The 113,251-nt window shown below is 65.2% G+C and carries 103 protein-coding genes (2 of these 103 running past the window's edge); 54 read left to right on the top strand and 49 right to left on the bottom strand.

Annotated elements, in window-relative coordinates; genetic code table 11:
- On the bottom strand, positions 1-1,211 hold the 5' portion of the coding sequence (gspD, locus tag XH79_RS37080) for a type II secretion system secretin GspD (protein ID WP_271584893.1). The gene continues 1,078 nt to the left of window position 1, outside the view; the window shows 1,211 of its 2,289 coding nt (coding positions 1-1,211); its start codon is at positions 1,209-1,211; its stop codon lies off the left edge, out of view.
- Positions 1,212-1,433: 222 nt separating this feature from the next.
- Here gspD and XH79_RS37075 point away from each other — a divergent pair, with 222 nt between their 5' ends.
- Genes XH79_RS37075 through gspM form a run of 9 tightly spaced genes read left to right on the top strand, consistent with a single transcriptional unit; the run spans position 1,434 to position 8,937 of the window.
- Positions 1,434-3,119, top strand: a complete 1,686-nt coding sequence (locus XH79_RS37075; RefSeq protein WP_442870009.1) for a GspE/PulE family protein — start codon at positions 1,434-1,436, stop codon at positions 3,117-3,119.
- A gap of 5 nt (positions 3,120-3,124) precedes the next feature.
- Entirely contained in the window at positions 3,125-4,336 is a 1,212-nt protein-coding gene (locus XH79_RS37070) for a type II secretion system F family protein (RefSeq protein ID WP_271584891.1), read from the top strand.
- Positions 4,337-4,359: 23 nt separating this feature from the next.
- On the top strand, positions 4,360-4,815 hold the full coding sequence (gene gspG, locus XH79_RS37065; protein ID WP_212342673.1) for a type II secretion system major pseudopilin GspG: 456 nt from the start codon (positions 4,360-4,362) through the stop codon (positions 4,813-4,815).
- The gene (locus tag XH79_RS37060) at positions 4,778-5,272 is read left to right on the top strand and encodes a prepilin-type N-terminal cleavage/methylation domain-containing protein (protein WP_271584890.1); all 495 of its coding nucleotides are present in this window, start codon (positions 4,778-4,780) and stop codon (positions 5,270-5,272) included. The genes gspG and XH79_RS37060 overlap by 38 nt, the downstream gene beginning before the upstream one ends.
- Positions 5,250-5,645, top strand: a complete 396-nt coding sequence (locus XH79_RS37055) for a type IV pilus modification PilV family protein (protein ID WP_271584889.1) — start codon at positions 5,250-5,252, stop codon at positions 5,643-5,645. Before XH79_RS37060 ends, XH79_RS37055 begins: the two co-directional genes overlap by 23 nt.
- Positions 5,646-5,683: 38 nt before the next feature.
- Positions 5,684-6,388: a general secretion pathway protein GspJ gene (locus tag XH79_RS37050; protein WP_245003782.1), complete on the top strand. Its 705-nt coding sequence runs from the start codon at positions 5,684-5,686 to the stop codon at positions 6,386-6,388.
- Positions 6,385-7,299, top strand: a complete 915-nt coding sequence (locus XH79_RS37045) for a general secretion pathway protein GspK (protein WP_271584888.1) — start codon at positions 6,385-6,387, stop codon at positions 7,297-7,299. Before XH79_RS37050 ends, XH79_RS37045 begins: the two co-directional genes overlap by 4 nt.
- A gap of 1 nt (position 7,300) precedes the next feature.
- Positions 7,301-8,338 (top strand): PilN domain-containing protein, encoded by a 1,038-nt coding sequence (locus XH79_RS37040; protein WP_271584887.1) that lies wholly within the window; start codon positions 7,301-7,303, stop codon positions 8,336-8,338.
- Entirely contained in the window at positions 8,335-8,937 is a 603-nt protein-coding gene (gene gspM, locus XH79_RS37035; protein ID WP_212342680.1) for a type II secretion system protein GspM, read from the top strand. Before XH79_RS37040 ends, gspM begins: the two co-directional genes overlap by 4 nt.
- A 10-nt stretch (positions 8,938-8,947) precedes the next feature.
- Here the strand turns inward: gspM and XH79_RS37030 are convergent, their stop codons facing one another.
- The 3 genes from XH79_RS37030 to XH79_RS37020 all read right to left on the bottom strand — a co-directional run bounded on the left by XH79_RS37030 (position 8,948) and on the right by XH79_RS37020 (position 13,232).
- The gene (locus tag XH79_RS37030) at positions 8,948-9,289 is read right to left on the bottom strand and encodes an addiction module antidote protein (RefSeq protein ID WP_271584886.1); all 342 of its coding nucleotides are present in this window, start codon (positions 9,287-9,289) and stop codon (positions 8,948-8,950) included.
- Complete coding sequence (locus XH79_RS37025) at positions 9,261-9,449, bottom strand: type II toxin-antitoxin system RelE/ParE family toxin (protein WP_333938929.1); 189 nt, start codon at positions 9,447-9,449, stop codon at positions 9,261-9,263. Before XH79_RS37025 ends, XH79_RS37030 begins: the two co-directional genes overlap by 29 nt.
- Before the next feature lie 171 nt (positions 9,450-9,620).
- Positions 9,621-13,232: an autotransporter outer membrane beta-barrel domain-containing protein gene (locus tag XH79_RS37020; protein WP_271584885.1), complete on the bottom strand. Its 3,612-nt coding sequence runs from the start codon at positions 13,230-13,232 to the stop codon at positions 9,621-9,623.
- Positions 13,233-13,559: 327 nt separating this feature from the next.
- Here XH79_RS37020 and XH79_RS37015 point away from each other — a divergent pair, with 327 nt between their 5' ends.
- The 7 genes from XH79_RS37015 (at position 13,560) to XH79_RS36985 (ending at position 21,934) form a co-directional block, all read left to right on the top strand.
- Positions 13,560-14,309 (top strand): hypothetical protein, encoded by a 750-nt coding sequence (locus tag XH79_RS37015; protein ID WP_271584884.1) that lies wholly within the window; start codon positions 13,560-13,562, stop codon positions 14,307-14,309.
- A gap of 174 nt (positions 14,310-14,483) precedes the next feature.
- The gene (locus XH79_RS37010; protein WP_271584883.1) at positions 14,484-16,037 is read left to right on the top strand and encodes a lipopolysaccharide biosynthesis protein; all 1,554 of its coding nucleotides are present in this window, start codon (positions 14,484-14,486) and stop codon (positions 16,035-16,037) included.
- Between the two features lie 3 nt (positions 16,038-16,040).
- On the top strand, positions 16,041-17,879 hold the full coding sequence (gene asnB / locus XH79_RS37005; protein WP_271584882.1) for an asparagine synthase (glutamine-hydrolyzing): 1,839 nt from the start codon (positions 16,041-16,043) through the stop codon (positions 17,877-17,879).
- Between the two features lie 3 nt (positions 17,880-17,882).
- The gene (locus XH79_RS37000; protein WP_271584881.1) at positions 17,883-18,971 is read left to right on the top strand and encodes a glycosyltransferase family protein; all 1,089 of its coding nucleotides are present in this window, start codon (positions 17,883-17,885) and stop codon (positions 18,969-18,971) included.
- 145 nt (positions 18,972-19,116) lie between these two features.
- Positions 19,117-19,737 carry an acyltransferase gene (locus XH79_RS36995; protein WP_271584880.1) on the top strand — a complete coding sequence of 207 codons (621 nt, stop codon included), beginning with the start codon at positions 19,117-19,119 and terminating at the stop codon, positions 19,735-19,737.
- A gap of 78 nt (positions 19,738-19,815) precedes the next feature.
- On the top strand, positions 19,816-20,748 hold the full coding sequence (locus XH79_RS36990) for an NAD-dependent epimerase/dehydratase family protein (RefSeq protein WP_271584879.1): 933 nt from the start codon (positions 19,816-19,818) through the stop codon (positions 20,746-20,748).
- Positions 20,741-21,934, top strand: coding sequence for a glycosyltransferase family 4 protein (locus XH79_RS36985; RefSeq protein WP_271584878.1), 1,194 nt, complete (start codon positions 20,741-20,743; stop codon positions 21,932-21,934). The genes XH79_RS36990 and XH79_RS36985 overlap by 8 nt, the downstream gene beginning before the upstream one ends.
- Here the strand turns inward: XH79_RS36985 and XH79_RS36980 are convergent.
- The 12 genes from XH79_RS36980 to XH79_RS36925 all read right to left on the bottom strand — a co-directional run bounded on the left by XH79_RS36980 (position 21,931) and on the right by XH79_RS36925 (position 34,858).
- Positions 21,931-23,274 (bottom strand): hypothetical protein, encoded by a 1,344-nt coding sequence (locus XH79_RS36980; protein ID WP_271584877.1) that lies wholly within the window; start codon positions 23,272-23,274, stop codon positions 21,931-21,933. The two genes, XH79_RS36985 and XH79_RS36980, sit on opposite strands and share 4 nt — an antisense overlap.
- 41 nt (positions 23,275-23,315) lie before the next feature.
- Complete coding sequence (locus XH79_RS36975; protein WP_211408591.1) at positions 23,316-24,278, bottom strand: UDP-glucuronic acid decarboxylase family protein; 963 nt, start codon at positions 24,276-24,278, stop codon at positions 23,316-23,318.
- Positions 24,279-24,435: 157 nt separating this feature from the next.
- Positions 24,436-25,185, bottom strand: a complete 750-nt coding sequence (locus XH79_RS36970) for a glycosyltransferase family 2 protein (protein WP_212342705.1) — start codon at positions 25,183-25,185, stop codon at positions 24,436-24,438.
- A 12-nt stretch (positions 25,186-25,197) separates the two neighbouring features.
- Positions 25,198-26,601: a capsular polysaccharide export protein, LipB/KpsS family gene (locus tag XH79_RS36965; RefSeq protein WP_271584876.1), complete on the bottom strand. Its 1,404-nt coding sequence runs from the start codon at positions 26,599-26,601 to the stop codon at positions 25,198-25,200.
- Between the two features lie 3 nt (positions 26,602-26,604).
- The gene (locus XH79_RS36960; protein ID WP_271584875.1) at positions 26,605-27,993 is read right to left on the bottom strand and encodes a surface carbohydrate biosynthesis protein; all 1,389 of its coding nucleotides are present in this window, start codon (positions 27,991-27,993) and stop codon (positions 26,605-26,607) included.
- A 23-nt stretch (positions 27,994-28,016) separates the two neighbouring features.
- Entirely contained in the window at positions 28,017-28,949 is a 933-nt protein-coding gene (locus XH79_RS36955) for a hypothetical protein (RefSeq protein ID WP_271584874.1), read from the bottom strand.
- Positions 28,946-29,767: a class I SAM-dependent methyltransferase gene (locus tag XH79_RS36950; RefSeq protein WP_271584873.1), complete on the bottom strand. Its 822-nt coding sequence runs from the start codon at positions 29,765-29,767 to the stop codon at positions 28,946-28,948. The genes XH79_RS36955 and XH79_RS36950 overlap by 4 nt, the downstream gene beginning before the upstream one ends.
- Before the next feature lie 69 nt (positions 29,768-29,836).
- Positions 29,837-31,360 (bottom strand): oligosaccharide flippase family protein, encoded by a 1,524-nt coding sequence (locus XH79_RS36945; protein WP_271584872.1) that lies wholly within the window; start codon positions 31,358-31,360, stop codon positions 29,837-29,839.
- Positions 31,361-31,370: 10 nt separating this feature from the next.
- Entirely contained in the window at positions 31,371-32,192 is an 822-nt protein-coding gene (locus XH79_RS36940) for an SDR family oxidoreductase (protein WP_271584871.1), read from the bottom strand.
- Between the two features lie 13 nt (positions 32,193-32,205).
- Entirely contained in the window at positions 32,206-32,907 is a 702-nt protein-coding gene (locus tag XH79_RS36935; RefSeq protein WP_271584870.1) for an acylneuraminate cytidylyltransferase family protein, read from the bottom strand.
- Positions 32,904-33,812: a Gfo/Idh/MocA family protein gene (locus tag XH79_RS36930; RefSeq protein WP_271584869.1), complete on the bottom strand. Its 909-nt coding sequence runs from the start codon at positions 33,810-33,812 to the stop codon at positions 32,904-32,906. The genes XH79_RS36935 and XH79_RS36930 overlap by 4 nt, the downstream gene beginning before the upstream one ends.
- Entirely contained in the window at positions 33,809-34,858 is a 1,050-nt protein-coding gene (locus XH79_RS36925; RefSeq protein ID WP_271584868.1) for a nucleotidyltransferase family protein, read from the bottom strand. Before XH79_RS36925 ends, XH79_RS36930 begins: the two co-directional genes overlap by 4 nt.
- 199 nt (positions 34,859-35,057) lie before the next feature.
- Here XH79_RS36925 and XH79_RS36920 point away from each other — a divergent pair, with 199 nt between their 5' ends.
- Positions 35,058-35,282: a PglD-related sugar-binding protein gene (locus XH79_RS36920; RefSeq protein ID WP_271584867.1), complete on the top strand. Its 225-nt coding sequence runs from the start codon at positions 35,058-35,060 to the stop codon at positions 35,280-35,282.
- Between the two features lie 20 nt (positions 35,283-35,302).
- Positions 35,303-35,656 carry a DapH/DapD/GlmU-related protein gene (locus XH79_RS36915; protein WP_271584866.1) on the top strand — a complete coding sequence of 118 codons (354 nt, stop codon included), beginning with the start codon at positions 35,303-35,305 and terminating at the stop codon, positions 35,654-35,656.
- 86 nt (positions 35,657-35,742) lie between these two features.
- Here the strand turns inward: XH79_RS36915 and neuB are convergent, their stop codons facing one another.
- The 5 genes from neuB to XH79_RS36890 all read right to left on the bottom strand — a co-directional run bounded on the left by neuB (position 35,743) and on the right by XH79_RS36890 (position 41,544).
- Positions 35,743-36,813 (bottom strand): N-acetylneuraminate synthase, encoded by a 1,071-nt coding sequence (gene neuB, locus XH79_RS36910; RefSeq protein WP_271584865.1) that lies wholly within the window; start codon positions 36,811-36,813, stop codon positions 35,743-35,745.
- Positions 36,810-37,988: a UDP-N-acetylglucosamine 2-epimerase gene (neuC, locus tag XH79_RS36905; RefSeq protein ID WP_271584864.1), complete on the bottom strand. Its 1,179-nt coding sequence runs from the start codon at positions 37,986-37,988 to the stop codon at positions 36,810-36,812. The genes neuB and neuC overlap by 4 nt, the downstream gene beginning before the upstream one ends.
- Positions 37,981-39,195 (bottom strand): LegC family aminotransferase, encoded by a 1,215-nt coding sequence (locus tag XH79_RS36900; RefSeq protein ID WP_271584863.1) that lies wholly within the window; start codon positions 39,193-39,195, stop codon positions 37,981-37,983. The genes neuC and XH79_RS36900 overlap by 8 nt, the downstream gene beginning before the upstream one ends.
- The gene (locus tag XH79_RS36895; protein ID WP_212342728.1) at positions 39,188-40,207 is read right to left on the bottom strand and encodes an NAD-dependent 4,6-dehydratase LegB; all 1,020 of its coding nucleotides are present in this window, start codon (positions 40,205-40,207) and stop codon (positions 39,188-39,190) included. The genes XH79_RS36900 and XH79_RS36895 overlap by 8 nt, the downstream gene beginning before the upstream one ends.
- A gap of 134 nt (positions 40,208-40,341) precedes the next feature.
- On the bottom strand, positions 40,342-41,544 hold the full coding sequence (locus XH79_RS36890; RefSeq protein ID WP_212342730.1) for an HAD-IIIA family hydrolase: 1,203 nt from the start codon (positions 41,542-41,544) through the stop codon (positions 40,342-40,344).
- Between the two features lie 605 nt (positions 41,545-42,149).
- On the opposite strand from XH79_RS36890, the gene XH79_RS36885 reads away from it, so the two are divergent.
- Both XH79_RS36885 and XH79_RS36880 read left to right on the top strand, forming a co-directional pair.
- A complete protein-coding gene (locus XH79_RS36885; protein ID WP_271584862.1) occupies positions 42,150-42,836 on the top strand; it encodes a hypothetical protein in 687 nt (228 codons plus the stop codon).
- 10 nt (positions 42,837-42,846) lie between these two features.
- Positions 42,847-44,259, top strand: a complete 1,413-nt coding sequence (locus XH79_RS36880) for a DUF6418 domain-containing protein (RefSeq protein ID WP_271584861.1) — start codon at positions 42,847-42,849, stop codon at positions 44,257-44,259.
- 207 nt (positions 44,260-44,466) lie between these two features.
- On the opposite strand, the gene XH79_RS36875 is transcribed toward XH79_RS36880, so the two are convergent.
- The 7 genes from XH79_RS36875 to XH79_RS36845 are packed head-to-tail and all read right to left on the bottom strand — an operon-like array spanning position 44,467 to position 51,688.
- Complete coding sequence (locus tag XH79_RS36875; protein ID WP_271584860.1) at positions 44,467-45,306, bottom strand: SDR family oxidoreductase; 840 nt, start codon at positions 45,304-45,306, stop codon at positions 44,467-44,469.
- A gap of 14 nt (positions 45,307-45,320) precedes the next feature.
- Positions 45,321-46,082 carry an SDR family NAD(P)-dependent oxidoreductase gene (locus XH79_RS36870; RefSeq protein ID WP_271584859.1) on the bottom strand — a complete coding sequence of 254 codons (762 nt, stop codon included), beginning with the start codon at positions 46,080-46,082 and terminating at the stop codon, positions 45,321-45,323.
- Positions 46,079-46,927, bottom strand: coding sequence for a sugar phosphate isomerase/epimerase family protein (locus XH79_RS36865; RefSeq protein WP_271584858.1), 849 nt, complete (start codon positions 46,925-46,927; stop codon positions 46,079-46,081). The genes XH79_RS36870 and XH79_RS36865 overlap by 4 nt, the downstream gene beginning before the upstream one ends.
- The gene (locus XH79_RS36860; RefSeq protein ID WP_212342754.1) at positions 46,924-47,688 is read right to left on the bottom strand and encodes an SDR family oxidoreductase; all 765 of its coding nucleotides are present in this window, start codon (positions 47,686-47,688) and stop codon (positions 46,924-46,926) included. Before XH79_RS36860 ends, XH79_RS36865 begins: the two co-directional genes overlap by 4 nt.
- A complete protein-coding gene (locus tag XH79_RS36855; protein WP_212342756.1) occupies positions 47,681-48,370 on the bottom strand; it encodes an acylneuraminate cytidylyltransferase family protein in 690 nt (229 codons plus the stop codon). The genes XH79_RS36860 and XH79_RS36855 overlap by 8 nt, the downstream gene beginning before the upstream one ends.
- Positions 48,370-50,289, bottom strand: a complete 1,920-nt coding sequence (locus XH79_RS36850; protein WP_245003788.1) for an N-acetylneuraminate synthase family protein — start codon at positions 50,287-50,289, stop codon at positions 48,370-48,372. The genes XH79_RS36855 and XH79_RS36850 overlap by 1 nt, the downstream gene beginning before the upstream one ends.
- A gap of 22 nt (positions 50,290-50,311) precedes the next feature.
- Positions 50,312-51,688: a GHMP family kinase ATP-binding protein gene (locus tag XH79_RS36845; RefSeq protein ID WP_245003789.1), complete on the bottom strand. Its 1,377-nt coding sequence runs from the start codon at positions 51,686-51,688 to the stop codon at positions 50,312-50,314.
- A 377-nt stretch (positions 51,689-52,065) separates the two neighbouring features.
- Between XH79_RS36845 and XH79_RS36840 the strand changes: the two genes are divergently transcribed.
- The 3 genes from XH79_RS36840 to XH79_RS36830 are packed head-to-tail and all read left to right on the top strand — an operon-like array spanning position 52,066 to position 54,701.
- Entirely contained in the window at positions 52,066-53,127 is a 1,062-nt protein-coding gene (locus XH79_RS36840; RefSeq protein ID WP_212342760.1) for a Gfo/Idh/MocA family protein, read from the top strand.
- Positions 53,124-53,591, top strand: coding sequence for an acyltransferase (locus XH79_RS36835; protein ID WP_212342762.1), 468 nt, complete (start codon positions 53,124-53,126; stop codon positions 53,589-53,591). Before XH79_RS36840 ends, XH79_RS36835 begins: the two co-directional genes overlap by 4 nt.
- Positions 53,592-53,603: 12 nt before the next feature.
- Positions 53,604-54,701, top strand: coding sequence for a DegT/DnrJ/EryC1/StrS family aminotransferase (locus tag XH79_RS36830; protein ID WP_271584857.1), 1,098 nt, complete (start codon positions 53,604-53,606; stop codon positions 54,699-54,701).
- Here the strand turns inward: XH79_RS36830 and XH79_RS36825 are convergent.
- Positions 54,698-55,921, bottom strand: coding sequence for a phenylacetate--CoA ligase family protein (locus XH79_RS36825; protein ID WP_271584856.1), 1,224 nt, complete (start codon positions 55,919-55,921; stop codon positions 54,698-54,700). The two genes, XH79_RS36830 and XH79_RS36825, sit on opposite strands and share 4 nt — an antisense overlap.
- Positions 55,922-56,007: 86 nt before the next feature.
- Here XH79_RS36825 and XH79_RS36820 point away from each other — a divergent pair, with 86 nt between their 5' ends.
- The gene (locus tag XH79_RS36820) at positions 56,008-57,159 is read left to right on the top strand and encodes an AGE family epimerase/isomerase (RefSeq protein ID WP_271584855.1); all 1,152 of its coding nucleotides are present in this window, start codon (positions 56,008-56,010) and stop codon (positions 57,157-57,159) included.
- Positions 57,160-57,162: 3 nt separating this feature from the next.
- On the opposite strand, the gene XH79_RS36815 is transcribed toward XH79_RS36820, so the two are convergent.
- From XH79_RS36815 to XH79_RS36800, 4 genes are all read right to left on the bottom strand, one after another.
- The gene (locus tag XH79_RS36815; protein ID WP_212342770.1) at positions 57,163-58,002 is read right to left on the bottom strand and encodes an ABC transporter ATP-binding protein; all 840 of its coding nucleotides are present in this window, start codon (positions 58,000-58,002) and stop codon (positions 57,163-57,165) included.
- A gap of 160 nt (positions 58,003-58,162) precedes the next feature.
- A complete protein-coding gene (locus tag XH79_RS36810; protein ID WP_212342775.1) occupies positions 58,163-59,446 on the bottom strand; it encodes an ABC transporter substrate-binding protein in 1,284 nt (427 codons plus the stop codon).
- A gap of 43 nt (positions 59,447-59,489) precedes the next feature.
- Positions 59,490-60,563: a branched-chain amino acid ABC transporter permease gene (locus tag XH79_RS36805; RefSeq protein ID WP_212342776.1), complete on the bottom strand. Its 1,074-nt coding sequence runs from the start codon at positions 60,561-60,563 to the stop codon at positions 59,490-59,492.
- Between the two features lie 3 nt (positions 60,564-60,566).
- Entirely contained in the window at positions 60,567-61,460 is an 894-nt protein-coding gene (locus tag XH79_RS36800; protein WP_027576773.1) for a branched-chain amino acid ABC transporter permease, read from the bottom strand.
- Between the two features lie 80 nt (positions 61,461-61,540).
- Between XH79_RS36800 and XH79_RS36795 the strand changes: the two genes are divergently transcribed.
- A complete protein-coding gene (locus tag XH79_RS36795; RefSeq protein ID WP_271584854.1) occupies positions 61,541-61,906 on the top strand; it encodes an endonuclease domain-containing protein in 366 nt (121 codons plus the stop codon).
- A 68-nt stretch (positions 61,907-61,974) separates the two neighbouring features.
- Here the strand turns inward: XH79_RS36795 and XH79_RS36790 are convergent, their stop codons facing one another.
- Positions 61,975-63,906, bottom strand: coding sequence for a long-chain fatty acid--CoA ligase (locus XH79_RS36790; RefSeq protein ID WP_271584853.1), 1,932 nt, complete (start codon positions 63,904-63,906; stop codon positions 61,975-61,977).
- Positions 63,903-64,724, bottom strand: a complete 822-nt coding sequence (locus tag XH79_RS36785; protein WP_212342779.1) for an ABC transporter ATP-binding protein — start codon at positions 64,722-64,724, stop codon at positions 63,903-63,905. Before XH79_RS36785 ends, XH79_RS36790 begins: the two co-directional genes overlap by 4 nt.
- Positions 64,725-65,062: 338 nt before the next feature.
- On the opposite strand from XH79_RS36785, the gene XH79_RS36780 reads away from it, so the two are divergent.
- The gene (locus XH79_RS36780; RefSeq protein WP_212342782.1) at positions 65,063-65,737 is read left to right on the top strand and encodes a Crp/Fnr family transcriptional regulator; all 675 of its coding nucleotides are present in this window, start codon (positions 65,063-65,065) and stop codon (positions 65,735-65,737) included.
- A 6-nt stretch (positions 65,738-65,743) separates the two neighbouring features.
- Here the strand turns inward: XH79_RS36780 and XH79_RS36775 are convergent, their stop codons facing one another.
- Both XH79_RS36775 and XH79_RS36770 read right to left on the bottom strand, forming a co-directional pair.
- Complete coding sequence (locus XH79_RS36775) at positions 65,744-67,006, bottom strand: MFS transporter (RefSeq protein ID WP_212342784.1); 1,263 nt, start codon at positions 67,004-67,006, stop codon at positions 65,744-65,746.
- 141 nt (positions 67,007-67,147) lie between these two features.
- Positions 67,148-67,990, bottom strand: coding sequence for a uroporphyrinogen-III synthase (locus tag XH79_RS36770; protein WP_271584852.1), 843 nt, complete (start codon positions 67,988-67,990; stop codon positions 67,148-67,150).
- 141 nt (positions 67,991-68,131) lie between these two features.
- On the opposite strand from XH79_RS36770, the gene purU reads away from it, so the two are divergent.
- Positions 68,132-68,995 (top strand): formyltetrahydrofolate deformylase, encoded by an 864-nt coding sequence (gene purU / locus XH79_RS36765; RefSeq protein ID WP_212342788.1) that lies wholly within the window; start codon positions 68,132-68,134, stop codon positions 68,993-68,995.
- A gap of 100 nt (positions 68,996-69,095) precedes the next feature.
- On the opposite strand, the gene XH79_RS36760 is transcribed toward purU, so the two are convergent.
- Positions 69,096-69,389, bottom strand: a complete 294-nt coding sequence (locus XH79_RS36760) for a hypothetical protein (RefSeq protein WP_271584851.1) — start codon at positions 69,387-69,389, stop codon at positions 69,096-69,098.
- A 583-nt stretch (positions 69,390-69,972) separates the two neighbouring features.
- Here XH79_RS36760 and XH79_RS36755 point away from each other — a divergent pair.
- The 6 genes from XH79_RS36755 (at position 69,973) to XH79_RS36730 (ending at position 75,844) form a co-directional block, all read left to right on the top strand.
- Positions 69,973-71,151 carry an ABC transporter substrate-binding protein gene (locus XH79_RS36755; RefSeq protein WP_271584850.1) on the top strand — a complete coding sequence of 393 codons (1,179 nt, stop codon included), beginning with the start codon at positions 69,973-69,975 and terminating at the stop codon, positions 71,149-71,151.
- A gap of 135 nt (positions 71,152-71,286) precedes the next feature.
- Positions 71,287-72,156 carry a branched-chain amino acid ABC transporter permease gene (locus XH79_RS36750; protein ID WP_211408634.1) on the top strand — a complete coding sequence of 290 codons (870 nt, stop codon included), beginning with the start codon at positions 71,287-71,289 and terminating at the stop codon, positions 72,154-72,156.
- A gap of 8 nt (positions 72,157-72,164) precedes the next feature.
- Positions 72,165-73,193 (top strand): branched-chain amino acid ABC transporter permease, encoded by a 1,029-nt coding sequence (locus XH79_RS36745; protein WP_271584849.1) that lies wholly within the window; start codon positions 72,165-72,167, stop codon positions 73,191-73,193.
- Entirely contained in the window at positions 73,190-73,945 is a 756-nt protein-coding gene (locus tag XH79_RS36740; RefSeq protein ID WP_212342794.1) for an ABC transporter ATP-binding protein, read from the top strand. Before XH79_RS36745 ends, XH79_RS36740 begins: the two co-directional genes overlap by 4 nt.
- Entirely contained in the window at positions 73,938-74,654 is a 717-nt protein-coding gene (locus XH79_RS36735) for an ABC transporter ATP-binding protein (protein WP_212342795.1), read from the top strand. The genes XH79_RS36740 and XH79_RS36735 overlap by 8 nt, the downstream gene beginning before the upstream one ends.
- A 71-nt stretch (positions 74,655-74,725) precedes the next feature.
- Complete coding sequence (locus XH79_RS36730) at positions 74,726-75,844, top strand: cobalamin-independent methionine synthase II family protein (protein ID WP_271584848.1); 1,119 nt, start codon at positions 74,726-74,728, stop codon at positions 75,842-75,844.
- Positions 75,845-76,076: 232 nt separating this feature from the next.
- On the opposite strand, the gene XH79_RS36725 is transcribed toward XH79_RS36730, so the two are convergent.
- Together XH79_RS36725 and XH79_RS36720 are read right to left on the bottom strand one after the other, a co-directional pair.
- A complete protein-coding gene (locus tag XH79_RS36725; protein ID WP_271584847.1) occupies positions 76,077-77,795 on the bottom strand; it encodes a caspase family protein in 1,719 nt (572 codons plus the stop codon).
- A 92-nt stretch (positions 77,796-77,887) separates the two neighbouring features.
- Positions 77,888-78,979: a retropepsin-like aspartic protease gene (locus XH79_RS36720; RefSeq protein ID WP_212342798.1), complete on the bottom strand. Its 1,092-nt coding sequence runs from the start codon at positions 78,977-78,979 to the stop codon at positions 77,888-77,890.
- A 141-nt stretch (positions 78,980-79,120) separates the two neighbouring features.
- On the opposite strand from XH79_RS36720, the gene XH79_RS36715 reads away from it, so the two are divergent.
- The 4 genes from XH79_RS36715 (at position 79,121) to XH79_RS36700 (ending at position 84,905) form a co-directional block, all read left to right on the top strand.
- Positions 79,121-80,476 (top strand): hypothetical protein, encoded by a 1,356-nt coding sequence (locus XH79_RS36715; protein ID WP_212343296.1) that lies wholly within the window; start codon positions 79,121-79,123, stop codon positions 80,474-80,476.
- A gap of 64 nt (positions 80,477-80,540) precedes the next feature.
- Positions 80,541-81,737 (top strand): methionine adenosyltransferase, encoded by a 1,197-nt coding sequence (gene metK, locus XH79_RS36710; RefSeq protein ID WP_271584846.1) that lies wholly within the window; start codon positions 80,541-80,543, stop codon positions 81,735-81,737.
- Positions 81,738-81,862: 125 nt separating this feature from the next.
- Entirely contained in the window at positions 81,863-83,284 is a 1,422-nt protein-coding gene (ahcY, locus tag XH79_RS36705) for an adenosylhomocysteinase (RefSeq protein ID WP_271584845.1), read from the top strand.
- A 160-nt stretch (positions 83,285-83,444) separates the two neighbouring features.
- Positions 83,445-84,905: a flavin-containing monooxygenase gene (locus tag XH79_RS36700; protein ID WP_271584844.1), complete on the top strand. Its 1,461-nt coding sequence runs from the start codon at positions 83,445-83,447 to the stop codon at positions 84,903-84,905.
- A gap of 15 nt (positions 84,906-84,920) precedes the next feature.
- On the opposite strand, the gene XH79_RS36695 is transcribed toward XH79_RS36700, so the two are convergent.
- The 3 genes from XH79_RS36695 to XH79_RS36685 are packed head-to-tail and all read right to left on the bottom strand — an operon-like array spanning position 84,921 to position 87,146.
- The gene (locus tag XH79_RS36695) at positions 84,921-86,150 is read right to left on the bottom strand and encodes an MFS transporter (protein WP_271584843.1); all 1,230 of its coding nucleotides are present in this window, start codon (positions 86,148-86,150) and stop codon (positions 84,921-84,923) included.
- A gap of 32 nt (positions 86,151-86,182) precedes the next feature.
- Positions 86,183-86,419, bottom strand: a complete 237-nt coding sequence (locus XH79_RS36690) for a tautomerase family protein (RefSeq protein WP_271584842.1) — start codon at positions 86,417-86,419, stop codon at positions 86,183-86,185.
- Between the two features lie 16 nt (positions 86,420-86,435).
- Complete coding sequence (locus tag XH79_RS36685; RefSeq protein ID WP_271584841.1) at positions 86,436-87,146, bottom strand: SDR family NAD(P)-dependent oxidoreductase; 711 nt, start codon at positions 87,144-87,146, stop codon at positions 86,436-86,438.
- A 207-nt stretch (positions 87,147-87,353) separates the two neighbouring features.
- Between XH79_RS36685 and XH79_RS36680 the strand changes: the two genes are divergently transcribed.
- The 5 genes from XH79_RS36680 (at position 87,354) to XH79_RS36660 (ending at position 91,067) form a co-directional block, all read left to right on the top strand.
- The gene (locus tag XH79_RS36680; RefSeq protein ID WP_271584840.1) at positions 87,354-88,277 is read left to right on the top strand and encodes a LysR family transcriptional regulator; all 924 of its coding nucleotides are present in this window, start codon (positions 87,354-87,356) and stop codon (positions 88,275-88,277) included.
- A gap of 146 nt (positions 88,278-88,423) precedes the next feature.
- Positions 88,424-88,579, top strand: coding sequence for a hypothetical protein (locus XH79_RS36675; RefSeq protein ID WP_212342821.1), 156 nt, complete (start codon positions 88,424-88,426; stop codon positions 88,577-88,579).
- Between the two features lie 146 nt (positions 88,580-88,725).
- Entirely contained in the window at positions 88,726-89,655 is a 930-nt protein-coding gene (locus XH79_RS36670) for an aspartyl/asparaginyl beta-hydroxylase domain-containing protein (RefSeq protein ID WP_271584839.1), read from the top strand.
- An 80-nt stretch (positions 89,656-89,735) separates the two neighbouring features.
- Positions 89,736-90,467 carry a sulfite exporter TauE/SafE family protein gene (locus XH79_RS36665; protein ID WP_271584838.1) on the top strand — a complete coding sequence of 244 codons (732 nt, stop codon included), beginning with the start codon at positions 89,736-89,738 and terminating at the stop codon, positions 90,465-90,467.
- Between the two features lie 141 nt (positions 90,468-90,608).
- Positions 90,609-91,067, top strand: a complete 459-nt coding sequence (locus XH79_RS36660; protein ID WP_271584837.1) for a YybH family protein — start codon at positions 90,609-90,611, stop codon at positions 91,065-91,067.
- Positions 91,068-91,192: 125 nt separating this feature from the next.
- Here the strand turns inward: XH79_RS36660 and XH79_RS36655 are convergent, their stop codons facing one another.
- The 3 genes from XH79_RS36655 to galE form a co-directional block, all read right to left on the bottom strand.
- Positions 91,193-91,894 carry a fumarylacetoacetate hydrolase family protein gene (locus tag XH79_RS36655; RefSeq protein WP_271584836.1) on the bottom strand — a complete coding sequence of 234 codons (702 nt, stop codon included), beginning with the start codon at positions 91,892-91,894 and terminating at the stop codon, positions 91,193-91,195.
- Positions 91,895-91,933: 39 nt separating this feature from the next.
- Positions 91,934-93,736: an ABC transporter ATP-binding protein gene (locus tag XH79_RS36650; protein ID WP_271584835.1), complete on the bottom strand. Its 1,803-nt coding sequence runs from the start codon at positions 93,734-93,736 to the stop codon at positions 91,934-91,936.
- A 116-nt stretch (positions 93,737-93,852) separates the two neighbouring features.
- On the bottom strand, positions 93,853-94,866 hold the full coding sequence (gene galE, locus XH79_RS36645; RefSeq protein WP_271584834.1) for a UDP-glucose 4-epimerase GalE: 1,014 nt from the start codon (positions 94,864-94,866) through the stop codon (positions 93,853-93,855).
- A 125-nt stretch (positions 94,867-94,991) separates the two neighbouring features.
- Between galE and XH79_RS36640 the strand changes: the two genes are divergently transcribed.
- Entirely contained in the window at positions 94,992-96,029 is a 1,038-nt protein-coding gene (locus XH79_RS36640) for a glycosyltransferase family 4 protein (protein WP_271584833.1), read from the top strand.
- A gap of 176 nt (positions 96,030-96,205) precedes the next feature.
- Here XH79_RS36640 and waaF read toward each other — a convergent pair whose 3' ends face one another.
- Entirely contained in the window at positions 96,206-97,276 is a 1,071-nt protein-coding gene (waaF, locus tag XH79_RS36635; protein WP_271584832.1) for a lipopolysaccharide heptosyltransferase II, read from the bottom strand.
- Between the two features lie 172 nt (positions 97,277-97,448).
- On the opposite strand from waaF, the gene rfaD reads away from it, so the two are divergent.
- The 6 genes from rfaD to XH79_RS36605 all read left to right on the top strand — a co-directional run bounded on the left by rfaD (position 97,449) and on the right by XH79_RS36605 (position 105,410).
- A complete protein-coding gene (gene rfaD / locus XH79_RS36630; protein ID WP_271584831.1) occupies positions 97,449-98,429 on the top strand; it encodes an ADP-glyceromanno-heptose 6-epimerase in 981 nt (326 codons plus the stop codon).
- A 12-nt stretch (positions 98,430-98,441) separates the two neighbouring features.
- Positions 98,442-99,926 (top strand): D-glycero-beta-D-manno-heptose-7-phosphate kinase, encoded by a 1,485-nt coding sequence (gene rfaE1, locus XH79_RS36625; protein WP_271584830.1) that lies wholly within the window; start codon positions 98,442-98,444, stop codon positions 99,924-99,926.
- A gap of 53 nt (positions 99,927-99,979) precedes the next feature.
- The gene (locus XH79_RS36620; protein ID WP_271585178.1) at positions 99,980-101,233 is read left to right on the top strand and encodes an O-antigen ligase family protein; all 1,254 of its coding nucleotides are present in this window, start codon (positions 99,980-99,982) and stop codon (positions 101,231-101,233) included.
- 84 nt (positions 101,234-101,317) lie between these two features.
- Positions 101,318-103,231, top strand: coding sequence for an SDR family NAD(P)-dependent oxidoreductase (locus XH79_RS36615; protein ID WP_212342841.1), 1,914 nt, complete (start codon positions 101,318-101,320; stop codon positions 103,229-103,231).
- A gap of 2 nt (positions 103,232-103,233) precedes the next feature.
- Positions 103,234-104,466 (top strand): glycosyltransferase family 4 protein, encoded by a 1,233-nt coding sequence (locus XH79_RS36610; RefSeq protein WP_271584829.1) that lies wholly within the window; start codon positions 103,234-103,236, stop codon positions 104,464-104,466.
- Positions 104,463-105,410, top strand: a complete 948-nt coding sequence (locus tag XH79_RS36605; RefSeq protein WP_271584828.1) for an NAD-dependent epimerase/dehydratase family protein — start codon at positions 104,463-104,465, stop codon at positions 105,408-105,410. Before XH79_RS36610 ends, XH79_RS36605 begins: the two co-directional genes overlap by 4 nt.
- Here the strand turns inward: XH79_RS36605 and XH79_RS36600 are convergent.
- Positions 105,398-106,417 (bottom strand): glycosyl transferase, encoded by a 1,020-nt coding sequence (locus XH79_RS36600; protein WP_212342846.1) that lies wholly within the window; start codon positions 106,415-106,417, stop codon positions 105,398-105,400. The genes XH79_RS36605 and XH79_RS36600 overlap by 13 nt on opposite strands.
- Positions 106,414-107,373 carry a lysylphosphatidylglycerol synthase transmembrane domain-containing protein gene (locus XH79_RS36595; RefSeq protein ID WP_271584827.1) on the bottom strand — a complete coding sequence of 320 codons (960 nt, stop codon included), beginning with the start codon at positions 107,371-107,373 and terminating at the stop codon, positions 106,414-106,416. The genes XH79_RS36600 and XH79_RS36595 overlap by 4 nt, the downstream gene beginning before the upstream one ends.
- Before the next feature lie 243 nt (positions 107,374-107,616).
- Between XH79_RS36595 and XH79_RS36590 the strand changes: the two genes are divergently transcribed.
- From XH79_RS36590 to murJ, 5 genes are all read left to right on the top strand, one after another.
- Positions 107,617-108,606, top strand: coding sequence for an NAD-dependent epimerase (locus XH79_RS36590; RefSeq protein ID WP_271584826.1), 990 nt, complete (start codon positions 107,617-107,619; stop codon positions 108,604-108,606).
- A gap of 7 nt (positions 108,607-108,613) precedes the next feature.
- Positions 108,614-110,026: a mannose-1-phosphate guanylyltransferase/mannose-6-phosphate isomerase gene (locus tag XH79_RS36585; protein WP_212342852.1), complete on the top strand. Its 1,413-nt coding sequence runs from the start codon at positions 108,614-108,616 to the stop codon at positions 110,024-110,026.
- 183 nt (positions 110,027-110,209) lie between these two features.
- On the top strand, positions 110,210-111,214 hold the full coding sequence (locus XH79_RS36580; protein ID WP_212342853.1) for a Gfo/Idh/MocA family protein: 1,005 nt from the start codon (positions 110,210-110,212) through the stop codon (positions 111,212-111,214).
- Between the two features lie 33 nt (positions 111,215-111,247).
- Positions 111,248-112,399 (top strand): DegT/DnrJ/EryC1/StrS family aminotransferase, encoded by a 1,152-nt coding sequence (locus XH79_RS36575; protein ID WP_212342854.1) that lies wholly within the window; start codon positions 111,248-111,250, stop codon positions 112,397-112,399.
- 214 nt (positions 112,400-112,613) lie between these two features.
- A protein-coding gene (murJ, locus tag XH79_RS36570) for a murein biosynthesis integral membrane protein MurJ (protein WP_271584825.1) crosses the window boundary here: on the top strand, positions 112,614-113,251 show its beginning. It continues 892 nt past the right edge of the window; only the first 638 of its 1,530 coding nucleotides appear in the window; it begins with the start codon at positions 112,614-112,616; its stop codon lies off the right edge, out of view.

Genomic DNA, 113,251 nt, shown 5'->3' with positions numbered 1-113,251 from the left:
GCGCTGAGCGATGATCCCGGAGGCGTGGTGACCGGCGTTGCCGCACCCGCGGCAGCAGTCGGCAGTGCGCTCAGCGACGCCACGGGATTGCTGGAGGACGTCGTCGACATCCCGGCGCCGGGCGCAATCTGACTCGACGCGTTGTCGAGCGTCGAGCTCGCCGAGCCCTGGCTGAGCAGCATCTCGTTCAGCAGCGACACGATCAGCTTGGAATTGCCGTAACGCAGCGGATAGGACTTCAGGTTCACCCCGTCGGTGTCGGAGCGATCGAGCCGTGCGATCCACGTCTGGGCGCGCTTGAGATATTCCGGCTTCTGGCTCACCACGAGGATCGAGTTGAGCCGTGAGATCGGCTGGAACTTGATCACATTCTGGCTCATGCCGCCTTCACCGGAATCCATGATCTTCTCGATCTCGGTGATGACAGGCTCCGGCGAGGAATTGCGCACCGGGAAGATGCCGACGGATTGTCCGCGCATCCAGTCGGCGTCGAAGGAGAGGATGGTGTCGACCGCGGTCGCACGGTCGGTGCCGCTGCCGCTGACGATCAGCGTGTTGCGGGCGTTGTCGGGACGCATGGTCGAGGCCTTCACGCCGAAGGCGTCGAGCAGCTTGAAGATGTTCTGCGCCGAGACATAGCGCAGCGGCACCACCGTGACGCCCTGGCCGGCCGCGGCATTCATCGAACGGTCAATGCCGCCGGGGCCGGCTTCCGGCGCCGGGAGCAGCCGATAGCCGGTGCGGTCGTGGACCAGCGCGACGCCGGACATGCGCAGCGCGTTCTCCAGCACGTAGAGCGCATCTGCCTTCGGCACGGGCCGCACAGAGGCCAGCGTCACGGTCCCCTGCACGCGCGGGTCGATCGTGTAGCCGACATTGAGCACATCACCAAGAACGACCTTTGCGACGCTGGCGACCGGAGCATTTTCGAAATTGAGGTCGTAGCCGCTGCCGCCGCCGTCATCGCGCTCGGTCAGCGCGCCACCTTGCGCCGTCGCGCCATCGCCAAGGTAGATCGCAGGCTTGGACGATTTCGCCTGGGCAATGCCGCTCGCGCCCGCATCCGCAGCTTGGCGCGGCTGCAGGTCGAGGGAGCGGATCTTGTCGGCGATGTCCTGGGCACGCGGATCTTTCGGATCGGCCTCTATCGATTGGTCGGCGGTGACGATGCAGGCGCCGAGCAGGAAAGCAGACGACAACAGGATGAGCATTCCAGGCAGCGCCGAGCGGAGGCGCGAAAGCGACTGGAGTAGTTTGAACGAAATATGACGGCTACCGCTTCGAAGGGCCGAAAAATGTGTCTGATCCGTCATGGATCGTATGCGCCGAAATTTGCGTCGCTGCCGTTTCTTGCTAGTAAACCTATCGTGGACTCCATGGTCGCGAGCGGGCCAGATGGACGTGTTGCTAACAAGCGTGGTGCGGTGAAGGGCATGCAAGACGTCGCGGTCGACACCTTCAAGCAGCATCTTCTCGCCAAGCACTCGATACCGTCACGTGCGCTTGCGCACCTCGTTGGTCCGACAGATGCCGGGTTCGGTCGGTCGCTCCGCGAGCTGTGGGAGACAATGGACCTTTCGTCGGCCGAATTTGCCGACGAGGTCTCAGAATATTTTCGGCTGCCGCGGCTAGGTCTTCCGCAGTTACTGTCAATCACGCCTTGCCTCGACGGCTTCTCACATAGATTCCTGAGGGAATCGACCGTATTTCCATTCCGCTCATCGACCGGAACTTATGGAATAGCGATTGCCGATCCTTTGGATGCCGCCGCCATCCGCGCCGCCGAGATTGTCTTCGGCGCGCGGGTCGACATTGTCGTCGCGTCATATGAAGATATTACGACAGCTCTCGACCAAAGGACCGGCGCCGCCGAAACAAATGCGGACGAAGGCGTCCGATCGCAGCAGCAGTCCGACGACGACATCGAAAGCCTGCGCGATCTCGCCAGCGGTGCGCCGGTGGTGCGCGCGCTCAACGATCTCCTGGAGCGCGCGGTGGACTTGCGCGCGAGCGACATTCATGTCGAGCCGTTCCGCGCCGGACTTGCCGTGCGCATGCGCGTCGACGGCCTCTTGCGCGCACTGCCGTCGCCGCACGGCATCCCGCCGCAGGCGTTGATCTCGCGCATCAAGATTCTCGCCAGCCTCAACATCGCGGAGCGGCGGCTGCCGCAGGACGGCGCCGCGCGCGTGCGCGTCGGGCGCAGCGAGATCGACGTCCGCGTCGCGACCATGCCGACGCAGCACGGCGAGAGCGCCGTCATCCGCCTCTTGCCGCGCGACCGCGGCCTCCTGGAGATGAGCAAGCTTGGCCTCGCCGCACGCGACGAGAGCGTGATGACGCGCCTCCTGGCGATGCCGCACGGCATGATCGTCGTGACGGGCCCGACCGGCAGCGGCAAGACCACGACGCTCGCGACCATGCTGTCGATCCTGAACGAGCCGACGCGAAAGATCCTCACGATCGAGGATCCCGTCGAATACGAGATCCCCGGCATCAATCAGTCCCAGGTCAAGCCGTCGATCGGGCTGACCTTCGCCTCGGCCATGCGCGCTTTCGTGCGCCAGGATCCCGACGTGATCATGGTCGGCGAGGTCCGCGACGCCGAGACCGCCCATATCGCGATCCATGCCGCGCTGACCGGCCATCTCGTGCTGACGACGCTGCACACCGAGACGGCGGCGGCCGCCGTGCCGCGCCTGATCGATCTCGGCATCGAGGGCTTCCTGCTGAAGTCGACGCTGCGTGCGGTGGTGGCGCAGCGCCTGGTGCGCGTGCTTTGCGACCGCTGCAAGGTGCCGCATGCATTGACCGAGGCCGATCTTGCCAAGGACCCGCGCCTTGCGGTGATCGGCTTCAAATGCGGCGAGGTCGTGCATGAGGCCGGCGGCTGCGAGCGCTGCGGCGGCACCGGCTATCGCGGCCGCAACGGCGTGTTCGAGATCCTCGAAATGTCCGACGAGGTGCGCGCGCTGGTCGGACCGCAGACCGACTCCCATTCGATCGATGCGGCCGCAATGCGGGGCGGCATGACCACGATGCTGGAGGACGCGGTGGCCAAATGCCGGGCCGGGCTCACCACCGTGCCCGAGGTCTTCCGCGTCACGACGGTGCGCTGACGCCCATGCCGAACTATCGTTACCGCGCGCTCAACGCCAACGGCGAACTGGTCTCCGGCGCCATCGCCGCGCCGGCGGCGAGCGACGTCGCGCAGCGGATCGAGCGGCTCGGCCTCGTCCTGGTCGACAACGTGACGCCGGAGGAGGGCGGCGCGGCCGGCCGCGTGACCAGCCTCTTCAACCGGCCGAAGCCGGAAGACGTCACCATCTTCACCCGCGACCTCGCGCTGCTCCTGCGGGCCGGCGCCCGCATCAACGACGGATTGGAGCTGCTCGCGGCCGATCCCGATTTCGGCCGGCTGCGGCCGGTCGTTGCCGACATCCGCTCCCGCGTCGTCTCGGGCGAGAGCTTTGCCGAGGCGCTGGCACGGCATGAGGGGCTGTTTCCGCCGATGTACATCGCGCTGGTGCGGGTCGGTGAGGCCTCGGGGTCCCTCGATCAGGTCCTGGAGGTGCTGGCCGGCGAACGCGCGCGCAGCGAGGCCTTGAGGCGCCGGCTGTCGGATGCGATCCGCTATCCGTTGTTCGTGCTCGGCGCGGCCGGCTGCGTGCTGCTGTTCTTCCTCACTTTCGTGCTGCCGCAGTTCGCATCGGTGTTGCAGGATTTCGGTGCCAAGGTCGATCCGGTCGTCGGTGTCTTCCTCATCATCTCGACCTTCCTGCGCGGCAATTCCGACGTGATGCTGGCCGGCCTTGCGACCGTCATCGCCGCGACATGGCTTCTGCTGCGGCAGGAGCGTATCCGCCGCGGCATCACCAATGCGATCACGCGGCTGCCGGCGATCCGCAACATCATGAGCGCGTACCGCACGGCGCTGTTCTGCCGCAATCTCGGCCTGCTGCTCGGCAGCGGCGTCAATCTCACCATCACGCTGCGCATCCTCATCGACATGATGGCCACGACCGGCCCGTCCACGGTCTGGAGCGAGGCTGCCGATCGCGTCCGCCATGGCTCGAAGCTTTCCGATGCGCTGGCCGAGACCGCGGCGCTGCCGGCGATGGCGGTGCGCATGCTCCGGCTCGGCGACGAGACCGGGCAATTGCCGATGCTGTCCGGGCGGGTCGCCGAATTCTACGAGGCCAAGTTGCAGCGTACGCTGGACCGCGCCGTCGGCATTGCGGGACCGGCGGCCATCATCGCGATCTCGCTGGTCGTCGGCGGCCTGATCACCTCGGTGATGACGGCGCTGATGTCGGTGAGCCAGATTGTCGGATAGGCAGGGAACGGGAGAAGCTTGAAGTGACCAAACATCCAACAGCAAGCCGCGGTCGGCGGCGCGCACGCCGAGGGGAAGCAGGCTTCACTCTCGTCGAGATGCTGGTCGTCATCACCATCATCGGGATGATCATGGCGCTGGTCGGCCCGCGCGTGCTGAACTATCTCAGCGAATCCAAGGCGAAGGCGGCGAAGATCCAGATCGAGAGTTTTTCCAGCGCGCTCGATCTCTATTATCTCGATCTCGGCCGTTATCCGACATCCAATGAAGGCCTTGTGGCGCTGACCCGCAACAACAACCAGTCCGGCTGGAACGGGCCCTATTTGCGCGGCGGCGTGGTGCCGAGCGATCCCTGGGGCCACATCTACGTCTATCGTTCGCCGGGCGCGAGCGCACCCTACGAGATCATTTCGCTCGGATCGGACGGCCAGGAAGGCGGCAGTGGAACGGCAGCCGACATTGTCAGCGGCGCGCGCTGAGGACATCCGCGATGCGCCCGGCTTCGCGCTGATCGAGATCCTGTGCGTGCTCGCGATCATCGGCCTGCTCGCGGCGATCATCCTGCCGGCTATACCGCGCTCGACGACCCGGGCGAGGCTGGAAAGCTACGCGGTCGAGACCGCGGCGCTGCTGAAGGCCGACCGCAGCGCGGCGCTGCGCCGGCAGGTTAGGGTGGCGACGCAGGTGGATGCGGAGGCGCGCGCGATCCGTTCCGGCGTCACCGGGCGGACCATTCGCCTGCCGGGCGACGTGGTCATGCAGGCGATGCTGGCCTCGCGCTGTGCCGATCGCGCAGCGGGGCGGTCGATCGACTTCTTTCCGTCGGGCATGTCGTGCGGGGGGACAATCGCGCTGGCGCGGCCCGGCATGGGCTATGAGGTGCGCGTCAACTGGCTGACCGGAGGCGTCGAGATTGTCCCGCAGAAGCTGCTCTGACGCCGCCGGCTTCACGCTGATCGAGGCGCTGGTCGCGCTCGCGATCATCGCCGTCGTGCTCGGGACGATCGGCTCGGTCATCGCCACGACGACGAAAGCCACGCGTGCGATCGACCAGCGTCTCGTGCTCGCCGGCACGGCCGAGACCCTGCTTGCGAACCTGTCGGCGCGGTCCTTGCTGAAACCGGGGCGGCAGAGTGGCGAACTCGCCGGCAGCCGCTGGCGCGTCGACGTCACACCGATGAGCGTGACGGGTGGCAATCCCGAGACCGATCGCTTCGTGCCGTTGGCCGTCAATCTGCGCCTGCAGCGCGCCGACGGCGCTGCGATCCAGGTCACGACGGTGAAGCTGGTGCTGAGGGCTTCGCAGTGAAGGGCTTTTCTATGAAAGGCTCTGTTGAAGGCTTGGCCATGAAGCGCCTGCGCCGCGCACTCGCGGACGAGGCGGGTTTCACCCTGCTCGAAGTGTTGCTCGCGACGCTGCTGATGACCGTCATCCTGGCGGCACTCGCGACGGTGACGGCGCAATGGCTGCCGAACTGGAACCGCGGCATCGCCCGCGTGCAGCGGGCCGAGCGTCTCGCGACCGGGCTCGACCGCATCATCGCCGACCTGTCGGTCGCCGAGCAGATGACGGTCAACGGCGATGCCAAGGCGCCGCTGTTCGAGGGCGCCGAATTGTCGGTGACGTTCCTGCGCACCGCGCTCGGCCCGAGCGCGCGTCCCGGGCTCGAATTCATCCGCTTGATCGAGAAGGCCGACGCGCAGGGGCTCGCGCTGGTGCGCGAGCGCGCGCCGTTCCAACCGATGCCGACGGACGGACAGATTCGCTTCGTCGATCAGGTCGTGCTGATCCGGGCGCCGTTCCGCGTCAGCTTCGCCTATGCCGGGCAGGACGGTCAGTGGCAGCCGACCTGGCGCGGCCAACCGCAACTGCCGGCCCGCATCCGCATCACCGTGCGTGACGGCGCCAGTGGGCAGGTGCTGGCGGTGTCGGGCGCGGTGGTCCCGCACATCACGGCACCGGCCGAATGCGCGCGAGCCAAGAATCCGGTGACATGCGTCGCGGCGGGCGGCCGGCCGCAACAGCCGACGAAAGAGGAGCAGCAGCTGTGAGCGGCGCGAGGCCCGACCACGCGAGGCCTGGTGATGGCCGCGGCTTCATCGTCGTCGCGGTGCTCTGGATGCTGGCGGCGCTGGCCGCGCTGGCGCTGATCTATCTGACCTATGTCACAAACACCGCGGTCACGGTCGCCGTCAACGCCGACCGGCTGCAGGCCGACGCGCTGGTGAACGCCGGACTCGAGCTCGCCGCCTACCGGTTGACGGCGCAGAACGAAGCGGCGCGTCCGACCAGCGGCACCTTCAATGCCCGCGTCGGGGCCGGCTGGGTGAGCGTGACGTTCCGCGCGGAGGCTGCGCGCGTCGACCTCAACATGGCGCCGAAGCCGATGCTCGCCGGCCTGATGATGGCGGTCGGCGTCTCCGCGAGTGATGCGCTCGTCTATGCCGACCGGATCCTGGCCTGGCGTTCGTCGACGGAGGCCGGACAGGACAATCCGGAGGATTCCTATTATCGCACGCTCGGCGCATCGTACTTGCCGCGTCACGCGCCGTTTCCGCACAGCGACGAGCTCTGGCTCGTGCGCGGCATTCCGTCCGCCGTGGTGGAGCGCGTGATGCCGTTCGTCACCGTGTTCAGCAACATGCGCACCGTGAACGTGCTCGATGCCGCACCGCAGGTGGTGGCGGCGCTGCCCGGCATGACGCCGGAGACGCTGCAGCAGGTGCTGCGCGACCGCGCCGATCCCAAGGTCGACCCGCGCTCCCTGGTCGGCCTCGCCGGCAGCGCCAATGCGACGATCGAGGGCTCGAAGGCCTACCGGATGACGGTCGCCGTCGAGGCCCCGTCGCATCGCCGCAGCTCGGCCGAGGTCGTCATCCTGCTTCTCGAAAGCGGCGATGAGCCCTATCGTGTATTGTCGTGGCACAACGCCTTCGACGGCTCTGCCGGAAAGCCTCTGTGAGATGAGTTCGCTCAATTCCCTTCGCGGCATTCTCGATGCCTGGACCGGCACCGTGGCCGGCACGATCGTGGCCGCCATGGAACGGGTGGTGGCGCCGCGCCTGGTGCGGCTGGTCGAGACCGGGACCGGCGCATTCGCGCTGGAGGCCTCGAAGTCGGAAAACGTGCCGAAGGAGATCACCTTCGAGGACGGCAAGTTCGTGGGCGCCAATCTCGCCCAGATCGTCCGTGGCAGCCGCGTCGAGATCGTGCTGCAGCCGACGCGCTTTCTGTTTCGCCCGCTGGAGCTGCCGGCCCGCGCGGCCGATTTCCTCGACGGTATCGTGCGGGCCCAGATCGACCGGCTGACGCCGTGGAGCGCCACCGAGGCGGTGTTCGGGTGCAGCCCGCCGGTGGCGCATGGCAGCGAGAGTATCACCACCGAGATCGCCGCGGCGCCGCGCCGGCTGGCGATGGGCTATGTCGAGGCGCTGTCGGGCTTCCACCCCTCGGCGATCGCGATCGTGACGGAGGCCGCCGAGGGCCCGCGCATCAAGGTGTTCGAGCAGAAATCGCGCGGCGCCGTCGACCCGGTGCGGCTGAGCCGCACGCTGCAAGCCGTTCTGGCGCTTGCCGCGGTCGCTGCGGTGACCGGCTCGGTCGCAGCCGGCTATCTGGCCGACAGCCTCAGCACGCAGCAGAGCGAGCTCGATCGGCAGATCACCCAGCGCCGCGCCGCGCTGCGCGGCAGTGACGGCGGCGAGCGCTCGCCGCTCGCGCTGCTCGAGCGGCGCAAATACGAGACACCGGCGAGCGTGATCGTGCTGGAGTCGCTGAGCCGGCTGCTGCCCGATCACACCTATGTCACCGAGCTGCATGTTGCCGGCAACAAGATCCAGATCGGCGGCATCACCCGCGATGCGCCCTCGCTGATCCCGCTGATCGAGCAGTCCCAGCATTTCACCCGCGCGACCTTCTACGCCCCGACGACGCGCAGCCCCTCCGAACCCGGCGAGCGCTTCCACATCGAGGCGCAGATCGAACCGAGGAACGTGCCATGAGCAGTGGCAAGAACAGTGTCATGGGCAGCAAGGTTGCGAGCGGAAACGCCGTGGCGCGGGCGCTGACCGGCTCGCCGCTGATTGCGGTCTCGCTGTACATCGCCATCGCCGGCGGGCTGTTGCTGATGGCCGGCCTCTCGATCGCCGACGTCATCTCTCACCGTCAGGCGCTGGCAGAGAGCTCCGACCTGCTCGATCAGCTGCGCGGCCGCAAGAGCGGCGCGAAGAACGCAGCGACATCGCCGGCCGAGCATCCCGGCACGCCGTTCCTGGAAGGGCCGACCGTGACGGTCGCGGGCGCCAATCTGTTGCAGCGGGTTGCGGCGGCCGTCGGCAATGTCGGCGGCTCGGTGCAGTCTTCGCAGGTGGACGTATCAGGTGCGCAAACCAAGGACGGCTTCGTCGGCCTCGTCGTGAGCTGCGAGCTGGAGCAGCCCGCGCTCCAGAAGCTGCTCTACGATCTCGAGGCCGGCATGCCGTTCCTGTTCGTCGACCAGCTCGACGTCCAGGTGCCGCAGACCACCGCGCTCGGCGACGCGCCCACCGGCCGCGTCAGGGTGATTTTGGGTGTGTCCGGCCAGTGGCAGGCCGGGAAGTAGGAAGGCGTGGTCAAGCCATCTTCTGTTGATCATCGATGGGCTCGGCTACCAATTTGACGCCGAGCGAGTTCATCACCTTGCGGACGGTCTCAAATTCGGGTTTTGCGGTCTCTTTGAACGTCTTGTAGAGACTCTCACGAGAGAGGCCGGTCGCTTTCGAGATGTCACCCATTCCCTTCGCGCGAGCGGCGGTGTCGAGCGCGTTACAGATATAAGCGTGGTCATTTGTCTCGAAGGCTTCAGTGAGATAAGCGGCGATCGCCGTCGGTGTCTTCAGATAGTCCGCTGCATCAAACTTAGTTACTCTTACCTTCGCGCTCTGCTTAGAGCTGGCTTGCGATCGCTTTGGCATGTCTGATGTCCCGGTCCTGGGTCGACTTGTCTCCGCCGCAAAGGATCAACACGATCCTGTTGCCGACTTCCTTGTAATACACGTGGTAACCCGGCCCATAATCGACGCGCAGTTCACTGACTCCCGCGCCCACGGCCTTCACGTCGCCTGCATTGCCCATGGCGAGCCGCTCAATGCGAGAAGCGATCTTCGCGACCGCTCGCTGGTCTCTGAGCGCAGCCCAGCCAGATCGAATTCGTCAGTCTTCTGAACCTCAAACATAAGTATCCTATAGGATACAGTCAAGGACGCGTGGGAGAATTTGTTTCGTCGGGAAGAAAGATGTGTCAGCTCACCAGCTGTACTTGAACACGCCCTTGCCGGAATAGCTGGTGACGTTGCCGGAGAATTCGCCGTCGAAGGTGCCGGCGATCGAGAAGCCGCTCAGCCATTTCATCTCGGCGCTGGCGCTGACGAGCGCGGAATCGGCATCGACCCTGGCGCCGTTCACGATGAACGATGTGCCCGGCAGGGTCTGGAACAGCGCGGTGACGGCGCGGCTCGGATTGTAGTCGTGCGCCCAGGCGGCGCGGCCGCGCAAGGTCAGCACGCCGTTCTGCATGGCGTAGGACTTGTCGGTGCGCAGGCCGAGCTCGGAGCGGGTGTCGGTGAGGGATTGCGCGGCGTAGTTCAGCGCGAACAGGCCGCCGCCATTGAGGCTCGTTTCGGAATAGTTCGGCAGGTTGAAATTCGTCACCTGCGCCGCCGCATAGGGCGTGATGCCGATCATCGGCGTCGCGAAGCGGTAGCCGCCCTCGAAACGGGCCGAGAAGCTGTCGGCCTTGTAGCGGGCCTGGAGCTGGTCGGCGCCGGCGAGCGCCACGGTGCGGTTGGTGGTGACGTCGTGCCAGCCATAGGCGAGGGCGGCCGAGATATAGGCCGGTCCGAAATTGTGCCGGCCATAGACGCCGGCCTGGAACAGGTCGGACGAGCCCGAGCCCATCGCATTCGCGACCGAGTAGTTCAACCCGCCGCCGCCGAGCGCGAAGCCGACGAGGGTGTCGAGCGAAATCCTGTAATCGGCGCCGGCCGCGCCGCCCCAGACCCGTGCGGTCAGGTCCTGCGAGCCGACGGCGGCGTTGCCGCCGACCTCGGCCGAGCCGCCATAGCCCGCCGCCCAGACGCTCCAGCGGCTGCTGGGCTGCGAGGAGAGCAGCGGCGCCTTGGTCGCCATTGCATAGGCTTCGCGCTCGCGCGCGTTGGCCGGACGCATCCTGGCGTAGGCGGTGGCGTCGTCGCTGTCGGCGAATTGGGCGACGCTGCCCGCCTTGGCGAAGCCGCCGGAGCGGCCGATGACAGTGGGGTCGAGCATCAGGTTCATGAACTGGCCGTCGGCATTGATCGCGGCCTGCAGGATGCCGGTGCCGAGCTCGCCCGAGGCGGTGGTCGGCCCCGCCGGTCCCAGCGCGGCGAAGGCGGCGGGAATGCCCCCGGTCGTGTTGAAGAAATTGGTCAGCGTGTTCGCGACGCTCTGCTGGTTGGCGTTGAGGCCGCCGCTAGGTGCGAAGTTGACGTTGACGTTGAGGTACACGTTGTTGATGTCGTAGCTCAGCGTCGTGTTGAGCGTCGGCATGTTGGAGAGGACGGTCGGATTGAAGCTGGTACCGCCGAGGCTGCCGGCCGCGGTCAGGATCGTGTACTGCTTCTTGACCGTGCCCGAGGTGAAGTTCGCGCGCACCGTCGCGCCGCCGAGGTCGGTCGCGCCCGTGACCTGGGTGAGGCTGGCGCTGGTGGAGGAGACCTGCACCAGATAGGTCGAGGCGGCGGTGAAGATCAGGCTGCCGGTCACCGTCAGCGGGCCGTACGGGTTCGTCGCGCTGCCCGGCGCCAGCGTGCCGCCGCTGACCTGGACGCCGGCGACCGTGCCGCTGCCGGCGAGCGTGCCGCCGGCATTGACGGTGATCGGGCTGTTCAGGATCGAGCCGTCGACCACCAGCGTGCCGCCATTCACCGTGGTGGCGCCGGTATAGGTGTTGGCGCCGGACAGCGTCTGCGTGCCGCCGGCGATGATCAGGCCGCCGCCGAAGCCGGCATCGTCGATGACGCCGGAGAAGGTTCCGCTGGCGTTGGTGATGGTCAGCGTGTTGAAGCCGAGATTGACGGTGCCCGAGCCTGACAGCGACTTGATCGAGGTGCCGCCGTTGAGCAGGCCCGAGATGTCGAAGGCGCCGTTGGCAATGACGCTGCTGGAGGTCGCAATGCTGCCATTGAGGCCGCCGAAATCGATGAGATCGAGCTCGCCGCCGGCCACGATGGTCGTGGTGCCGGTATAGGTGCTGGTACCGAACAGCTGCTGCGTCGCGCCGCTTGCGATCACGAGGTTGCCGCCGGTGCCGCCGCCGATGCCGCCGTCCTGGATCACGCCGCCATAGAAGCTGCCGTTCGTGATCGTCAGCGTCTTCGATCCCAGCGAGACGAAGCCGGCGGTGCTGGCGGAGAGAAGGCCGCCGACCGAAGCCCCTGAATTGGTCTGGGAAATATCGAGCGTGGCGCCGGCGCCGGCGAGGGCGACATAGAGCGAGCTTGCGATCGAGCCGGCGCCCTTCAACGCGAGCGTCGCTCCCCCGTCGATCTGGGTGACGTTGCTGTAGGTGTTCACGCCCGAGAGCGTCTGAGTGCCGCTGCCGACTTCAAATCCGCCAGTGCCCTGGATGACGCCCGCGAATTCGGTCGAGCCGTTGCTGATGAACAGCCCGTGGGCGCCCATGTTGACGACGCCGCTCGAACTGCCGGCGAGCGTCGTGATGCCGATGATCGGGAACGAGGCCGCAGAGATGTCGAACGTCCCATTCACCGTCACGACACTGGAGCTCGCGATGCTGCCGGCGCCGGATAATGCCAGCGTTCCGGCCGAGATCGTCGTCGCACCGGTGTAGGTGTTGACGTTGGTCAGGGTCAGCGTGCCGGTGCCGACCTTGGTCAGGCCGCCGCCGGCGCCGGAGATCACGCCGTCGACCTGGGTCGAGGTGTTGAGGCTACCGGTGGTGAGCGTGTTGGCGCCGAGCACGTAATTGCCCGCGCCTTCGATCGAGCCGCTGGTCATCCCGCCGCTGGTGAGACCGGAAATGTCGACGGTGCCGCCGCCATTGGTGATGAAGCGCGCGCTGCCGCCGGTCGCCGCGCCCGAGAAGTTCGTCGTCGCGCCGTTGTTGGTGGTGATGGTGGCGCTGCCGGCGGTGGCGGAGCCGTCGAAATTCACCGTTCCGTCGTTGGTGATGGACGAGGTGACGGCGGTGGTGGCGTTGTGGAAGTTCAGCATGGCCGATGCGGCATTGCTGATGGTGGCGCTGCCGACCGAGGCGCTGGTGAAGAAATCGATCTGGCCGCTGTTGGTGATCTGGGCGCTGCCGGCGGTGCTGGAATCCTCGAAGGTGAGGAAGCCGCCGTTGACGATGCTTGCCGTTCCCGCCGTGCTGTTCTGGAGGAACGAGACAGTGCCGCCGGAACTGTTCGTGATGGTCACCGCACCCGTGCCGCCGCTCGCGGTGCTGCTGCTCTGGAACACCATATTGATGCCGCCGGACGCGGACACGAAGTTCTGCGTGTTGCCCGAATTGTTGATGATGCCGGTGCCGTTGACGATGAATGCGTCGCCGATCGTGACCGTGTAGGCCTGCGCCGTGTTCGTGAACAGCATCGTGCCGATGACCACGACGCCGTTGAAATTGTCGACGTTCGCGCTGCCGGTGTTGGTGAAGGTCGCGGTTCCATCCGGCACGCTCGGGTTGGATGACCAGTTGGTCGGGTCCGTCCAGTCGGTGCTGGCGCCGGTCCAGGTGCCGTCGACGGCGTGGGCGGCGACGACGCCGAGCGCGGTCGTGGCGAGTAGGGTCGCCAGCGCGTGGCGGGTGATGGGCCCTAGCCGGCATCCGATCCTCTCGGGCGCCATTTTCGGTCCGGCCATCTGTGCTCTCAAATCAGAAAACAATATTCGCAATGCTGCAACTTTTGCGTGCAACGGGGCTCTATGGTGCGCCATGATCTCATGGTGTCATGGTGCCTCGCAATGAACGTAGGTCCAATTGCGCGGGGTTTCAGGCTGTTCCGGGTGCAATTGCCGCAATCGTGGCTGTTGGGCAACATTTTCATGCGCCGCAATATCTGCCAGGCGAGATGCGGCCTTTCCGACGGAATTGAGCCGATGCGAGGCGGGTTGATGGGCGGGCCCATCGGGCCTAGTTTGCTCCGGAAGGCCTGTCCGCGCGCCGGCGGCCTTCGGTGGCAAGGAATCTTGCAGGGAAATTCGATGTCCGCCTGGCTCCGAGCGATGGGATTGGCTGCGCTGTGGACGGTGCTGGGCGGTGCTGCGACGCCGACAGCGACCTGGGCCGCCACCTCCTCGCGGATCGACATCTTGCCCGACGATGCCGCGGGCAGTCCTGTCGAGAGCGTCGATGTCGGCGCGGTGAGGCCGATCGCGCGGCCCGCGCAGCCTGTCAGCAAACCGGTCCCCCGCGGCAATCCGCTATGGTCGGTGCCGCTCTCGGCGCTGACGGCAACCGAGGAGCGCCCGATCTTCTCGGCCTCGCGCCGGCCGCCGCCACGCGCGGTCGCGGGGGCTCCGGTCGAAGAGGTGCAGGCAGCCCCGCCGCCCAAGCCGGTCGAGGCGCCGCCGCCACTGCTGCTGGTGGGGGCCGTGGTGGGCGAGGGCGACGCCATCGCGATTCTGGTCAACCGCCTCGACCAGAAGGTCGTGCGCCTGCGGCAGGGCGAATCGCTCGGCGGCTGGTCGCTGACGGAGGTTCAGCCGCGCGAGGTGACGTTCAAGCAGGGGGATCGCAGCGAGGTCCTGGCGCTCCAGCGTCCGGCGGATCCGGCGGGCGCCCCCGCGGCTCCCCGGCGGATGCCGGCGGGAGGCCGACGATGCCCGGGACGAACGATCCGTCGTTTGCCCCCTTCGTGCCGCGTTCGACGCCGAAGAAAGGCGAGTCGGATGGGCTCTGAGCGCATGATCCGGCGTTGGGGAAGCTCACGACCGTGATGCGGTCCGGCAGCTTGCCGTGCCCGAATGGGCCCGGCACCGGCGGCCCGTTGTTGCCTCCGCAGGCTATCGACAATCCGCGCACTGACTGCTAGCCCGAATTCGCGCTGCTTGGGGGGAACCCTAATTGACGAGGTGGCAAAGGCTTGGTGAGGGTACGGCCGGGTGGCTGGCATGACTTCGAGAAAAAGACCGCCCGATCTGCTGGGAAACTCCGCGTGGAATGCGATGGCTTTCCTGGTGGCCGTGGTGCTGAACCTGGCCATCCTGCCTTTCGTGATTGTTCACCTCGGCCTCGCTGCGTTCGGCGTGGCGGGTCTCGTCACCGCCTGCATCGCGCCGGCGCTGGTGTTCAGCAACGCGCTGGGCCTTTCGACGGCGCGCGAGCTTGCGCAGCGACTGGAACCATCCGATCGGGAAGATGCGCGGCGCCTGTTCGCGACCTCGGTGATGCTCGCGATCGGCGCGGGCGGCCCGATCAGCCTCTTTTTTCTGGTTGCCGGAGCTCCGCTTGCGCGTCTCGGATTTCATCTGGCCGGTCCGGCCGCCGCCGACCTCGGATGGGCCTTCGCACTGGCCGGCATTGGCTGGCTGTGCCAGTGCGTGTCGGCGGTCTTCGTCGCCCTGTTCACCGCGCGTCAGGACTATCGCCGGATTGCCCTGGTCGGCATTGCCGGCACCGTGGTCTCGACTTTCTCGATGCTCCTGCTGATCCCCGTTTCGCCATACGCGTCGACGTTTCTTGGTTGCCAGGCGCTGGGACTTGCGACCGGTCTGCTGACGGCCGTGGCCTGGTCGCGCGGTGCAATCGGCCAATGGCTGGCACCGCCGGCATTGCATCGCGATGCCTTCGCGAGGCTCGCCCGGTTCGGCATCTGGCAGGTGGCCGCACAGGGCGGCGCGCTGCTTGCGGCGCAGGCCGACCGGTATCTGCTTGGCGCGCTGCTGCAACCACAATTCGTCGGTTTCTATGGCGTGGCGCAGCGCCTCCAGGAGGCGACCTATATCGGCATCCTCAAGGTCGGTGAGATCCTGTTTCCGTTCTTCAGCACGCTGCAAAAGGAGAGCGAGGATCGCAAGGTCGATCTGCTGTTCCGATCGTCGTGGATATTGAATGTCCTTGCCGCAAGTGCCCTGGGCGCATTGATCCCCGTGGCCGGTCCGCTGCTGCATGTCTGGACAGGTGCCGAGGTCGCGGCCGAGTCCGCGCGGGTGCTCGTCGTCCTGTCGATTGCCGGCATCCTGGGATCGAGCGCGAATGTGTTCGGCTTTTATCTGCTGGCGCAGGGGCGCTCGCGCTACAACGCGCTCATCGCGTTGATCACGGGTATCGTCACCCTCGGCACCAGTGCGATCGTATTGCCAGGCTTCGGATGGCAGGCCGCAGGCTGGAGCGCCTGCGCCGGCATGATCGCACAGATGGCGACCATCGTCGTGCTGTTGCGCCGTAGTTTTGACCTGTCCGGCATTTGGCCGCGCGTCATCCATTGCGTGCTGATGCCGCTTGGCATCGGGATCGCAACGGCGCTGGCGCTGCGCACCGGCCTCGACCGCGCACCGTTCCATCTTGCGCCGTCCTGGTGGTCGGTGGGCGTCGTCGCGTCGGTGACGGCTGCGATCATCTTTGTCGTCGAAGTTGCGGCGTCGCAGCTGGGACCGTATCGAAGGGCCTGCTTGCAGGACTTGCGCGCCATTCTCAGCCGCTTCGTGCCCCTGAAGGCCATCTAGGACATGTGCGGAATCGCTGGAATCGTCAATTTGCGCGGCAATGCGGTCGAGCCGGCCGACATCACGCGACTGACCAGTCTGATCGCGCATCGTGGTCCGTTTGGCGAAGGAACGTGGTTCAGCGCGGACCGGACGCTCGCATTCGGCCATCGTCGCCTTGCCATCATCGATCCCGGCGAGGGCGGCTATCAGCCGATGCTGTCCGCGGACGGCCGTCACGTCATTGTCTTCAACGGCGAGATCTACAATTTCCTCGAGCTGCGCCGCGAGCTCGAGGCGCGGGGCGCGGTGTTCCGCAGCCAATCCGATACCGAAGTGATCCTCGCCGCCTGGGAGGCCTGGCGGGAAGACATGCTGCCGCGCTTCAACGGCATGTGGGCCCTGGCGATCTTCGATACGTCTACGAGCGAATTGTTCTTCGCGCGCGATCGCTTCGGCATCAAGCCGCTGCTCTATGCCATGTCGCCGGAGCGATTTGTCTTCGCTTCCGAGCAGCGGGCGCTGGCGCGCAGCGGACTGATCGATGCTTCCGTCGATCTGGAGGTGGCGCGGAGGCTGTTGCTCGACGCCTTTGGCGTCGAGGGAAGCGACCGCACCCTGTTTCGGCAGGTACGCCGTCTGCAGGCCGGCCATTGCATGTGGCTGCGCCAGGGCAAGGTCAGCGTCAGGCGCTGGTGGCGGACGATCGATCATCTGCCTCCGGTGCCGGCCACGGAGTCCGAGCGTGTGGCCGGCTTCCGCGAGCTGTTCCAGGACGCCGTGGCCCTGCGGATGCGCAGCGACGTGCCGATCGGGACGTGCCTGTCCGGAGGCTTCGACTCATCGGCGGTGATCTGCACCATGGCGGCGCATGAGCAGGCCGGGATGGGGCCGCGCGACAGCGCTGCATGGCGTCACGCCTTCGTTGCGACGTTCCCGGGGGCATTGAACGACGAACGGCCGATGGCCGAGGAGGCCGCCGCCTGGGCCAGGGTCGAGCCTACTTTCCTCGAAATCGGACAGGCCGATGCGTTGACGGACCTCGACCGGATTCTCGACGATCTCGACGACGTCTATATCGGGTTGCCCAGCGCGGCATGGCTGATCTATCGGCAATTGCGGCAGAACGACGTGACGGTGTCACTCGACGGTCACGGGGCGGACGAGTTGATGGGGGCCTATCTGCAGGAAGGAGAGGCGGCTGCGTTTCGAATCCGGAACGCCGCGGAAGATCTGGCTTCGCGATCGCCGCTGGCGCGTCGCGGCGTGGACCTCCTGCGCGTGCTGGCCTTGAAACGTCAGGGCGTCTATTTTCTGCGGGGCGGCCTGCGCGATGTTCCGAACCCGCTTCCGCTCGTCGCCGAGGACGACGTGCTGCCGCGTGTATGGGGCGGCCTGAACCGGCGGCTCTACCGCATGTTTCACAGCACGGTGCTGCCCACGATCCTGCGCAACTTCGATCGTCTCTCGATGGCCCACGGCGTCGAGGTCCGCATGCCCTTCATGGACTGGCGCCTTGTGACCTACACGATGGCGCTTCCGGAAAGCAGCAAGTCGGCAGACGGCTATACCAAGGCTGTCGCCCGGCGGGCGATGGCCAACCTGATGCCGGAGTCGATCCGGACCGCGCGCCGCAAGGTCGGCTTCAATTCGCCGATGCCCGAATGGCTGAACGGACCCTTGGCCGGCTGGACGGCAGACCTGCTCGACCGCGACGTGCCGGCCTTTGCCGAGCTGGTGGATGAAGCGGCCTTGCGCCGAGCGGTCGGCCGCTTGTCAGCGTCAAAGACGTGGGATTGGGAGAGCGTCGGGCGGATCTGGCCTTATCTGAACATGAAATGGATGTTGGCGAGGTACGCGTAGACGATGCGCCTGTTCCAGAATAGTGCCCTTTACCCGTCCTATCTACCGCGGTTGAACCAGCTCGCGGCGAACACCCGAAGCTTTGCGGAGCGGCGGGACGTGTTCCTGCACGACCGCTTCGGTGCGTCGCATTTCCTGCAACCGGTGCTCGACGGGTCGCCGGAGGCCTTCTTCACCAATGGCGACGACGAGGTCCTGCAGCGGCGCTGGGCGCGCGAGCAGGGCATGCCGGGCGAGCCGGCGCTCGAGGCCATCCTGCTTGCGCAGATCGAGCATCACGCCGCCGAGGTTTTCTACAATCTCGATCCCGTACGCTATCCGAGCGCGTTCGTCGCGAAGCTGCCGGGTTGCGTGAAGACGACACTGTGCTGGCGTGCGGCGCCGTCGGGCCATGCCGATTTCACGGCCTATGGTGCCGTGCTTGGCAACTTTCCGTCGATCCTCGACTTATGGCGCGGCAAGGGATGCCGCGCCGAATTGTTCTTTCCGGCGCATGATCCCGTGATGGACGAATATGGCCACGGCGAACGCCCGATCGACGTCGTCTTTGTCGGCGGCTATTCGCGCCACCATCGCGTGCGTGCCAGGACGCTGGAGCGGGTCGCGCGCCTGGCTGACGACCACAACGTCGTGCTGTGTCTCGATGCATCGCGCCTGACGAGGCTCGCCGAAAGCGCGATCGGACGATTGTTGCCGCTGGAACGGCACAGGCGTCCCGATGCTATCGCCGCCATCGCGAAACCCCCCGTGTTCGGAAGGGATCTCTACGAGCTGATCGGATCGTCGAAGATCGTGCTCAACGGTGCGATTGACATGGCCGGCACCGACCGCGGCAACATGCGTTGCTTCGAGGCGATGGGGTGCGGCGCTCTGCTGGTGTCGGACGCCGGGGGGTACCCGGACGGAATGCAGGAGGGCGTGACCATCGAGACCTACGCGACGCCGGAACAGGCCGCCGAGGTGATCTCGCGAAGCCTGCATGACTGGCCCCGATCGGCCGAAATCGCTGCGCTGGGTCGAGGCCGCGTCCATGACATTTACAGCAAAGACGCGCAATGGAGAGCATTCAGTGACCTCGTCGGGCGCCTTTAGCCAAACGATTTTTGCCATAGCGTCCATCCGAATGATTGAATGAATGTCCACTTCCTGATGCAGTAAAGGACGGGAGTGTGGCTCCGTCGGAGGTGTCAATTGAGAATCCGAACGCGTTCGGCCTTGCGGCGCAGAGGGTGAGCTGATGTCCATTCTTTCTACGCTCGCGCGCCGTTGTGCGCATACCATTGACGGCCTCAACCTTCACTATATCGTCCGACGCCTGACGGGACGGGCGACTTGCCGCTTGCACCGGGAGGCATTCCTGGCGCATTCCGCGCGGATCTGGAACGCGTTCGGCGATAGCGACAGGATCGTCATCGGCAGCCACTCTCACATCAGGGGCGAGTTGATGGTCCTCGGGCACGGTGGCCGGATTACGATTGGTGAGTGGTGCTATGTCGGAGACGACACACGTATCTGGTCGGGAGCTTCGATCGAGATCGGAAACCGCGTCCTGATCTCGCATTCAGTGAACATATTCGATAATCTTTCGCATCCGATCCGTGCTGCCGAGCGGCACGAGCAGGCGAAGCAGATTTTCACCTTGGGTCACCCGCGCAGGCTCTCGCTCGACGATCGTCCGATCAAGATCTGTGACGATGCGTGGATTGGCGCTTGTGCGATGGTCATGCGAGGTGTGACGATCGGTGAGGGTGGGATTGTCGCCGCGGGTGCTGTAGTCACCAAGGATGTTCCGGCATATTCGATCGTCGCGGGCAATCCTGCGACCATTGTCCGGGAATTGTCGCCGGACGAACGATGAGAGGACGTGTGATACCATCCATAGGACTGTGGCTGCGAGCTAAGCGAATGTCTCGTCGGCAGGACTCCAGGTAGCGCGATGTCGATGTGGGTTACCGGTGCGAACGGGTTCATCGGCCGCCATCTCGTCCGCGAGTTGGCGGGCGGCGGGCATGCCGTCCATGGCGTTGGCCATGGAGCCCTCGATCCGGCCGATGCACGCGCGCTCGGCTTGCAGACCTGGATCAATGGCGAAGTCGACGCCGCCAATCTGAGCGCGCTCGCCGCCGCGCACGGACTGCCCTCGCACGTCCTCCACCTGGCCGGCGGCTCGTCCGTCGGACTGTCGATCGAGCGTCCGTTCGAGGACTTTTCGCGGACCGTGGCCAGCACGGCGCGTTTGCTGGAATGGCTTCGAAGCTTTGCGCCCGAGAGCAGGCTGATCGTGGTGTCGAGCGCCGCCGTCTACGGGGCCGATCACGCCGGGCCGATCCCCGAGAGCGCGGTGCTGACGCCGATGTCGCCCTACGGCCACCACAAGCTGATGATGGAGCAGCTGTGTCAGAGCTACGTCCAGAGCTTCGGCATTCGCTGCGCCGTCGTGCGATTGTTCTCGGTCTACGGTCCGAGCCTTCGCAAGCAGCTTCTCTGGGACATCTGCTCGCGGCTGCGGAGCGAGCAGCGCACGCTGAATCTCGGAGGAACGGGGACCGAGATCCGGGACTGGACCGACGTTCGCGACGTCGTTCGGCTGCTGGCGCGCGTCGCGGAGGGGACCTGGAAGGACGATTTTGACGTGATCAATGGCGGCTCCGGGCGAGGCGTGAGCGTGGCCGGCATTGCCGAGGGCCTGATCGGGCATTGGGGCAGCAAAACGGCCGTGAAGTTCTCCGGCGTCGCGCGGCCGGGCGATCCGATCAGCCTGCTGGCCGATAACCGGCGCGTGCTCGACATGAATTTCGACTGGTCCATTCCGCTGGAGCGCGGTCTGGCCGACTACGTCGCATGGTTCAAAGGCCAAGCTCGTGCCTGAGCGTGCGCCGCTGCGGATCGCATTCACCAACATTCCGCGCCGCCTGTGGGCGGGAGGCTACAACTATCAACGCAATCTGTTCGAGGCGCTCAACAGATACGCGCCGGGAGCGGTGAGCCCCGTGCTGTTTGCCGGAACGGCTGACGATCCCGAGGAGATTGCAGCGCTGGCCGGCATTCCCGCCGTCGAGGTCGTGCGCACGCCGGTGTTCGATCACGCCGCGACCGGTCTTGCCCGTGCAACGGGCCTTGCCCGCGCGGTCGCCTTTGGTCTGGACGGCCCCGCCGTCGCCGAATTCGAGCTGCGCAAGATCGACATCGTGTTCGAATCCGCGCGCTTCTTTGGCTGGCGCCTGCCGTTCCCGGCAATCGCCTGGTTCCCGGATTTCCAGCACCGCCTGCTCCCGCAGCTTTTCTCCAGGAGCGCTTATTGGCGGCGCGATCTCGGCTTTCGGGTCCAGATCGCGTCCGGCCGGCACATCATGGTGAGCAGCGCCAGCGCGCTTGCTGATCTCAAGCAGTTTTATCCGGGTCTTTCGAACGGCGTCTCCGTGGTCCGGTTTGCGACCGAGCCGCCAGCCAGGCTGCTGAGCACGAATCCGTCCGACGTGATCGCAAGCTACGGCCTGCCGCCACGCTATTTTTATTTGCCGAACCAGTTCTGGCGGCACAAGAATCACCGGATCGTCATCGATGCGCTTGATCTTTTGAAGCGCCGCGGGCTGGACGTCGTCGTCGCCGCATCCGGACATACGCAGGACTCCCGTGATCCCGATCTGTTCGAAACGACCATGAGGCAAGTCAGGTCGCGCGGGCTCGAGACGAATTTCAGGCACCTCGGAATGATTCCGCTGGATCACGTCTATGCCCTCCTGCGCGCGTCGATCGCTCTCATCAATCCTTCGGAGTGTGAGGGGTGGAGCACGACGGTCGAGGAGGCGAAGTCGTTCGGCGTCCCGATGATCCTGTCCGATATCGACGTTCATCGCGAACAGACCGGGGGAAGCGCGCGATATTTCGGCATCCACGATGCCGAGACCCTGGCCGATCAAATGTCCGAGGTTGCGCAGGCGGCCGGGCCTGCGACCGTCCGCAATCTGTTGCCGAATCTCGAGCAGCGCGTCGAGGCGTTCGTGGCGGATTTCATCCGGTTGACGGCGGATGTGATGGCGTCGGCGGCCCGCTAGCCAGCCGTGCCGGATCGGGAGCGCTCCCCGTCCGACGAGCGCTCCTGTGCAAAGACACTCCGAGGCACCACGTACCAGAGCAAGAAGAGAAGAGCGGCGCCGTGAGTGAGCATGGCGACCGAGAGCGGCACGTTGAGCAGGGTCTGCGGCAGCAGGCCGGCGGAAATCAGGATGAAGCGGGGCGGCAGGCCCGCGGATGCACGATTGCCGAGCGCCAGCACGAAGCCCGATGCGAGCGCGGTCAAAGGTGCGAGATAGATACCGACGGACGCGATCCCTTCGGTCGCAAACAGCGACGCATTCAATTTGCCGAGCTCGTACGCGTCCTGCATCAGGACGGACAGCTGCACATCGTAGGGACAATGCATCAGCGGCTTGAGGACGGAGATCTGGCAGAACCAGGTCAGTGGGTGGCTCGAGAAGAAATTGTTATAGATGTCGAGAGCGCTGGATGCGGTCGCGATCATCCGGATGTTGACGATGTCGAAGTATCTGCCGGGAATGCTGCCGAGGGCGGCGCCGGTCACGACGATCACGACGAGGCCAACGAGCATCGGGACGAAGATCGATGCGATGGCTGCCGTTCTCGCCTCCAGAAGGCGCGAGAGCACCGCCAGGGCGATCAACCAGGCGGGCGTGAAGAAGGCGAACTTCGTCAGCGTGATGGGGTAGAACAACAGGAGCAGGATCAGGACCAGCGCGGCACGCCAGCGATGGCCGAGCAGCCAGTAGCAGGCGAAGGCGAACGGCAGCAGCGTGCTGGAGACCCAGCCCATCAGATATCGCACCGCGGCCGGAAATTCGAGCGAGTCGCGATAGTCGTAGATGTTGGCGACCGAGACCAGGCGGAAATTGTAGGTCGCCGCCACGGCGATGGTGATCATCGAGACGGCCAGGATCAGCGTCAGCAGATGCTCGAAATGTGCGTTCGACAACGTAAAGCGCTGTCGCAGCGGCGCCTTGACGAATAGCACCGGCAACAGGAAGAGCACCAGCGCCAGCGCCGCCGAGATGCCTGCGGGCAATTGCTCGTAGCTGTAATGGGAGAACACCTCGATCCAGAGGAAGCCCAGGATCATCGTGTAGAAATAGAACCCGACGAAATAGCCGAAGCTGAAGCGGGCGACGACGAACAGCAACGAAACGACGGAGAAGCCGACCGCAACGATGATCGCGATCCAGAGGCGCTCGACGTTGAAGCTGATATAGTACTGAAAGGTCGCGACCTTGATCAGCGACAGGCAGGTGAGGGCGCTGTGCAGCAGCACCAGAACCGTCAGCGCGGCCGTCGAGTCCAGCCGTGACCGGAGGTCGCTGATCATCCTGGACGGTGCGCTCATGGCCGACGGGCTCGCTGCGGACGAGGAGAGTTGCGAGCGTATCAGGCGATTTCCAGCGAGTGCTTGAAATAGGCGATGGTCTCTTTCAGGCCGTCCTCGAGCGCCACCTTCGGCTCCCAGTTCAGAGCGGCCTTCGCCTTGGTGAGATCGGGCTGGCGCTGGCGCGGATCGTCCTGCGGCAACGGCTTGAACTCCAGCCTGGAGCGCGATCCCGTGAGCTCGATGACCTTCTCGGCGAGCTCGCGGATGGTGAACTCGGAATTATTGCCGATGTTGATCGGGCCGGTGATGTCTTCGTTCGTCAGCATCAGCCGCATGATCGCCTCGACGAGATCGTCGACATAGCAGAACGAGCGGGTCTGTCCGCCGTCGCCGAACACGCTGATCGGCTCGCCCTTCAGCGCCTGGACGATGAAGGACGACACCACGCGGCCGTCATTGGGCTGCATGCGCGGGCCGTAGGTGTTGAAGATGCGGGCGACCTTGATCGGCAGGCCGTGCTGGCGCCAGTAGTCGAAGAACAGCGTCTCGGCGCAGCGCTTGCCCTCGTCGTAGCAGGAGCGGATGCCGATTGGATTGACGTTGCCCCAGTAATCCTCGGTCTGGGGATGGATCAGCGGGTCGCCGTAGACCTCGCTGGTCGAGGCCTGGAAGATGCGCGCCTTCAGCCGCTTGGCGAGGCCGAGCATGTTGATGGCGCCGTGCACCGAGGTCTTGGTGGTCTGCACGGGGTCGCGCTGGTAGTGGATCGGCGAGGCTGGGCAGGCCAGGTTGAAGATCGCGTCGACCTCGATGTAGAGCGGGAAGGTGACGTCGTGCCGGACCGCCTCGAACAGCGGATTGGCGATCAGATGGGCGATGTTGCGCCGGCTGCCGGTGAAATAATTGTCCGCCGACACCACCTCGGCACCGGCATCGAGCAGTCGCTCGCAGATGTGCGATCCGATGAAGCCGGCGCCTCCGGTGACGAGGATGCGGCTGTTCTTGTAGCTTTCAAACGGCATGATCGGTTCCAGATTGTCCGCGGCGGGAGCGGGCTGAGTGGTATCGGCAACGGCCGGACTCGCCAATAGCCAAGTGGCTTGGATTCAGGTATTTAAATACCCCTACTGTGCATGGGGTTGTTCTCGCACTTTTTTCAGCCGGGTGCTCGCCATGCGTCTAGAACTCCCGCCGCTTCAGCCAGGCCCGCGCCCCCCAATGGGCGAAGCACCAGGCCGATCGGACCAGCGAGAGGTGCTCGACATTGCGGTAGATCTGCCAGACCCATTTGGCCGAGCGCATCGGGCGGCTGGAGACCGAGGAGCCCCTGACCCGGTAGCGGGACAGGTCCTCGTTGAGGCCGTATGCGGTGTGGCCGCGCTTCAGGATCGAGAGCCACAGGCAGAAATCGTCGTAGCCCTCGTTCTTCATCGCGATGGGACCTGCGATCTCGCGGTCGACCATCGCGGTCAGGGTTGCGATCGCGGTGTTCTTCAGGAGCTGACCGTAAGTGAGCGAGGCCGGCACCTCGATCAGCCGTCCGGTGACCGTGTTGGTCTCGTTGATGCGGCGGAACGCGGTGTAGCTGAGCGCGGCCTTCTTCTCTTTCGCGAAGGCGAGCTGCCGCTCGAGCTTCTCGGGCAGCCACAGATCGTCGCTGTCGAGGAAGGCGAGATAGCGGCCCTGCGCCTGGTCGATCGCGGCCTGGCGCGCCAGCGCCGGCCCGCCGTTCTTCGCCTGCCGGATCAGCTTGACGCGCGGATCGCGCGCGCCGATGTCGGCGATGATCTCAGGTGTCCTGTCGGTCGAGCAATCGTCGGCGATCAGGAGCTCCCAATCGGCAAAGCTCTGGCTCTGCACCGAGCGGATGGTCTCCTCGATCAGGCCTTCGACGTTCCAGGATGGGGTGATGATCGAGACGAGCGGCATTGACGGGTCCGTTCAATTCGCGCGGGCGGGCTCGGCGATCGCGGCACGCAAGGAGGCCGCAAACGTGTCGAGCAGCTTGGGATCGCTGATGTAGAGCTCGCCTGGATAAGACTTGCGCCAGGCCGCTTCGAAAAAGGGCGCCCCCCTCGCCGGATCGAACGGCCCGGCGGCGAGCGCCTCGCGCAGCCGCGCGGGCACGTCCGCGAGACGGTCGACCGCATAGACCAGCGGGCAGGAGCGATAGAACGCATCGCCCATCACCACCACCGGCTTGCCGAGCAGCAAGGCTTCGGCACCCGACTTGCTGTTGACGGAGATGATCGCATCGGCGCGATTGAGCACGGTGTAATTGTTGGTCTGCGGCGGCAGCAGCACGAAATTGTCGAACCGGCGCGCCAGCTCGAACAGGCGGTCGGCCGAGATCGCGCCGATCTGGGCGGGATGTTCCTTCACCACCAGCACATGCGAGTCCGGGATCGTTCGCAACAGGAAGTCGACGGTTGCGACCTGGTCGAGATAGTCGGGCGAGCGCAGCGTCAGCGCCATGTCGGCCGGAACGTGGAACGGATAGTAGACGAAGGGCGCCTCGGGGATCGGCTTGTAGAGCTTGCGCAGCCGCGTCGCATTGAGCGCCATCGCGGCGTGCACGCGGGCGTGGCGCAGATTGTGCCCGAACTCCTGGTGCTTGCCGAGCGCGAACTGGTCCCACAGTTTCTCGGTGAGGCGGCGGGCGTTGCGCAGGTTCACGACCTTCTTGAAGGCCGCCGAATAATGATGCTGGTCCTTCTTGGGGATGACGATCGCCCGCTGCGTCAGCGTGTCGTCGAGATAGGCCCGCACTTCCGGCGACACCGCGTCTGCCGGCGTCGGCATCACGTCGGGCGCGCCGAGCGTGTCGGGTGTGAAGTACATGCGGCCGCGAAAGAAGGACGGCTCGATGAACCAGTTGCGGATGTTGCGGCGCCGGGCGGCGTAGAAGCTCGCGATCACCGAGAGAAAGCCGCCGAGCTCCTGCACCAGCTCGACGCGCTTGCCCTGCCGCTCCAGCCGGTCGAGCACCGTCTCCATCGCATTGGCATAGATCATGAAGCGCCGGCGCAAGCCGGCCGTATCGCGGATGCCGAAGGTGAAGCGCTCATGGCTGAACAGGAAGTTGGTCCCGTCGAGCCCGTAGGCGGCGACACGCGCATCGAACGCGCCGCGATCGTCGGGCGAGGGGCCGCTCTTGAGACCCTCGCGGTACATGTTCGTAACAGGCACGCCCTCGGCCGCCGACATCTCGGCGCTGCGATCGTCGAAGGCGAGCAGCTCGACGTCGTTGCCCGCCGCGCGCAGCCGCTGCGCGACCGGGAGCCAGAACCGGGTCTGGTATTCGGCGAGCGTGGTGATGAGGATGGTTCTTGCAGATGTGGCCATGGTCTATCGGGCGGGTTCGATGGCAATGCTCGCGAGCGGCAAGCCCGTGGTCGCGCAATGCGCGCGCGTTGCGGTGAATTGCGACGGGCTCGCGCCGTCATGAGTTGCGATACGCTGAAGCAGGGTCCTGACGAAGACCGGCTCGATCCGCTTGTCGCGCCGGGCCGGATTGAACCGGCTGCGCAGCCGTTCGGTGATGGCCGATCCGAGCACGGCGCTCGCGGCGCCCTTGACGATCTGGCCGATGCTCGGCTTGTCGCGCGTGCCCTTCACGGTCGCCAGCAGCGACACGTAAGGCCGGCGCGAATTGCCCTCAGCAGTCAGGACGTCGGCGACCCGTTCGGCGGCCTGTCCGTCGTTGAGGTGAAAGAACGCCTCGATATCGGCGGCGTGGACGCGCGCGAAATCGAAGGTTTCGGTCTCGCGCTCGACGTGGTCGATCGCGCCAAGCAGCTCGTCGAACGAAGTGACCGGGCGGCTCACGCGCGCGGGCAGGGCGGCATGGCCGGCGGTGACGGGCGTGTTCAGATATTCGAGCTGGAGCGGCAGTTTTCCGAGCAGGACGGATTCGACGGCCGTGCCGCAGTTGAGGTGCACGACGGCGGCCGCGTTGCGGATGCGGTCGAGCACGCTGCCGGTGCCGTCGATCAGGACGTTGCCATGGCGCGCGAGTGCGTTGCGATAGACATCCTCGCTCTCGAAAGGATGCGGACGCACGAGAACGGTGCGGTCAGGCCGCACCGCGGCGAGCCGGTCGATCTCGGCGAGGTAGTTCGCAAAGACCTGCTTCAGGTCCGCGATGAAGCGGTCGACATAGGCGCCGTCCCAGCCGGCGCGCACCATCGCCTCGCGCTCGCCGCCCGGTTTGCCGGTGAAGCGTGAATTGACCAGCGGGAAGTTGGCGTTGACCAGCAGATAGCCGCGCGGCTCGCCGTCGAGCAGCGCGCGCCAGCGTGGCGCCGCAAAATCGAAACGCGGGCATCCGGTGAGGTGAAGCTGCTCCGGCTTCATGGTTCCTGCCGCCCGGAAGGCGTCGTGCAGCCGGCTGCCCCAGAAGAAATAGCCGGCCAGGATCTCGGCGTAGCCGCTGCCCTTGATGTGTGCGGCCATCGCCGGCGGCGAGTTGCCGCCCTTCTCGGCGAGCACGCCGCCTTCGGTGTCGAGCACGTAGAGCGCAAGGCCCGCCTTGGCGAAGCTGCGCATCAGGTCGAGATTGACCGGGCGCGCATAGTTGACGACCAGCGCGTCGAGCCCGAGCCGCGGGACATCGACGGCCTGCTCGTACATCGGCACCAGCACGACCGAGACGCCGCGCCGCGCGAGTTGATAGCCGAGCATGACTGCACCCGGCAGGTCACGCTTGGGGTGATCGACCACCAGGCCGACACGCATGATCAGGTTCCTGTCCGGACGGATCAGAGGCGCATCACCGCGCGCTCGATGTCAGAAACGGGGCCGACGGCGCGGAAGCGGGGCGGGGGTTCAGGAAACATGCGCGGCGGTTGGATATAGGTCGCCGTATAGAGCAGGCGCGTGCGGTCCGAGAAGATCCGGCTGCCCATGTGCAGGCAACGTGCGGTGTTGACGATGAATGATGTCAGTCGCGGCGCAACCAGCTCCTTCACCGCGGAGCGGTCCACCTTCGCGAAGACTTTGTCATCGCTCATGTGGCTCTTGATCGTGTTGCGGAACGGCCGCGACGCCGGTGCCGGGATGAAGGTGAGGGGGCCGTCGGCGGTGTCGCGCACGTCGGTGAGATAGATGAAGAGCTTGCAGACGCGCTTGTCGTCGTGATCGAGATGCCAGAGCTGCGAATAGCTCAGCGTCTTGTTCTCGGTCGGACGCGACAAGGTGAGCAGCACGTCCGACAATTGCGGCAGGTCGTGCATGAAGTCGCCGATGACGCGGAGCATGCCGGGCTGCAACGCGTAGCGCACGAAGGGATGGTCGGTCGCGAACGCGCCGTTGACGAGATCCTCGTCGAGCAGGCTGACCCAGAACGATTTGTGACCGAGCTGCTGCTTGCCCGAAAGCTCATTGAGCCGCGCGACCTTGGATTGGCCGACGTCGAGAACTGCTTCGGCTAGCGAGCGATCGACCAGCGAGGTGACGTCGATGTAGCCGTCATGGGCGAGCTTGCGGCTTGCTTCGCTCCAATCCGGCGACGATGGCAGCCCGTCGAGAACGGCGCGGCGCCTGGCACGCGCGCCCGGTTGCATGCTCGCGATCGCGGTCTTGGTCACCCAACCGAGATCGGTGCGATTGACGTGCCACAGCAGGCGGCGGAGCTGGTTGATCTTCTGCTTTTTGACGGCAGGTGCATCCGAGGCGGGGTTGATGGTTGTCATAGGGGCTCCCAGCAGTATAAAAAACCATCATTGTGGATCGTCGGCGCGAACGGCATCCGCTCTCTAGCCAAAATGCGGACGCGGCCCTGCCGCTCGTAGTCGTCGAGGATCGAGAACAACTGCGTCTGGTAGTCGACCGAGCGGATGTAGAGGAAGCTGACGATATCTCGCGGACTTGCGAGGTTCAGCAGCTCGGTCGTCGGCTCGATGTTGATGACGCGCTTCGGCCTCGCCGCGATGATGTTGTCCACGACCTTCCGGACGTCATAGGGAATCTGCTCGATGCAGAAATAGGTGAAGACGACTTGGTCCGCGATCGCGGGATAATTCGGATCGTTGCCGTCGGTCAGGTCGATCCTGTCGAGCGAGATCCGGTCCGACAGGCCATAATACGCGGCGATTTCGCGGCCGGCTGCGATGCCGTTCGGCGCGATGTCGAAGCCGCGCAGCCGCCAATCGGGATGATTGAGGTGGAGCGACAGCAGGTTGACGCCGCAGCCCGCGCCGAGCTCGATGATCTCCGTGGCGTCCCCCGTGTACCGGGCGAGCAGTTCGCCGAGAGCTCTCGCGCGATAGCGATAGTAGTCGTCGGCGGCGACCCTGCAGATCTGATTGTCGACCTTGCGAAGATCACTCGCAGAATTCGCTGGGGCGAGGAAGTCGACGATGCTTGCGCACCTCGTCCAGCTTTTTTCCGACAGCGTTCGCTGCCAATGCAACAGGTTGTACTCGGAATCCACGACATTGGCAGTGCGCTTCACGCGGCGCATTGCGAGGCGGCCGACGCTCTTTGCCGCGTCGAGCGCATAAGTCGCCACCCTATCCGACAACGAGGCTGGAGGGAAATCTGTGGGGACGGCTTTCGTGTCTGTCGCGCGGATGTTCATTCAACTGCTTTTGGATGTCAGTCCCATTAATTGTCCGACCGCCGGAAATACAGTCCGGTGCCGCTTGTCGAGTACCAGGAAGTATTGGAGCACCCAGGTGATCAGGCAGAAAACCATGGAACAGAGCGCGAGCTTTAGCACGCTGTCAAAGCGAATGTAACCTGCAATTGTCGCTAGAAAAATGCTTGCCAGCACCAGGATAGCGAACTGGGTTCCAAGCACCTTGATGAAGCGATTGCGCTCGAGTGCGAGTGCGCTGCGCAATTCTTCCAGCTGCCAGGGCAGGACCGCGATGCTGCCGACGACCTGGCCGAGGATCAGCGCACGTTCCGCGAACAGATGCAATGTCGCGGCGGAGACCGCCGCCCAGATCAGGAGCTGAATGGCCATCAGCTTGTTGAGCCGGGCCTGCACCTCGGGTCGGGTCAGAAAGATCAGGCTCCCGATTGTCACGTATTGCGCGCAGATCGGAACCAGGAAGCTCAGGCCCATCCAGAACGCATACGGCGTCAGCAGGGAACCAATCCAGATGTTCATGATCTCGGGCGAGAGGATCGCGGTTGCGGCAAGCGGCGGCACCACGAACATCGGCATCATGACGAGGCCGAGGTCGCCGAGGCGCTGGAACGATCCCACGCTGCCGCGCTCGTCGAGGCGGCTGGCAACGGGGAGCAAGGCGGATGTCAGAAGGCTGACGACGATCTTGGAGACCCGCGACAATCGCACCAGCGCGTCGTAGGTGCCGACAGCCTTGGGGCCGAACAGCAATCCGATCAGGAACGGCTGGAGGGGGCCGGAAATGCTGCCCATCAGCTTGCCTTGCAGGAGCAGCACGCAACGATGCAGAATATCCCGGCGGATGTCGCGCGTCCACGGCAGCAACCGCACGTGCTTGTACCGCAGGGCGACGAATGCGGCGATTCCGATGACGACGGCGCGGGCCACCAGCGTGGCGAGATAGATATAAGCGACCACTTCAAAGCCTGTCGCCATCGAGGCGGCCGCAAATGTCAGTCCGACATACCCCGCCGTCGAGGTGACCTCCGCGACGCGGAGCAGGTTGTAGCGCTCGAAGCCCTTGATAATGCCTTCCCATACCAGCGCCGGAACAAAGATCAGGTTCGCGAGGGCCGTGTAATGCATGATCCGGCTGAACGCCTCCAGATACGCGGCGTCGACCTTCATGACGATGACGAGCAAGGGCGTCGCCAGCCAGATCACCGCGCTCAGGGCCAAAGCGAGCGCGATCGAGACCACTCCCAGGAAAGCAATCTGGCGACTCGCCTGCGTCCAATTGCGGTGCTCGCGCGCGCGCGCGACCACCTGGGTGGCAACCTCGGACAGACCGAGATCCAGGACCGCCATCATGCCGCTGGGCAGCAGCAATCGCGAGATGACGATCAGGCCGAACTCGGTCACGCCCCAGGTCTGGATAATCAGCGGGATGACCAGAAGGCCAAGCAACGCGGCCACGCCGAAGGCAAACGCCGAAATCACTGTATTCTGGATCAGGCGCTTGATCATTGGCGTTTCGCTACCATGCGCTCAGCCCGCCATCGATCGCGATGTTCTGGCCGGTCACGTAGGATGCCGCATCGGACACCAGGAACAGCATCGCGCCGACCATCTCGTCGGCACGGGCCATGCGGCCGAGCGGAATGCGGGCGCCGTAACGCTGCTTGAAGGTTTCGTTCTGTCCGCTCTCGACGCCGCCCGGCGTCAGCGTGTTGACGCGAACGCCTTTCGCCGCCCAGTAGGTCGCGAGGTGCTTGGTCAGGCCGATGACGCCGGCCTTGGACGCGGTGTAGACCGCGGGCGTGTTGATGGCGCGGCCGAGATATTCGGAGCCTTCGTAGATGCGCTGGTCCGGGGCCATCAGTCCATAGATCGAGGCGGTCTGCACGATGGCGCCATAGCCGCGCTCGGCCATCCGGCCGCCGAACACCTGCGCGACGTTGAACATGCCGTCGAGATTGACCGCCATGATCTCCCGCCAGGTGTCCTGCGAGAATGTCTCGACGGGTGCAAAGAAGGCGTCGAGGTCGCGGGCCTTGCTCGCGGCATTGTTGAGCAGGATCGAGACCGGTCCGAGGTCGGCTTCGAGCGCATCGGCCGTGGCGCGCACGAAGCCGGGCTGGGTGATGTCGCAGCCATAGCCTTTGGCGCGGATAGAGTGGCGCGAGGCGAGGTCGGCGGCCGCAGCGTCGGTTGCGGCCTGATCGAGATCGACGATCGCGACATTGGCGCCGAACTCGGCGAGGCCGTCTGCGAAGCGACGCCCGAGAATGCCGCATCCGCCGGTCACCACGGCGGTGCGGCCGGTCAGGTCGAACAGAGCCTTGAAGCTCGTGGTCATCGCTTAAGCTCCCTCAGGCCGCCAGTCGCTGGCGCAGTAACAGTTCCACCAGCGCAAAATCGAGATCGGAATCGATGTCGATCGAACGCTCCTCGGGCATCTCGAACAGACGCGTGTCGGGATAGAAGACCGCGGGCTGCTCCAGGAACGATGCGACGCGCCAGACATAGATCGAGGCGTTCATGTCGAAGCAGCGCGGCGCATCCTGCCGGCGCGTGATCGGAGGATTGGCGGATTTGGAGAGGCCGACGCTGCCGTCGGTGCGCTGCTCGACCAGGTTGAAATAGGGCGAGCGCCGCGCCGGCGCTCCGGTGATGACGTTGCGGGTGCCGCTCTCGCGCAGCAAGGCCACCGCGCCGGTGATGTCGGAGGCGAGCCGGAGCGGCGAGGTGACGTCGAGATCGACGAAGATCTCCGGCGTCGTGCCGGTTCGCGCCATGGCCTGCTCGAGACAATGACGGATCGCCGGCAGCTTCGGCGCGGTATCTGTCGCCATCTCGTCCGGACGCTTGACCGCGATGTCGGCGCCGGCCTTCAGCGCCGCTTCGAGCAGCGCGTCCGAATCGCTGCTGAAGGCGATCGCATCGAACAGGCCGGTCTCGCGCGCCTGCGCGATGCTCCAGGCGAGCACGGGCTTGCCGAGCAGATCGCGCGCATTCTTGCCGACGACCCCCTTCGAGCCGCCTCGCGCGCAGATGGTGCAGAGGAGGCTCATGGCGATATCCAGGTCTTGCTGCGTAGCGCGCGCTCGCTGGCGTCGATCAAATGCACGACGCCGAGCGCCTCGGGCAGAGAGCAGGCCGGTCTCGCGCCCCGCATCGCCGCGACATGCATGTCGCGATAGCTCTGGTCGCGCTCGCTGGGGATGTCCGTTGCCTTGCCGTTGACGGTCAGGCGGCTGCCGATGAGATCGGCCTCGATGGTGTCGTCGTCGACATTGACGCGGATGCGGCGGATGCCCTGGCGGTCGAGATAATCCATGTGGACGTGGACGGACGGCGCACGCTGCATGTCGAGCAGCAGGTCGAGATGGTCGTCGACGTCGATGTCGCGCGCGCCGGACGCGCCGCCGAGCGCAGCGACGCGGTGCCACGGCCCGAACAGCCACAGCAGATAGTCCAGCTCGTGGCTGAGATCTCTCAGCACGCCGCCGCCGGCGTCGGTTGTGGCGGATGCGGTGGTGCGATGGTCGCGGCCGGGCCGCCAGTCCCTGATGTCCTGTCCGACATAGGCAGCGACCGTGATCGCCTCGCGCCCCCGCATTTGCTCGATGAGGCCCGTCATGACCGGATGGAAGCGCAGATTGTAGCCGACGCTGATATGGGCGAACGGATATTTCGGCGGCGCCGCCGCCGTCGCGAACAGCGGTTTCTCGACCAGGACCGCGCCGCGGAAGCCGGCCTGCGCGAGCGCTTGCAAATCGTCGGCATGACGCGCGGTTTCGGTGGCAACCACCGCGTAATCCGGTTGCGTACCGGCGACGGCCTCTTCAATCGACCCATAGTCGCCGCCGTCACGGCGGCTCACCGTCGCGACCTCAAGGCCGAGCTCACGCAGGATCCGCGCATGCCTTGTGCCGATCGAGCCGAGACCGATCACGACGGCTTTTGTCGAGGTCACGGGAAGACCTCATGAAACTCCGCATGCGCCTGCTCGAAATCCTCGAGGCGGCCGATGTCGAGCCAGTATTCGCGGATCGGATAGACCGCGACGCGTCCCTCGTCGGCGATCACCCGCTCCAGCACGGTCGGCATGTCGATCCTGACGCCGGGGGCGACGTGGCGGAAGACGGAGCTTCCAATCACGTAGATGCCCGCGCTGACGAACCAGCTCTCGGTCGGCTTCTCGCGAATGGTCTGGAGAAAGCCCTCGGACGTGGAAACGACGCCATAGGGGACGTGCACCTTGTGCTCGCGGACGGCCATCGTCGCTTCCGCCGGCGTTCCGTTGTGGAAGTCGAGAAGCGCGCCGTAATTGATCGTGGTGAGGATGTCGCCGTTGGTGACGATCATCGGCAGATCCGGCGGCGCCGGAAACAGCCCGAGCGCACCGGCGGTGCCCAGCCGTTCGGTCTCGTGCACGTATTGGATGTTGGCGCCGAAGGCGGCGCCGTCGCCGAAGTGGCCCTTGATCGTCTCGGCCTTGTAGTTGACCGAGATGTAGATGTTGGAAAAACCCTGCTGCACCACGTTGCGGACGATCGTCTCGAGCAGGGGCCTGCCGCCGACATTGAGCATGGGCTTCGGGACGTCGCGCGTCAGCGCGCCCAGGCGCTCGCCGAGGCCGCCGGCCATGATCAGGACCGGATTGGCGTAGTGGCGCGGCTCGAGCAGCTCATCGAGCGTCTCCACCACGACCAGATGGCCGCCTTCGTCGACAAGCGGGAGCTGCTTGATCGACTTGTGCCGCATCAGATGCAGGCGGTCGTCGCGGGACAGCGTCGCCGGAGCCGACACCGGCACGCGGTTCATGATGTCGGTGGCAAGCCCGGTGAGCGGGATGCCGCGCAGCAGCCCGCGCCTGACGTCGCCGTCGGTGACCACGCCGAGCAGGCGGTTCTGGTCGTCGAGTACCAGCGCAATCTGGATGCTGCCGCTCTCGATCGCGGCAATGGCCTCGCCCACGGTCGCCTGCGTTCCAACGACGGCCTTACGCCAGGATTTCATGGCAATCTGCCTCGCATACGCCAGATATTGGGGGCCGCCCACGGCTGAGCCTGCTATATCGCGGCTGCGAGAGGCGGCGTCAACCCCGCCAGGCGATCCTGCGTTGTCCTTGTTAATTCTAGCGTTTTCGGGCCCGATCCGGCGGTTTGAAGTGCCATGGTCCGGTCGCTAAGATCGAGGCGCGCATAAGGGAATCACGATGGACGATCCGATCATCATTGGCGGCGGCGAGCATGCCTTCATGGTCTATGAGGCGGCGCTCCTGTCGGGCCAGTTCAACGTCGTCGGTTTCCTCGATCGCCAGCCGGGAACGCTGGGGGATGCGCGCTATCTCGGAACCGACGATGTTGCGCCGAACTATCCGGATGCCGCCTTCGTGGTCGGATCGGAACGATGCGGGCGGGGCCCGCGCGTCGCCAGATAATCGGTAAGCGTTGGGCGTCGGTGATTCATCCGCGCGCGTTCGTCTCACCGTCGGCAACGATCGGCGCGGGCAGCGTCGTCATGCCGGGCGCGATCGTCAATGCGCGAAGCATGATCGGGCATCACTGCATCATCAATTCGGCCGCAGTCGTCAAGCACGACGTGCGTGTCGGGCACTACACGCATCTGTCGCCGGGAACGGTGGTGGGCGGCGGCGCGGAGATCGGCGACAATTGCTTTGTCGGGCTCGGCAGCCGTGTCCGCGATCACATTTCCATCGGCAACGATACGCTGGTGGCGATGGGTTCTGTCGTCACGGGTTCATGGCCGCCCGGCTCCGTGCTGCGCGGGGTTCCCGCAAAGCCTCGCCGCTAGAGCATGATCCGGAAAAGTGCGCAGCGGTTTTCCGAAAAGATCATGCTCAAACAAACAGCCTAAAGCGCGATGCATTCCATCGCGCTTTAGACCGGATCGTCGGGTTCGAGCGCCCGCGGCGCCGCGGTTCCGATCAGGGACCAATACTCGATCGGCGGCCGCCCCGCGCCCGGCCGCTTGGCGGTGATATCGGCCGGGCCGATGATCTCGCCGGCCTTCAGTGCGCGCGCCGCCACGATGCTCTTGCGCGCCACCGGCACATTCCTGACCTCGGACTCTTTCGGCGTCTTCACGCCATCGCCGAGCGCGGCCTCGACGTTGCGGATGGCGCTGACCATCCGCTTGAAATCGTCGGGCTCGAGCGAGGCCGCGTGGTCGGGACCGGGCGCATTGCGGTCGAGCGTCAGGTGCTTCTCGATGACCGTTGCGCCGAGCGCAACCGCGGCGACTGAAATCTCGAAGCCGTCGGTGTGATCGGAATAGCCGACCGGAAGCTGGAAGGCGGATCGCATCGTCGCCATCGCGGCGAGATTCACATCGGCGATGGGGCAGGGATATTCGGTCGTGCAATGCAGCAGGCTGACGTGCCGCGCGAGCGCGGCGCGTGCCGCCGGATCGCGCCATGCCGCGCGGAACGAGGCGATGCCGGCAGGATCGTTACGCTGCGCGTAGCCATGCGCCAACACGCCCAACGCTTCCTCGATCTCGCTGAGGGTCGCCATGCCCGTCGACAGGATCAGCGTCGCGCCGGCCCGCGCTGCCGCGTGCAGCAGCGGTGCATTGGTGAGATCGCCCGATCCGATCTTGATGCGCGGCAGCTTCAGCGACAGCAGGAAGCCAAGCGAGGCGTCATCGAACGGCGTCGACAGGAATTCGATGCCGCGTTCGGCGGCGCGCGCGATCAGCGTGTGGTGAGCGGCCTGCGGCAGTTCCAGCCGCTCCAGCATGGCGAGCTGGCTCTCTTCGGCGTCCGTCGTCCGCTGCTGGTAGTCGGCCTTCTTCGCGGCTCCACCGGCCAGCGCCTTCGCATTGAAGGTCTGGAACTTGACGATGTCGGCGCCGGCATCGGCTGCCGCATCGACGAGCGCCAGTGCCTTGTCCAGGCTGCCGTCGTGATTGACGCCGGCTTCCGCGATGATCAGCGTGTGCGTCGTCATGGCCGCGCTCCGCTTGCCGGAAGGTCGTGGAAGCTTTTCTTCAGGAGCTGCCCGAAATCCGGGATGCCGGCAATGATGTCGGCAAATCGCCGGCTGGAGTCGCCGTCGCCATAGGGATTGACGGTGTCCTTGCGGCCGCGCTGAAGCGCTTGCGCGATGGCGCCGCCGATCGCGCCGCGTTCGGGCGCCGTGTGAAACACCGAAGCCGCGCGCTCGCGTCCCTTCTGGCGGTCGCCGACGTCCACCGTGGGAACGCCGAATGACGGCGCTTCGAGAATGCCGCTCGACGAATTGCCGATCACGACGTCTACCTGGCTCATCAGGCTGAGATAGCGGAGCTGCCCCAGCGAGGCGACTGCGATGGTGTTCGGCCGGGCGGCTGCGAAGGCCTTGGTGCGCTCGTTCAGCGCACGTCCCTCGGCATCGGCATTGGCGAGCGTGAAGATGAGGCGGAAGGCGGGATCGAGCGCCGACAGCGCCGCAAACAGCTCGTCCAGCTCGGCCATCGAGCGGCCAGCCTCGACCGTGACCGGGTGGAACGTCACGAGCGCATTGCGCTCGCCGAGTGGCAGGCCGACCGCGCGGCCGATGCTGTCGCGGTCCATCAGCTCGAGACGCTTGATCGCGTCGATGCCGACCGAACCGATGGTGTGAATGCGGGACGGGTCCTCGCCGAGCTGGACCAGCCGCTGCGCTGATCCCGCATTGCTGGCAAAATGCAGGTGCGACATCTTGCTGATGGCGTGGCGGATGGACTCATCGACCGCGCCTTCGGTGACGTCGCCGCCGAACAGATGCGCCATCGGCAGCCGCATGAACATCGCGGCCTGCGCGGCCGCGAACATCTCGAAGCGGTCACCGAGCAGGACCACGAGATCGGGGTGCAGCCGTGCGAAGGCGTCGGCAAATCCGATCACGCCGAGCCCGACCGACTTCGCGACGCCGGCGCCGGTGTCGCTGGCAAGCAGCGTCTCGACGCGCTCGTCGACCTCGAAGCCCTCGTCGCGGATGGTGTTGAAGGTGTAGCCGAACTCGGGCGCGAGATGCATGCCGGTGGCGATGAGCTGAAGCGTCAGGCCTGATGTCTCGCGGATCGCGCGCATCGGCCAGACCAGCAGTCCGAAATCGGCCCGGCTGCCGGTGACGAAGCAGATCTTTCGCGCGCCGCTATTCATCGCGGGCCCTGATGCTGGCGCTGCTCGGCAGGTTGATCAGGCGGCGTTCGATCGATTCGGCGGTGGCGAGATCGCCGCGCGGGCTCTGCGCGAACATCGGCAGGCGGTGCATCAGGGTCCAGGCCGGGCGTGCGCCGAAGCCGGCTTCGTTCAGCGCCGTGAGTACGTCGTCGCGCCGGCCGGCATAGGCCTCGTCGAGCAGGATCGCGTTCAGCCAGTAATTGCTCGTGGTGCCATCGGGCTCGCGCGAGAAGCGCACGCCGGGTACATCGGCAAAGACGCGCTCATAGGCCGCAGCCAGCCGGCGCTTGCTCGCCAGGAAACCGTCGAGCTGCTCGAGCTGGGCGCAGCCGAGCGCGGCGTTCAGGTTGGGCAGGCGGTAGTTGAAGCCGATCTCGTCATGCACGAAGGCCCATTTGTGCGGCAGCTTCGCGGTGGTGGTGAGATGCTTGGCGCGGCGTCCGAGCTCCTCGTCATTGGTGAGGATGGCGCCGCCGCCGCCGGTGGTGACGATCTTGTTGCCGTTGAAGCTCAGCGCCGCGAGCCGCGCCTGCGATCCGACGGCGTGGCCCTTGTAGGTCGAGCCCAGCGATTCCGCGGCATCCTCGACCAGCGCAATGCCCCAGTCGCTTGCGATCGCGGCGATCTCGTCGAGCTCGACGGGATGCCCGAATGTGTGCATCGGCGAGATCGCGGCGATGCGGCGTCCGCTTTCGCGATTGATCGTGCCCTTGGGCGTGCGCTCGGCAATCGCCTCGAGCCGCGCGGCGAGGGCGCGCGGGTCCATGCCGAGCGTCGTGAGCGAGCTGTCGATGAAATGCGGCACCGCCCCGCAATAGGCGATCGCGTTGGTGGTCGCGATGAAGGTCAGCGCCGGCGACATCACCTCGTCGCCGGGCTCGACGCCGGCGAGGTGGAAGCAGGCGTGCAGCGCCGCGGTGCCGTTGACGACGGCGACGGCGCGCCTTGCGCCCGTCACTTCTTCCAGCATGCGCTCGAAGCGGTCGACAAACGGGCCGACCGAGGACACGAAGGTGCTCTTGATGCACTCCTCGAGATAGGAGACCTCGTTGCCGGCAAACACCGGCTCGTGCAGGCCGAGGATGCCGTTGGGCGTGCCGGCGGCGCGCCGGACGGCATCGACCACGGCTTTCGGATCGAAGGCGGGTGATCTGGTTGCGGCCGTTCCCACAATTGCCTCAGACATTGTAGACGTCCGCCTTGTATCGGCTGAGATTGGCGGGATTGGTGAACCAGCTTGCCGTCTTCTCGATGCCGCGGCGCATGCCGTCGATCCCGCCGAACTCCGGGCTCCAGCCGAGCTGCTGGCGTGCCTTGGAATTGTCGGCCCAGAGCCGCTCGACCTCGCTGTTGGCCGGACGCAGGCGCGCCTCGTCGGTCTCGATCTCGATCTTGACGCCCATCACATCCGCGATCATCTCGACGGTCGCCCCGACCGAGATCTCGAAGCCGCTGCCGAGATTGATGGTCTGGCCGACGCACTGCTCGGCCGGTGCGGTGAGGCCTGCGATCAGGCCGCGCGCGGTGTCGGTGACGAAGGAGAAGTCGCGCGTCGGACTGACCGCGCCGAGACGGATCCTGCGCTTGCCGGTCGCGATCTGGCTGATGATGGTCGGGATCACCGCGCGCGCCGATTGCCGCGGCCCATAGGTGTTGAACGGCCTGATCACGACGACCGGCATGTCGAACGAGGCCTGGAACGACAGCGCCATCTGATCGGAGGCGATCTTCGAGGCCGAGTAGGGCGATTGGCCGACCAGCGGATGGTTCTCCTTGATCGGCACGACCTGCGCCGTGCCGTAGACCTCGCTGGTCGAGGTCTGCACGAAGCGCCGCACGCCGGCCATGCGCGCCGCCTGGAGCACGTTGACGGTGCCGCGCACATTGGTCTCGACGTAGGAATCGGGCGCGACATAGGAAAAGGGGATCGCGATCAGTGCCGCCAGGTGCAGCACGTCGGTGCAGCCGCTGGCGGCCGCGATCATGAAATGCGGATCGCGGATGTCGCCCGCGACCACCTCCACGGACTTCATGATGTCGGCGGGAACCGTGTCCAGCCAGCCCCAGGAATTGAAGGAGTTGTAGTAGACGACCGCCTTGACGCGGGCTCCGGCTTTCACCAGCTCCTCAACGACATGCGAACCGATGAAGCCGTCGCTGCCGGTAACGAGGACGCGGGCGTCCCTCAGATCTGCCATGCCGGACCCCAGAAGGCGATTAAGCCAGTATTCGCAACAAGATGGCGCTATAGCACACTGGCGGTCGCGCGCAACAGAGCAGCGCCCGAAAGCTGCCAAATGCCCGGGGATGCAGCAGTTTTTGCAAGGCGGATCTAAGCCTTGTCCACCGGGTTCAGGCGCCGTCTAACAAACGCCTCGAGATTGCCGCCCTCGAACAGATGGCCGGGGAGGCCGGCAGCCTGCGCGGCCTCGATGTCGCTCGGCTTGTCGCCGATCACCATGCTGCGCGTCATATCGACCGGAAAGCGCTGCGCGAGGTCGGTGATCATGCCGGGCGCCGGCTTGCGGCGGTCGCTGACGCGGCAATAGCGCGCGACGGTTCCATCGGGATGATCCGGGCAATATTCGAAGGCGTCGAGATGCGCGCCGACCTCTGCCATCTGGTCCGCCATCCAGCGGTGCAGGGCGACGACGTGATGCTCCTCGTAATAGCCGCGCGCGACGCCGGATTGATTGGTGATGACGAAGGCGAAATAGCCGGCGTCGTTGACCGCCTTAACCGCCTCGCGCGCCCCCTCGATCCATTCAAGCTTGTGCGACTCGAACGTGTAGCCGGAATCGTGGTTGAGCACGCCGTCGCGGTCGAAGAACACGGCGGGACGCCGCAGCTTCTCGCGCAGCTCGCGATCGGCGCGCGCGAAATCATCGGGGATGCCGATGTCGATGAAATAGCCGCGATAGGCGGTGCCGCGCAGCTCGCCGTGCGAGGCAAGGCCGGGAAACACGTCCTGCTCGAGCGAAGCGGGCAGCTTCGCGATGTCGGCGAGAACGGACTTGTCGACGACGTAGATGCCGGCATTGACCGGCCCCGTGGCGCCCGCACCCGGCGCGATGAAATCACGCACCACGTCGCCGTCGAGCACGACGCGCCCGTACCGGTCTCCGACGACGCCGTCGCGCAGTGCCATGTGAACGCGGCCGCCCTGCGCACGCGCGATCAGATCGAGCAGGTTGAAGTCGAACAGCGAGTCGCCGTTGAGCAGCAGGAAACGGTCGTGCAAGAGGTCGCGCGCATGCACGAGCGCACCGCCGGTGCCGAGCGGCTCGGTCTCGCGCGACACGACGATGCGCGTCTGTCCCCTGGCGGCCGCGGCGTAGTGCGTCTCGACGATCTCCGCCTTGTGGCCCGCAAGCAGGACGATTTCGTCGAACATGCCGTAGCGGACGAGTTCGTCGATCAGCGTGTCGAGGAACGGCCGTCCGCCGATTTCGAGCATCGGCTTCGGAACCAGCCTGGTGCGCTCGCCAAGCCGGGTGCCAAGCCCGCCGACGAGGATAACGGCCTGTCTCAGCACGACGGCTCTCCGTCTCGGCACCTCAGTCGAAGGTGGGCGGCGTAATATTCCTGTCGCAATGCTCTGGCTTCTCGTTGGATTGAGCTGCGGCGGCCGGATATTCTCCCAGCATCGATCGATCGTCGATAAAGGCTTGAAGGACGCAACACTGAGTGACACAGACCCCGCACAGCGCTTGCCAATGGCGTGCTGCTCGCCGCGACAGGAACTGTTGTGCTCTGTTTACGCTCAGCGACGCGCGGAGGCAACGAGCAAGGAGAAGTCCTGGATCTTCTTGAACCGGCTCCGGAGGGCAGGCGGGCGATCTTGCGCCGATCCTTAACCCTTTACTATGGGCTGATTGATCAACCATAGATAGCTCAGTATGATAGCGATTGGGTTCCCCCTTGTTATTGTGGGGATTTGTCGGGGACAATAGTTACATGCCGATGGCTGAGCGTACGCCGCGAGCTCCAGTGCTTCTGCAGCTCGCGAGATGGTTTCATGTTGCCGTCCAAGCAGTGCGGAGACATTGGGTTCTTTCGCTCGTGGTCGGGGCGATTCTGTTGGGTGCTCTTGGTTCCCTCGCCGTGGGGCGGAAGGTGGAATCCTGGACTGCGACCACAATGATCACGATTGGTACAATGCCCAGGCTTGAAAGCATTCTTGGGCTCGGCGGGGCAGCGGATGAGCCCGTAGAGAGTGCCCGTGATCTGGTGACGCGAATCGGAGCGGCTCAATTTCAAGTCGCTGTTCTGGCCGATGCTCGGAAGGCGCTTCCCGACGCGCGAGGGGCGTTCGCCGGAACCTCATTGCGCGGTATCGTTGTTAGCGATTCGTTGATTCGTCTGGAGGCGAACTCTGCCTCGAAAGAGGAGGCGGTGACCCTGCTTCGACTGGCTATTCCTGCGATCCAGGCCGCACACCAGAAAATATTCGAGCCGAGAATGGAGTTACTGCATTCGGTGCGCGCGCGCCTGCGAGATGCGAGAGTGGTGCTCAACGATGCATTGAAGAAGAACAAGATGGACCTCACGCCGGTTCGGCCGGACGGGGTTTCAACCGGGCCTGCCTTCGTGGAAAATCCCGGGGCTTCGGTCGACAGGATGCTCAACATCGATACGCGCATCGCACTACTGACTTATCTCGAACAAACCGTGAGGGTAACGGGTCCGCAGGATGGGTCGTCTCCCGCGACGGAAGGGCCGAGGGAGGTCAATCTCGTGCAAAGAGCCATCCTGGCTGGCTTGGGCATACTTCTCTTCGGCAGTCTATTGACCTTCTTTCTGAGGCGGCCGGCGCGTCCCGAGTAGGACCTGGGCAATGACCCTTTTGGCTGGAGTCTCCATATTACTCTTCATCGTTTGGCTGGGGCTGTTCAGGTCGACGATCTTCGTTTGTCTTGCCCTCCTTTTGTTTACCTTCGCATGGCGGACGATCTCGTCGCTCGATATCGATCTCACGGGGCCGGTGCTGTCGTCCCAACTTCAGATGTACATTGGACCCGGCGTCATGACGGTGTTCCAGTCGATTGCGTATTTTCTGACGCTTCTTCCCTTCCTCTGGGTCTTCAATTCGAGGGCGCTCGATGAATGGGCGCGGTCGGCTCCAACTCCCGAACCGCCCGCGCCCCAATCTCAACTGACCCTCTCGGACGTCACGTTCTACGCGTCCGTTCTCTTCTTGATCTTGCTTTTCGGTGCCCTGATTCAGGGGGGCGTCATACCATTATTTGCCAAGATCGAGCGTTGGACCTTCAACGAACAGGCCAATGTCCTCCATGGCCTGGTGGTCGAGCGAGGTGACATGCTCTGCTTCTGGTGGGGGACCATGTTTGTGGCCGAGCGATTGCGACGCCAGCGATACGATTACCGCTTTGTGAGTTTGCTGGCCGTCCTCATCTTCTACATGTTTCTGGTAGGCGGGCGCTTCTCGCCCTTCTACCGATTTAGCGCGTTCTTTGTCATACCATTTTCCGCGGTGCTGCTCGTTCAGGCGCGAGACCTTGGGAGCGCAAGTTTGTTCGGCCTGCTGTCCCGGATTACCGACCGCCGCATCGTGCTGGCCGGCGCGAGCGTCATTGCGCTGACGGCAGCGATGATTGCATTCGCGCTCTATTGGAATCTGACCCGGGTCCGCGGGTTCGAAGGTCAGGCGGCGCTGACCGCGTTTGTCGAGCGCGTTCTGGTGCAGCCGTCGGAGATGGGATGGGCGTCCTATCAACGCGTACTGGTCAACGGAGAGTGGGACGCGCGCCACGTCTTCGATTTCCTGTTCGACCGCCCCATCGTTGCGGGACGAAACACGACGCCGCAGTTCCTGATGTCCGAGACGATCGGTGAGCCACGGACAACGGAGCACATCACAGGCGGATTTCAATTCGCAGGTGGATTTCCTGAAATCTTCTTCGAGCTGTTTGGTCCTTATTTCGGCTGGCTCTTTCTGCTGGGGGCTGGTTGGCTCACTGCGCTCCTCTCCGCTGTTATGATCCGGTCAATCATCGCCGAACGATATCTGACGGCGGCTCTATCTTTCTACGTGCTGTACGGCATCTACGTGATGTACATCGGCGGCATGCTGAACTTCGTTGCGACGCCGACATATTGGGTGAAGATTGCTGCGCTGTTCGCGGCAATCATTGTGGAGGAGCGGGCGCAGAGGCTGGGCCGGCCTATTCTCCCGTGGGTGCTGTCCGACAGAACTCGATTATTTCGCCGCTCCGCAGTGTCCAACTGAGTATAGAAGATCCAGAAGGCAAACGCGAAGGTGGCATCGCGTTTAGAGCATGATCCGGAAGAGTTTGAAGTGGTCTTCCGAAAAGATCATGCTCGAACCTAAGGCGTGACGACGTCCGTCCAGATCTTAGCACGATGCAAGGAAATCGATCGATCATCGGAGCGCAGGGCAGAGCAGTCTCGCTCTCGTCGAGAGGGTGCGCCGCCGCTACCACACGCTCCGCCCGCCATCCATCACCAGGTTCTGCCCGGTCATGTAGCTCGACGCATCCGAGCAGAGGAACTGGACCGCGGCGCGATATTCGTCGACCTCGGCCATTCGCCCCATCGGGATTAGGCGGGTGAGGCGTTCCACGAAGGCGGGATCCTGGTTGTTGAAGACGCCGCCCGGCGAGATCGCGTTGACCCGCACGCCGTGGTCGGCCCAGTAGGTCGCCAGATATTTCGTCAGGCCGATCAGCCCGTGCTTGATCACCGAGTATGTCACGGGCTTCACCGGCTGCTCCTCCTCGCGCGTCACATGCGGCTGGCGGTAGAGCCGCTGGTCCGGCGCGATCACGCCGAGATCGGAGGCGATGTTGAGGATCACGCCGCGGCCGCGCCGGGCCATCTGGCCGCCGAATTCCTGGGCGCACAGCATCGCCCCGGTCAGGCCGACCGCGATCTCGGTCTGCCATTGCGGCACCGGGAACGCTTCGAAGCGCGAGGAGTGCATGACGCCGGGGCTCGACGTCACCTTCGGATCGATCGCGGCGTTGTTGACGAGGATGTCGATGGTGATGCCGCGGCCCGCGAGCTGATCGCTCGCGGCGCGCACCGAATCCTGTGCGGTGACATCGAGCGCGAGCGCGATCAGATCGGCGGAGGGCGTGGCCTGTTTCAATGCGGCGACTGCCGCCTCGGCCTGCGCGAGGCCGATTTCGGTGACGACGACGCGCGCTCCGGCTTCCGAGAGTGCGGCGACATGCTGCCGCCCGAGCAGGCCGCCGGCGCCGGTCACGAGCGCGGTGCGTCCGGCGATGTCATAGCGCGAGGAGGGGCTTGCCATCGGGAGACTCCTGTTCAGCTGCGCAACTGGCCGCCATCGGCGACCATGACGCTGCCGGTGATGAAGGCGGCACGGGGCGAGGCAAGGAACGCGACGAGGTCGGCGATCTCCTCAGGCTTGCCGAGCCGGCGCAGCGCCACCTCGCGCGCAAGCATGTCCTCGACCGCGGCCTTGTTCTCGGCGAGCTTGCGCGCCCAGGTCCCTTCCGCGGCGAGGATATTGCCTGGGGCGACGGCATTGATACGGATGCCCTCGAGCGCCAGCGGTCGCGCCAGCCCGCGCACGGTCGCGTTCAGCGCCGCCTTCGCGGCATAGTAGGTCACGGGCGCGCCCAGCGCCGCCATACCTGCGATGGAGGAGATGCAGACGATGGAGCGGTCGCCGCTGCCGCGCGCCAGCAGCGGCCGCGCGGCCTCGATCGTGTTGGTGGTGGCGAAGAAGTTGAGGTCCATCACCCGCGACCATTCCGCCGCGGTTTCCTTGCCTGGCGGGACCGAGGCGCCGCTGCCGACATTGCAGACGAGGACGTCGAGGCGGCCCCACTGCTGCTCGACATCCTGGATCAGTGCCGCGGCGGCGGCGGGATCGGTGACGTCGGCGACATGGATCGAGCTCTGTCCGCCGATGGCCGCGCGCGCCGCGTTCAGCGCATCCGAGCCGCGTGCAGCCAGCGCGACCTTCGCTCCCTCCGCGGTAAGTGCAGCGGCAATGGCAAGGCCGATGCCGCGGCTGGCGCCGGTGACGAGAGCGACGCGGCCTTCCAGCTCGAGCTTCATCGCGCCGCGTCCTCGATCCAGCCGACCGTCATGTCGCGATATCTGGCGAGCGCGCCGGCATGGTCGCCATCGGCGGCGCGTGCGGTTTGCAGGATGTACTGTCCCTTGTAGCCGGAGTGCTCGATCAGCCGGATCGTCTTGGCGAGATCGGCGTTGCCGGTGCCGAGCGGCACGGTGGTGCCGCCGCGAACGCGGTCCTTTACGTGCACATTGAGAATGCGCGGCGCATAAGCCTCGATCTCCTCGGCGCTGTCATAGCCGAGCGAGGCGCTGTTGCCGCTGTCGTAATTGATGCCGAAGACGTCGGCCGGAAACGCCTCCATGAAGCGGGCGAGATCGCGCGGCGGCAGATCGGATTCGAAGACGATCTTGACGTTCTGTCTGACAAGCTGTTCGCGGCGGGCGATCAGCACCCGCTTGAGCGTGTCGCTCTCGCTCTCGCGTTCGATCTTGCCGTTGTCGACCAGCGGGATCACGACGAACTCGATGCCGATCCGGCTGCAGGCGGCAATCAGCAGATCGAGATCGTTGACGAGCGCGTCGCGCACGACGGCGTCGACCTTCCAGAACGGTGCCTGCATGAAGCAGTCCCCCGTCAGGCTCGGAATGCGCAGGCCGTTCTCGCGCGCCAGGGCGATGATCTCCGCCTGGCCGGCTTCGGTCGTGAGCGGATTTTCCCGCAGCCGTTCCTGATCGATGGTCCATTCCATCCGCGTCAGGCCGAGCGCCTTGGCGCGGGGAAATTCCTCTCGCCATTCATCCCACGGGAACGCCTGGATCTTGCCGTCGACCAGTGCCGACAGGCGTCCCTGCATGAAGCCGATGCGTTGCAATGTTGCGGTCACGACTTGCTATCCGAGCTGATGGCGAGGCCCTTGGCGGTCCAGCCGCCGTCGACGAAGATCTCCTGGCCGGTGACGTAGGCCGAGGCGTCCGACGCCAGGAAGATGGCGGCGCCGATCATGTCGGCGGGTTGCCCCCAGCGGCCGAGCATGGTGTGGCGGCGCCGGTCTTCGTGCATGGCGGGATCGGCAAAACTCTTCGCGGTCATCTCGGTCGCGACGTAACCGGGCGCCAGCGCGTTGACGCGGATGCCGTCGCTCGCATAGTCGGCGGCGAGCGCGCGCGTCAGCCCGGCGAGGCCCGCTTTCGCCGCGACGTAACCGGGATTGCCGGGGAACCCGCGGATCGAATTGATGCTGGTGACGTTGATGATCGCGGCCGAGCCCGTGGTCTTGAGCAGCGGATAGGCGGCAAGGATCGTGGCGTAGACGCCGGTGAGGTCGGTCGCGACGGTGGCGCGGAAGCGCGCGAGCTCGCTTTCGGCGCCCTGCGGGGGAAGGCTGATGCCGGCCGCGTTGACCAATGCGTCGATACGTCCGCCTTGCGCCGCGATGGCGTCGAAAGCGCGTCCGATCGCGGCATCGTCGGAGAGATCGCAGGCCATCGCAATAATGCCCAGCGGTGCGGTCCCGGAACGGCTGAGGCCGAACACCGTGGCGCCGGCCTCCTTGAGGCCGGCCGCGATCGCAGCACCAATGCCGCGCGAGGCGCCGGTGACGACGGCGATCTTGCCGACAAGGGAGAAGGCGCTGAGATCAGGCATAGCCGTAACTGCGCATGATGGCGCCGCAGAGCTTGACGTCCTCCGGGCGGTCGATCTGGAACATCTTGTGGCGCTCCATCACGTGAAAGCCGATCTTGCCGCCGAGACGGTTGTTCTGCTCGCGCAGGAGCGAAGGAATCAACACGTAGAACGAGCCGTTCTCCAGATAACGCTTCTCGATCTGCTGCCGCATGCGGCGGTTGCGATAGTCGTAGTTGATCGGCTCCGGCCCGTTCTGGCCGATGCGCCAGTTGAAATAGTCCTCGACCTCGCAAACCGAGAGCAGGCTGTCCAGATGTTCGCGATCGAAGGTCGCAAGCGCCGCCTCGATGTCGCCCGGCTCGCGGATCGGCGAGGTCGCCTGCAGCGCGACGATGCGCTCGAAACGTCCCATCCGCTCGTCGATGGCCTCGAGCGCGTGCAACCAGGCGGATTCGGAGGAGGCGAGGTCGCCCGAAATGTCGTCGGGGCGCAGCACGCCCACCGCGCCTGCGGCTTCCGCCGCTTCCAGAATTCGGTCGCTGTCGGACGAGACCGCCACCACGTCGACGCCTTGCGCGGCGCGCGCCTGCTCGACCGTCCAGGCGAGCAGCGGCTTGCCGCAGAGATCGAGCAGGTTCTTGTGCGGGATGCCTTTGGAGCCGCCGCGTGCGGCGATCACGGCCAGCGTCTTGCGCGCCATCAGATGTGTCCCTCGAGGCGCTCGAGCGCGGTCCAGAAGCCTTCGCCCATGTTCTTGTGGCCCTGCCAGATCTCGGGAATGAAGGATGCGGTGGGCGCGTGCTTGCGCAGCACCCGTCCGATCTCGTCGAAGTCGATCTCGCCTTCGCCGACCTGCAGGCCTTCGCCGTCGAGCCCCTTGGCGTCGCCGAAATGCAGGTGCGCGGTATGCGGACCGAGCTGGGCGAGGCCTTGGGCGAAGTCGAAGCCGAAATGATTGGCGGCGAGCTTGGTGTGCGAGATGTCCACGCACATGCGCAAATCGTGCTTGGCGCAGAACGCGGCCGACTCGTCCGGGAAGATGAAGATGTTCTGGTGACGCTGGCCGCCGAAATGCCAGGGGAAGGGCGCCATCGTCTGCGGCGTCAGCTCGACGCCGTCCATGTCGAGCTCCTTCAGGCTCTGCGCGAAAATGCGGTAGCGCTCGGCCTTCTCTTCCGGGGGCAGCGGCTCGTCCATGGTGAAGCCGCCGATATTGGCGACGATCGGCGGACGTTTGGTCTTGGGAAAGAACTTCTTCAGGCCGCGGGTGATGTCGATCACCGCCTGGGTCTGCTCGAGCGAATAGCGGCGCAGCGCCTCGTCGGGCGTTGCGAGGTCCATCAGCTTGGAGCCGGCGAACAGTTCCGGTGCGTGCACGACGAAGCCGATATCGTAGGTGCCGGAGAGATAGGCCGCCGGGTCGCGCTCCATGTCGCTGTAGCTGAGATGGAATTCGATGATGTCGGGCTCGCAGATCTCGAGAAAGCGCTCGGTGTCGTGATAGCGCACCGGGACGCCCCAGGGCCGGTCGAAGCGGTAGCGTCGGGCCTTCGCGGCGCCCTCGTCGAGGTCGCTCTGGAAGAAATAGTCGTCGGCCGACATCCTGCGCTTGAGCGTCCTGCCGATCAGCGCCGGCATCTTCAGCGGCGACAGACCCTGGCCCGGGCTCTTCACGGCGATGTCGTCATCGGAGATGACCGTGCCGGCTTCGATGTCGCGAGCCGCGACGAGGCTCTTGGCGAGGTTTTCGCGGTTGATCAGCTCGCCCTGGCTGAGCGCGCGCTCGGCGAGCTTCTCGCCGCGCGCCGCTTCCACCTCGCGAATGCCGGCGACGAGTGCCTTGAACTCCTCCGGCTCCAGGCTCGCGGCATGGTCCGGGCCTTCCATCTCGCGGTCGAGCGTGATGTGGCGCTCGATCACGACGGCACCGAGGGCGACGGCCGCGGTCGACACCGCGGTGCCGCGCTCATGGCCGGAATAGCCGACGACCGGGTGGATCTCGCGCAGCGTCCCCATGAAGCGCAGATGGATGTTGTGCAGCGCTGCGGGATAGGTGCTCTGGCAGTGCAGCAGCACGTAGCCGGCGTTGCGGTCGTCGAGGAATTTCGCCGCGGTCTTGATCTCGTCCGTGGTGCTCATGCCGGTCGAGACGATCAGCGTCTTGCCGGTCGCGGCGAGCCGGGCGAGCAGGGGCAGGTTGGTCAAATCGGCAGAAGCAACCTTGTAGGCCTGCACGCCGAAACCTTCGAGCACCGCGACGCTCTTCGCGTCCCAGGGCGTGCAGAGATATTGAATGCCCTTCGAGGCGCAGTAGTCGGCGATCTTCTTCTGCTGCTCCGTCGTCAGCTCGAAGCGGCGGAGCAGGTCGAGCGTGTACTCGACGGCGAGGTCGTCGTCCTTTCCGGAGAGCGAGGAGGCGCGATAGACCTCGTCGAGCTTGCGCATCTGGAATTTGGCGCAATCTGCGCCGGCCGCGACCGCGGCGTCGACCAGTGCGATGGCGCGGTCGAAATCGCCGTTATGGTTGTTGCCGATCTCGGCGATGACGTAGCAGGGCTCGCCCTCGCCCAGGAGGTGGTTGCCGATGCGGACTGGGGCAGGCTGTTTGGGCGGTGTCATCAACATTCTCGTCTCACACGCGTCAGGCGGATCGCGCCGGAAGGCGCGATTTCCATGTCCGCAGTCCATTTTCCTCGAACATGATGCGCGCGCAGCTGTGTCCCTGCTGTTCCAGCGCCGCGATGAGCTGGTAGCGCTCGAACGGACGCACGAAGAACAGGAAGTAGCCGCCGCCGCCTGCGCCCAGCAGCTTGCCGCCGACGGCGCCGTGCGATTTGGCGAAATCGTAGAGGGCGTCGAGTTCGCCGGAGGAGATCTTGGAGCTGAGCTTGCGCTTGGCGTGCCAGGCTTCGTCGATGAGGCGCCCGCATTCCAGCAGCCGGCCGCGCAGGAGATGCTTGCGGATCTCGCGCGTCACCTCCTTCTGCTTGGCGGCGGCGCTCACCGCGTCGGTCGTCTCGTGCTGCGCCTTCTGGTCGCGATGGATCGCGCCGGAGTCGCGGCCCGCGCCGGTGTAGCAGAGCACGAGGCTCTCCTCGAGCTCGGCGATGATGTTGGGGTCGAGCCGCAACGGTACGATGGTGTTCTGGTCGGAGGAGAACTCCATGTGGTTGAAGCCGCCGAACACGGTGGCGTATTGATCCTGCCACCCGCCGGGAATGTTGAGCATCAACCGCTCGGCCTGGAACGCCATTTCCGCGATCTCGTGGCGATCCCATTGGTCGCTGCGAAATTCGTTGAAGCAGCCGATGATGGCGGAGGAGACCACCGCCGAGCCGCCGAGGCCGGAGCCGACCGGAAAGTCGGCGGAGACTTCGAGCTCGAACCCGTAGGTCGGCTTGATCAGGCGCACCACCGATTTGATCAGGGCGAGATCGCCGCCCGTGCCGAGCTCGGCGAGACTGTCGGCCTCGACCGTGCGGCGAAAATCGTGCGAATAGATCCGGATGCGGGGATCGCTCCGGCGCCGCAAGGTTGCATGCGCGTACATCTTGATCGTGGCGCTGATCACCGCGCCGCCGTCATTGGCGACGAAGTAGTGCGTCAGATCGGTGCCGCCGCCGGAGAAGGAGATGCGGACTGGCGAGCGAGCGCGCGCGAAAACCTCGCTCTCCTCCGACAGGTTGAACAGCTCGCGGCTGAACACGTCGACCAGCCGGCCCTCGATATCGAGGATGGGCACGACGTGCACGCGCTGGTCGAGCAGCTTGAGGATCTGTTCCCGCGGTCCTCCGGCCTGCGCCGAGACGAAGTTGCGGTTGATGCAGGCTGCCACCTGGTCGTGGATCGTGAGGCCCGTCAGCATTCGCCGGCGGATGTCGCCATCGGTCACCGCGCCGACGATTCGTCCGGCCACATCCTGCGCGAAGAGGATCCCGAGCATGTTGGCGTTGAGGCGCCGGAAGGCTTCCTCAATGGTCTCGGTTTCGGCGATGGTGAGGTGGCTCGTTTCTGCCAATGCTATGGATCCAAAAAGGGGAAGGAATTTCAGGTCCTTAACCCCGCGGCGAGCCGCCTTTTCGAGTCGTTAGATACGGCAGGGGGGCGGATCATGCAAGTTTCCCGGAATCGAGCGTCTGCGCGTCGCAAATGGGCTTATCAACGCCGGAACCGGCTTCGCCAAGGGGCGTTGCGGACCGCTCGCGGTGTCCTGCCCCGGATGCTTGCACCACGGCATGGCCGGGACGGTTCGACCTGCCCAGCCTGCGGCTCCGCCTTGCCTTGCCGTCTGCTTTGCCTGTATTTGACGAGCCTGGCACTTGCGGAAGGTCGGCCTTTGCCTCGGCCGGCCCCGTCCGCGATCACCGGCGTCTACCGGTATGATGAAGGCTCTGCATGATTAGATTTGGGCTGCTCGGCTGCGGGCGAATTGCCAAACGCCACTCCGACCTCTTGGGCGGCAATCACGTAGAAGGTGCGAGCCTCGTTGCGGTCTGCGATCCCGTCCGCGTGCGGGCCGATGCCATTGCCGGCAAGTTCGGGGTGCCTGCAGATTACGACATGGACGACTTTCTGGCCCGCAAGGACATCGACGCGGTCGCGGTGCTGACGCCGAGCGGTCTGCATCCGGCGCACGTCATTGCCTGCGCCAGGGCCGGCAAGCACGTCGTGGTCGAAAAGCCGATGGCGCTCCGGCTGCAGGATGCCGACGACATGATCCGCGCCTGCGACCAGGCGGGCGTGAAGATGTTTATCGTCAAGCAGAACCGCTTCAATGTTCCTGTCGTCAAGGCGCGCGAGGCGCTCGATGCCGGCCGTTTCGGCAGGTTGATCCTGGGCACCGTGCGCGTGCGCTGGTGCCGCGATCAGGCCTATTACGACCAGGACGCCTGGCGCGGCACCTGGGCCTATGACGGCGGCGTGCTCACCAACCAGGCGAGCCATCACATCGACATGCTGGAGTGGTTCTTCGGCGACGTCGTCAGCGTGCATGCGCGGGGGATGACGGCGCTCGCGAAGATCGAGACCGAGGACACTGCGGTTGCGACCTTGAAGTTTCGTAACGGCGCTCTCGGAATTGTCGAGGCCACCACGGCGGCGCGGCCGACCGATCTGGAGGGATCGCTCTCGATCCTCGGAGAAAAGGGCACGGTGGAAATTTCCGGCTTCGCGGTCAATCAGATCCGGCATTGGCGCTTCGTCGACGAGCTGCCGTCCGACAAGGACGTGGTCGAGAAGTTCTCGGTCAATCCGCCCAACGTCTATGGCTTCGGCCACCAGGCCTATTATCACCATGTGGTCGATTGCCTGGTGAACCAGCGCGCCGCGCTGGTCGACGGGCTCGAGGGCCGCAAGAGCCTGGAACTGATCTCCGCGCTGTATGAATCGATCGAGACCGGCGCTGAGGTGCCGCTGCGGTTCATACCGCGCCTGAGCCGCCTGGGCGCCGCATTGTGAACAAGCCGGACATAAAGAACGCTGCCATTCGCGACGTCACTTTCGGTGTGGAGGTGACGATCGTCGAGCCCTGCAATCTCTATGGCTGCAAGATCGGCGACGGCTGCTTCGTCGGTCCGTTCACCGAGATCCAGAAAGACGTGGTGATCGGCGCGCGGACGCGCGTGCAATCGCATTCGTTTGTCTGCGAACTGGTGACGATCGGCGAGGACTGCTTCATCGGTCACGGCGTGATGTTCATCAACGATACATTCTCCACCGGCGGACCGGCGCGCGGACGCAAGGAGCTTTGGCGAGAGACCGTCATTGGCAATCGCGTGTCGATCGGTTCGAATGCGACAATCCTGCCGGTGAAGATCACCGATGATGTCGTGATCGGCGCAGGTTCCGTGGTGACCAGGGACATCACGGTACCAGGCACCTATGCGGGCAATCCGGCGCGCCGGCTGTCGGGCGGAAGTTGAGGAGCAGAACCGATGGCCGTGCCTTATGCCGATCTCAATCTGCAGTATCAGACGATAAAGAGCGAGATCGATGCGGCGATCGCCGGCGTGATCAGCGGCAGTGCATTCATTCGCGGCAGCTACGTCGATGCTTTCGAGCGTGAGTTTGCCGAGGCCGCCGAGGTCAGGCATTGCGTATCCTGTGCCAACGGAACGGATGCGCTCTACCTCGCCATGAAAGCGCTGAAGGTGAAGCCCGGCGACCAGGTGATCACGACCGCTCATTCCTGGATTTCGACCGCGGCGATGATTACGCACGCCGGCGCCGATGTCGTGTTCTGCGATACCGACGACACCACGTTCACGATTGATCCGGCGGCGATCGAGGCGGCGATCACGCCGCGTACTGTCGGCATCATCCCGGTCCATCTCTATGGCCAGCCCGCCGACATGGATGCGATCATGGCGATCGCAGCCAGACACAAATTGTGGGTGATCGAGGATTGCGCGCAGGCGCATCTGGCCCGTTACAAGGGAAAAATGGTCGGCACCTTCGGCGCGGCCGCGACCTATTCGTTTTACCCGGGCAAGAATCTCGGCGCGATGGGGGATGCCGGCGCGGTCGTCACGAATGACAGCGCGCTGGCCGAGTACATGACCATGGTGGCGCGCCATGGCGGGCTCGTGAAGCATCAACACCAGATCGAGGGTATCAACAGCCGGCTCGACGGCCTGCAGGCGGGAATCCTCTCGGCCAAGCTGCCGCATCTGTCCGCCTGGACCAAGGCGCGGCAGGACGCGGCCAAGGCCTATGATGCCGGCCTCAATCAAATCGAGGATGTGGTGGTGCCCAGCGTCGCTCCCGAGCGCAGCCACGTCTATCACCTCTATACGATCCGCCATCCGCGGCGCGACGCGCTGGCTGCGCATCTCAGTGCCAATGGCGTGCAAACGGCCATCAACTATCCAACCGCGCTGCCGTTCCTGGCCGCATATCAGCGGCTCGGCCATCGCGCCGAAGAGTTTCCGAATGCACACCGCGACCAGGGACAAATCCTGTCGCTGCCGATGTTCGCGGAAATCACGCGCGCGCAGCAGGACGAGGTGATCGACCTCGTCCGGAAATTTTAGCGCTCGTCAGCGATCACCTTGCCGTCGTTCGGCAGCGCGCCGGGGCCGACCAGCTCGATCGCGCCGCCGAGCTTTGTCACCGCCCGCAAGGTGCCCGCGATCTCCTCTCGAAGGGCCTCGCTTGCCGCCGTCGTTTCCGCTTTCAGCGTCATCGCGTCGGTTTCGCCCTGGCGCGTGACGACGAGACGCAGGCGGCCGAGCGCGGGATGGCGCTTGCCGATCTCGGCGACCTGCTCGGGACGGACGAACATGCCCTTGACCTTCGTGGTCTGGTCGGCGCGGCCCATCCAGCCCTTGATCCGCATGTTGGTGCGGCCGCAGGGGCTGGTGCCCGGCAGCGCGGCGGTGAGGTCGCCGAGCGCAAGCCGGATCCAGGGATGGTGCGGGTCAAGCGAGGTGACCACGATCTCGCCGACGTCGCCCGGTGCCACGGGATCGCCGGTGCCGGGCCTGACGATCTCCATGATGAGGTCCTCGTTCACGACCATACCTTCACGGGCCTCGGTCTCGAACGCGATGAGGCCGAGATCGGCGGTACCGAAGGCCTGGTAGGCGTCGATGCCGCGCGCCTTGATCTCGGCCTGGAGCGAGGGCGGGAAGGCCGCGCCCGAGACCAGCGCGCGCTTGATCGAGGAGACGTCGCGGCCTGCGGTCGCGGCGGCATCGAGCAGGATCTTCAAAAAGTCCGGCGTGCCGCTGTAGCCGACGGGACGGTAGGCTTCGATCAGCTCGAATTGCTGCTCGGCATTGCCGGGACCCGCGGGGATCACCGCGCAGCCCAGCGCGCGCGCCGACGAGTCGAAGATGAAACCGCCGGGCGTGAGGTGGTAGCTGAATGTGTTGAGCACGATGTCGCCTTCCCGGAACCCGGCCGCGAACAGCGCCCGTGCGCCGCGCCACGGATCGGCCTGCCGGCCCTCCGGCTCGAAGATCGGCCCCGGGGAGGTGAAGAGCCGCGCGAACGAGCCTGGGGCCGCCGCCACGAAGCCGCCGAAGGGCGCCGAGGCCTTGTGCAGGGCCGGCAGTTCCGACTTGCGCAACACCGGCAGGCGCGCCAGCGCTGCGCGCGTGGTCACGGCGTCCGGATCCAGGCCTTTCAGCCGCTCGGCATAGGCGGGCGCCGTCATTGCGCTGCGCAGCACGCCGGGCAGGCGCGAAAACAGCTCGGCCTCGCGCGCAGCCTGCTCGCGCGTCTCGAGGGCGTCGTAATGGGCGGTCATGGCTGATCTTTCCGGGTTGGCATCCGTTGCACGCCGCCGCTGGCATGGGTATCAGACGGCCATTGTCGGGACGTGGAGAGAGCGAGATGGCGGAGGAACCGATCGTGGCGGCGGAGGAGACGGCCGGCGTCGTCGCGCGCCTGAAACGCCGCATGATCGACGACGCGATGCCGCTGTGGTCGACGGTCGGCTGGGATCATGAAGCGGGCGGTTTCATCGACCGGCTGCACCGCGACGGCACGGCGGATGCCGCCGCGCCGCGGCGCGTGTTCGTGCAGGCCCGCCAGATCTACTGCTACGCCAAGGCGGCGCAGATGGGCTGGTATCCGGAAGGCCGCGCCATCGCGCTGAAGGGGCTGGAGCATCTGCTGGCGAAGGCCAAGGCGCCCGACGGCAGGCCCGGCTATGTGCACCGGCTGACGCCGGAGGGCGCGGTGCTGGACGGCCGGCGCGATGCCTATGACCACGCCTTCATCCTGTTTGCGCTCGCGACGGTCTACGCGCTCGACAGGGATGCGCAAATTCGCGCCGAGATCGACGCGCTGCTCGCCTTTCTCGACGGCCATCTGCGCTCGCCGCATGGCGGCGTGCACGAAGGTCTGCCGGTCTCGCTGCCGCGCCGGCAGAACCCGCACATGCATCTGTTCGAGGCGATGATCGCGTGCTTCGACGCGACCCACGACCTGTCGTTCCAGAACCGCGCCGGCGAGTTCTTCGCGCTGTTCCTCGCCAACCTCTACGACAAGCAGAAGCACGTCTTGTCGGAGTATTTCGAGGATGACTGGTCGAAGATCGAGCCGGTCAGCGTCGAGCCTGGCCATCAGGCGGAATGGGTCTGGCTGCTGAAGGGATTTGAGCGCATCACGGGTTGTCCGACAGGGCAGCGGCGCGCGGAGCTGCTGGCGACCGCGCAGCGCTATCGCGACGAGGCGACGGGCTGCCTGATCGACGAGGGCGATGCGGCCGGCAACATCCGTCGCAGCACGCGCCGGCTGTGGCCGCAGACCGAGATCGCAAAGGCGTGGATCGCGCAGGCCGAATCCGGCGAGGCGGGTGCGGCGGATGAGGCGCGCGCGGCGCTGGTGCGGCTCGAACGGCATTATCTCAGCCATCCCGTCAAGGGCGGCTGGTACGACCAGTTCGATCGCGACGGCAAATCGCTGGTCGACACCATTCCTGCGTCGTCGTTCTATCATGTTCTCTGCGCAGTCACGGAAGCGGAGCAGGTGCTGAGTTGAATCTCACAGCCACCGTTTGCGCCGTTTGAAACTCTTGAGGTTCTTGAAGCTCTTGCGCTGGTCGCCGGCGCCGCCGAGGTAGAACTCCTTGACGTCCTCGTTGTCGCGCAGCTCGTCCGCGGTGCCGTCGAGCACGACCTTGCCCTGCTCCATGATGTAGCCGTGGCTCGCCACCGACAGCGCGGCGCGCGCGTTCTGCTCGACCAGGAGGATGGTGACGCCGAGATCACGGTTGATCTTCTGGATGATGGAGAAGACTTCTTTCACGAGAAGCGGCGATAGGCCCATCGACGGCTCGTCCATCAAAATCATCTTCGGGCGCGCCATCAGCGCGCGGCCGATCGCGAGCATCTGCTGCTCGCCGCCGGAGAGGTAACCGGCAAGGCCGGTGCGCTCCTTCAGGCGTGGGAAATAGTTGAAGACCATGTCGAGGTCGGAATCGACCTCGCGGTCCCTGCGGGTGAAGGCGCCGAGCTTGAGGTTCTCCAGCGAGGTCATGTCGGCGACGATGCGCCGGCCCTCCATCACCTGAAAGATGCCACGGCGGACGATCTTGTCGGGATCGATGCCGTTGATGCGCTCGCCTTCGAACAGGATCTCGCCGCGTGTGACCTCGCCGTCCTCGGTCTTGAGCAGCCCCGAGATCGCCTTCAGCGTGGTCGACTTGCCGGCGCCGTTGGCCCCCAGCAGCGCCACGATCGCGCCCTTGGGTACGTCGAGGCTGAGCCCACGCAGCACCAGGATGACGTCGTCATAGACGACCTCGATGTTGCGCACGCCAAGCAGAGGCGGCGCGGGCACGACGCTGGGAGAAGGGCGAACGGTTTCGGCGGTCTCAGTCATGCTTTGTTACTCCGCTGTCGTCGCCCGGCTTGACCGGGCGACCCAGTATTCCAGAGACGCCTAAGATTCACGGAGAAGCCGCGGCGTACTGGATCCCCCGCTCCAGTGCGCACTGCGCACAAGGCGGGGGATGACAGTGTGCGTGTGGTCAGAGCCGGGCTCACCAGCCCAGCAGTTCCGGCTTGCGCGGCAGCTCGACGGTCTTGACCTTCTCGAGCTTGATCGTGCCCTTGGCCATGAGATCGTTGAGATCGCCGTCGGTCGCGCCTGACACCTTGGTGCGGTAGAGGTCGACCTTCAGCGTGCCGCGGTGGTCCTTGTCGGTCCAGGTCGAGGCATTGCAGACACCCTCCATGCCGGCCGGGACCCAATCCTTCTTCTGATAGAAGCCCTTGGCGACGTTCTCGCCGGTGGCGCCGCCGTTCTTGGCGGCCCAATCGAGCGCCTCCTTCATGTACAGCGCCGAGCAGACCGCCGCGATGTAGTGCACCGGGCGATAGACCTTGCCGGTCGGGTCGGACATCTTGGAGATTTCCATGACGGTCTTCATGCCGGGCGCATCGCCGCCCCAGCTCACCGCGGTGCGCAAGGGGAAGATCACGCCGTTCGCGGAATCTCCGGCCGTCTTGGCGGCGTTCTCGTCCATGCCCCAGACATTGCCGAGGAACTGGATCTCGACGCCGGCGGTCTTGCAGGCCTTCATCACCGAGATGTTGGAGGCTGCGGTGTTGCCGAGATAGGCGTAGTTGGCGCCCGAGGATTTCAGGCTCAGGCACTGCGCGCTGTAGTCGCCCGGCGTGAGCGCGAACACCAGCGGCGGCAGCACCTCGAAGCCGAGCTCCTGCGCCATGGCTTCGCCCGCGGCCTTCGGTGCGTTCGGATAGGGATGGTTGGCGCCCATGTGCACGAATTTCGGCTTGCCGGACTTGCCCTTGGCCTTCCAGTCCTCGGCCGCCCACATCAGCATCGCGCGCAGCGAGTCCGAATAGCTCGGGCCGTAGAAGAAATTGTAGGGCGCGGGCTTGGCCTTGCCGCTGACACCTTCGGGATCGGTCAGCGCCGCGGCATAGGAGCCCGACATGTCGGGGATCTTGTCCTGGGCGAGGAAGCCGGTCAGCGCCTCGGTATCGGCTGTGCCCCAGCCCATGATCGCCGCGACCTTGCTGTCCGGCGCCGACCACTTCTTGTACAGCGCGATCGCGCGCGGCACCTGGTAGCCGTAGTCGTTGGTGTCGACGCTGAGCTGCTTGCCGCCGACGCCGCCGTTCTTGTTGACCCAGGCAAAGGTGTCGGCGACGGCCTGGCCGAAGGGGGTGCCGACGTCGGAGGTGCCGCCGGAATAATCGGCGAGATGCCCGATCGCGATCTGCGCCTGCGCGCTTGCCGAAAAGGCTGCGATCGCGACCACGAGCGATGCGGTGCTCAAAAGTGATTTTGCCTTCATGGGTCGGTTCCTCCTGTTTATTGTTTAAGTGAGATTGCCGCGCTCAGTGCGAGAACGGGTAGAGTTTCCAGTACGCCTTAATCTGCCGCCAGCGATGCGCGAGCCCATCGGGCTCGAACATCAGGAACGCGATGATGATCACCCCGATCGCGATCTCGCGCAGGAAGGTGATGTTGGTGTTGAGCGACAGCGCCTTGTCGATCGCGCCGCCCTTCAAATAGTGGCTGATGAACTCCATCCCCTCGGGCAGCAGCACCACGAAGGCGGTGCCCATCAGCGTACCCATGATCGAGCCGGTGCCGCCGATGATGATCATGGCCAGGAACAGGATCGAGCGCTCGATGCCGAAGCCCTCCTGGGAGACCACGAGCTGATAGTGCGCGTAGAGCGCGCCGGCGATGCCGGCGAAGAAGGCGGCGAGCCCGAACGACAGGGTGCGGTACTTGGTGAGATTGATGCCCATGATCTCCGCGGAGAGATAATGGTCGCGGATCGCCACCAGAGCGCGGCCGTCGCGCGTGCGCATCAGGTTGGTGACGAGGATGTAGCTCAACAGCACATAGGCCAGCACGACGTAGAAATATTGCCTGTCGCCGCGCAGCGTGTAGCCGAAGATCGAGAACGGCTCGGCGCTTGCCGGCACCGATCCGCCGGAGAACCATTCGGCGCGCGAGAAGAAGTCGAGCAGGATGTATTGCGCGGCCAGCGTCGCGATGACGAGATAGAGACCCTTCAACCGCGCCGCCGGGATACCGAAGATCAGGCCGACCAGCGCGGTCACGACACCCGCGAGCGGGATCGCGAAGAACACCGGGATCGGCGCGTTGTTGGAGATGTAGGCCGAAGTGAAGGCGCCGAGCAGGAAGAAGGCGGCGTGCCCGATCGAGATCTGGCCGGTGAAGCCGACCAGGATGTTGAGGCCGAGCGCCGCGATCGAGAAGATGCCGATCTGGATCAGGATGCTGAGCCAGTATCCGCTGAAGAATTGCGGCGCGAGGCAGAGCAGCAGCACGCCCGCGATCGCGAAGTTGCGGCTGGTGGTGGTCGGAAAGATCGTGGTGTCCGCGGCGTATGAGGTGCGGAAATCACCAGCGGGAATGAGGGCAGGGCCGGCCATGGGTCAGATCCGCTCGATGTCGTGGGTGCCGAACAGGCCGTAGGGCTTGATCATCAGCACGATGATGAGGACGTAGAACGGCGCGATCTCGTAGAGATTGCCCCAGTGCAGATACTGGCTGTCGACATATTGGGCGACGTTCTCGAGCAGCCCGATGATGATGCCGCCGAGCACGGCACCGCCGACGGAATCGAGTCCGCCGAGGATCGCCGCCGGGAACACCTTGATGCCGTAGGCGGCAAGGCCCGAGGACACGCCGTTGACGACCGCGACGACGACGCCTGCGACCGCCGATACCGTCGCCGAGATCGCCCAGGCCATCGCGAACACGCTTTTCACGGAAATGCCGAGCGACTGCGCGACCTGCTGGTTGAACGCGGTGGCGCGCATCGCGAGGCCGTATTTCGAGGCGCGGAAGAACCAGGCCATGCCGATCATCATCGCGACCGAGACCACGAGGCTCATGACATAGACGGTCTGGATCTGCAGGCCGAACAGGCTGACCGACTGGCTCTCGAACACGCGCGGGAACGGCTGCGGATTGACGCCGAACATCCACTTCAGTGTGGCCTGGAGTACGGTGGACAGGCCGATCGTCACCATGATCACGGAGATGATCGGCTCGCCGATCATCGGCCGCAGGATCAGCACCTGCACCGCGATGCCGAACACGAACATGAACACCAGCGTGATCGGCATGCCGATCCAGAACGGCACCTGGTATTTGGCGAGCAGTGCCCAGCACACCCAGGCGCCGACCAGCAGCAATTCACCTTGCGCGAAGTTGACGACCTGCGTCGCCTTGTAGATCAGCACGAACGACATCGCGACCACGCCATAGAGCGTGCCGACCACGAGGCCGTTGACCAGGAGCTGGATGAGGAAGGCGGTGTTCATGTATGGTGGACCTTTCGCCTCTCCCCGCTTGCGGGGAGAGGCCGACGCGCAAAGCGCGGCGGGTGAGGGGGAGCTTCCGCATGCGAGGTGCTGATGAGGGTAAGACGGAGCGCGCCAGAAGCCTGCGCAGCGTCTCGACAGATGCGGAAGGAGTATTGTGGTATCGCTTGCGCGCCCGCAGGCTCAACGGTCACAAATTCGTCCGGCAGGAGCCGATCGGCCCGTACACTGTTGACTTCATTTGCCGCGAGGCCCGCCTGATCATTGAGGTGGACGGCGGACAGCATGCCGACAGTTCGCATGACGCCGTGCGCGACAAGTGGCTCACTGATCGCAGCTATAGAATCCTGCGTTTCTGGAATAACGACGTTTCGAGCAATTTGGTCGGCGTTCTCGAAACGATTGTCACCGCCCTCGCGGAGACTCCCCCTCACCCGGATCGCTGACGCGCTCCGGCCTCTCCCCGCAAGCGGGGAGAGGCGAAGGGCAGCAGCGTGCGCGGCGATCGAGTGCCTCACTCCGCAGCCTCCGCCATGTGGCCGAGTCCGCCGAGGTCCACCACGCGCAGCGTCGTTCGCACGCGCTGCGTCGTGCCGTCCTGGAAGCGGATCACGGTGTCGACGGGGATGTCGGCATCGCCGCGATAGATCGCGTCGATGATGCCTTCGTACTTCTCGTTGATGACGCCGCGGCGCACCTTTCGCGTGCGGGTGAGCTCGCCGTCGTCGGCATCCAGCTCCTTGTAAAGCAGCAGGAAGCGCGAGATGCGCTGGGCCGGCGGCAGCGTGGCGTTGACGGTCTCGACCTCCTTCTGCAGCAGCGCATAGACCTCGGGGCGCGAGGCGAGGTCGCTGTAGGTGGTGAAGGAGAGGCGGTTCTTCTCCGCCCATTTCGAGATGATGGAATAGCGGATGCAGATCATCGCCGCGAGTGCGTCGCGGCCGGCCCCGAGCACCACGGCTTCGGCGATATAGGGCGAGAATTTCAGCTTGTTCTCGATGAATTGCGGCGAGAAGCGCTCGCCGCGCGAGGTCTCGGCGAGATCCTTGATGCGGTCGATGACCACGAGCTGCTGGTTGGCATTGAAATAGCCGGCGTCGCCCGACAGCATCCAGCCGTCCTTGATGTCGGCGACGCTTGCCTCGGGATTCTTGTAATAGCCGAGGAACATGTTGGGGTGCCGCACCACGATCTCGCCGACGCCGTGAACGTCGGCATTGTCGATCCGGATCTCGACGCTGTCGGCCATCGGCACGCCGGTCGTGTCAGGATCGACCTTGCCTTCGGGATGCAGCGTGTAGGCCCCGAGCAGCTCGGTCTGGCCGTAGAGCGTGCGCAGCGGCACGCCCATGGCCTGGAAGAACTTGAAGGTATCGGGTCCCAGCGCCGCGCCGCCGGTGGCGGCCGAGCGCAGGCGGGTGAAGCCGAGGCGGTCGCGCAGCGCGCGGAACAGGATCGCGTCGGCGAAGCCGGAGCGCTTGCCCTGTTCGAGCGCGGCAAGGCCCGACTTCATGCCGATATCGAACAGGCGCTGCTTGAAGGGCGTGGCGTCCATCACCTTGGCGCGGACGTCGGCGGCAATGGACTCCCAGACCCGCGGGGCAAAGAGCACGAAGGTCGGCGCGATCTCGCGCAGATCGTTCATCATCGTGTCGGGCTCTTCGACGAAGTTGATCTTCATCCGGCAGAGCAGGCCTTTGCCGAGCACGTAGACCTGCTCCATGATCCACGGCAGCGGCAGCACAGAGACGTATTCGTCGTCGGGCCCCTTCGGATCGAAGGTGAGATAGGTCGCGCAGTGTCCGAGCACGCGTCCGGCGGCGAGCATCGCGAGTTTTGGATGCGAGGTGGTGCCTGACGTCGTGCAGAGGATCGCGACGTCCTCGCCCCTGGTCGCATCGACCAGTCTGTCATAAAGCTCCGGCTCGCGCGCGGCGCGGGCACGGCCAAGCTCGGCAAATTTCTCCGCCGACATCAGGCGCGGATCGTCATATTTCCGCATGCCGCGCGGATCGGAATAGATGATGTGCTTCAGCTTCGGCACGCGCTCGGCGAGCGTGAGCAGCTTGTCGACCTGCTCCTCGTCCTCGGCGAAGACGAGCTGCGCCTCGCCATAATTGAGGAGATAGGAGGCCTCCTCGTCCAGCACATCGCGATAGAGCCCGAGGCTGAGGCCGCCAATGGCATGCGTTGCGACTTCCGCCGCGACCCAGTCCGGCCGGTTGTCGCCGATGATGCCGATGACGTCGCCGCGACCAAGGCCAAGCTCGAGCAGGCCAAGCGCGAAATCGCGGACCCGCGTCTGGTAATCGTTCCAGGTGAAGATGCGCCACAGCCCGAGATCCTTTTCGCGCAGCGCGATCTCGTTGCCGTGCTCCCTGGCGTTGAGCCGCAGCATCTTCGGATAGGTATCGGCCTGCGCGACGCGGCCTGCATAATCCATCATGCCGCGCTCTCCTGCGCCGGCGCGGCATCGTCGGGATCGACCAGCACCTCGTCTTCTTCACCGAGATAGGCGCGCCTGACATGGGGATCGGCCAGCACTGCCGCGGGATCGCCCTCGGCAATCTTCTTGCCGAAATCCAGCACCATGACGCGGTGGGAGATGTCCATCACCACGCCCATGTCGTGCTCGATCATCACCACCGTCATGCCGAACTCCTCGTTGAGGTCGACGATGTAGCGGGCCATGTCCTCCTTCTCCTCGAAATTCATGCCGGCCATGGGCTCGTCGAGGAGGATGAGGCGCGGCTCCAGCGCCATGGCGCGGGCGAGCTCGACACGCTTGCGCAGGCCGTAGGAGAGGGTGCCGGCGGTCGCCTTGCGCACCGACTGCAGATCGAGGAAGTCGATGATCTCTTCCACCTTGCGGCGGTGTTCGAGCTCCTCCTTGCGCGCGCCGGTGAGCCAGTACAGCGAGCCCGTGAGGAAGTTGTTCTTCAGGAGGTGATGGCGGCCGACCATGATGTTGTCGAGCACGCTCATGTGGTGGAACAGCGCCAAATTCTGGAAGGTGCGGCCGATGCCGAGCGAAGCGCGGGCATTCGGCGTCAGGCCGGTGATGTCGCGATCGCCATAAAACAGCTGGCCTTCGGTCGGCTTGTAGCGACCGGAAATACAGTTCACGATCGAGGTCTTGCCGGCGCCGTTGGGGCCGATGATCGAGAACAGCTCGCCCTCCTTGATGGCGAAGCTGACATCGGTCAGCGCACGGACGCCGCCGAATCGCAGGGACACGCCGCGCACTTCGAGACTGGTAGCCACCAAACAAATCCCTCCCGGTGATGGCGCATTCTGCGGCGCTCTTCGTCCGTTCCTGTCGGGCGATCCTAATACGGCCGTGCCGGCCAGACCATGCAGCTATTGGTCTCGACCGGACGGTCGCCACTTTCGTTCCCGTTTGGGATCAAAAGCCGCATCACCCGAGGTGGCTCTCAATAAGGGAAAGCGCTATTTTGAAATGTCTCCGGCCTGACAATTCTGCGACAAAGTTTTTCAGGTTGAGGCGGCCTTCATCTTTCGTCGGATGGCGGGCCGGAATGATGATGCTGCAACGCAGCATAAGGACGGGGTGACGACACGGTGCGGCTGACTTCGGGATCATGATTTCAGAGGATCATCTGAAGCGCGTTGCCGCCTGGTCGCGCGAGCTCACGCAAGCGGAGATCGAGGTCGCCCGCGCCGGAATCACGGAGCGGTCCTACGGCACCGGCGAGACGGTGTTCATGCGCGGCGACAATTTCGATTATTGGGCCGGGATGGTCTTCGGCCTTGCCCGGATGGGCGGGGTGTCGCGCGACGGCAAGGAGACCAGCCTCGCCGGACTGACGGCGGGGGCCTGGTTCGGCGAGGGCAGCGTGCTCAAGAACGAGCCGCGCCGCTATGACGTGGTGGCACTGCGCAACAGCCGCGTCGCGCTGATGGAGCGTAGCGCCTTCATGTGGCTGTTCGAGAACAGCGTCGGCTTCAACCGCTTCCTGGTGCGCCAGCTCAACGAGCGGCTCGGCCAGTTCATCGGGATGCTCGAGGTCAACCGCACCCTCGATGCCACCTCGCGGCTTGCCCGCAGCATTGCCTCGCTGTTCAACCCGATCCTCTATCCGGAATCGACCGCGCATCTGGAGATCACGCAGGAGGAGATCGGCGCGCTCTCCGGCATGTCGCGCCAGAACGCCAACCGCGCGCTGAACCGGCTGGAGAAGGAGGGGCTGCTGCGGCTCGAATATGGCGGGGTCACCATCCTTAATGTCGAACGGCTGCGCGGGTACGGGGACTAGAAGCAGTCACCGCGCGTTGGCGGGGGCGTGCAGCGGCCAGAGGTCGGCGCGCCAGCGGATCGCGATCGCCAGCATCGCGATGAAGCCGGCGGCGGCGTAGAGCGACCCTGTCGCGGAATAGCCGATGGTGTCGATCAGGCTGCCGGCCGCGAGCAATCCGAGCGGCAGGCCGTAGATCACCATCATGCGCACGCCCATCACGCGGCCGCGCAGATGCGCGCTCGCCGTGCGCATCAGGATCACGGCCGCCGAGATCATCGACATGCTCTGGGCGATGCCGGCGAGAACGAGGCAGGCCATGGCGACAGGCATCGTCCTGATCTCGACGAACACCAGCAGCATGACGTACCAGGCCAGCGTCGCGCCGATCAGAAGCCGGGCAATGCGCAGGCCGCCGACCAGGCTGAGCGTGATCGAGCCGATCAGCGAACCGACGGCAAAACTCGCCGAGAGATAACCAAGGCCGGTCTGGTCGGTGTGAAAGATTTCGCGCGCGATGTAGGGCAGCAATCCCCCAGTGAAGGGAAATGCGGTGAGATTGGCGAGGAAGGCGACGCACAGCGCGGCGCCCATTCCAGGGCCATTCCAGGCGTAGACAATCCCTTCCTTTAGCTCGCCCAGCAGTTTTGAAACGGCGCGGCTGTTCGCCGGCAGATCGGTCGTGGCAACGGTCCTTTTCGGTCGGGTCAGGCAAGACATGAGAATTGCCGCCGCGAGGTAGAGGCTGGCGACCACTGCATAGACGAGACCAATGCCAAGCACGGCAAACAGCCCGGCGCCCGTCAGCGCTCCGGCAATGCGGGCGCTATCCTGGGTCGTGCGTGACAGGCTGATTGCGCCGACCAGCCGCTCGGCCGGCATGATGTCGGCGAGCAATGCGCTGCGAAGGCCGAGATCGGAGGAGCGGATCAGGCCCATGACCGTCACGATGATCATGACGTTGAACGGCGCCAGGTGCCCGGTCAGCGCCAGCGTCATGATGGTCGAGGCCAGCGCCGTATAGGTGAGGCGCAGCACGACGAGGAGATCGCGGTGACCGATGCGGTCGCCGACCATCCCGAGCGCCGGTGCAATCAGCGTTCCCAGATATTGCAGCGAGGCGAGAATGGTCAGCAGCAGCACCGATCCGGTCTCGACCAGGATGTACCAGCCGAGCACCAGCGTTTCGATCTCGAACGCCCAGGAGGTGAGCAGGTCGGATGGCCACTGGAAGCGATAGTTGCGAATGCGGAACGGTGCGAGCGCTGAAGGTCGCGCGCCTCTGCTCAAGAGGCGATGACGCGTGTCACGGCGATTCCCTGCCTTTGTTGTTTCTTCTTGCTGGGTTGTTTCTTCTTGCTGTTCGGCAACCTAGCGCTGACGCTACGCCTGTCAATCGCAGCCGGCGCAGGCCGCACCCGCGCTCGGCTCTTACCTCGCTGCGCTTGCCGCCTTCCGCTCGGCCAGTGCGCTCGCCATCGCCGAGATCAGCGGCCGCATGAAATAGGCCTCATCCGCCGGCGAGACGTCGGTGCGCAAGCCGTTCGCGGCGAGCTCGCCGGAGACGGCCGGGCCGACCGATGCGATCAGTGTGCGCTCGAGACCTGCGCGCAGCTTCGCCTCGCTGCCATGCGCCTTGGCGGCTTCGATCAGGCGGCGGACCTGGCCGAGATTGGTCAGCGCGATGGAATCGATTCGTCCCTCCGCCATCTCGTCGATGGCGTCGACGATGTTGGCATCCGCGGCCTTGGAATCGTAGACATAGGGCAGCACGGTATCGACTTCGGCGCCTTGAGCGGCAAGCGCGCCGGTCAGCGCGCTGTGGTCCTTGTCGGGATAGAGCTGCAGGCCGAGGCGCCGCCCCTTCAGGTCGAGCTTGCCCAGCATCTCGATCACGCCCTCGGTGGTCGGCTTCTCCGTGGTCTGTTGCGCCTCGAGCGAGATTTCACGCAGCGCCTTGCCGGGCTTCGGCCCGCGGGTGAATTTTCGCGATTTGGCGAGCGAGGTGACAAGGGCCTGGTCGAGCCCGCGGGCGCGCGCGAGCTTCATGATCCGCCGCAGGCCTTCGCCGGTCATCATCACGAGGTCGTCGAAGGGCCTGTCGATGGCGCGGCGGATCCAGGCCTCGACCGGGGCGGGGTCCGGCGCATCCTGGATGGTGAACATCGGGCATTGCACGACATCGGCGCCTTGCTCGGCCAGGAGCTTCGAGAATTGCGCCTCCTCGCGTGTTTCCAGGATCAGGATGCGGGTGCCGTTCAAGCGGTCGGCCATGGGCGTGCTCCGGTATAAATCGCAATGGTACGTTCATCCTGACTCCGCGTCCGGGATTGGCGCAAGGCCAGGGTCGGTGCTAGAGCAGGGCGCAAATCGCGGGGTGTTCCGCGGCCGCTGCACAAACCTTCATCAAGAGCCATGCCCGACCATCAATATGTCCTGACCCTGTCCTGTCCGGATCGTCCCGGCATCGTCTCGGCGGTGTCGACCTTCCTGGCCCATAACGGACAGAACATTCTCGACGCCCAGCAGTTCGACGATGTCGAGACCAAGAACTTCTTCATGCGCGTGGTGTTCACCGCGGCCGATCTCGCCGTGGAGCTCGCGGCGCTCCAGACCGGCTTTGCCGCGATCGCCGAGCGGTTCGGCATGGAGTGGCAGATGCGCGACCGCGCCGCGCATCGTAAGGTGATGCTGCTGGTGTCGAAATCCGACCATTGCCTGGTCGACATCCTCTACCGCTGGCGCACCGGCGAATTGCCGATGACGCTTGCGGCGATCGTCTCCAATCATCCGCGCGAGGCCTATGCCGGGCTCGATTTCGGCGGCATCCCGTTCCACCATTTGCCGGTCACCAAGGAGACCAAGCGCGAGCAGGAGGCGCAGATCATGGATCTCGTCGACGAGACGAAGACCGATCTGGTGGTGCTCGCCCGCTACATGCAGATCCTGTCCGACGATCTCTCGGCAAAGCTTTCGGGGCGCTGCATCAACATCCACCACTCGTTCCTGCCCGGCTTCAAGGGCGCAAAACCCTATCACCAGGCGCATGAGCGCGGGGTGAAGCTGATCGGCGCCACCGCGCATTACGTCACGCGCGACCTCGACGAAGGCCCGATCATCGACCAGGACGTCGAGCGCATCAGCCATCGCGACACGCCGGAAGATCTCGTCCGCAAGGGCCGCGACATCGAACGCCGCGTGCTGGCGCGCGCGATCCGCTACCATCTCGACGACCGCGTCATTCTCAACGGCCGCAAGACCGTGGTGTTCGTGGATTAGGGCGCCGTCATTCCAGGGCGCCTCGAAGAGGCGAACTATGGTGCGCAATTGCGGACCTGAGGTCTGGCCCTTCGGACCATCCCGGAATGACAATTGTCTCTCAGCGCACCGCGCCGGCCGACGTCGTCCCGGTCGCGCCCTTCTGCGCCTGCTCTTCCTTCTCGCGATCGGCCGCGGGCATCAGCCGCTTGCGCTCACGCTCCTTCATGTAGGCGTCGTATTGCGGCGTGCCCGGTCGCGGCGGAGCATCGGCCGGCAGGCCGCCGGCCCATTGCGGAACGTAGTCGCCCATGCCGGCCGAGAGTTTCTCGTTGACCGTGCCGCAGCCTGCAAGGCTGGAAGCGAGCAGGGTGACTGCAGCAGCAATCGAAAGCGAACGGGAACGCATGGACATCTTCTGGGTCGTACCCGATCGGGCGCGGGATGAGGAGACGCCGGATGGCGTCAGCGGCAGACCATAACCCTCAACATGTAAAATTGGCCTATTCGAGGGTCGGCGATGCTGTATACATTTAAGGTAATATAGTAAGCAAATTTAGCCCTTGTAGGGGTAATTGTAGCTGGTACGGTATACATCGCGTATTTCCCGTTCGGTGAGCGTCACCGAATGGTGTCACCGCGAAGCAAGTGAGATGTCCGGATTCTGCAAATGAGAGGCGGAATCCTCCATCCACGACGTCGTGCGACCCTTCCTAAAATGGCGCATCAACAAGCCATCGCCCAACCGGCCAACGCCACGAGGGGCTTTTTCGTTGACAGGACCATTATATTTGTACAATCGTACAAATCTCTCCCCGCTGTCGTTGAGGCAGATCGCGCGGCTTGCGCCGAATGGTCGCCCAACGTCCGATTGACAACGGGGTTGCAGAGGACGCCATGTGGCCGCACGGCATGGCTCGTCGATGAGTGAAGCGCGGCAAGGACCGGGCACTCGGTCCGGCTCACAAGAGGTCAGGAATGAAGGGGAGGGACATCTGATGTTCGAACGCAAGATTTTTTCACGTACCGCAGCGGTCGCTGCCATCGCGGGCCTCGCAGTCGTCGCGCCCGCCAAGGCCGAGGACAGCGTCAAGATCGGCCTGATCCTGCCGATGACCGGCGGCCAGGCCTCGACCGGCAAGCAGATCGAGAACGCGATCAAGCTCTACATGCAGCAGAAGGGCGACACCGTCGCCGGCAAGAAAGTCGAGATCATCCTCAAGGATGACGCTGCTATCCCCGACAAGACCAAGACCGCCGCGCAGGAGCTGATCGTCAACGACAAGGTCAACTTCATCGCCGGCTTCGGCGTGACGCCGGCGGCGCTTGCCGCCGCGCCGCTCGCAACGCAGGCCAAGATTCCGGAAGTCGTGATGGCGGCCGGCACCTCCATCATCACCGAGCGCTCGCCTTATATCGTGCGCACCAGCTTCACCCTGGCGCAGTCCTCGACCATCATCGCCGACTGGGCGGTGAAGAACGGCATCAAGAAGGTGGCGACCCTGACCTCGGACTACGCGCCGGGCAATGACGCGCTGAACTTCTTCAAGCAGAACTTCACCGCGGGCGGCGGCGAGGTGGTCGAAGAGGTGAAGACCCCGCTCGCCAACCCCGACTTCGCGCCGTTCCTGCAGCGCATGAAGGATGCCAAGCCCGACGCGATCTTCGTGTTCGTGCCGGCCGGTCAGGGCGGCAACTTCATGAAGCAATATGCCGAGCGCGGCCTCGACAAGGCCGGCATCAAGGTGATCGGGCCCGGCGACGTCACCGACGACGACCTGCTCAACAACATGGGCGACGCGGTCCTCGGCACCGTTACCGCGCATCTCTACTCGGCGGCGCATCCGTCCGCGATGAACAAGGACTTCGTCGCGGCCTACAAGAAGGCCTTCGGCAACCGGCCCGGCTTCATGGCGGTGAGCGGCTATGACGGCATCCACCTGATCTACGAGGCGCTGAAGAAGACGGGTGGCGACATCAACGGCGACAAGTTGATCGAGGCGATGAAGGGCCAGAAGTGGGAGAGCCCGCGCGGTCCGATCTCGATCGACCCCGAGACCCGCGACATCGTGCAGAACATCTACATCCGCAAGGTCGAGAAGGTCGACGGCGAGCTCTACAATGTCGAGTTCGCGACCTTCGAGGCCGTCAAGGATCTCGGCAAGACCAAGAAGTGACGCGCGAAAGCGCGTCATCCCCGAGCGCGCTTAGCGCGCATCGGGGATCTCGAAATTGTTGAAACGAGATTCCGGGTGCAGCGCCTTCGCGCTGCCCCGGAATGACGAGTGATCACCAGGGTTCACCCGCTACCGATGACCTCTATCCTCACCAACCTGTTCGATGGCGTTGCCTACGGCATGCTGCTGTTCGTGCTCGCCTGCGGGCTCGCGGTCACGCTCGGCCTGATGAACTTCGTCAACCTCGCCCATGGCGCCTTCGCCATGACCGGCGGCTATGTCTGCATGGTGCTGGTCAACCGGATGGGCTGGCCGTTCTTCGCCGCGCTGCCGCTCGCCTTCGTCTCCTCCGCGGCGATCGGCATCGCGCTCGAGCGCACGCTCTATCGGCATCTCTATACGCGCAGCCATCTCGACCAGGTGCTGTTCACCATCGGCCTGACCTTCATGTCGGTCGCGGCCGTCGACTACATCCAGGGCTCCTCGCGCGTCTTCATCAATCTGCCGGCCGCGCTCCAGGGCCAGTTCGACGTGTTCGGCGTCGGCATCGGCCGTTACCGCCTGATGATCATCGTGATCTGCGGCCTGCTCACCATCGGCCTGCAGATGGTGCTGGCCAAGACCCGTTTCGGCAGCCGCCTGCGCGCCGCGGTCGATGATCCGCGCGCCGCGAGCGGCCTCGGCATCAACGTGCCGCAGGTGTTCGCCTTCACATTCGCATTTGGATGCGGGCTCGCCGGCCTCGGCGGCGCGCTCAGTGCCGAAATCCTCGGCCTCGATCCGTATTTCCCGCTGAAGTTCATGATCTACTTCCTGATCGTGGTCACCGTCGGCGGCTCCTCCTCGATCACAGGCCCGTTCCTGGCCTCGCTCCTGCTCGGCATCGGTGACGTCGCCGGCAAATATTACGTCCCGAAGATGGGACCCTTTGTGATCTACACCATGATGATCGTGATCCTGATCTGGCGCCCGAACGGCCTGTTCGGGCGCACGGCCGCGCGTTGAGTTCGCCGATGACCGCTGCTTCCGACGTCGGTTTTCACGCCCAGCGCCAGGCGCGCTGGCACTACGGCGAAGTCGCCTTCTGGCTGATCGTGCTGGCCTGCGGCTTTCTGTTTCCCTCGCGCTATCTGATCATGACCGACATCCTGCGCTTGGCGCTGTTCACGATGTCGCTCGATCTGATCCTCGGCTACGCCGGCATCGTTTCGCTCGGCCACGCCGCCTTCTTCGGCGTCGGCGCCTATGCGGCGGGGCTTCTTGCGCTGCACGGGATCATCAACGAGCCCGTGCTGGCACTCATCGTCGCCGGCCTTGCTGCGATGGTGCTCGGCTTTGCCACCAGCTTCCTGGTGATCCGCGGCGTCGACCTGACGCGCCTGATGGTGACGCTCGGTATCGCGCTGCTGCTGGAAGCGCTCGCCGAACGCTTCTCCAACATCACCGGCGGCACCGACGGCCTGCAGGGCATCGAGATGCAGCCGATCTTCGGCGAGATCCCGTTCGACATGTTCGGCAAGGCCGGCTTCTTCTATTCGCTCGCCGTGCTGTTCGTCTTGTTCCTGTTCGCCCGCCGCGTCGTGCATTCCCCGTTCGGCCTGTCGCTGCGCGCCATCAAGAACAACCCGCTGCGCGCCGCCGCCATCGGCATCCCCGTCAACCGCCGCCTGATCGCGATCTACACGCTGGCAGCGTTTTATGCCGGCATCGCGGGCGCGCTGTTCACCCAGACCACCGCGATCGCCTCGCTCGACGTGTTCGCCTTCGAGCGCTCGGCCGATTTGATGCTGGTGCTCGTGATCGGCGGCACCGGCTATCTCTATGGCGGGCTGATCGGCGCGGTGGTGTTCCGCATGCTCCAGGAATTGTTCTCCACCATCACGCCGCAATACTGGCAGTTCTGGATCGGCCTCGTGCTGGTCGTGATCGTGCTGGTCGGCCGCCAGCGCCTGCATCGCTGGGTGCTGTATGTGCCGAACCTGATCATCAAGCAGGTTGCGGGACGTAAAGCCGTCGTCGCCGTGCCGGAGAGCGACGCATGACCATCGCGCTCGAAACCCAGAACCTCGAAAAGCAGTTCGGCGGCCTGCGCGTCACCCGCGACCTCTCCCTGAAGATCGAGCAGGGCGCCCGCCATGCGCTGATCGGCCCCAACGGCGCCGGCAAGACCACGGTCATCAACCAGCTCACCGGCGTGCTGAAGCCGAACTCAGGCCGCATCCTGCTCGAAGGCCAGGACATCACCGATCTGCCCGTGCACAAGCGCGTGCTGCGTGGCCTGTCGCGCACCTTCCAGATCAACCAGCTCTATCCCGACCTGACTCCGCTCGAGACCATCGGCCTTGCCGTCTCCGAGCGCCTCGGCCATGGCGGCGACTGGTGGCGGCGAATGGGGACGCGCGGCGACGTCAATGGCGAGATTGCCGAGCTGCTGACACGCTTCCACCTGCTCGATGTCATGAACGAAGAGACCGTGACGCTGCCTTACGGCAAGCAGCGGCTGCTCGAGATCGCGGTCGCGATCGCCGCCAAGCCGCGCGTGCTGCTGCTCGACGAGCCCGCAGCCGGTGTGCCCGAGAGCGAACGCCATGACATTCTTGCCGTAGTCGGCGCGCTGCCGCGCGACGTCACGGTGCTGCTGATCGAGCACGACATGGACCTCGTCTTCTCCTTCGCCGACCGCATCTCGGTGCTGGTCTCCGGCGCGCTGCTGACCGAGGGGCCGCCCGAGCAGGTCGCGCGCGATCCGCAAGTGAAGGCGGTCTATCTCGGCGAGGAGGCGGTCAATGTCTGACCTGCTCGCAATCGATGCCTTGCGCGCCGGCTACGGCGAGGCCGTGGTGCTGCCGAAGATGTCGCTTCGACTCGCCGAAGGGCAGGTGCTGGCGCTGCTCGGGCGTAACGGCACCGGCAAGACCACGCTGATCAACTCTATCGTCGGCGTCACCCGCCGCTTCTCCGGCACCGTCGCGCTGGCCGGCGCCGACGTCACCACCTTGCGGCCCGACCAGCGGGCGCGCGCCGGCATCGGCTGGGTGCCGCAGGAACGCAACATTTTCCGCTCGCTCACCGTCGAGGAGAACATGACCGCGGTGGCCCAGCCGGGCCCCTGGACGGTGGAGAAGGTCTACGAGATGTTCCCGCGGCTGAAGGAACGGCGGAGCAATTTCGGAAACCAGCTCTCCGGCGGCGAGCAGCAGATGCTGGCGATCGGCCGCGCGCTGACCCTCAACCCCAAAGTCCTGCTGCTCGACGAGCCGACCGAAGGCCTTGCCCCCATCATCGTCGAGGAATTGCTCAAGGCGATCGGGACCATCACCCGGGCTGGGGGCATCTGCTCCATCATCGTCGAGCAGAATGCCCAAAAGATTCTGGGGCTCGCCGACCGCGTTGTGATATTGGAGCGCGGAACGATCGTCCACGACGCCCCGAGCGCCGCGCTGAAGGCCGACCCGTCGGTTCTGGAGCGCCACCTCGGCGTCGCAGGCGCGGCCGCCCACTAATCTTCTCCTCTCCCCGCCTGCGGGGAGAGGGAGTACAACGAGCGCCGACTGAAAATTCGGGAGAAACAAGAATGCAACGAACCAAAGCCCCCTTCCGCGCCGACGAGGTCGGCAGCCTCCTGCGCCCCGCCAAGATCAAGGAAGCCCGCAGCCGTCTGGAGAAGGGCGAGATCTCGGCCGACGATCTGCGCAAGATCGAGGACATGGAGATCGAGAAGGTCGTGCACAAGCAGGCCTCGCTCGGGATGAAGCTCGCGACCGACGGCGAATTCCGCCGCTCCTGGTGGCATTTCGACTTCCTGGCCAAGCTCACCGGCTGCGAGCTGTTCCACCCCGACACCGGCATCCAGTTCACGGGCGTGCAGACCCGTCACGACGCGGTGCGCGTGATCGGCAAGCTCGACTTCCCCGACGACCACCCGATGCTGGACCACTTTCGCTTCCTGAAGAAGGTCGCCGACCAGGCCCACGTCACCGCCAAGATGACGATCCCGTCGCCGGCCGTGCTGCATTTCCGCGGCGGCCGCAAGTCGATCTCCAAGGACGTCTATCCCGATCTCGACGCCTTCTACGAGGACCTCGGCAAGACCTACCGCAAGGCGGTGAAGGCGTTCTACGACGCCGGCTGCCGCTACCTTCAGTTCGACGACACCGTCTGGGCCTATCTCTGCTCGCAGGACGAATTGCAGAAGGCGCGCGAGCGCGGCGACAATCCGGACGGCCTGCAGCAGATCTATGCCCGCATCATCAACTACGCGTTGGCGGAGAAGCCCGCCGACATGGTGGTGACGACGCATGTCTGCCGCGGCAATTTCCGCTCGACCTGGATTTCCTCGGGCGGCTACGAACCCGTGGCCGAGACCCTGCTCGCCGGCACCAACTACGACGGCTACTTCCTGGAATACGACAGCGATCGCGCCGGCGGCTTCGAGCCGTTGCGCTTCCTGCCCAAGGGCAACAAGGTCGTCGTGGTCGGCGTCATCACCTCGAAGTTCGGCGAGCTCGAGAAGAAGGACGACATCAAGCGCCGTCTGGAAGAAGCCGCCAAGTTCGCGCCGCTGGAGCAGCTCGCGCTGTCACCCCAGTGCGGCTTCGCTTCGACCGAAGAGGGCAACATCCTCTCCGAGGAGGAGCAGTGGGCCAAGCTCGGCCTCGCGGTCGAGATCGCCAAGGAAGTGTGGGGCCAGTAGGCCCCACGCGGTCCGGCGGGTGAGTGACGGGTAGATGGCGCAACACTCTCGGTGTCGTCCCGGCGAAGGCCGGGACCCGTACCCCCAGGGAGAAATTGCGGCGCGAGGCCGGTTACCACGAGTCTTCGCCAAACCACTTCCTGTGGTTATGGGTGCCAGCCTTCGCCGGGACGACACTGGGGTTTGACGCGCGGTCCTCGTCTCTCCGCTGCCAACCAACGCAAGCGCGTCGTCACTTCTCCGCCAGATAGACCTCACCCAGCAGCGACGAATTCGACCACGGAACCTGCTTGTTCTTCGTGCTCGAGACCACCTCCGCCCGAACCCGCGTGAGCATCTGCTGCACCTCCAGCCCGGGCGTGCCGATATGGCGGGATAGTGCGGCGGAGAACGGTGAGTTGGCGCCTTCGCCGTCGAGCGCGACCTGACCCGGCGCGGTGGCGAAAGCGATCAGGGTGCCGGCCCCCAGCGTTGCGCCGGCGCCCAGGCTCGTGGGCGCGGCGAGACCCGAGGCACCCTCGATGCCGCGATTGGTGCCGGCGCTCGCGACCTGCTGCGCCATCGGATTGTTGCGGCAGGCATCGAAGATCAAGATGTTGGTGCGGACCTGGTCGTCGAGGCCGGCCATGATCGTGTCCATGTCGATCATCGCCTCCGTCATGCCCGTGCCCGGCTTGAGCTCGACGTCGACGGGAATGAGATAGTTGCGGCCGTCGACCTGCACACCGTGGCCGGCATAGTAGACCAATGCGACCTGCGCCCGCGCGGCCGCGCGGAGAAAGTCGCGCGTCATCTTCTGCATCGCCGCGCGGTCGAGGTCGATGCCCTCCGACACGGTGAAGCCTATGTCGCGCAGGCTCTTCGCGATCGCGCGCGCATCATTGGGCGGATTGGGCAGCGCCTTCACATGCGCATAGGCGCCGTTGCCGATGATCAGTGCCATGCGCGTGCCGCGGACGGCCGGAGCAGGCGAGGGGAGAGGTGCCGCTCCGGTCTGCTGCGGGGCAGGGGATGCCGCTGGCTGCGTCGCGGGGGAAGGCGCATCGCGCGGGATCGGCGCGGCTGCATCCGTCACCAGCGATAGCCGCACCTTTGCGGTGGCCTGGTTGGCCTTGCTGCCGGCATCGGAGGCCACGATCGCCAGCGTCGCCTTGTAGTCGTCGCGCGCGCGTGCGTAGTCGCCCTTGGCCTCATAGGCCAGCGCGCGATGGGTGTAGCCCGAGATCAGCACGCTGTTCGGCGGCGTCATGATGTTGACCGGAGGCTTGTCCTTGACGAGCCGGATCGCTTCGCTGCCGTCGGCGATGGCGCGGTCGAAATCGCCCTTGGCGCGCCAGATCGAGGTGCGGTTGATCAGCGGCTGCGGCAGCGACGGGTCGAGCCGGATCGCCTGGTTGATGTCGGCGAGCGCGCCGTCGAGATCGCCGAGCGCTTCCTTCGAGATGCCACGGTTCTGGAACGAGAACGCCGATTTCGGATCTGATTTGATCGACATGTCGTAGTCGGCGATCGCCTTGGCGTAGTCGCGCTTGCCGCGCCAGGCATTGCCGCGATTGTGGAAGATGATGCCGCTGGGCGGACCGAGCTTCAGCGCATCGTCGAAATCGGCGATCGCGATGTCGTAGTCGCCCTTGTCGTAATAGGCCGATCCCCGCAAGTTGTAGGCCGCCTGACTCGGCAGCAGCCGGATCGCTTCGGTGGCGTCAGTGATGACCTTGGTGTAGTCGCCCTTCTTGTTCCAGCCCACGGCGCGCCAGAAATAGATGGTCGCGAGCCGCTCGCCCTTGAACACCTTCAGCGCGATGATCTTGGTGCAGGCGTCGACCATCTGGTCCGCCGGGGTTGTCTCGGTGGTGCAGAGCGGCCCGAGCTGGTTGCGCGCCTGCGCGTAGGCCGGCGCGCACCAGACCAGGGCGACGAGAAAAACGGGGAGCAGGAGCAGGCGGCGCAAGGAGACCTCGGCTGAAGACGATCTTGCCGGGAGAGTCTGCTTTTGGTCGTGCGCGCGGCTTTTCGGGTTCACACCGCGATGGTCTGCAACGTTTATTTCTTGGGTTGGCGGGTGCGGATCTCGATCGATCCGCTCGCCATCTGGACCTCGAACCGGGACAGGAAGCTCATGCCGAGGAGGCCGTCGACCCCGGCGCCAAAGCCCTTGTCGTCGCCCCCGAGGACGGCGACGGGTACGTTGGCCGCTTCGAGCTTGCCCAGCAGGACCTTGTCGGCCTTGGAGAGTTTAGCCTTCGCTTCCCCGTTGGCCGTGATCAGCGTGATGTCGCTGGAGCCGCCGTCCGCTATCTTGGCCTTGCCTGCAAAGGCCGATTTCACCGACACATAGCTCGCACCCGTATCGAGGACGAACAGTCCGCGCACGCCGTTGATCTCTGCTCTCACGGTGACGATGCCCTTCGGCCCGTGCATCGGGAAGCTTTCCTTGCGGGCCTCGGTCGACGAGACGCAATTGCCCTGCCGCTCGTAGTCGGCGATCATCTTTTGGGTCCGGCTGTTGTCGCGCGTCGCCGGATCCAGCGCGACCCAACGGTTGATTGGCGCTGTCGCCTCGCAGAACTGCTTCAGGGCGGCGTAGGCGTTCGCCATGCGGAGGAAGATCCCGCCGGAGATCATTTTCTTGTCGCCGCTGAACAGCTCGATCGTGTCGGAATAGTCGGCGAGCGCGCGGCGATAGTCGCCGGCACTGTCCAGAGCCATGGCGCGGACATAACGCGCGCTCTGGTCGGACGGCGCACGTTTCACATACTCGTCGGCGACCTCGACGGCCTTCGGATAGTCGGTGATGCTCATATAGATGACGGCCGCCTTGTTCAGCGCCGTCAGTGGGGCTCCGCAGTTCTGGACGAATTTGTAGAGCCCGTCGGCGGCTTGCCGCCGATAGCCGCGCCTGTCCAGCATCCCTGCCAGATCATCGATGCTCCGCTGGTCGCAGGGCTCGCGCTTGAGCTCCTCCAGCTTCAGCCAGACCAGACGCTCGCGCGCCACCGCGGCCGGCAGCGCCCCGATGCGGGCGTAGACGGATTCAAAGACCTGGTCGGGATTGTCGGTGGCGGGGTCGCCTGCGCGGGCGATACTTGAAAACGCAACGAGCAACAGGACCGTCAGGCATTTTCGCCGGAACATATGCACCCCAGAGTATCGCAATCGGCGCTCTCTATATCGGGAAGTGTGGCCTGTGCAAATTGGAGCCCCCAATCTTTCCCCGGTGGGCAGATAATGTTAGAAATCCTCCATCCCACTCTTCTGCCCACCGCCCTCCCACTCATGAAGAACGACGAAATCCTGAGCCAAATCACCGAGTTCTGCCGCAAGGCGGGCATGGCCGAATCGACCTTCGGTCGGCGTGCGGTGAACGATGGGAAGCTCGTGCAGCGCCTGCGCGAGGGCAAGCGGATCACCATCGACACGCTGGAGCGGATCCAGGCCTATATCGCCGCATCGACGACCGGCGGCCTGCCGCCGCCACGGGGGCTTCAGGTGCCCCCGGAGAAGCGCGATCCGCGCGGCAATTTCCGCTTCTTCGAGAACCGGCAGAAATACCTGCTGTTCGTCCACACCTGCAGCGAGAAGCGGGTGATCGCGGACCGGGTCGCGCTGGAGCTTTCAGCGATCCATCCGCGCCCGCCGGCGCTGCGCATTTTCGACGCGGGTGTCGGCGACGGCACGGTGCTGGCGCGGGTGCTGCGCGCGACGCACCAGCGCTACCCGCACATGCCGTTCTATGTGGCTGGCAAGGAGCTCAGCCTCGAGGATCTGCGCCTGACGCTGGAGAAGGTGCCGGACCGCATTTTCGAGCATCCGGCGTCGGTTTTCGTCTTCACCAACATGTTCTATTCGGAGGCGCCCTGGCTCACGCCGGCATCGCCCGCGGCGGCTGCGGCCACGGTCTGGCACGAGGTCCCGCTGCGGGGCGCTTCATCCGGCGAGTTCGAGCAGCAGATCGCCGAATTGCGGCCGTTCCTGGAGCAGAACTGGCGCGCCGCGATCAGCCCGCGCACGGCGATGCCGCTCTATGAGCGGCCGGTCGTGCTGGTGCTGTATCGCGAGGATCACAGGTTTCTGCTGGATTCGACCATCCCGCGGCCGGGCCAGACCGAGGCCAATTTCGACCTCGTGATTGCATCCCAGCCCTACCGCGCGCTGTCCTCGGTCAATTTCCGGGCCAAACGGATCATCGCGCCCCTGGCGCGGGCCCTGCGGCCGGGGGGGCGGCTGATCGGTATCCACTCCCATGGCCAGGATCCGGGCATGGAAATGATCCAGGCGATCTGGCCGGGAGAAAATCCTTTCTCGGTGAGCCGTCATGAGCTATTGCGCGCCGTGAAGTACGAGCTTGGGTCGTTGGGCCGCGACTTAAATTTTAATGCTTATGCTGATAACCGCTCGATCTTCAGGTATGATATGGAAGCTCTGCCCAACGAGGTTACGGGCAATATCGGAACCTCGACGGCCTTTGCAGCGTGGAATGCGGCGGTGTATGTCGCTCAGATCGAGGACGACCGGTTGACAGAAATGACTCAAAACGGCCGCACTCTGGATGCCGCCAGGGACGTGCTGAGAAAGTACAACGGCCTCTGGTTTCTTGACGAATCCTACGTCATCTCGCGCCGGCGTGATTGACACAAATCCAACGGTAAACATCGCAAACGAACCGCCGTCGAGTGGCGGAACAAGGGGTTACTTGATGCGCGCGTCCTATCTCTTCACCAGCGAGTCCGTGTCCGAGGGCCATCCCGACAAGGTCTGCGACCGGATCTCCGATGAAATCGTCGATCTGTTCTACCGCGAGGGGCCGAAAGCCGGCATCGACCCGTGGCAGATCCGCGCCGCCTGCGAGACGCTCGCGACCACCAACAAGGTCGTGATTGCGGGCGAGACCCGCGGTCCGAAGTCGGTCACCAACGAGCAGATCGAGAGCGTCGTGCGCGCGGCGATCAAGGACATCGGCTACGAGCAGGAAGGCTTCCACTGGAAGACTGCCGACATCGAGATCCTGCTGCACCCGCAGTCGGCCGACATCGCCCAGGGCGTCGATGCGCTGCAGCCGGGCGAGGTCAAGGAAGAGGGTGCGGGCGACCAGGGCATCATGTTCGGCTACGCCACCAACGAGACCCCGGATCTGATGCCGGCGCCGATCTTCTACGCCCACAAGATCCTCCGCCTCATCTCCGAAGCCCGTCACTCCGGCAAGGAGAAGGTGCTCGGTCCGGACTCCAAGAGCCAGGTCACCGTGCAGTACGAGAACGGCAAGCCGGTCGGCGTGCGCGAGATCGTGGTCTCGCACCAGCACCTGGTTCCGGACCTCACCTCGAACCAGGTCCGCGAGATCGTCGAGCCCTATGTGCGCGAGGCGCTGCCGAAGGACTGGATCACGCCGAAGACCATCTGGCACATCAACCCGACCGGCAAGTTCTACATCGGCGGTCCCGACGGCGACTCCGGCCTGACCGGCCGCAAGATCATCGTCGATACCTATGGCGGCGCGGCCCCGCATGGCGGCGGCGCGTTCTCCGGCAAGGATCCGACCAAGGTCGACCGTTCGGCGGCCTATGCGGCGCGCTACGTCGCCAAGAACATCGTCGCGGCCGGTCTTGCTGACCGCTGCACGCTGCAACTCGCCTACGCCATCGGCGTGGCGCGCCCGCTGTCGATCTACATCGACACCCACGGCACCGGTAAGGTGTCGGAGGACCAGCTCGAGAAGGCCGCCGCCAAGGCGATGGACCTCACCCCGCGCGGCATCCGCAGCCATCTCGACCTCAACCGTCCGATTTACGCGCGCACCTCGGCCTACGGCCATTTCGGCCGCACGCCCGACAACGAGGGCGGCTTCTCCTGGGAGAAGACCGATCTCGTCGAGCAACTGAAGCGCGCGCTCTAGTTCTCTTGCGTCATTCCGGGGCGCCGCGACAGCGGCGAACCCGAAGTCTCGAATTCTTACGGATTCCGGGTTCGCTCGTTGCACGAGCGCCCCGGAATGACGAGCTCAACAAACAGGAACCCCCAATGAACGCGAAGCCCGGCTTCACCGATTACATCGTCAAGGACATTTCGCTCGCCGATTTCGGCCGCAAGGAGCTCTCGCTGGCCGAGACCGAAATGCCCGGCCTGATGGCCACCCGCGAGGAGTTCGGCCCGAAGCAGCCGCTGAAGGGCGCGCGCATCGCGGGCTCGCTGCACATGACGATCCAGACCGGCGTGCTGATCGAGACGCTGGCCGCGCTCGGCGCCGACATCCGCTGGGTCTCCTGCAACATCTATTCGACGCAGGATCACGCCGCCGCCGCCATCGCGGCCGCCGGCATTCCCGTCTTCGCCGTCAAGGGCGAGACGCTGACCGAGTACTGGGACTACACCGCAAAGCTGTTCGACTGGCACGGCGGCGGTCACCCGAACATGATCCTCGATGACGGCGGCGACGCCACCATGTACGTCCATCTCGGTCTGCGCGCCGAGAACGGCGACGCCGCCTTCCTCGACAAGCCCGGCTCCGAGGAAGAGGAAGTCTTCTTCGCGCTCCTGAAGAAGCAGCTCAAGGAAAAGCCGAAGGGCTACTTCGCCGGGATCGCCAAGAGCATCAAGGGCGTTTCCGAAGAGACCACCACGGGTGTGCATCGTCTCTATGACATGCAGAAGGCCGGCACGCTGCTGTGGCCGGCCATCAACGTCAACGACAGCGTCACCAAGTCGAAGTTCGACAATCTCTATGGCTGCCGTGAATCGCTGGTCGACGGCATCCGCCGCGGCACCGACGTGATGCTGTCGGGCAAGGTCGCGATGGTCGCCGGCTTCGGCGACGTCGGCAAGGGCTCGGCCGCCTCGCTGCGCCAGGCCGGCTGCCGCGTCATGGTGTCGGAAGTCGATCCGATCTGCGCGCTGCAGGCCGCGATGGAAGGCTACGAGGTCGTGACCATGGAAGACGCCGCGCCCCGCGCCGACATCTTCGTCACCGCGACCGGCAACAAGGACATCATCACCATCGACCACATGCGCGCAATGAAGGATCGCGCCATCGTCTGCAACATCGGTCACTTCGACAATGAGATCCAGATCGCGTCTCTGCGCAATCTGAAGTGGACCAACATCAAGCCGCAGGTCGACGAGATCGAATTCCCCGACAAGCACCGCATCATCATGCTGTCGGAGGGCCGCCTCGTGAACCTCGGCAACGCGATGGGCCATCCGTCCTTCGTGATGTCGGCGTCCTTCACCAACCAGACGCTGGCGCAGATCGAGCTGTTCGCCAACAACAAGGACGGCAAGTACAAGAAGGAAGTCTACGTGCTGCCGAAGACCCTCGATGAGAAGGTCGCGCGCCTGCACCTCGCCAAGATCGGCGTCAAGCTCACCGAGCTGCGCAAGGACCAGGCGGACTATATCGGCGTCAAGCAGGAAGGTCCGTACAAGTCGGATCACTACCGCTACTGAGCCACCTGTTCGATTGACCATCGACGCGAAGCCCCGGAGCGATCCGGGGCTTTGTTGTTTCGGCGCATGGAATTCAACTCGCTTTGCAGTTGCGGCACGGCCGATTGCCAATTGACGGCCGGCAGCGGCGGGCGGACAATCCTTCCTGGCGGAGGAAACCATGCAACAAGAACATTTCGACGTGCTCATCGTCGGCGCCGGGCTGTCCGGCATCGGCGCGGGCTATCATTTGCAGACCAAGTGTCCGGCCAAGAGCTACGTCATCCTGGAGGGGCGCGACTGCATCGGCGGTACCTGGGACCTGTTTCGCTATCCCGGCATCCGCTCCGACAGCGACATGTTCACGCTCGGCTATTCCTTCAAGCCGTGGACCGATCCGAAGGCGATCGCCGACGGTCCGCAGATCCTGAACTATGTGCGCGAGACCGCGGCCGAGAACGGCATCGAGAAGCACATCCGCTTCCGCCATCGCGTCAAGCGCGCGGCGTGGTCGACGCCGGATGCGCGCTGGACCGTCGAGGTCGAGCGCATCACCGGCGAGGGTGCGACCGAGCTGGTGCGGTTCACCTGCAGTTTCCTGTTCATGTGCTCGGGCTATTACAAGTATGAGGCGGGCTATACGCCGGAGTTCAAGGGCACGGCGGATTTCGCCGGCCGCATCGTGCATCCGCAGAAATGGACCGAGGACATCGACTATGCGGGCAAGCGCGTCGTCGTGATCGGCTCCGGCGCCACGGCGGTGACGCTGGTGCCGGAGCTCGCCAAGAAGGCAGCGCAGGTCACCATGCTGCAGCGCTCGCCGACCTACGTTGTGTCGCGTCCGGCGCAGGATCCTGTCGCCAACAAGCTGCGCCGCAATCTGCCGGCGCAGCTTGCCTATCATCTGATCCGCTGGCGCAATGTGATGTGGGGGATGTTCTTTTTCCAGCTCAGCCGGCGTAGGCCAGCGAAGGTGAAGGACCTCATCCTCAAGGGCGTGCAGATGGCGCTCGGCCCGGACTACGACGTCGCGACCCATTTCACGCCGCGCTACAATCCCTGGGACCAGCGGCTGTGCCTCGTGCCGGACGGTGATCTGTTCAAGGCAATCCGCGAGCAGCGCGCCGCCGTCGTCACCAGCGAGATCGACACTTTTACGCGCGACGGCATCCGTCTGAAGGACGGCCGCGAGCTTGCCGCCGACATCATCGTGACGGCGACGGGGCTGGTGCTCCAGGTCGTCGGCGGCTTGGAGATCAGCGTCGACGGTCGCGCTGTCGATTTCGCCAAGACGCTGACCTACAAGGGCATGATGTACGCCGACGTGCCGAACATGGCCTCGGCCTTCGGCTACACCAATGCGTCCTGGACGCTGAAATGCGATCTCACCTGCGAATATGTCTGCCGTCTCATCAACTACATGGACCGGCACAATTTCCGGCAATGCATGCCGCACAATGACGACCCAGAGATCACCGCGCAGCCCTCGCTCGATTTCACCTCGGGCTACGTGCAGCGTTCCGTCGCAAAGATGCCGAAGCAGGGCTCGAAGCGGCCGTGGCGGCTGTACCAGAACTACGCGCTCGACATCGTCTCGCTGCGCTTCGGCCGGATCGACGACGGCGTGATGCAGTATTCCTGATCGCGCCGCTCGCCTCTATGCCTCGCGCGGGGTGAGCGCGAGCGCAAGATCGATCGCCAGTGCGAGCACCACCGCGCCGCCACCCAGGCCAAACAGGACCAGATAGTCCCCGCCAGTTTGCGCATAGATCCAGGAGAAGCCGTAGGCGGCGGCCGCCTGGAACAAAGCGAAGCTGGTGGTGGCATGGCTCCATGTCGCGCGCTGCTGTTCGGTCGAATGAGGCACGAGCTCATGGATGCGTCCGAGCACCAGCGGCACGATGCCCGGCGTGAAGCCGCCGACCACCACGCTCGAGACGATCAGCGAGAGCGGAGCGGTGCTCACGGTCGGCAGCAGCACGGCCGCTGCCTCGATCAGGAACGCCGCGCGCAGGGCCGGACCGAATCCGGAGCGGTCGCCGAGATGACCGGTGACGAGCGGGCCGACGATCGCGCCGAGGCCATACAGCACCCAGTAGCGCGATCCCGCAGCAATGCCCTGGCCGAGCCCCCGTGCCACGAAATCGACGATGAAGACCATGTGCGGCACAAGCGCCACGGCATTGAGGCCGTACTGGACCAGCAGCGCCCGGGCGGCCGGCGAGCTGCGATGGTGCTTTGCTTGATGCGAGGGCACACTATCCGCCTTCGTTTCGGCAGGCCAGTTCCACCAGCTCGCAAGTGTGAGCACGGCCGAGAGCACACCGAGACCGTACCAGCTCTGCTGCAAGCCTTGCTGCAGGAGCAGCGGCACCAGCGTGCCCGATGCTGCGACGCCGAGCCCGACGCCCGCAAAGATGACGCCGCCGACGATGCCGCGCCGCGCGGGCGAGGTGTGCGGCAGAATGACAGACGCCGCCAGCACCATGATGATGCCGCCGGTCAAGCCCGAGAGGAAGCGCCACGCGAAGAACCAGGTGAACGACACTGGGGCCGAGCTCGCAAAGAAGGAGAGAGTGGCGAGCAGCATCATCGCCCGCAGCGCGCGGACCGCGCCGATGCGGTTGGCGACGGCGCGTGCGGCGAGCGCGCCGGCGAGATAGCCGGCAAGGTTCGCCGCGCCAAGGTAGACGACGTCGGATGCGCTGAACCACTTTGCGGCAAACAGCGCCGGGATCAGCGGCGTGTAGGAGAAGCGGGCGAGGCCGAGGCCGACCAGCGATGCGGACAAGCCAGCTACGGCATATCGCCAGGCTTGTCGTGATGTTGATCCCGGCTGCTGATGCAGCCGGGTCTCCATGTGTTGCTTCATGTTTGCGTCGGTCATGTCGTCCTCCTGCGCGCACGATGGCGCGCGGATCATCCTGCCTGGCTTGCGCGGCGGCGCCGGAATTCGTGCACGGGCAGGCCGCCCCAGCCCCAATTGTCGGTGTCGACTTCCTCGATCACGACGAAGGTGGAATCGAGCGGCTTGCCGAGCACGTCGAGCAGGAGCTGGCTCGAGCCCTTGATCAGTGCGGCCTTCTCCTCCGCCGTGAGCGACGCTGCACCCGGCGTCGTTCCCTCGCGGGTCACTTGAATGGTGACGATGGGCATCGCGGTGCTCCTCGGCTCAGTGGCCGGCGCTCTGGCCGCCGTCGACATGCAGGATCTCGCCGGTGACGAAGGAGGCACCCTCGAGATAGAGCACGGCCTCGACGATGTCGGACATCTCGCCCATGTGGCCCACGGGATGCATCGCGCCGTACTGCGCATGCGTCGCGACAGCGTGCATCGGCGACTTGATGATGCCGGGCGACACCGCATTCACGCGGATGCCGCGCCTGGCGTATTCGATCGCGAGCGACTTGGTCGCGGCGTTCAGCCCGCCCTTGCTCAGCGAGGCCAGCACCGAGGGTACGTTCGAATTGGCGTGGTCGACCAGCGTCGTCGTGATCTGGACGACGTGGCCGGATCCCTGCTTTTCCATCTCGGCGATGGCGAGCTGGGTGATGTTGAAGAAGCCCGCGACGTTGGTGCCCATCACCGCCGCATAATCTTCGGCCGTGTACTGCGTGAAGGGCTTGGCGACGAAGATGCCGGCATTGTTGACCAGCGTGTCGACCCGGCCGAAGCGGGCAACGGCCTGCGAGACCACGCGCTCGGCGGTGGACCGGTCGGCGATGTCGCCGGCAACGGCGAGGACGTCGTCGTCACCCGAGGGCTTGATGGAGCGCGCCGTGGCGACGACGCGATAGTTGCGATCGCGAAAACCCTGGACCAGGGCGGCGCCGATACCCTGCGATGCACCGGTGATGATGGCGACCTTCTGCTCGATACCCATGACGGGCTCCTGTTGTTGAAGACCTGCGCCAGCAGCGGCTGGCTTGCCCGCTGAGGTACGCCGCAGCGGCTTGCTTGCGAATACACGTTGTCCGGCAGACTCTGTTACGCGACGCGAACGAATGCCGGATCGACCAGCGGCGGCAGTTGTCGCCGGGCGGAGGAGCGCCTAGCCTGTCACGGGAATTTGACGGGGCGCCGGGAAGGCATGGATCGTCTGGATGCGATGAATGTGTTCGTGCTTGCGGTGGACGAGGGCAGCCTCGCCGCCGCGGGCCGCAAGCTTGGCCGCTCGCCGGCGGCGGTGAGCCGCGCCATCGCTTTTCTGGAAGAGCGGGTCGGTGCCGAGCTGCTGCACCGGACGACGCGCTCGATCAAGCTGAGCGAGGAGGGCGAACGCTATGTCGCGATCTGCCGACGCGTGCTCACCGAGCTGGAGGAGGCCGAGGACATCGCGGCCGGGCCGCGCACGGCGCCGCGCGGCCTGCTCACGATCACCGCTCCGGTGGTCTCGGGCGAGATGGTGCTGCGGCCGATCCTCGATGCGTTTCTCGACGCCTATCCGACCGTATCGGCAAAGCTGCTGCTGTTCGACCGTGCGGTCAACCTGATCGAGGAGGGCGTCGATATCGCGCTTCGCATCGGTCCGCTGGCGGATTCGGCGATGGTGGCGATGCGGGTTGGCGGGATCAGCCGCGTCGTGGTGGCGGCTCCCCGCTACCTGAAACAGCACCCGCGCATCACCGAGCCCGGCGATCTCGCAAAACACCAGATCGTCGCGATGGCGCATCTGCCCAATTCCTGGACCTTCGCGCCACAGGCGGGCTCGTCGGCGCCGCGAACCGTGCAGTTCACCCCGCGGCTCGTCGTCAACAGCACCTATGCGGCGGTGGCCTCCACCGTGGCCGGGCGCGGTGTCGCGCGGATGTATTCGTACCAGGTGGCCGAGCAGGTCGCGCGCGGCGAGCTCGAGATCGTGCTGGCTGACGATGAGGATCCGGAGATGCCCGCCCATCTCATTTGCCCGCAGGGCCGGCTGTCGGTGCCCAAGGTGCGGGCCTTCACCGACTTCGCCGTGCCCCGGCTGAAGAAGCAGTTCGCACTGCTGAAGAAGAGCATCACGGCGCGCTGAGCTGCTTCGCGCCCGCGCAATGCGTTGTTTTGCGTATACGGCGGGTCGGCTGAATCGGCGATGGTTCCAAAACGGTTAACGCCGATTTAACGGATGAGTCCTAGCCTGTCTCGGCCGGGGTTACTCGCAAGGCCGAGGTGAGCCCAATGGAAGCCCAGAAGATCGCGGTCGACGCCGTCGTTGCGCTGACCGATTGCGATCGCGACGCCGTGATCGTGTTCATCCGCCGGCTCTATCTCGCCGGCGTCACCGACCCCAAGCGCCTGACCTTCAAGGGCCTGCAGGCACTGTCGCGGGCCTGATTCGGCTCGTTTCGGCCGGTTCGGCCCCCAAGCTCCAACCGCTTGCTCTCTCCGACGTGATTGCAACCCACCGGTGAATATCTTGCTGCTGGGTCCGGGGCGGAGTAGATGACGTCCCCGGCTGGGTCACTGGGGAACTTGGGGAAATGTTGAAACAGCTTTTTGCGCCGCAACTCGTCATTTTGTACGTGCTTGCGGCCTCGACGATCTACGTTCACTTCCGCGGCAAGCAGCGGCTGCGCTTCGCGCGCCAGCTTGGCGACCACTCGACCTATCTCGCGCCCTACAACGTGCTGATGTACGCCGGCTCGGCGGTGCCGAACAGGCCGGTGATCTCGGTCGAGCAGTTTCCGGAGCTCAAGCCGCTGAGCGAGAACTGGGAGACCATCCGCGACGAGGCCGTGCGCCTGTTCGACGAGGGTTTTATCCGCGCGGCGGCGAAGAATAACGATTGGGGCTTCTATTCGTTTTTCAAGAGCGGCTGGAAGCGCTTTTACCTGAAATGGTACGACGACTTTCTGCCGTCGGCGAACACGCTGTGCCCGAAGACGGTGGAGCTGCTCAAGTCGATCCCGAGCGTGCATGGCGCGATGTTCGCGATGCTGCCGCCGGGCGGCAAGCTGGGCGCGCACCGCGATCCCTTTGCCGGCTCGCTGCGCTATCACCTCGGCCTCGTCACGCCGAACTCGAACAAGTGCCGCATCCTCGTCGACGGCGTCGAATGCGTCTGGCGTGACGGCGAAGCCTTCATGTTCGACGAGACCTTCATCCACAGCGCGGAGAATGCGACCGACGTCAACCGTATCATCCTGTTCTGCGACGTCGAGCGCCCGATGAAGTTCGGCTTCATGACCGCGATCAACCGCTGGGTCAGCCACCACATCGTCAAGGCGTCGGCCACCCAGAACGTCGAGGGCGAGAATGTCGGCGTGCTCAACAAGGTGTTCGGCAAGCTCTACGAGATCCACCTCGCCAGCCGCAAGGTCAAGGAGTGGAACCGCAACGTCTACTACACGCTGAAATATTCGATGACGGCGCTGATCCTCGGCCTGATTGTGCTGTCGGCGCTGCGGTGATCGTGCCGCCAGATTGAAAATGAAAGCCCCGGAATGCTCCGGGGCTTTTTTCTTTGTGGTGATGGCTGTAGGTAGGCGAAATGCTCTCAGTGCTATTTGCGGTCATTGCGCTGTTGTACGCAACGGTGGGCCAAGCTGGTGGTACGGCGTTTCTCGCCCTGATGGCCTTCGCCTCGTTTCCGCCGAGCGCGATGCGACCGACGGCTCTCCTTCTCAATATCGTTGCTGCCGCGTACTCCACCTGGGTTTTTAATCGCGGGCGATTGGTCGATTGGGGCAAGCTTCGTCCGTTGCTGGCGGCGTCGCTGCCGGCCGCTCTTGTCGGCGGGTTCATCGTGCTTGATGCGCATCTGTATAAGGCCGTTACCGGCATTGTGCTTTTGCTCGCGGCGGCAATCCTTGCTCTTGGTCGCGTACGTGAAGGAGGACAAGACCGACCGATGCCGTTGCGGGGCGCCTTCGCCGCCGGCGCGGCGGTTGGTCTCGTGTCTGGGCTCACCGGTGTTGGTGGCGGGATCTTCCTGGCACCGATTTTGATCGCGCTGCGCTGGGCTTCGCCGAAACAGACGGCAGCTCTCTCAGCGCCTTTCATTCTGGCAAATTCGGTTCTGGGGCTGTTGGGCGCAACATATGCCGGTCAAGTCCCCGCTGAGCAGACGTGGCTCTATGCCTTGGCGGCGCTGACGGGCGCGATGCTGGGGACATTGATAGGTTTGAGGTGGTTGTCGGAAGCGATGACACGTTACGCTCTGGCGGCGATCCTAGGCATGGCTGGCCTTCAGCTTTTGCTCCTGCCCTATTTGCGACCGTAAATTTGTATCGGCGCGACGTCGGCTGTTGGCTACACGCGAAGTCAGCCGCGACAGGCTTGCCGCCGCTATCAGGAACATGGCGGACATAGGAAGCGCCGCGATGTATGGGTAGAGATCCTAAGGCCGAACATGGAGCAGGCAATGGCGCCCTTGCCGACCGCGAACACCGAGATCACGCAGTTCTTCCGCCAATGGCTGGACACCTTCGCCGGTTATGTCCGCGAGGTCGACTATGCCTCGGCAAGGCCGCTCTTCCATCCCGACGTGCTCGCTTTCGGCACGCATAACGACGTCATCCCAGGCCTCGATCAATGGGTCACGACGCAATGGGACAACGTCTGGCCGAAGACGGCCGACTTCCGTTTCGTCCTCGAACAGACCTCTGTTCTGGCATCACCCGACAGAGCGATGGCGACCGTGATCGCGCCGTGGACGAGCACGGGCTATCATCCCGATGGCAGCGCATTTCCGCGGCCCGGTCGTGCGACCATGATCTTTTCGAGGAATGGCGATGACTGGCTGTGCGTGCATTCGCACATGTCGCTCAATCGCGGTGTGCCGCAGGCAAGCCACGCCAACCGGCCGGTGAAGGCCTGGTAGCGCGCGCAGGGTGGATTAGCGAAGCGTAATCCACCAAGAGGCGCGAGCAACAATTGAGGTTCTTTGTTGTCGTGCGTCTGTAGTGGTGGATTACGCTTTCGCTAATCCACCCAACGATATCGAGCCTACTCCGGCTGGCCGATGCTCACCTTCAGCGTGCCGACGCCGTCGACGCCGCATTCGAGCTTGTCGCCGGGCTGCAGCTGCGACACGCCGGCGGGCGTGCCGGTCATGATGATGTCGCCGGCGGCGAGCTTCACCTGCTGGGACAGCTGCCAGATCGTCTCCGGCACGTTCCAGATCATCTGCTCGAGGTCGCCCGTCTGGGCTTCCTTGCCGTTGACCGTGAGCCAGATCTTGCCCTTGGTGGGGTGGCCGATCTTGGAGGCCGGCTGCAATGCCGAGGCGGGCGCGGAGCCATCGAACGACTTGCCGATCTCCCACGGGCGCTCCTTCTTGCGCGAGGCGATCTGGAGGTCGCGGCGGGTGAGATCGATGCCGACGGCATAGCCGTAGACGTGGTCCAGCGCCTTGTCGGCGGGGATGTTGAGACCGCCGCTCTTCAGCGCGACGATCAGCTCGACCTCGTGATGCAGATCCTTGGTCAGCGGCGGATAGGGAATGGTGGCGCCATCGGGCACCAGCATGTCGGCGTGCTTGGCGAAGAAGAACGGCGGGGCGCGCTCGTCATTGCCCATCTCGCGGATGTGCTCGAGATAGTTGCGGCCGACGCACCAGATGCGGCGCACCGGAAAACGGCCGCTCTCCCCGACGACGGGAAGCGAGGCCTGGGGCGGAAGCGGAATGACGTAGGAGGCGGCGTTCATGAAGCGGTCTCGCTGCTCTTGGTGGGGTGATGGGGAACTCTATGCGGTTGCACTGATCGGCGCCAGAGCGCCGGCGTCGCGATGTTGCAGGCGGAAGAACGAGGCATAGCGCCCGCCGCGGCGCAGGAGCTCGTCGTGGCGGCCCTGCTCGACGATCTCGCCGCCCTCGACCACCAGGATGCTGTCGGCGTGCATGATGGTGTGCAGGCGGTGCGCGATCACGATGGTGGTGCGGTTCTGGCAGAGATGCTCGATCGCCTCCTGCACCTGCCGCTCGGATTCGGAATCCAGCGCGGCGGTGGCTTCATCGAGCAGGATGATCGGCGCGTTCTTGAGCAGCGCGCGCGCCACCGCGATGCGCTGGCGCTGGCCGCCGGAGAGCTGCGTGCCGTGCTCGCCGACCGGCGTGTCGTAGCCGAGCGGGAAGCCCATGATGAAATCATGCGCGCAGGCCGCTTTCGCCGCCTCGATGATCTCGCCCTCGCTCGCGCCCGGTCTGCCGAAGGCGATGTTGCTCCGGATGGTGTCGCGGAACAGATAGACGTCCTGGCCGACATAGGCGGTCTGGGCGCGCAGCGATTTGCGCGAGACCGAAGAGATCGACTGGCCGTCGATCACGATGTCGCCCTGCGTCACCTCGTAGAAGCGCAGGAGCAGCGCCAGCACGGTCGACTTGCCGCCGCCGGACGGACCGACCAGCGCGGTGACCTTGCCGGACTCGGCGACGAAGCTCATGCGGTTGAGGATGGTCTCATTGGCGCGATAGGAGAAGCTGACGTCGCGCAGCTCGATCCGTGCGTCGGAAAGCTTCAGCGCCGGCTTGTCGTCGTCGGACTGCTCGCTCGCGGGGCTGTCGACGACCTCGAGCAGCATGCGCGCGCCGACGAGCTGGCTGTTGAGGTCGATGTTGAGCCGCGCCAGCCGCTTGGCCGGCTCGGTCGCCATCAGGAACGCGGTCATGAAGGAGAAGAACGCCCCGGGCGTGGCGTTGAGCGCGACCACGCTGTAGCCGCCATAGAGCAGGCAGCCGGCGACCGCGAAGCCGCCGAGCATCTCCATCAGCGGGTTGGAGCGGTTGGCGACGCGGGCCATCTTGTTGGCGTTGCGCTCGACGATCGCGATGTTCTCGTCGATACGCTTCTGCATGGTGTCTTCGAGCGTGAACGCCTTGACGGTGCGGATGCCTTGCAGCGATTCCTGCATCGTCTCCATGATGTCGGCGGTGCCGGTGAACTGGTTGTAGGCGAGGCCCTTGATGCGCTTGACCAGCTTGCGCAGCACCAGCATCGCCGGCGGCACCGCGACGAGGCCGATGAACGACATCAGCGGATCCTGCCACACCATCACGCCGATCATGGCGAGCAGCATCAGCAGGTCGCGCCCGACGGCATTGACCAGCATGTTGAGAACGTCGGTGATGGACTTGGCGCCGGCCGTCAGCCGCGCCAGGAATTCGGAGGAATGCCGCTCGGAGAAGAAGCCGACGCTCTCGCGCATCAGCTTCGCGAACAGCTGGCGCTGGTTGGTGGCAAGGATGGCGTTGCTGATCTTGGTCAGGATCACCATGTGGCCGTAGGTCGCCACGCCCTTGATGAAGAGCAGGATCACCGTGATGCCGGAGAACATCGCGATGCCCGGGATGTTCTTGTCGACATAGGCCTGGTTGATGACCTGGCCGAGCACATAGGTCGCGCCTGCGGTTGAGCCCGCGGCGAGCGCCATCAGCGCGAAGGCGACGAGGTAGCGCCGCCAGTAGACGATGCCTTGTTCCGTGACCAGGCGGCGAATCAGGACCGCTGCCGCATAGGGATCGTCGGTGATTTTCTTTGGAAACTGGGCCATCCGTAGTCCATTGACGGCGCAGGGAAGCCTGCCCGCGCGTCAGGGATCGAATGGCCTCTGTGCCCGCTCAAGCGGGGTTTTTCAAGCCCAATTAAGGGCTTGCGTCCGGACGGAAATTAGGCCGAGACGGCCTGGCGGAGCTCGCCATGGCGTTCGCGGAACAGCTTGTCCTCCCAGGCCAGCGCGTGGGCCGCGATGGTCTCGAGGTCGTCATATTGCGGCTTCCAGTCGAGCAGGCCGCGGATGCGGCTGGTGTCGGCGACCATGGTCATGATGTCGCCGGGCCGGCGCGGGGCGTACTGGACGGCGAAGCTGCGCCCGGACACACGGCGCACGGCGTCGATGGTCTCCAGCACCGAATAGCCGCGGCCGTAGCCGCAATTCAGCGTGGTCGAGGCGCCTCCGTTGCGCAGGTAAGCGAGTGCCGAGCGATGGGCCTGCGACAGGTCCGTGACGTGGATGAAGTCGCGGATGCAGCTGCCGTCGGGGGTCGGATAGTCGGTGCCGAACACGTCGATCTTGGCACGCTGGCCGGTTGCGGCCTCCACCGCGATCTTGAGCAGATGCGTGGCGCCGACGGTGGCAAGGCCAATGCGTGCCTGCGGATCGGCACCGGCGACGTTGAAGTAGCGCAGGGTCACGTACTGCATGCCGTAGGCGGCGGCGACGTCGTGCAGCATGATCTCGGTCATCAGCTTCGACGAGCCGTAAGGCGACAGCGGCCGCGTCGGCGCGTGCTCGGGCACCGGCACCTGATCCGGATTGCCGTAGACCGCGGCGGTCGAGGAGAAGATGAAGCGGCCGATGCCGCGCTTCACGGCGACGTTGAGCAGGTTGCGCGCGGTGACGAAATTGTTGCGGTAGTAGCCGAGCGGATCGCGCATCGAATCCGGCACGACCACCGAGCCCGCGAAATGAATGATGCTCTCGATGTTGTGCTGGGCGATCACGCCCTCGAGCAGGTTCTCGTCGCCGGCATCGCCGATGAACAGCGGCACGCCCTCTGGCAGATAAGCGGAGAAACCGGTCGAGAGATCGTCGATCACGACGACGTCCTCGCCGGCTTCCGCCAGCGCCAGGACCGTATGACTTCCGATATAACCGGCGCCGCCGGTGACTAGCACAGTCATGGTCTCACCCGTCCTCGATCAACGCGCAAAGCTAGCGCTTGCGTGGTGAAGAGGGGGTATCGGCGGCCCTGAACTGGTCACTATGCTTAATGTTGCGTATAGGGACTTTCGAAACGGAGCATGACGTGGCGAATTTCCCAGCCGATCTCGAAGTGATCGTGCCAAATCTGCACAGGCGCTATTCCGGGGTCACCGCGACCAACCGGATGGTGGCGCCGCGGCTGGCGAAACTGTATCGCGCGGCATGGTTCGGCTCGGATGCGCCGGAGGGGATCGCGCGGCTGGGTGTTGCCGATTTCCTCAAGCTGTGGCGCCGCAAGGCGCCGCTGATCTGGCACGCGCGCCGCAACAACGAGATGATCGCGGGCGTCGTGCTGCGCGCGGTCGGCTGGCCGCTCAAGCTCGTGTTCACCTCGGCGGCGCAGCGGCATCACTCATGGATCACGCGCTGGCTGATCCGGCGCATGGACGCGATCATCGCGACGAGCGACATCTCGGCCTCGTTCCTGAAGGTGAAGGCGACGGTGATCCCGCACGGCGTCGACACCGACGTCTACGCGCCGCCGATCGATCGCGCGGCGGCCTTCGCGGAAGCCGCGCTGCCGGGCCGCTATGCCATCGGCTGTTTTGGTCGCGTGCGTGCGCAGAAGGGGACTGACGTGTTCGTGGATGCGATGTGCCGCTTGCTGCCGCGCTATCCGGATTTCACCGCGATCATCGTCGGACAGGTCACGCCCGAGCAGACGCCTTTCGCCAATGACTTGAAGAAACGCATCGAGGCAGCCAACCTGCAATCGCGCATCGTCATCACCGGCGAGCTGCCGATCGAAGCGGTGCAGCGCTGGTATCAACGGCTGACGATCTACGCCTTCACCTCGCGCAACGAAGGTTTTGGCCTGACGTTGATCGAGGCGATGGCGGCGGGAAGCGCGCTCGTCGCCGCACGCGCCGGTGCGGCCGAGCTCGTGGTCGAGGATGGTGTCACCGGCGTGCTGATCCCGACCGGAGATGCCGACGCGCTCGCGGCGGCGCTCGAGCCGCTGATGCGTGATGTGGCGTCTGCGACGGCGATGGGCGAGCGCGGGCGGGCGCGGGTGCTCGAAAAATTCAGCCTCGATGCGGAAGCGGCGCGGATCGGCGCGGTCTATCGGCCGCTGCTTTGAGCCGCTTTTGCCAGCGCAAACAAAAAAGTCGAAAACAACCCCATGCACAGTAGCCAGGGATAAGGAAATCAATGGCTTGGCGGGTGGTTTGGCTTGCTGCTGATTTTACGAAATCGATTTGACCCGTCGGGCAAAACAGGGGCAAGGTGTCACCATGGGCGCGAGCCTCGGCGGCCTCACGTCTCCGCCCTTGCCCCCACGTCACCGAGCACCCGCTCCGCAATCCCCACCACCTCGCTCGCCGCAATGTCCCGCATGCAGCGGTGGTCGTTCATCTTGCAGATCGTGCTCTGGCAGGGCTGGCACGACAGCACGCTCTTGTCCTGGACCACGGTCGCGGCGAGGCCGTTGAGAGGGGCCCAGAGATAGGGGCTGGTCGGGCCGAAGATGCCCATGGTGGGCGTGCCGAGCGCGGCGGCGATGTGCATCAGGCCGGAATCGTTGGAGATCGCGACGCCTGCCGCCGCCATGGCCAGCACGCCGTTACGCAGATCGTTGCCGGTGAGGTCCCGCACTTTCGGGCCGCCCGCGGCGACGATCTCCTGGGCGAGGCCCTTTTCCGCGGGGCCGCCTACCACCCAGACCTCGAGGCCGCGCTCGACCAGCAGGCGGGCGGCCTCGGGATAGTAGGTCCAGCGCTTGGAGACGCCGACCGAGCCGGGGGCGAGCGCCACTGCGGCGCCGGCGCCGAGGCCGTTGGCCTGCCGCCAGCGCACGATGTCCTCGGCGGGGACCCGCAATTGCGGCACCGGCCATTCCGGGGGCAGGGGGGCGCCGTCGGGCTGGGCGAGGGCGGCATTCTTGTCGATGAAGCGCGGCAGCTTCTTCTCGCCCCAGCGCCAGCGGTTGAGCAGGCCGAACCGGAACTCGCCGACAAAGCCGACCCGCTCCGGGATACCGGCCAGTGCCGGCGCGATCGCCGCCTTCCAGGTCCGGGGCAGCACCAGGGCTGTGCCGTAGTTCCGCTCCCGCAGGAGGTTCGCAAGGCCGAACTGGCGGCCGACGGCCAGCCGGCTGCGCGGCAGGTCCCAGACGATTCCCTGCCGGACGCCAGGCATGTAATCGACCAGCGGGGCACACAGGGACGTGGTCAGGAGGTCGACCGGCCGGTTCGGCCACCGCTCATTGAGGACCCGCACCACGGTGTGATTCCGGACGAAATCGCCGATCCACATGTAGGGAATGATCAAGATCGGGCGCGTGTCGTCCCGATCTGCATGTCCACTAAGTTGCGAATCTTGGTTCATTCGTTAATAGGGCCGAAGGTGAGCTGATGTGGCGGTTCGGTTAGCCGCTCCGGGGCGGGACGTAAAGCAGGCTGAGCGCAAGTCCCAGAGCGCCTGCCCAAAATGCTTACACTTTGGCGGATGATGCGCTACGGCAGGGTCGGACCTTAAGAAAATCGGGCAGGTAGGTGGAATGTTGCTGGTGACCGGCGGGGCCGGTTTTATCGGATCGAATGTCGTGGCCGCGCTGAATGACGCCGGCCGCAGCGACGTCGTGGTGTGCGACCTGCTCGGCAACGACGGCAAATGGCGCAACCTCGCCAAGCGCCAGCTTGTGGATATCGTCCCGCCGACCGAACTGCTCGACTGGCTGAAGGGCCGCAAGCTCGATGCCGTGATCCATCTCGGGGCGATCTCCGCGACCACCGCGACCGACGGCGACCACGTGTTCGAGACCAATTTCCGGACGTCGATGCGCCTGCTGGACTGGTGCACGGCGGGCGCCGTGCCATTGATCTATGCCTCCTCGGCAGCGACCTATGGCGACGGCGAGGCCGGCTTCGGCGACGACGCTTCGTTGCCGGCACTGAAAAAGCTGCGGCCGATGAATCTCTACGGCTGGAGCAAGCACATGTTCGATCTTGCGGTCGCCGGGCGCGTCGCGAACGGCGATCCGCTGCCGCCGCAATGCGTGGGCCTGAAGTTCTTCAACGTGTTCGGCCCGAACGAATACCACAAGGGCTCGATGATGAGCGTGCTGGCGCGCCGCTTCGACGACGTCAAAGCGGGTCGCGTCGTGCAGCTGTTCAAGTCGCATCGCGAGGGCATCGCCGACGGCGACCAGCGGCGCGACTTCATCTATGTCGACGACGTCGTGCGCGTCATCATGTGGCTGCTGGCAACGCCCTCCGTCTCGGGCCTCTTCAATGTCGGCACCGGCAAGGCGCGCAGCTTCAAGGATCTGATGCTGGCGGCCTATGCAGCGCTCGGCGCCAGGCCCAACATCGAATACATCGACATGCCCGAGAACATCCGCGGCGCGTACCAGTACTTCACCCAGAGCGAGGTCGATCGCCTCTGCCGCGCCGGCTATAACGGCGGCTTCACGACGCTCGAGGACGCGGTGAAAGCCTATGTCGGGGACTATCTCGACCGGCCCGACCGTTTTCGCTGAGGCTTTTTGATCATGGCGACGCCCATTCTCGATTTCGACGCCCTCGCGCAAACGATCTCAAGCCGCACGGTGCTCTGCATCGGCGACATCATGCTGGATGAGTTCGTCTATGGCGAGGTGTCGCGGATCTCGCCGGAAGCGCCGACGCCGGTCATCGCCGCCCAGCGCAGCGAGATCCATATCGGCGGCGCCGGCAATGTCGCGCGCAATATCGCCTCCCTCGGCGCGCGCTGCATCTTCGTCGGCCTCGTCGGCGAGGACGATGCGGGCAAGCGGCTTGCCACGGCGCTGGCCGAACATGGTGCAATCGAAAGCGTGCTGGTGTGCGATCCGTCGCGGCCGACCACGCGAAAAGTCCGCTTCGTCTCCGAGCATTTTTCCACGCACATGCTACGCGCGGATTGGGAGCAGGCGGCGCCCGCCTCCGACGCGGTCGAGACCGAGCTGATCGAGGCGATCCTGCCGCGGATCGCACGCGCCGACATCGTGCTGCTGTCCGACTATGCCAAGGGCGTGCTGACCGCGCGCGTGATCCGCCACACCATCGATGCCGCGCGAAAGCTCGGCAAGTCCGTCATCGTCGATCCCAAGAGCCTGAATTGGGCGATCTATCGCGGCGCGACGCTGCTGACGCCCAATCGCAAGGAATTTTCTGAAGCCACCCGCAGCCGCGCCGACACGCCGCAGAGCATCGTCGATGCCAGCGAGGACGTGATGCGGCTCGCAGATTGCGAGGCGCTCCTGGTCACGCAGGGCGAGCACGGCATGACGCTGGTGCCGCGTGGCGGCGAGGCGGTTCACGTTCCGGCCGTTCCGGTGAAGGTACGCGACGTCTCCGGCGCCGGTGACACCGTCGCCGCCGCGCTCGCGGTCTCGCTCGCGGCGGGCGCCGGCTGGGACACGGCGCTGCGCGTGGCCAATGCCGCCGCCGCCGTCGCCGTCGGCAAGCAGGGCACCGCCAGCGTGAGCACGGCCGAGCTGCGGCGCAAGATCCTGCCGCACGCCTATCTCGCGGCCGAGGAGAAGATCGTGCTCGAGCCTGATACGCTCGATGCGCAGCTAGCCGAGTGGAAGCGGCAGGACCTGCGCGTCGGCTTCACCAATGGCTGCTTCGACATCCTGCATCCCGGCCACGTCAAGGTGCTGACCGCGGCGCGCGCCGCGTGCGACCGCCTGATCGTCGGCCTCAACAGCGACGCCTCGGTGCGGCGGTTGAAGGGCGCCGATCGCCCGGTTCAGGACGAGCGTGCGCGCGCCGAGGTGCTCGCCGCGCTCGAAGCGGTCGATCTCGTCGTCATCTTCGAGGAGGACACGCCGCTCGACCTGATAACCCGGATCAAGCCGAGTGTGCTGGTGAAGGGCGGCGACTACACCCGCGAGCAGGTGGTCGGCCACGAGGTGGTCGAGGCCGCGGGCGGCGTGGTCGTGCTGGTCGACATCCTCCAGGGGTTCAGCACGACGGCGCTGGTGCATCGCGCGCGGGGAGGGGCCAAGTGACCGCTCAAGCGACAGGTCAAGCGACGACGCTGAGCCGGGAGACGACCGGCCAGATGCTGTCGCGCCGCTTGCGCAGCCCGGCAGCCTGGAGCGAGACGGTCGACCTGTTCGCCATCCTGACCGCGGCCTCGCTGCCCTGGTCGACGTCGCTGGCGGGGATCTTCAACGCCCTGATGCTCGTCTGCATGGTGCCGTTCCTCGACGTCCGCGCATTCCTGCAATCGCTGAAGCGCCCGATCTGCGTGGCGCCGATCGCGCTGGTCGTGCTCGCGCTGGTCGGGACGCTGTGGTCGGATGCAGCCTGGGGCGCGCGCTTCTATGCGGTCAATCCGACCGTCAAGCTGCTCGTGCTGCCGGTCCTGCTCTACCATTTCGAGCGCTCGCCGCGCGGACGCTGGATCCTCGTCGCCTTCCTGGTGTCCTGCGCGCTGCTGTCGGTGATGTCCTGGCTGGTAGCCTTCTACCCGAACCTCGCGCTCAAGAACGATCCGCCGGAGCGCGGCATCTTCGTCAAGAACTATATCGACCAGAGCCAGGAATTCGCGCTGTGCGCGGTCGCGCTGGCCTATCCGGTCGTGATGCTGCTGCGCGAGAAGCGCTACTGGCTCGCCGGGCTGCTCATCGTGCTGGCGCTCAGCTTCTTCGTCAACATGGCTTTCGTGGTGGTGTCGCGCACCGCGCTCGTCACCGTTCCGATCATGTTCGGCGTGTTCGCGTTGCTGCATCTGAAGTGGCGCAGCATCGCGATTATCTCGGCCGGCCTGCTCGCCGGAGCATTTCTCGCCTGGCAGGCCTCGCCGCAATTGCGCAGGACCGCCGACACCTTTGCCAGCGACTACACGCGCTATGTGGAGAAGGGCGAGCCGACCTCGCTGGGCCTGCGGCTCGAATTCTGGCGGAAGTCGCTCGGCTTCTTCGCGGAGGCGCCGATCAAGGGGCACGGGACGGGCTCGACGCGCGGATTGTTCGAGCGCGTCGCCACGCCCAGTGGTCAGTACCAGGCCTCCGCCGAGGTGATCGGAAACCCCCATAACCAGACGCTGAACGTCGCCGTGCAATGGGGCGTCATCGGCATCGTCATTCTCTACGCGATCTGGATCCTGCATCTGCGCTTGTTTCGAGGCGATAGCCTCGCCAGCTGGGTCGGCCTGCTGGTCGTGGTGCAGAACGTCTTCACCTCGCTGTTCAACTCCCATCTGTTCGATTTCCACGAGGGCTGGATGTACGTCATCGGCGTCGGCGTTGCCGGCGGCATGGTGATCCGGGCACAACAGGTCGAGGCGAAGATGGGGGAAGGCGGTTCCTGAACGGCCGCACGGCTGGCAAGTCCTGCCAAGATGGGCTATCAGCGCGATCAGGTTGCACCCAATGGGATATTCATCGGTCGGCGGATGACGCGTCTTTCGCATCTCACCTTGCGCAATTTCCTGATCGCGCTCCACGACCTGCTGGCGACCACGGCGGCGCTGTTCGTCGCGTTCTACCTGCGTTTCGAGGGCAGCGAAGGCTTCTACGACCGCCTGCCGCTGCTGTTCCAGATTCTGCCCTACTTCCTCGCCTTCAGCGTGGTCGTGTTCTTCGTCTTCAACCTGACGACCACGAAATGGCGCTTCATCTCGCTGCCGGACGCGCTGAACATCATCCGCGTCGCGAGCGTGCTGACGGTGGCCCTGCTCGTGCTGGACTACGTCTTCGTCGCCCCCAACGTCCGCGGCGCCTTCTTCCTCGGCAAGGTGACGATCGTCCTCTACTGGTTCCTCGAGATCGCCTTCCTCAGCGCGCTGCGCATGGCCTACCGCTACTTCCGCTATACGCGGGTGCGGCGTCATGCCCGCACCGACGCTGCCGCGCCGACGCTGCTGATCGGCCGCGCCGCCGATGCCGAGGTGCTGCTGCGCGGGATCGAGAGCGGGGCGATCAAGCGGATCTGGCCGGTCGGCGTGCTGTCGCCGTCGAACTCGGATCGCGGCCAGCTGATCCGCAACGTGCCGGTGCTCGGCGGCATCGACGACGTCGAGGACGTCATCGCCGACTTCGCCAAGCGCAACAAGCCGATCGCGCGTCTCGTGATGACACCCTCGGCGTTCGAGCCGGAGGCGCATCCGGAATCGGTCCTGATGCGGGCGCGCAAGCTGGGCGTGATCGTCAACCGCATGCCTTCGCTGGAAAGCGGCGATACGCCGCGTCTGACGGCCGTCGCGGTCGAGGACCTGCTGCTGCGGCCGAGCGAGAAGATCGACTATGTGCGCCTCGAATCCCTGATCAGGGGCAAGGCGGTGATCGTCACCGGCGGCGGCGGCTCGATCGGTTCCGAGATCTGCGAACGCGTCGTCGCCTTCGGCGCCGCGCGCCTGCTGATCGTGGAAAATTCCGAGCCCGCGCTCTACGCGGTCACGGAGGCGCTCGCCGCGCACAATACGGCCGCCGCGATCGAAGGACGGATCGCCGACATCCGCGACCGCGAGCGCATCATGCGCCTGATGGCCGAGTTCAAGCCAGACATCGTGTTCCATGCCGCTGCCCTCAAGCACGTGCCGATCCTCGAGCGCGACTGGAGCGAGGGCGTCAAGACCAACATCTTCGGCTCGATCAACGTCGCCGATGCCGCGCACGCCGCCGGCGCCGAGGCCATGGTGATGATCTCGACCGACAAGGCGATCGAGCCGGTGTCGATGCTCGGCCTCACCAAGCGCTTCGCCGAGATGTACTGCCAGGCGCTCGACCACGATCTTGCCGCAGCCAGCAGCAGTGCCAAGCCGGCGATGCGGCTGATCTCGGTCCGGTTCGGCAACGTGCTGGCCTCGAACGGCTCGGTGGTGCCGAAATTCAAGGCCCAGATCGAGGCCGGCGGCCCGGTGACGGTGACCCATCCCGACATGGTCCGCTACTTCATGACCATCCGCGAGGCCTGCGACCTCGTCATCACCGCGGCAACGCATGCGCTCGGAACGCATCGTCCCGATGTCTCGGTCTACGTGCTCAACATGGGCCAGCCGGTGAAGATCGTCGATCTCGCCGAACGCATGATTCGCCTCTCCGGCCTGCAGCCGGGCTACGACATCGAGATCGTGTTCACCGGCATGCGGCCGGGCGAGCGGCTGCACGAGATCCTGTTCGCCTCCGAGGAGCCGACCCGCGAGATCGGCGTTGCCGGCATCATGGCGGCGCAGCCGAACGAGCCGCCGATGCAGACGCTGCGCAAATGGATCGCCGCGCTGGAGCAGGCGATCGCCCGCGACGATCGCGCCACGATCAGGACGATCCTGAAGGATGCTGTCCCGGAATTCGGGTCGACTGCGGCCTGACCATGCAGCCGCAAGACAAGATCGCTGGCAAGATCGTCGTCGCGAGCCAGCATTATCCGCCGGATCCGAGTACGACCGCGGCGATCATGGCGGAGATCGCCTGCCGGATCGCTGGGGATCACGAGGTCGTCGTGCTGTCGGGCTCACCGGGCGCACTGCCGGCCTCGCAGACCGGTCCCGGCAAGCCGCGCGTCGTTGCGGTCAAGAACCGGATGGCGGGCAAGGCGGCGCTGGTGCGGCGCGGGGTGTCCGAGCTGCTGTTCGTGGCGCGCACATTCCTTGCCTTGATGCGGGAGCTTAAGGCAGGTGACGTCGTGCTCACGGTCACCGCGCCGTTCATGCTGCCTTATGCCGTTGCCGCCGCCGCAAGACTCAAGGGCGCGCGCTCCGCGCTGATCATGCACGACCTCTTTCCCGACGTGCTGGTGATGGCGGGCCTGCTGAAGCCGGGCTCGATCGTGACGCGGACGATGCGCTTCGCCAACGGCCTGATGTTCCGCGCGCTCAACGCCGTCATCACCATCGGCCGCGATGCCGAGCGGCCGCTGCTGAGCTATTCCGGCATGAGGCGGAACAAGATCCGATTCATCCCGAACTGGGCTACGCTGGTGCCCGGCGCGCGTCCGCTGTCGCAGGACAATCCGTTCCGGAAAAAAGTCTCTGCGCCTTTCGTCGTCGGCCTGTCGGGCAATCTCGGCTTCACCCATGATCCGGAGATCGTGTTCGAGGCGGCGCGCCTGCTCAAGGACGAGCCCGACATCCATTTCCTGCTGTCGGGGTGGGGCATCGGTTTTGCGCGGCTGCAGCAGTTGCAGGCGGACGCAAACCTGTCCAATGTGTCCTTCGTGGCCCGGGTCGAGGACGCCGAGCTCGAGGCGTTTCTGGCGTCGGCCAATCTCTGGATCATTCCATACCGGAAGGACGTTGCGGGGGTGTCGGTGCCGAGCCGGTTCTACAATCTGCTGGCGGTCGGCCGTCCCGTGGCGCTGGTCTCGGAGCCGGAGGCCGAGGCCGCGCTGACGGTGGTGGAGAACGGGCTCGGCTGGGTCGTGACGCCGGGCCGGGCCGATCAGCTCGCAGACGCAATCCGCGCGGCTTCGCGTTCCGACCACGCTGCCATGGCGGAGCGTGCGGTGAAGGCGGCGGCGAGGTTCGATCGCGTCACCGCGATGAACGCCTATGCCGCGCTGGTCGACGAATTGTTGCGCAACCCGGACCTTTCGGAGCAACGATGAGCGAACGGAAACCGGTCGTGCTGGTGACGGGAGCGAGCGGCTTTGTCGGCCGTCATGTCGTGCCCGCGCTCGCACGCGCCGGCTGGTCGGTGCGCCGCGCGGTGCGCAGCTCCGAAGGCGCCGAGGACGAGGTCGTGATCGAGACGATCGGTCCCGAGACCGACTGGCAGACGGCGCTCAAAGGCGTCGACGCCGTGGTCCATCTCGCCGCGCGCGTGCATCACAAGCACGAGGAGCACGCCGTTCAGCTCTACCGCAACGTCAACATCGCCGGCACGCTGCATCTGGCGCGCTCGGCGGCGACGGCCGGCGTGCGCCAGTTCATCTTCATCAGCACCGTGCTCGTGCACGGTCGCAGCAATGACGGCCGCGCCCCCTTCAGCGAGGACGATATCCTGACGCCGCGCGGCCTCTACGGCATGTCCAAGGCCGCAGCCGAAGCGGGCCTCCGGACGCTGGCGCGCGACGGCACCATGAAGATCTCGGTGATCAGGCCGCCGCTGGTCTATGGTGCCGGCGCCAAGGGCAATTTCGCGCTGTTGACGCGTGCGGTCAGCCTGGGGCTGCCGCTGCCCTTTGCCGCGATCCGCAATCATCGCGCCTTCCTCGCCGTGCAGAACCTGTCGTCGTTCATCCTGCGCAGGCTCGGCCATCCCGACCCCGCCAGCAATTTCGAGATCTTCCTGGTGGCCGACAGGGAACAGGTCTCGACGCCCGAATTCATCGAGCGCCTGGGGCAGGCCTCCGGCAAGATCCCGCGGCTGTTCCGCATGCCGCCGGACCTGCTCGGCATGCTGCTCAACGTGATGGGACGGCAGGATACGCATGACAGCCTGATCGGCTCGCTCGAGCTCAACGTCTCCAAGGCGATCGCGACCGGCTGGCAGCCGGAGGTCTCGCTCGACGAGGGTTTGCAGCTTGCGCTGTCGGCTCAGGAGACCTGAGGGCGGGAGAAACGCCGCAGCACGAATCCGACCGCGATCGCGCCGGCGAACAGCGCGGGCAGCGTGACCGCGATCGACGCGGCGCGAACGGCGAGGATCGCCAGCCCCGCGAGCACGAGGTTGAGCAGGAAGACCTCGCCGGTCACGCGGGACACCGAGAAACCGTTGTCGGTCGCACGCTGATAGAAATGCGAGCGGTGCGCCGACCAGAACTGCTCGCGGCGCGCGATGCGCCGAAACAGGGTGATGGTGGCATCGGCGAGGTAATAGGCCGGCAGCAGCAGCGCCGCGGCCGCTTGCCCGTGCCAGGCGAGCTCGAGCAGGCACCAGCCGAGCAGCAGGCCGATCGGCAGGCTGCCGACATCGCCCAAGAACACTTTTGCGACCGGCTTGTTGAAGGGCGCAAAGCCGAGCATGGCGCCGCACAGCGTGGCGGCGACGAGTGCGGCCGGCCAGGACAGATCGCCGAGCCATCCGAGCAGCAGAAGCGCCGCGGTGACCGGCACGACTTCGGCCACCGTCATCAGGTCGAGCCCGTCCATGAAGTTGACGAGGTTCACGAACCAGATGCCGGCGAGCAGGAGGAGGCCGCGCTCCAGCGCAAGGGGCATCGCCGGCACGATACGCGCGGTCTCGGGCGCGGTGAACACGACGGCACCGACGGCCGCCGCCTGCAGCACGAGCCGCACGGTCACCGGCAGCGATACGATGTCGTCGGCAAAACCGACCAGGGCGATCGCGATTGTCGCAACGACCAGCGCCGGCGGGATCGCGACGTTCGCCCAGGCCGCCCATACGGATGCGACCAGCAGTGTCGCCGATATCACCGCGATGCCGGCGCCTTGCGGGGTCGGGATGCGGTGCGAGGAGCGCGCATTGGGCCGCGCCAGCGCGTAACGCTGGAGCAGGGGCCGGCTGGTCCAGGTGATGACGGCCGATATCAGCGCGGCGATCGCAACGGCCAGCAGCGAGGGTGCGGCGGCGAGCGCCTCGGCAGGCGGGCTCACTCCGGCGCTCCGAGCGGCGTCGAGCCCTGCGCGGCTTTCTCCGCGCTCAGGATCCAGACGAGGCCACCGACGGCGCCGACGATGAAGTACACTGCGCCGAACAGCAGCGAGATGTTGACGCCTTCGTTGGCGGCAAGTCCCGCGAAGCCGAAGGCGAGACCCATGGTGGCCTCGCGCACGCCCCAGCCGGCGATCGAGATCGGCATCATCGTGATCAGCATCACCGGCGGCACGAGCTGGAAGACATCGCTGAACCGGACCGGAGCGGCAATCGACTGCACGACGCACCAGGCGATGACGACGGTGAGCACATGCACGGCGAGCGAGAGAATTGAGACGATCGGTCCGCGCGCCCGGCTGAAGATCACGCGGTTCGCGATCACGGCGCAGGCGTGGATGTGATGCGTGGCCCACCAGGTTTTCAGCCAGCGCCATTTCAGCGCGCCGAACACCAGGAAGCCGAGCCCCCCCGCGAGCGCCGCGAGGTCGACCAGCAGCAACGCCGAGCGGCCGTGCGGATCGGTGATGAGGGCGTAGCTCCAGGGCAGGCTGGCGACGATGAGGACCGCGAGCGCGATGAGGCCGATCGCGCGGTCGACGAAGATCGAGTAGGTCGCCGCGCGCCAGCCGGCGCCGGCGCGCGCGACCAGCCACAGCCGGACCGCATCGCCGCCGATCGCGGAGGGCAGGGTCTGGTTGAAGAACGAGCCGATCACGTTGTAGCGCATGGCGCGGGCGAGCTCGAGCGGCGCGCCGCATTCGGCGCTGATCTCGCGCCAGCGCAGCACGCCGACGAAGATCTGCAGGAACGTGATCGCGATCGCGAGGCCGATCCAGAACACGCTGGTCACGTTGAAACGCGAAAGCAGCTCGGACAGGTCGACCTTGCGCAGCGCCAAATAGAGCAGCGCCGCGGAAATCAGGATCTTGGCCGCAGAAAGCAGGATTCGGCGCATCTCGCCCGCATGAACTGGGTTTGCGAAGATTGTGGCAACCCGACGCGAGGCGCCGAATTCGGCCGCTTTGGTATGGTCTTGGCGCCGATCTTGCAATAGCGGTGATAGGAGCCGGTGATAGGAGCGGTTATAACAGGCGGTCATGAACGGCCGTTATGACGGGCCGGCCGGCACTTGCGACCCCCGCGATGCGGCGGCTAAAGAGGCGCAGAAAGGCCGGGGATCGGGTCCCCTGGGAACAGGATGACGGATCAGGCGATTTTGGTCACGGGAGCCGCCGGATTCATCGGCTTTCACCTCGCCCGGCAGCTTCTGGCCGAAGGCCGGCCGGTCGTCGGGCTCGACAATCTCAACAGCTATTATGATCCGGCCCTGAAACAGGCACGCCTGGAACTGCTCCGCAGCGATTCCCGCTTCGCCTTTGTCAAGGCCGATCTCGCCGACCGCGAAGCCATCGCGGCGCTGTTTGCGCGCCATCGCTTCACGCATGTCGTGCATATGGCCGCCCAGGCCGGCGTGCGCTACTCGATCGAGCAGCCGCAGGCTTATGCCGATTCCAATCTGGTAGGCTTTCTCAACGTGCTGGAGGGCTGCCGCCAAAACGGCTGCCGCCATCTCGTCTATGCCTCGTCATCCTCCGTCTACGGCGCCAACACGAAACTGCCATTTGCGGTTGCGGACCGCACCGACCATCCGGTGAGCCTCTACGCCGCGACCAAGAAGGCCAACGAGGTGATGGCGCAGTCCTACAGCCATCTCTACCGGCTGCCGGTCACCGGCTTGCGCTTCTTCACCATCTACGGCCCGTGGGGACGGCCCGATATGGCCATGTTTCTGTTTGTGAACGCCATCATGGAGGGCCGGCCGATCCGGCTCTTTAACCATGGCAGGATGCGGCGCGATTTCACCTATATTGACGACGTGACCCGTGTCGTGTCCAAGCTGATCGATCGGGTGCCTGCGGATGATCCGGCTGCCGCAAATGCGCCGTCTAAGGTCTACAATGTCGGCAACCACCACCCCGAGGAGCTGATGCATGTCGTCGGACTCCTGGAGCAGCAGCTGGGTCGGACGGCGATCAAAGAATTGCTGCCGATGCAGCCGGGAGACGTTTTGGAAACGTTCGCGGATGTCGAGGACCTGATGCGCGACACCGGCTTTGCGCCGTCAACGCCGATCGCGCAGGGGGTCCGTAATTTTGTCACCTGGTATCGGGACTACTTCAAGGTTTGAGATGACGATGGACAAACGCATTATCCCCCTGATCATGTGCGGCGGTGCCGGCACGCGGCTGTGGCCCGCCTCGCGCGAGGTGCGCCCGAAGCAGTTCCTGCCGCTGTTCGGCACCCGCTCGACCTTCCAGGACACGCTGCTGCGCGTCTCGGATGCCTCGCTGTTCGATCGCCCGATCGTTATCACCAATGCGTCCTATCGCTTCATGGTGCTGGAGCAGCTCGCCGAGATCGGCATCGAGGCCGACGTCATCCTCGAGCCGATGCGGCGGGACTCCGGTCCCGCGATCGCCGCCGGCGCCGTGTTCGCGCAGAACCGCGCCAGTGAAGCGATCGTGCTCGCGCTCGCCGCCGATCACGTCGTGCAGGACAATGCCGCCTTCGTCGCGGCGTGCCGCGAAGGCCTCACGGCTGCGAGCGCCGGGCGCATCGTCACCTTCGGCGTCAAGCCGGAGCGGCCCGCGACCGAATACGGCTATATCAGCCCGGGCGACGTGATCTCCGGTCAGGTGAATGCGGTCGCGCGCTTCGTCGAGAAGCCCGACGCCGTGAAGGCGGCCGACTACGTCAATTCGGGCTATCTCTGGAACAGCGGCAACTTCATGTTCCCGGCGAGCGTCCTGCTCGACGAATACCGCAAGGTCGATGCGGCAAGCGTCGAGGCGGTGTCCAACGCGGTCAACAATGCCGGCCGCGATCTCGGCTTCGTCACGCTGGAGCCCGAGGCGTTCGGCGCGGCCAAGGCGATCTCGATCGACTATGCCGTGATGGAGAAGACCTCGCGCGCCGCCGTGGTGCCGGTGTCCTGCGGCTGGTCCGACGTCGGCTCCTGGCACGCGGTGTGGGAGCTCTCGGAGAAGGACGCGCAGGGCAACGCGGCGCACGGCACTGCCGTGTTCGAGGATTCCCGCAACTGCAACGTCACCACCGACCAGGCGCTGGTCGCGCTCGAAGGCGTCGATGATCTCGTCGTGGTCGCGACCGCGGACGCGGTGCTCGTCTCGCGCCAGAAGGATGCCAACGGCCTGAAGCGCCTCGTGACCAAGCTCAAGGCGGTCGCACCGAAGGTCACCGAGGAGCATCTCAAGGTGCACCGGCCCTGGGGCAGCTATCAGTCGGTCGACAATGGCGAGCGCCATCAGGTCAAGCGCATCGTGGTGAAGCCCGGCGGGCGCCTGTCGCTGCAGAAGCATCATCATCGCGCCGAGCACTGGATCGTGGTCCGCGGCGCGGCCCGCGTCACCGTCAACGAGACGGTGAAGACGGTGCATGAGAACGAGTCGATCTACATCCCGATGGGCGCGGTGCACCGGATGGAGAACCCCGGTAAAATCATGCTGGAGCTGATCGAGGTCCAGACTGGGTCCTATCTCGGGGAAGACGACATCATCCGGATTGAAGACGACTATCAAAGGTCGTAACCAGCAGGCTCCGAATCACGCGACCCGGGCCGAAATGACGGCCTCTTTCAGCGGCTAAGGCCCGGGGAACGTGTAACTTTTTGAATCAAATCGTGTCCGGTCAATTCGGCCGGCATTCGCCACAAATGTGGCACCCGTGCTAGAAGCAGCCCGGGGATTTGCGTTGAATCGGGGTTTGCTCAGATGAGTTCCAAAGGGTCACAACCGGCAAAGGCCGGCTTGCGCGTCGGCGTGATTGGCGCGGGCGTCATGGGCAGCAACCATGCGCGCGTCCTCAGCGGCCTGCCCGGCGTCAGCCTCGTCGGCGTCGTCGATCCGTCGCCCGCCCATCGCACGCGCGCGACGGAGCTCGCCGATTGCGCGAGCTTCGAGACGCTCGACCAGCTCTTCGCCGCCGGCGTCGATGCCGTCACCATCGCTGCGCCCACCCATCTGCATCACGAGGTCGCGCTCGCCTGCATCGCCAAGAACATCCACGTGCTGGTCGAGAAGCCGATCGCGTCCACGGTGGAAGAGGGCCGAGAGATCGTCGCCGCCGCGCGAGAGGCCGGCGTGACGCTGATGGTCGGCCATGTCGAGCGCTTCAATCCGGCGGTCGCCGCGGTCAAGCAGGCGATCGCGGGCGAGGACATCCTGTCGATCGCGATCACGCGCGTCGGCCCGTTCCCGCCGCGCATGTCCAATGTCGGCGTCGTCATCGACCTTGCCGTGCACGACATCGACCTGATCCGCTGGTTCACTGAATCCGACATCGTCGAGGTGCAGCCGCAATTGTCGAGCGCGGTTGCCGAGCGCGAGGACATCGCGCTGTTGCAGTTCCGCACCGCCAACGGCGTGCTCGCCCACATCAACACCAACTGGCTGACGCCGTTCAAGGCGCGTAGCGTCACGGTTGCGACCCGCGGCAAATATGTGATGGGCGATCTGCTCACGCGCCAGGTCACCGAATGCTTCGGCTTCAAGCCGGATGGCAGCTATTCGATGCGGCATCTGCCGGTCGGTCATGACGAGCCGCTGCGCGCCGAGCTGATCGCGTTCCTCAAGGCGGTCCGCCATGGCGAGACGCCGGCGGTCACCGGCGATGAGGGCGTTGCCAGCCTCGAGATCGCGACGCAGTGCCTGGAGACGCCCTCGCGTCCGGCCGCGACGGCGCCCGCCCGCAAGGAGCCGCGCCGCGTCGCCGGCTGATCCCTTTCCATGTCGACTACTCAAGAAGGCGTCATGAACCAGCATCTGCGTTCCGAACCCATTCCCTTCATCGACGTCGCCTCGCAGCGCCGCCGGCTCGGCGCCTCGCTCGATGCGGCCGTCAAGCGCGTGATGGACCATTGCCAGTTCGTCAATGGCCCTGAAGTCGCCGAGCTCGAGAAGCAGCTCGCGGCCTACTCAGGCGCCAAGCACGTGATCGGCTGCGCCAGCGGCACCGACGCGATCCTGATGGTGATGATGGCGATGAATGTCGGGCCCGGCGATGCCGTGCTGTGTCCGTCCTTCACCTTCATCGCGACCGCCTCGCCGGTGGCGCGGACGGGTGCGACGCCGGTTTATGTCGACGTCGACGAGACCACCTTCAACATGAGCCCGGAGTCGCTCAAGCGCGGCATCGCGACCGCCCGCAAGGCCGGCCTCAAGCCTGTCGCCGTGATTCCGGTCGACCTGTTCGGCCAGCCCGCCGATCACGACGCCATTGCCGAGATCGCGAAGGCCGAGGGTCTGTTCGTGCTCGACGACGCCGCACAAGGCTTTGGGGCGAGCTACAAGGGCCGCAAGCTCGGCACCTTCGGGCTTGCGACTGCGACCAGCTTCTTCCCGGCAAAGCCGCTCGGCTGCTTCGGCGACGGCGGCGCGATCTTCACCGATAACGACGAGCTCGCGGCTACGCTGCGCAGCATCCGCGTGCACGGGCAGGGCGTCGACAAATACGACAACGTTCGCCTCGGCCTCACCGGCCGGCTCGACACCATGCAGGCCGCGGTCCTGATCGAGAAGCTGAAGATCTTCGACGACGAGATCGCTGCCCGCAACCGGGTTGCCGAACGCTACGCGCGAGGCCTGTCGAATGTCGTCACCGTGCCGCGCCTTGCCCCGGGCAACACCTCGGTCTGGGCGCAGTACACGATCCGTCTTCCGAAGGGCACCGACCGCGACGGCTTTGCCGCCGCGCTGAAGGCCCAGGGCGTGCCGACCGCGATCTATTACGGCAAGTCGATGCACCAGCAGACCGCCTACAAGCAGTATCCGGTCGCCGAAGGCGGACTGCCGGGTTGCGAGAGCCTGTCGCAGGACGTCATCAGCCTGCCGATGCACGCCTATTTGACCGAAGCCGATCAGGAGCGAATCATCGCCGCCGTGCAAGGCGCGCTCGCGGGCTGATTTCTTCCCTCTCCCCTTGCGGGAGAGGGTGGCTTCGCGAAGCGAAGCCGGGTGAGAGGTCTCTCTCCGCCCGGCATGCGCGGAGAGAAACCCCTCACCACAGTGAGTTTGTATCTACTCGCGGTGCTGCCCTCTCCCGCAAGGGGAGAGGGCGCAGTAATGCGCATCGCAAGATGCAATCGACCTCTGTTCGATTAGTCTCTACAAGAGACGCATGCTCGGACGCATCTTCACGGTCGGTGGTTACACGCTGCTCTCGCGGCTGACGGGATTTGCCCGCGACATCATGCTCGCGGCGATCCTCGGCGCCGGCCCGGTGGCCGACGCCTTTTTCGTGGCGCTACGGCTGCCCAATCACTTCCGCGCGATCTTTGCCGAGGGCGCCTTCAACGCCGCCTGGGTGCCGGCCTATGCGCATGTCCATGGCGAGAAGGGGGAGGCGGCGGCAAAACTGTTCGCGGACCGCATCTTCACGCTGCTGCTGGCCTCGCAGGTGGTGCTGCTGATCGTCGCCTGGCTGTTCATGCCGCAGGCCATGAGCATTTTGGCGCCGGGCTTTTCCGAGGATGCCGAGCAGCGCAAGCTCGCGATCGAACTGACCCGGATCACCTTTCCCTATCTGCTCCTGATCACGCTGGTGACGCTCTATGGCGGCATGCTCAACGTGATGCAGCGCTTCGCCAGCGCCGCGGCCGCCTCGATCTTCCTCAACGTCGCGATGATGATGACGCTGGCGGTTGCCGTCTGGTTTCCGACCGCGGGCCATGCCGCGGCCTGGGGCGTCCTGATCTCCGGCTTCCTGCAATATTTCCTGCTCGCGGGCGATCTCGCCCGCCACGGCGGCCTGCCGCG

Origin of the sequence: Bradyrhizobium sp. CCBAU 45389 (assembly GCF_028128625.1) — a bacterium.
GTDB classification, from domain to species: domain Bacteria; phylum Pseudomonadota; class Alphaproteobacteria; order Rhizobiales; family Xanthobacteraceae; genus Bradyrhizobium; species Bradyrhizobium liaoningense_B.
Note: the sequence above shows the minus strand (reverse complement) of the source record. Positions and strands in the feature narration are given on the sequence as shown.

What these genes read in the sequence shown, in the direction of transcription:
- XH79_RS36965 (WP_271584876.1), bottom strand. Translation starts at nt 26,601, where the DNA reads ATGGCCACATCTGCAAGAACCATCCTCATCACCACGCTCGCCGAATAC.
- XH79_RS36855 (WP_212342756.1), bottom strand. Translation starts at nt 48,370, where the DNA reads ATGGCGCGCAAGACGCTGGCCGTGATCGCCGCACGCGGCGGCTCCAAA.
- XH79_RS37000 (WP_271584881.1), top strand. Translation starts at nt 17,883, where the DNA reads ATGCGCCTGTTCCAGAATAGTGCCCTTTACCCGTCCTATCTACCGCGG.
- XH79_RS36670 (WP_271584839.1), top strand. Translation starts at nt 88,726, where the DNA reads ATGTTGAAACAGCTTTTTGCGCCGCAACTCGTCATTTTGTACGTGCTT.
- XH79_RS36620 (WP_271585178.1), top strand. Translation starts at nt 99,980, where the DNA reads ATGCTGTCGCGCCGCTTGCGCAGCCCGGCAGCCTGGAGCGAGACGGTC.
- XH79_RS36650 (WP_271584835.1), bottom strand. Translation starts at nt 93,736, where the DNA reads ATGGCCCAGTTTCCAAAGAAAATCACCGACGATCCCTATGCGGCAGCG.
- rfaE1 (WP_271584830.1), top strand. Translation starts at nt 98,442, where the DNA reads ATGGCGACGCCCATTCTCGATTTCGACGCCCTCGCGCAAACGATCTCA.
- XH79_RS36805 (WP_212342776.1), bottom strand. Translation starts at nt 60,563, where the DNA reads ATGGCCGGCCCTGCCCTCATTCCCGCTGGTGATTTCCGCACCTCATAC.
- XH79_RS36605 (WP_271584828.1), top strand. Translation starts at nt 104,463, where the DNA reads ATGAGCGAACGGAAACCGGTCGTGCTGGTGACGGGAGCGAGCGGCTTT.
- XH79_RS36820 (WP_271584855.1), top strand. Translation starts at nt 56,008, where the DNA reads ATGGCGGAGGAACCGATCGTGGCGGCGGAGGAGACGGCCGGCGTCGTC.
- XH79_RS36730 (WP_271584848.1), top strand. Translation starts at nt 74,726, where the DNA reads ATGCAACGAACCAAAGCCCCCTTCCGCGCCGACGAGGTCGGCAGCCTC.
- XH79_RS37010 (WP_271584883.1), top strand. Translation starts at nt 14,484, where the DNA reads ATGACTTCGAGAAAAAGACCGCCCGATCTGCTGGGAAACTCCGCGTGG.
- XH79_RS36995 (WP_271584880.1), top strand. Translation starts at nt 19,117, where the DNA reads ATGTCCATTCTTTCTACGCTCGCGCGCCGTTGTGCGCATACCATTGAC.
- XH79_RS36575 (WP_212342854.1), top strand. Translation starts at nt 111,248, where the DNA reads ATGAACCAGCATCTGCGTTCCGAACCCATTCCCTTCATCGACGTCGCC.
- XH79_RS36860 (WP_212342754.1), bottom strand. Translation starts at nt 47,688, where the DNA reads ATGCCTGATCTCAGCGCCTTCTCCCTTGTCGGCAAGATCGCCGTCGTC.
- XH79_RS36595 (WP_271584827.1), bottom strand. Translation starts at nt 107,373, where the DNA reads ATGCGCCGAATCCTGCTTTCTGCGGCCAAGATCCTGATTTCCGCGGCG.
- XH79_RS37020 (WP_271584885.1), bottom strand. Translation starts at nt 13,232, where the DNA reads ATGGCCGGACCGAAAATGGCGCCCGAGAGGATCGGATGCCGGCTAGGG.
- XH79_RS36790 (WP_271584853.1), bottom strand. Translation starts at nt 63,906, where the DNA reads ATGATGGATTATGCAGGCCGCGTCGCGCAGGCCGATACCTATCCGAAG.
- XH79_RS36885 (WP_271584862.1), top strand. Translation starts at nt 42,150, where the DNA reads ATGATCACGATTGGTACAATGCCCAGGCTTGAAAGCATTCTTGGGCTC.
- XH79_RS36610 (WP_271584829.1), top strand. Translation starts at nt 103,234, where the DNA reads ATGCAGCCGCAAGACAAGATCGCTGGCAAGATCGTCGTCGCGAGCCAG.
- waaF (WP_271584832.1), bottom strand. Translation starts at nt 97,276, where the DNA reads ATGAACCAAGATTCGCAACTTAGTGGACATGCAGATCGGGACGACACG.
- XH79_RS36615 (WP_212342841.1), top strand. Translation starts at nt 101,318, where the DNA reads ATGACGCGTCTTTCGCATCTCACCTTGCGCAATTTCCTGATCGCGCTC.
- XH79_RS36900 (WP_271584863.1), bottom strand. Translation starts at nt 39,195, where the DNA reads ATGTCTGAGGCAATTGTGGGAACGGCCGCAACCAGATCACCCGCCTTC.
- XH79_RS36875 (WP_271584860.1), bottom strand. Translation starts at nt 45,306, where the DNA reads ATGGCAAGCCCCTCCTCGCGCTATGACATCGCCGGACGCACCGCGCTC.
- XH79_RS36590 (WP_271584826.1), top strand. Translation starts at nt 107,617, where the DNA reads ATGACGGATCAGGCGATTTTGGTCACGGGAGCCGCCGGATTCATCGGC.
- XH79_RS36990 (WP_271584879.1), top strand. Translation starts at nt 19,816, where the DNA reads ATGTCGATGTGGGTTACCGGTGCGAACGGGTTCATCGGCCGCCATCTC.
- XH79_RS36945 (WP_271584872.1), bottom strand. Translation starts at nt 31,360, where the DNA reads ATGATCAAGCGCCTGATCCAGAATACAGTGATTTCGGCGTTTGCCTTC.
- XH79_RS36660 (WP_271584837.1), top strand. Translation starts at nt 90,609, where the DNA reads ATGGCGCCCTTGCCGACCGCGAACACCGAGATCACGCAGTTCTTCCGC.
- XH79_RS36720 (WP_212342798.1), bottom strand. Translation starts at nt 78,979, where the DNA reads ATGTTCCGGCGAAAATGCCTGACGGTCCTGTTGCTCGTTGCGTTTTCA.
- XH79_RS36980 (WP_271584877.1), bottom strand. Translation starts at nt 23,274, where the DNA reads ATGAGCGCACCGTCCAGGATGATCAGCGACCTCCGGTCACGGCTGGAC.
- XH79_RS37050 (WP_245003782.1), top strand. Translation starts at nt 5,684, where the DNA reads ATGAAGCGCCTGCGCCGCGCACTCGCGGACGAGGCGGGTTTCACCCTG.
- XH79_RS36680 (WP_271584840.1), top strand. Translation starts at nt 87,354, where the DNA reads ATGGATCGTCTGGATGCGATGAATGTGTTCGTGCTTGCGGTGGACGAG.
- XH79_RS36960 (WP_271584875.1), bottom strand. Translation starts at nt 27,993, where the DNA reads ATGCGTGTCGGCCTGGTGGTCGATCACCCCAAGCGTGACCTGCCGGGT.
- XH79_RS36955 (WP_271584874.1), bottom strand. Translation starts at nt 28,949, where the DNA reads ATGACAACCATCAACCCCGCCTCGGATGCACCTGCCGTCAAAAAGCAG.
- XH79_RS36755 (WP_271584850.1), top strand. Translation starts at nt 69,973, where the DNA reads ATGTTCGAACGCAAGATTTTTTCACGTACCGCAGCGGTCGCTGCCATC.
- XH79_RS36830 (WP_271584857.1), top strand. Translation starts at nt 53,604, where the DNA reads ATGGCCGTGCCTTATGCCGATCTCAATCTGCAGTATCAGACGATAAAG.
- XH79_RS36585 (WP_212342852.1), top strand. Translation starts at nt 108,614, where the DNA reads ATGGACAAACGCATTATCCCCCTGATCATGTGCGGCGGTGCCGGCACG.
- XH79_RS36850 (WP_245003788.1), bottom strand. Translation starts at nt 50,289, where the DNA reads ATGACACCGCCCAAACAGCCTGCCCCAGTCCGCATCGGCAACCACCTC.
- neuB (WP_271584865.1), bottom strand. Translation starts at nt 36,813, where the DNA reads ATGACGACGCACACGCTGATCATCGCGGAAGCCGGCGTCAATCACGAC.
- XH79_RS36795 (WP_271584854.1), top strand. Translation starts at nt 61,541, where the DNA reads ATGCGAGGTGCTGATGAGGGTAAGACGGAGCGCGCCAGAAGCCTGCGC.
- XH79_RS36840 (WP_212342760.1), top strand. Translation starts at nt 52,066, where the DNA reads ATGATTAGATTTGGGCTGCTCGGCTGCGGGCGAATTGCCAAACGCCAC.
- metK (WP_271584846.1), top strand. Translation starts at nt 80,541, where the DNA reads ATGCGCGCGTCCTATCTCTTCACCAGCGAGTCCGTGTCCGAGGGCCAT.
- XH79_RS36880 (WP_271584861.1), top strand. Translation starts at nt 42,847, where the DNA reads ATGACCCTTTTGGCTGGAGTCTCCATATTACTCTTCATCGTTTGGCTG.
- XH79_RS36675 (WP_212342821.1), top strand. Translation starts at nt 88,424, where the DNA reads ATGGAAGCCCAGAAGATCGCGGTCGACGCCGTCGTTGCGCTGACCGAT.
- XH79_RS36810 (WP_212342775.1), bottom strand. Translation starts at nt 59,446, where the DNA reads ATGAAGGCAAAATCACTTTTGAGCACCGCATCGCTCGTGGTCGCGATC.
- XH79_RS36690 (WP_271584842.1), bottom strand. Translation starts at nt 86,419, where the DNA reads ATGCCCATCGTCACCATTCAAGTGACCCGCGAGGGAACGACGCCGGGT.
- XH79_RS37025 (WP_333938929.1), bottom strand. Translation starts at nt 9,449, where the DNA reads ATGGGCAATGCAGGCGACGTGAAGGCCGTGGGCGCGGGAGTCAGTGAA.
- XH79_RS36740 (WP_212342794.1), top strand. Translation starts at nt 73,190, where the DNA reads ATGACCATCGCGCTCGAAACCCAGAACCTCGAAAAGCAGTTCGGCGGC.
- ahcY (WP_271584845.1), top strand. Translation starts at nt 81,863, where the DNA reads ATGAACGCGAAGCCCGGCTTCACCGATTACATCGTCAAGGACATTTCG.
- XH79_RS36920 (WP_271584867.1), top strand. Translation starts at nt 35,058, where the DNA reads ATGGACGATCCGATCATCATTGGCGGCGGCGAGCATGCCTTCATGGTC.
- gspM (WP_212342680.1), top strand. Translation starts at nt 8,335, where the DNA reads ATGAGCAGTGGCAAGAACAGTGTCATGGGCAGCAAGGTTGCGAGCGGA.
- XH79_RS36665 (WP_271584838.1), top strand. Translation starts at nt 89,736, where the DNA reads ATGCTCTCAGTGCTATTTGCGGTCATTGCGCTGTTGTACGCAACGGTG.
- galE (WP_271584834.1), bottom strand. Translation starts at nt 94,866, where the DNA reads ATGACTGTGCTAGTCACCGGCGGCGCCGGTTATATCGGAAGTCATACG.
- asnB (WP_271584882.1), top strand. Translation starts at nt 16,041, where the DNA reads ATGTGCGGAATCGCTGGAATCGTCAATTTGCGCGGCAATGCGGTCGAG.
- neuC (WP_271584864.1), bottom strand. Translation starts at nt 37,988, where the DNA reads ATGAATAGCGGCGCGCGAAAGATCTGCTTCGTCACCGGCAGCCGGGCC.
- XH79_RS36745 (WP_271584849.1), top strand. Translation starts at nt 72,165, where the DNA reads ATGACCGCTGCTTCCGACGTCGGTTTTCACGCCCAGCGCCAGGCGCGC.
- XH79_RS36750 (WP_211408634.1), top strand. Translation starts at nt 71,287, where the DNA reads ATGACCTCTATCCTCACCAACCTGTTCGATGGCGTTGCCTACGGCATG.
- XH79_RS37040 (WP_271584887.1), top strand. Translation starts at nt 7,301, where the DNA reads ATGAGTTCGCTCAATTCCCTTCGCGGCATTCTCGATGCCTGGACCGGC.
- XH79_RS36735 (WP_212342795.1), top strand. Translation starts at nt 73,938, where the DNA reads ATGTCTGACCTGCTCGCAATCGATGCCTTGCGCGCCGGCTACGGCGAG.
- XH79_RS36770 (WP_271584852.1), bottom strand. Translation starts at nt 67,990, where the DNA reads ATGGCCGACCGCTTGAACGGCACCCGCATCCTGATCCTGGAAACACGC.
- XH79_RS36870 (WP_271584859.1), bottom strand. Translation starts at nt 46,082, where the DNA reads ATGAAGCTCGAGCTGGAAGGCCGCGTCGCTCTCGTCACCGGCGCCAGC.
- XH79_RS36700 (WP_271584844.1), top strand. Translation starts at nt 83,445, where the DNA reads ATGCAACAAGAACATTTCGACGTGCTCATCGTCGGCGCCGGGCTGTCC.
- XH79_RS36815 (WP_212342770.1), bottom strand. Translation starts at nt 58,002, where the DNA reads ATGACTGAGACCGCCGAAACCGTTCGCCCTTCTCCCAGCGTCGTGCCC.
- XH79_RS36715 (WP_212343296.1), top strand. Translation starts at nt 79,121, where the DNA reads ATGAAGAACGACGAAATCCTGAGCCAAATCACCGAGTTCTGCCGCAAG.
- rfaD (WP_271584831.1), top strand. Translation starts at nt 97,449, where the DNA reads ATGTTGCTGGTGACCGGCGGGGCCGGTTTTATCGGATCGAATGTCGTG.
- XH79_RS36940 (WP_271584871.1), bottom strand. Translation starts at nt 32,192, where the DNA reads ATGACCACGAGCTTCAAGGCTCTGTTCGACCTGACCGGCCGCACCGCC.
- XH79_RS36825 (WP_271584856.1), bottom strand. Translation starts at nt 55,921, where the DNA reads ATGACCGCCCATTACGACGCCCTCGAGACGCGCGAGCAGGCTGCGCGC.
- XH79_RS37070 (WP_271584891.1), top strand. Translation starts at nt 3,125, where the DNA reads ATGCCGAACTATCGTTACCGCGCGCTCAACGCCAACGGCGAACTGGTC.
- XH79_RS36800 (WP_027576773.1), bottom strand. Translation starts at nt 61,460, where the DNA reads ATGAACACCGCCTTCCTCATCCAGCTCCTGGTCAACGGCCTCGTGGTC.
- XH79_RS36970 (WP_212342705.1), bottom strand. Translation starts at nt 25,185, where the DNA reads ATGCCGCTCGTCTCGATCATCACCCCATCCTGGAACGTCGAAGGCCTG.
- XH79_RS36935 (WP_271584870.1), bottom strand. Translation starts at nt 32,907, where the DNA reads ATGAGCCTCCTCTGCACCATCTGCGCGCGAGGCGGCTCGAAGGGGGTC.
- XH79_RS36895 (WP_212342728.1), bottom strand. Translation starts at nt 40,207, where the DNA reads ATGGCAGATCTGAGGGACGCCCGCGTCCTCGTTACCGGCAGCGACGGC.
- XH79_RS36580 (WP_212342853.1), top strand. Translation starts at nt 110,210, where the DNA reads ATGAGTTCCAAAGGGTCACAACCGGCAAAGGCCGGCTTGCGCGTCGGC.
- XH79_RS37030 (WP_271584886.1), bottom strand. Translation starts at nt 9,289, where the DNA reads ATGCCAAAGCGATCGCAAGCCAGCTCTAAGCAGAGCGCGAAGGTAAGA.
- XH79_RS36685 (WP_271584841.1), bottom strand. Translation starts at nt 87,146, where the DNA reads ATGGGTATCGAGCAGAAGGTCGCCATCATCACCGGTGCATCGCAGGGT.
- XH79_RS36925 (WP_271584868.1), bottom strand. Translation starts at nt 34,858, where the DNA reads ATGAAATCCTGGCGTAAGGCCGTCGTTGGAACGCAGGCGACCGTGGGC.
- XH79_RS36695 (WP_271584843.1), bottom strand. Translation starts at nt 86,150, where the DNA reads ATGACCGACGCAAACATGAAGCAACACATGGAGACCCGGCTGCATCAG.
- XH79_RS36655 (WP_271584836.1), bottom strand. Translation starts at nt 91,894, where the DNA reads ATGAACGCCGCCTCCTACGTCATTCCGCTTCCGCCCCAGGCCTCGCTT.
- XH79_RS37075 (WP_442870009.1), top strand. Translation starts at nt 1,434, where the DNA reads ATGCAAGACGTCGCGGTCGACACCTTCAAGCAGCATCTTCTCGCCAAG.
- XH79_RS36975 (WP_211408591.1), bottom strand. Translation starts at nt 24,278, where the DNA reads ATGCCGTTTGAAAGCTACAAGAACAGCCGCATCCTCGTCACCGGAGGC.
- XH79_RS36780 (WP_212342782.1), top strand. Translation starts at nt 65,063, where the DNA reads ATGATTTCAGAGGATCATCTGAAGCGCGTTGCCGCCTGGTCGCGCGAG.
- XH79_RS36760 (WP_271584851.1), bottom strand. Translation starts at nt 69,389, where the DNA reads ATGTCCATGCGTTCCCGTTCGCTTTCGATTGCTGCTGCAGTCACCCTG.
- purU (WP_212342788.1), top strand. Translation starts at nt 68,132, where the DNA reads ATGCCCGACCATCAATATGTCCTGACCCTGTCCTGTCCGGATCGTCCC.